Genomic DNA, 113,472 nt, shown 5'->3' with positions numbered 1-113,472 from the left:
TGCCCCCTTGCACGCAGTCCGCTTGCTTGCGCAACCGCCACAAGGTGCCTTGGTGATCCGGAACGAGATTGCTGTCAGCAGCCGCTTATTCCGCATCGTGAAGCGACGAATCTCAACGCTTGAGACCCCTCGCCGATAGCATTAGGTGGCTATCAGGCAGGGGGGTGTCAAGTCCGAGAAGTACCGGGAAATATAGGCTAAACAAGCATTTGCCGCTACGCCGCGAGAGCGCTGCTGCTGCGCCACAGCGGCCGCCGGATCGCCCGGCAGCCGTGCATTTTTAGCGGGTCGGAGACGTGCGCCTTTACGCGCTCGCGCTGCTCTCGACGGCGCGGTCGGAACGATCCGCGTAGATGTAGAGCGGACGCGCCGTTCCCTCGACCACTTCGCGCGAGATCACGACTTCCTCGACGCCTTCCAGGCCCGGAAGGTCGAACATGGTTTCGAGCAGGATGCTCTCCAGGATCGACCGCAGGCCGCGAGCACCGGTCTTGCGCTCGATCGCCTTGCGGGCGACCGCGCCAAGCGCCTCGTCGGCGAAGGTCAGCTCGATGTTCTCCATCTCGAACAGCCGCTGGTACTGTTTCACCAGCGCGTTCTTCGGATCGGTCAGGATCTTCTTCAGCGAGGTCTCGTCGAGGTCTTCCAGCGTCGCAACGACGGGCAGACGGCCGACGAATTCCGGGATCAGACCATACTTCAGCAGATCCTCAGGCTCGACGTGACGGAAGATCTCGCCGGTGCGGCGATCCTCCGGCGCGAGCACCTGCGCCGCGAAGCCGATCGAGGTCGAACGGCCGCGCGCGGAGATGATCTTCTCGAGGCCCGAGAACGCACCACCGCAGATGAACAGGATGTTGGTGGTATCTACCTGCAGGAACTCCTGCTGCGGATGCTTGCGGCCGCCCTGCGGCGGGACCGAGGCCACCGTGCCTTCCATGATCTTCAGCAGCGCCTGCTGGACGCCCTCACCCGACACGTCGCGCGTGATCGAGGGATTGTCCGACTTGCGGCTGATCTTGTCGATTTCGTCGATATAGACGATGCCGCGCTGAGCACGCTCGACATTGTAGTCGGCGGCCTGCAGCAGCTTCAGGATGATGTTCTCGACGTCCTCGCCGACATAGCCGGCTTCGGTCAGCGTCGTCGCATCGGCCATGGTAAACGGAACGTCAAGGATGCGGGCCAGCGTCTGCGCCAGCAGCGTCTTGCCCGAACCGGTCGGACCGATCAGCAGGATGTTCGACTTCGCGAGCTCGACGTCGTTGTGCTTGGTCTGATGGTTAAGCCGCTTGTAGTGGTTGTGAACGGCGACCGACAGCACCTTCTTGGCGTGGCTCTGGCCGATCACGTAATCGTCCAGGACCTTGCAGATTTCCTTCGGCGTCGGGATGCCGTCGCGCGACTTCACCAGCGAGGACTTGTTCTCCTCGCGAATGATGTCCATGCACAGTTCGACACACTCGTCGCAAATGAAGACAGTCGGTCCGGCAATCAGCTTGCGAACTTCATGCTGGCTCTTGCCGCAGAACGAGCAGTATAGCGTGTTCTTGGCGTCGCTCGTGCCGACCTTACTCATTCATTATCTCCGTCCGCCGTTCGATCTTGTTTGCCAGATCGACCCAATCCGGCACAAAACCGGGGTCTTGGGTAGATAGAGCAAATTCCGTACCAAAAAAGACCCTACGCAATACTGACCGTTGCAATCACGGCTTATTCGAATCTCCGCGATCATAGCCGATGCATTACAGCCAACCATGCTGGCATCCGACTATCAAGAATTCGCTAATCGGATGGCCGGCTCAAGACCGTGACAATACCGTGATTTTCCACGATCGCACGTGGAATACTCGTCGAAATCCACGGAACGTTGCGGGATTACCACGCCGGCCAATGAGCACGAAAGCGGAACTTTCCGCTCTCGCCCATGCACTTACGGGGTACTCCGCCGCTCCCCCGCTTTGCCGATCATGTGAGGCGTCAATGTGGTGGTCACACCGACGCCTCCGGATCTCTGCCAGGATCAGGCGGCCTTCGCGGAGGCCGGATCCTCGGGACGCTTGTCGATCACCTTGTCGACGAGGCCGAACGCCTTGGCATCCTCGGCGGTGAGGAACTTGTCGCGCTCGAGCGCGTCCTCGATCGCCTTGTAGGTCTGGCCGGTGTGCTTCACGTAGATCTCGTTGAGGCGCTTCTTGAGATTCAGGATCTCCTGCGCGTGCAGCATGATGTCGGTGGCCTGGCCCTGGAAGCCGCCGGAGGGCTGGTGCACCATGATGCGGGAGTTCGGCAGCGTGAAGCGCATGTCCTTCTCGCCGGCTGCCAGCAGCAGCGAGCCCATCGAGGCCGCCTGCCCCGTGCACAGCGTCGACACCGGCGGACGGATGAACTGCATCGTGTCGTAGATCGCAAGGCCCGACGTCACCACGCCGCCCGGCGAGTTGATGTACATCGAGATTTCCTTCTTCGGATTCTCGGCCTCGAGAAACAGCAGCTGTGCGACGATCAAGGTCGACATGCCGTCTTCCACCGGACCGGTGACGAAGATGATGCGCTCTTTCAAAAGGCGCGAGAAAATGTCGTAGGCGCGTTCGCCGCGATTGGTCTGCTCGACGACCATCGGCACGAGGTTCATGTAGGTTTCAACGGGATCGCGCATGAAAGAACCCAGGGGTTAGGGGTGATGCAGAACTTTGCTTAAGGCTACTACACTCAAGCCTGCTCGGCTCAAGGCTTAACCCAGATATGGGCCAATTTCCGGCCGACAAGACCGGGCAGCTGGCCGCACTACCCATCTGGGCAGGTCGCAGAAGTTCAAGCTGATTCGCGTCTGCGCGCCTAGCGACGGGACCCGTCGCGAGGCGCGCTTTCGCGGTTCATCATTAACGCGAGGTGCCGGAATTAAGCGGCAGTTTTCTCGGCGTCTTCATCCTTGAACAGCTCCTCCTTGGTGACCTTCTTCTCGGTCACATTGGCGAGCTCGAGCACGAAGTCGACGACCTTGTCCTCGTAGATCGGGGCGCGGAGCTGGGCCAGCGCCTGGGCGTTGCTGCGGTAGTAGTCCCAGACTTCCTTCTCGCGGCCGGGCGTCTGGCGCGCGCGCTCGATCACGGCGCGCGACACCTCGTCGTCGGTCACGGTGATCTTGTTCTTCTCGCCGATCTCCGACAGCACGAGGCCGAGGCGGACGCGGCGGTCGGCGATCTTCTGGTATTCTTCCTTGGCCGCTTCCTCGGTCGTGTTCTCGTCGGCGAAGGTCTTGCCGGACGAGTCCATCTCGGCCTTGATCGAGTTCCACATCAGGTTGAACTCTTCGGCGACAAGCGACGGCGGCGCCTCGAATTTGTGGCTCTCGTCGAGGCGGTCGAGCAGCGCGCGCTTGACCTTCTGGCGGGTCGCTCCGGCGAACTCGGCCGTCAGGCGCTCACGCATCAGCTCCTTCAGTTTGTCGAGCGATTCGAGGCCCAGCGTCTTGGCGAACTCCTCGTCGACCGTGACCTCGCCGGGCGCCTCGATCAGCGTCGCGGTGGTCTCGAACTCGGCCGGCTGGCCGGCGAGCTTTTCATTGAGGTAGTTCTTCGGGAACGGGACCTTCAGCGTGCGGGTCTCGCCCGTGCCGATGCCGGTCAGCTGCTCCTCGAAGCCCGGAATGAACTGGCCGGCGCCGAGCACGACCTGGATACCCTCGCCGGTGCCGCCCTCGAAGGCCTCACCGTTGATGGTGCCCTTGAAGCTGATGGTGACACGATCGCCCTTCTCAGCCTTGGCACCCTCGGCCTTGGCGTTGTACGGGCGGCTACCTTCGGCGATCCGCTTGATGGCATCGTCGACGTCGGCGTCGGCGACATCGACCACCGGCTTCTCGACCGAGAACGACTTGAAATCGGCGAGCTGGATCGGCGGCACGACTTCGATCGCGACCGTGTAGGTCAGGTCGGTCTTGCCCGACAGCAATTCCTCGACCTGCTCCTTCTCGGTCGGCATCGTGATCTTCGGCTCGCCGGCGAGGCGGAAGCCGCGATCCTCGAAAATCTGCCGGTTGGTGTCGCTGATGGTCTGGTCGATGGTCTCGGCCATGACAGAGCGGCCATAGATCTTCTTCAGATGCGCCACCGGCACCTTGCCGGGACGGAAGCCGTTGAGACGGACCTTGTCCTTGAGGTCGACCAGCTTGGCGCCCGCCTTGGCATCGAGATCCGATGCCGGAACGCTGATCTTGAATTCGTGCTTCAGTCCCTCGTTGAGGGTCTCGGTGACCTGCATGGTATCAATCTTCTTCCGCTTTTGCCGCGGCCCGAGTGGCCGTGGCAGTGTTCAATCTGTTCGACGATGAGCCTTGCGGCCTAACGTCTGTGGGTTCGGCGAACCCTCGTCCCCTTCGGGGCCCAAGGCTCTCCAAGAAATCGTCATGCAAACGCTGTAAGCGCTTGGTGCGGGCGGAGGGACTCGAACCCCCACAACTTTCGTCACTGGAACCTAAATCCAGCGCGTCTACCAGTTCCGCCACGCCCGCGCGAAAAGCATCCAGTCCGGCCGCGATGCCGCGGGCGGCCGGGCTTATAACATGCGCCCACCGGTTCGCAGCAAAAAAATGGCCGCTGTTGGGCCCATCCTGCGACCGATCGCGACTGGACAGGTACCCTCGAAAATGGTCCGCATCGGCCGGATGACAAGTCCTGCGGCTAGCCCCGAATTCTCCCTCACCCGGCGCGACCTGATGATCGCCCTCGGGGCCGCGGCGCTTTGCCCGGCATGGCCTGCGACCGGCTCGGCACAGGGCCGCACCGCTGTCGCGCTGCAGGCCAAAACCGACCGCATTTCGCTGCATCCGGGCAGACCGGAAACCCCGGTCTCCTCGCTCGGCAGCGGCGACCTCCGTTTCAAGCGCGGCGAGGTTCTCGATGTGACCTTTGGCAACGAGCTGCCGGTCACGGCCGCGCTCGATTGCCGCGGGCTCGATGGCGTTCCGGCGGCGGAGCCTCTGGTCTCCCGGGCGCCCCTCGCCACCGCAGCAAAGGATACCTTCCAGCTCCCGCTTCGCCATGCCGGCACCTTCCTATGCGAGCCGCTGCTCGGCGATGGCGGTACGGCGCCGACGCGCCCGCGCCCGCTGATCGTCACCGGCGCCTCACCGGTCGCGGTTGATCGCGACGAGGTTTTGCTGATCGAGGAATGGCGGCTGCGGCCGGACGGAACCGCGATCCCGCCCGGCAGCAATCCGAAAGATTCGACGTCAATTCATACGATTAACGGCAAAACCTCATACGACATCTCGGCACCGGCCAATACCCGGCTCAGACTCCGCTTTATCAATGGCAGCCAACGCAGCGTGCTGGCGGTCAAGCTGGAGAACCTCGACGTCAGGGTGATGGCCATCGACGGTCAGCCGGCCGAACCGTTTTTGGCCCGTAACGGTGCCCTGGTGCTGGCTCCGGGCGGCCGAACCGACGTGTTTGTCGACGCGGCCGGGCCTGCCGGAAACAGCTTCCCGATCCTGCTGCATGACGGCAAGCAGGCCCGCCCGGTCGGCAAGCTCGTCGTCTCGAACGAACAGCCGGTCCGGACGGCGCCGTTCCCGCCCGCCCCGCCACTGCCGGGCAACGACATGCCGGCCGCGCTCGACCTCAAGAGCGCGGCGCGATTCGATCTCGCGCTCGGCAACCCCGCCGATTGGTTCCGCCCGGCGGAGTTCAAGCCGACGACCGCGCCGGCGTTTCAGGCCAAGGCCGGCCGGCCGGTGGTGCTGGCGCTGGCCAACCGCGGCGCGATCGCCGGCGTCTTTCGCCTGCACGGTCACCACTTTCGTCTGCTCGATCGGCTCGACGACGGCTGGAAGCCGTTCTGGCTCGACACGCTCGCGATTGAGCCTGGCCAGACTCAGCGCATCGCCTTCCTCGCCGAATATCCCGGCCGCTATCTGATCGAGCAAGTCGCGGCCGATTGGGCCGCGCCGCGGCTCGTCCGATGGTACAGTGTCCAATAACAAAAAGAGGAAACGTCCATGAGGCAGACAGTTGCAACGATCCGCAAAGTGAAAGCGCGAAGCGTCGTGGTGCCGCTCAGGCGCCCGGTGAAGAACGCCTTCGGCGTGATCGATTCCGGCCCGCTGGTCCTGATCGATGTCGAGACCGATCAAGGCGTTATCGGCCGTACCTACATCTTCGCCTACAGCAAGCTCACACTTAACCCGCTTTGTTATCTGATCGAGGAGATCGGCCGCGAGCTGGTCGGCAAGCCGGTCGCGCCGTTCGACCTGATGAAGGCGATGGACGCCAAGTTTCGGCTGCTCGGCTCGCAAGGCCTGGTCGGCATGGCGGTGTCCGGCCTCGACATGGCCTATTGGGACGTGCTCGGCCAGCTCGCCGACCGGCCGCTGGTCGAGCTGCTCGGCGGCTCGGCAAAGCCGATCAGGGCCTATGACAGCTACGGCGTGGTCGATCCGGCGGCTGACGAGCGCGCGCTGCGCCGTTCGCTCGACCAAGGCTTTCGCGGCATCAAGATCAAGGGCGGCGACGGCGATGCCGCCAATGACGAGCGCGTCGTGAAGGGCGTGCGCGCCCTGCTCGGCCCCGACATCGCGCTGATGATCGACTTCAACCAGTCGCTCGATTCGGCGGAAGCGACGCGACGCATCGCCCGGCTTGCCCCCTACGATCTGCACTGGATCGAGGAGCCGGTGCCGCAGGAAAGCCTGTCCGGCCACGCCAAGGTCCGCGAGACCTCGCCGACGCCAATCCAGGCCGGCGAGAACTGGTGGTTTCCGCGCGGCTTCGCCGAGGCGATCGCCGCCGGCGCATCCGACTTCATCATGCCCGATGTGATGAAGGTCGGCGGCGTCACCGGCTGGATGCAGGTCGCCGGTCAGGCCGACGCCGCCTCGATCCCGATGTCGAGCCATCTGTTCGCCGAGGTCAGCGCGCATCTGCTGGCGGTGACGCCGACCGCGCACTGGCTCGAATTCCTCGACTTCGCCGGCGCGATCCTGGCAAAGCCCGCCGAGATCGTTGATGGCGCGGTGACCGCGCGCGGTCCCGGGCTCGGTATCGAGTGGAACGAGCCGGAGGTGGCGAAATATCTCGTCAGCTAGCAAGCAATGGGGGCGCGCTGCGTGCGCTTCACCTTTGCTGTGCATTGATGCAGGCCAACAGGACATCGGAGCGCCCAATGTCCACCACCAACAAGCTGACGCTCAATTTCCGCTGTCCGGCGGAGCTTGAGGGCCTGATCCCGAAGCCCATCCCGGCGGCGCAGGGCGTTCCCGACTGGCTCAAGGCGATGCCGGCGACGGCGTTCTCTTCGATCAACCAGCATGACGAGGACACGATCAAGCGCTGCCCGCCGTTTGTGGACGCGATGACCTGCGGATTCCTGCTGCCGCTGGTTTGCGATCTTGCGACGAAGGGGTTGATCCGCAAAGACTACCTCAACGGCGAGGCCGGTACGGGCGGTGTCTACCTGTGGGAGAGCCGGCAAGCGGCCGAGGCGTGGTTCACCGAGGCCAAGATGGACGAGCTGGCTGAACGGTTCGGAGTCCGACCACAGCTGACCTGGTACGACACGCATGTCACCGTCGACAATCTCAAGGGCGAGACGCGAGTGAATCAATCCGTACTGGCCGCCGCTGCGGAATAAATCGCACCGCGTAATCACCAAACGCCCGCATCTGCGCGCAGTGCGGGCGTTCAACGTGGCTATTCTCCGTTGAGGGCCATCGGTCCACCGCCTACTCGCCGCCGGCGACAATGCCACCGCCACTCGGTTGCAGCTTGCCGCGCGCCTGAGCGAGCGACGTCTCGCCATCCATCGCCTCCGGCCGCAACGCCTCCAGCGGACGCTTGCGGGTCTCGATGCCGAGCGCCGCGACCGCAATCGCCTGCACCACCAGCAGCCCGGCCACCACGGAGACGACGCCGGTGACGCCGAACCTCGTGAACAGCTCGACCACGACGAACGGCGTGACGATCGACATCAGTCGGCCTGCCGTGTTGCAGATGCCGGAGCCGCGCATCCTGAGCTCGGTGGGGAAAAGCTCGGGGATGTAGAGCCCCCAGGCCAGCGCCAGCATCACCGCTACCGTGAAGACCAGCAGGAAGCCGATCACGACGAAGGCAACGGGGTTGATGAACATCGGATAGATCAGCCCGAGCGCGGCCGCAGCGAGCGACAGCACGATCAGCGACGGTTTGCGGTCGATCTTCTCGCCGATCCACATCCCGGACAGCGTGCCGAGCGGGCTGCCGAGCGTCATCAGCATGGTGTAGCCGAGCGACGACGACAGGTTGATGCCCTGCTTGACGAAGAAGGTCGGTATCCACGCGATGAAGCCGTAGACTGCGGTGTTGAGCCCGATCAGGATCATGCAGCCGACGATGGTCCGCGCGATCAGCGCGCGCGAGAACAGCCGCGTGAAGCGGGTATCGGGCCGCACCGGAGCCGGCTGATAGGCCGGGGTCGGCAGTGTCTTGCCCTTGCCGACCTCCTGCTCGATCGCAGCCAGCACCGCCTCCGCTTCCGCGCTCTTGCCTTGTGTCTCCAGCCAGCGCGGCGATTCCGGCAGCGAACGCCGCAGGAACCAGACGATCATTGCGCCGACGCCGCACAGCGCGAACATCCAGCGCCAGCCGAGATGCGGAATGACGACCCACCCCACGAGAGTGGCGACGAACAAGGCGCCGTTGGTGCAGGTCGCCAGCGCCGCGCCCCATCGCCCGCGCTGCTGCGGCGGGATGAATTCGCTGAGCACGACATAGCCGACGACGATCTCGGCGCCGAGCCCGAGGCCCATCACGAAGCGCGCCGCGATCAGCCAGTTCATCGACGGCGCCAGCGTCGCCGCCAGCGCGCTAATGCCGAAGATCAGGAGGTTGGCCTGGTAGGCGAACTTGCGCCCGAAGCGGTCGCCGGCAACGCCTGCCAGCCAGGCGCCGATCAGCATGCCGACAAAGGTCGCAGAGATGAAGCGCGCATTCTGGGCAAGGTCCGAATACCCGGACTGGACCAGCGCGCCCAGAATGCTGCCGGCGAGGAAAATCTCGAAGCCATCGACGAACAATCCGGCTCCGATCAGCGCGAATATCCGGTAGTGAAATCCGGCGATCGGCAATCTGTCGAGCCGGCCCCCCGCATTGACGCCTGTCGTGGTCACTTCAGCCTCCCTGATTTTGATTTTGTTTTGATCGTTGTCTGCGCCGATGTCGGTGCCGGCGTCACCCGGCCGAGGCAAGCGCCTCCTCGTCGGTGTCGTTTGCGTGCGCGGCTTGCGGCCGCGGCAGACCGAGATTTTCGCGCAACGTGTCGCCCTGGTACTCGCGCTGGAACAGGCCGCGCCGTTGCAGCTCGGGCACCACCAGGCGGACGAAGTCCTGATAGGTGCCGGGCACATGGGTGGCGGCGACGACAAAGCCGTCGCAGCCGCCCTCCGTGAACCAGCGCTCCATCTGATCAGCGACTGTCTTGGGCGAACCGACGAAGGTCGGCAGCTCGGCGAGCGTTCCCCGCCCGCTGAACTGGACGAAGTCGCGCGGGGTCGGATTGGGCTTGCCGCAGAGATTCATCACGCGGTCGCGGATCGCCTGCAGCCCGCTGATGGAGGCGAGTTCGTCCGACGTGAACGGCTCGTCCATCGGCTTGGCCGCGAAATCGTAATTCAGCACCTCGGACAACAGCGTCAGCGCGTCGATCGGCTTGGCGAGGGCGTTGATCGCCGCGAACTTGTCCTCGGCCTCTGCCTGGGTCTCGGCGACGACCGGATAGACCGCCGGCGCGATGCTGATGTCCCTGCCGGTTTTGACGAGCGTTCCCTTCAGGTCGGCATACTGCCTCTTCGCGATGTCGAGGTTCGGATAGATCACGAAGATGAGCTCGCCCCAGCGCGCCGCGAAGGTCTTACCACGGCCGCTCTGCCCGGCCTGGATGATCACCGGATGCCCCTGCGGCGAGCGTGGCACCGTGAACGGCCCGCGCGAACGGAAGAACTGCCCGTGATGGTCGAGCCGGTGTACCTTCGCCGGGTCGGCGAACAGGCCGCTTTCGCGGTCGAAGCTGACCGCGCCGTCCTCCCAGCTGTTCCAATGGCCGAGCACGACTTCCATGAACTCGTCCGCCCGGTCGTAACGCAGATCGTGGCTGAGATGCTGCGATGCGCCGAAATTTGCTGCCTCGGAGTCGTTCAGCGATGTCACCACGTTCCAGGCTGCACGGCCGCCCAGCAGCAGGTCCATCGTCGCGAACACGCGCGCGACGTGGAACGGCTCGTAATAGGTGGTCGAGTAGGTCACGCCGATGCCGAGCCGCTCGGTTGCCAACCCCATCGTCAGCGCCACCGCAACCGGATCGAGCTTGGCCGCGCGCACGCCATGACGGATGGTCTCGCGGAAATCGTCACAGAACCGATCGGGGATCGCGAGCCGGTCATCGAAGAAGGCGAGATGGAACTTGCCGTGCTCCAGCGTGCGGCCGATCTCCTGATAATACTCGCGCGAGAACCAATTCGGCTTCGAGTCGGGATGGCGCCAGGAGGCCGGATAGTTCGAGCAATTCTGGGCCTGCAGGAAGCCGATCAGTTTCATCTGCCTGGTCATGGCGTCGTTCCTTCGTGGCCGCGTGAGCACTGGTTCATGTCAGATCACCCCGTCGCTGCGCAGCGCGGCGAGCGCCTCAGCCGTCGCGCCCGCAAGCGAGGTCAGGACTTCATCGGTGTGCGCGCCGAGCGCCACGCCGGCATGCCTGAACTGCGGCGGCGTGCGCGACATCTTCGGGATCGCGCTCGGTACCGCGATCGGGCTGGCGCGGGAGGGCACCTCGGCGATGTTGCCGCGGGCGCGGTATTGCGGATCGGTGAAGATATCCGCGATGCTGTAGATCGGCCCGCAGGGCACGTCGTAGCGCTCGCATTCGGCAAGCGCGGCCTCGAGCGACATGGCGCCGATCCAGTCGGCGACCATCCCGTTGACCTCCTCGCGCCGCGCCAGCCGGCCGGCCATCGCTCCATAGCGCGGGTCGGTCGCGAGTTCGGGACGCTGCATAGCCTGAGCGAGGCGCTCGAACATCTTGTCGCTCGAGCAGGCCAGCGCCACCCATTTGCCATCGGCGGTCTGGTAGTGACTGTGCGGTACGACGTTGACCGTGTCGGCGCCGAGCCGTTCGCGGACAAAGCCGGTCTTGGCGAACACGGTCGCCATCTCGTCGAGCAGCCGGAACACCGATTCATAGAGCCCGATATCGACGACCTGGCCCTGTCCGGTCGCGTCCGCGTGACGCAATGCCAGCAGGACGCCGAGCGCGCCCCATAGTCCCGAGATGTAGTCGGCAAGCGAGGTCGAACCCGGCATCACCGGCTGCCGTCCGGCTTCGCCGGCGAGATAAGCGAGCCCGCTGAAGCCGTGCGCGATCCGGGCGAAGCCCGGCTTGTCGCGCAGCGGGCCGTCCTGTCCGTAGGCGCTGATGCGCAGCATCACAAGCTTAGGATTGATCTCGCGCAGCGCCTCGAAGCCGAGGCCCCATTTCTCCAGCGTGCCCGGCCGGAAATTCTCCAGCACGACATCGGATTGGCGCACCAGCTCGCGGAACAGCGCGGCACCCTGCGGGTTGCGCAGGTCGAGCGTGACCGATTTCTTGTTGCGGGCCTCGCTGAGCCACACATAGCTGTCGCCGCATTCGCTCGGCGTGCCGAACCGCCGCAAGGGATCGCCAGTGCCAGGCTGCTCGATCTTGATGACCTCGGCGCCGAAATCGGACAGCACCGTCCCGCAGAACGGCGCCGCCACGAAGGTCGCGATGTCGAGCACGCGAATGCCGGCCAGCGGCGGCTCATGCGACATTGCGTGCCCCTTCCCTGCCCGCCGCCGTGATCGCCTCGTGACGGTCGATGATCGCCTGCGCGCGCTTCAGCACCGCAAGGTCGATCAGCACGCCATCCTGCCCGAAGGCGCCGTCGCCGCCGGCGCTCGCCGATTGAATTTTGGCCGTGATCTCGCGCGCCCAGCCGATCTCCCGCGCGGTCGGCGAGAACACCTCGTTAGCGGTCTCGAGCTGCGAGGGATGGATCGCCCATTTGCCTTCGAAGCCGAGCGCGGCCGCCCGCGCGGCGCTGGCGCGAAAGCCCGCGGCATCGCCGAAATTGGCATAGGGGCCGTCGATCGCGCGCAAGCCGTGGGCACGGCAGGCATTGGCGATGCGAGCCAGCGCAAAGTGCCACTGATCGTTCCAGTGGACCTGGCGCGCGCCGCGCTCGTCAGCATCCGTGAGCACCGCATAGCGCGGATCGGACGCGCCGATGATCTCGCCGCAGGTGCGCAGATCGATCGAGTAATCGCCGATGCCAAAGATCACGGCTTCCAGCCGCTCCGACGCCTGCACGATGTCCTCGACATTGGCGAGGCCGAGCGTGGTCTCGATCAGGATCTCGATGCCGAGCGGCTTGGCGCGCGGGAACTCGCGTTCGAGCCCGGTCAGCAGCGCGTCGACGAAACGGACGTCGAAGGCGGTGCCGACTTTCGGCACCATCACCAGGTCGAGGCGCGGCGCGCGGCTCACGATCTCGATGATGTCGCGATGCGCCCATTCGGTGTCGAGGCCGTTGATCCGCACCGCCAGCGTCTTGTTGCCCCAATCGATCCGGTTCAGTGCCTCGATCGCGATCTCGCGCGCCTCGGGCTTGCGCGGCGGCGCCACCGCGTCTTCGAGATCGAGGAAGATGAAATCGGCCGCGCTCGCCGCCGCGCGCTCGAAGAAGTGGGTGGAGGTAGCGGGAACTGCGAGCTCGGAACGCTGGACGCGGCGCGTGCGCGGCTTGGTGACGGTAAAGGACATGGCGCATCTTTTCTGCATCGCGCCGCAGGATCATCTCCCGCGGCCAATGCAATCATGCTAGATGTCCGACACTGATCTTTCTAACGAGATTATCTTAAGAACTGTTCAGTTCGTCGGGATAATCGCTGCGAGGCACGACGATGTCGCAGATCAATTTCAAGCTGCTCCACATGTTCATTGCGGTTGCCGAGAACAAGAGCTTTCGCCAGGCCTCCGAGCAGCTCAACCGCTCGCAATCCGCGGTCAGCATGCAGATCAAGCTGCTGGAGGACCAGGTCGGCGCCGCGCTGTTTCACCGCACCACGCGGCGCGTCGAACTGACCGCGGAAGGATTGCAGCTGCTGACGCATGCGCGACGCGCGCTCGGCGAATGGGACAACGGTCTGCGCGAGATCCGCGAGGTGATCGACATCCAGCGCGGCACGCTGTCGCTCGCCTGTGTTCCGACCATCGCCGCAACCACCCTGCCGCAGGCGCTGCATGCCTTCCAGGCGAGTTACCCCGGCATCAACATCAATCTGCGCGAGCTCGCGGCCGAGGATATGCTGGACTGCCTGCGCCGCCGCGAGGCCGATTTCGGCATCGGACCGGAAATGGACGGCTCGACCGAGTTTCAGTTTGCGCCGTTGTTCAACGATCCGATCTATGCTCTGGCGACAAGGGCGTTCCCGTTTCGCAAGCGCAACTCGGTCGATCTCGCCGAACTGTCCGCCTACCCGATCCTGCTCAACTCCAAATCGGCGGCGCTGCGCTCGATGCTGGAGCGCGCGCTCGCGGTGCGCAACCTTCAAATGAAGATCAAGTTCGAGGTCGAGCACAGCTACACGCTGGCCGCGCTGGCCGGCGCCGGCCTCGGCGTCGGCATCCTGCCGAAAGTCGCCTTGCCGCGACCGATCAAAAAGACCATGCAGGCACTGCCGATCGTCAACCCGACGCTGGAGCGCACCGTCTGCATCGTCTCACTGCGGGGCCAGTCATTCTCGCCGGCCGCCAGCGCGCTGACGTCGGTGATTCACAAGTTCCTCAAGCCGCGTCCCTGAGCCGTCCGCCGTCACTCATCGCGCCGGAGCGAGCGCGCGAAATGCGCCGCCAGAATAGATCAGCGGCGTCTCCCCCTCACGCAGATGCATCGCGCGGACCGCGCCGACGAAGATCGAATGGGTGTCATGCGCGTGCTCGTCGATCAGTTCGCAGTCGAGCCCGATCAGCGCGTCCTTGAGGATCGGCGTGCCCGTTGCAAGCGACAGCCAGCCGTCGCCTTCCCTGAAGCGATCGTCGCGCTCGATGCCACGGCGCCCCGCGAACACATTGGCGAGTTCGGCCTGGTCGGCATGCAGCATGTTGACGCCGAATGCGGCCGTGCGCCGGATCAGGCCATGCGCGCTCGCCGAGCGGTTGACGCAGGCGATCAGCCGCGGCGGCGTGTCCGACAGCGAGCACACCGATGTCGCCGTCATCCCGGTCCTGTCGCCCGGCCCGCCCGCGGTCAGGATCGTCACCGCACCAGCGTGATGGCGCATCGCCGCGCGATAGGATGCCGGGTCGACGCCCCCCTGAAACGGAGTGGCCGTTCGCTCGGTGGTAGAAAGCAGACTGCTCGGTGCGTTCATCGAAATTGGTCCAGGCGAGAGGCAACGGTCGCGATCGTATAGGCCAGCCGGACCGATCGAAGAAACGCAAATATCTAACCAGTTGTTCAGTTCAGGCGAACAATGCCGGTCACTGCCGTCACGCAAGGGACCCAGCAATCCCGGTTCGCGTTGGGCAATAAAACGTAACGTGCCCCTCGCCCCGGAGTGTTCCAGGATGACTGGGCAAGGTGCCGATGAATCAAGAGCCACTGGATGTCTCGAACCTCACTCCTCATCTTTTGCCTCTCGCTGCTCGTCCTGTCGGTTTCAGCGGCCGACGTGGCCGAGGCGCGCGGGGGCTTCAACCCGAATTGCCGTGTCCCGCGGATCAGTCTCTGCCCGGGCTGCACGGTCGTTGCCAAGATTATCGTGCTGCAAGATCATGAATGCCGGATCCACTACGGCTCTTTGGGTCCGATGCGTCCCCAGACGATTCTCGTCAGCCCCAAGCGCGGAAAATACTGGGCTGACAATGAGACCAGCACCGCTTACAGCCCTCACAAGGGCTTCCTCGGCGCCGACTATTTCGAGACGCGATTTTCCTACGAGCTGATGAACGGTTCGCCGGCTTCAGCGGTGCTCAAGGCGAGCGTCGAAGTGGTTCCTCATTTCTAGAGGTCCGGTTAAGCCGGCGAGCGCCCGGCCGCACGAATCCAGAGATAGCGCACGTCCGGCTCCTTCTCCTCATTGCGACGGCCGTCGGTCTCCTCGACCGGCGCGAACCCTCGCGCCTCGTAGAAGTGGCGCGCACGTGCGTTGCGCTGGAAGGTCCAGAGTTGCAGACGGTCCGCGTTCTGCCGCGCGATCTCGAGCAGCGCGCCACCGATGCCGCGGCCCTGCGCGGCCGGCTGCACGTAGAGTTGCTCGATCCAATCGTCGTGGAATGCGATCACGCCGTTCATCGCCTCGCCGTCGAACGCACCCCATAACGTGCAGGTCGCAAACATCCGCTCGCGGTAGAACCAGCGGTCTTCATCAGGCGTATGCAGGCCGGCGAGCCAGGGCAACGCATCGTCGAACGCCGCACGATGCACCAGCGCGGCTGCATCCATGTCGGCAAGCGCGAGCCGCCTAATACTCAATGCCGAACTCGTCATATAGGCGGCGGAATACGGCCGGCAGCACCTCGGTGAGATCCTCGGCGATCAGGCCGGGTCCCGCCTCGCCGGCCGCCTCGCCGTGCAACCAGACGCCGATGCTGGCGGCCTCGAAGGCTGCGACGCCCTGCGCCAGGAAGCCTGCGATGATGCCGGCAAGCACGTCGCCGGCACCTGCGGTGGCAAGCCAGGGCGGCGCATTGGCGGCGATGCTGGCGCGGCCGTCGGGCGAAGCGATCACGGTATCGGCGCCCTTCAACAGCACCACCGCGCCCGAGCGCTCGGCCGCGGCGCGCACGCGCTCGAGCTTGGATCGGCCGGGATGCTTGTTGGAGATGTCGCTGAACAGCCGCGGAAACTCGCCCTCATGCGGGGTCAGCACTACCCCGTGTCCATCGGACGCCTTGATCGCCTCGAACAACCGGTCCGGCGAACCGGCAAAGCTGGTCAGCGCATCGGCGTCGAGCACCAGATGCCGCTGCGCCGTCAGCGCGGTGTGCACGAAGTCGCGGGTGCGCGCGCTGACCCCGGCGCCGGGACCGATCACGCAGGCGTTGAGACGCTTGTCGTCGAGCAGTTCGGCGAACTGGATCGGGTTGTCGACCGCGCGCACCATCACTGCGGTCAGCGCCGCCGCGTTGACGGCGAGCGCATCGCGCGGCGAAGCCAGCGTCACGAGGCCGGCGCCGCCGCGCAACGCTGCGCGCGCGGCGAGCCGCGCCGCGCCGGTCGAGGCGAGATCGCCCGACACCACGACGGCATGCCCTCTCGCATATTTGTGGCCGTCGATCCGCGGCACCGGAAACGACCAGCGCCAGGCCTGCGGCACGTTCTCCGCGGTCAGCGGCTTGATCTCGTCGAGCACCTGCGGATCGATTCCGATATCGGCGACGCGGACCCGGCCGCAATACATCCGGCCCGGCAGCAACAGATGCGCGGGCTTCTTGCGGAAGAAGGTGACGGTCTCGGTCGCCTGCACCGCTGCGCCCATCACCGCACCAGTGGTGCCGTTGATGCCGCTCGGCAGGTCGACCGCCAGCACCGGCGTACCGTTGGCGTTGATGGCCGCGATCATCTCCAGCGGATCGCCCTTCACGGGCCGGTTGAGACCCGCACCGAACAACGCGTCGATGATCAGCGCCGGCTTGCCGAGCGCCTGCGGGTTGAACGGCAGCACCGGATATTTCCAGCCCTTGGCCGCCAGCGCCGCGTCGCCCTGCAGACTGTCGCGCTCGCAGAGCAGGATCACCGAGACCTCGCGGCCGCGCGCGGCGAGTTCGGCCGCGGCGACAAAGCCGTCGCCGCCATTGTTGCCGCGGCCGGCGACCACGACGATCGGCCCCTCCTCGACCAGGTCCATCGCAGCTTCAGCGACGGCCTGTCCGGCGCTCATCATCAGCGCAAAGCCGGGCGTGCCGGCTGCGATGGTCAGCCGGTCGGCGCGCTCCATCTCGGTGGTGGTCAGAACGTCCATGCCGAATCCTCAATCGCTTCGCCTTTTCGAGAGGCAATTCCTGTGACGTTCGCGGGACTTCTCATGACCGAATGCATACGGATTGATCTATTTGCCTATTTGTTAGGCTTGGATATCATAGCCCATCTGGTTCGATATCAGCCGATTGCCTGTTAAAAGGCTGATAACGTTCCGAAATCGGGGACCTTAACAACTTGGCATAGACCCTGCTTTTGAGGAAGCCGCGTACAAGGGCCGCATCATGCGACCATTGCGCGTGTTTCCGGCCACAAGCCGGAAGGCTTAAGACCAACCTGACTGCGCCCCACGCGCATCGAACTCGACCCTGCAATCTGCAATGCCCGGGAGGCGCTCAGTGAAGAAGATTGAAGCCATCATCAAGCCCTTCAAGCTCGACGAGGTCAAAGAAGCGCTCCAGGAAGTCGGACTGCAAGGCATCACCGTGACCGAGGCCAAGGGATTTGGCCGCCAGAAGGGCCATGCCGAGCTGTATCGCGGTGCGGAATACATCGTCGACTTCCTGCCCAAGGTGAAGATCGAGATCGTGATCGGCGACGACCTGGTCGAGAAGGCGATCGACGCGATCCGCCGCGCCGCCCAGACCGGGCGGATCGGCGACGGCAAGATCTTCGTCTCCAACATCGAGGAAGCCATCCGCATCCGGACCGGCGAATCCGGGCTGGACGCTATTTAAGGGCGGTGCTATCCGGAATTTCTGACGGCAAAAGAGAAAAAAGGCTGCTTCGGCAGCCTGATTTCGTTTGAGTAGTCACACGAACCCGCCAAAAGCGGAAATAACGTCGCTCACCGCTGGAAACCGACCCGCACATCAAAAGGGGTATTCATGAAGACCGCCAAAGACGTCCTGAAATCGATCAAGGACAACGACGTCAAATACGTCGACCTGCGCTTCACCGATCCGCGCGGCAAGTGGCAGCACGTCACCTTCGACGTCAGCATGATCGACGATGACATCTTCGCCGAGGGAACGATGTTCGACGGCTCGTCGATCGCCGGCTGGAAGGCGATCAATGAATCCGACATGTGCCTGATGCCCGACCCGGTTACCGCGACGATCGATCCGTTCTTCGCCGAGACCACCATGGTCATCACCTGCGACGTGCTCGAGCCGACCACCGGCGAGCCCTACAACCGCGACCCCCGCGGCATCGCCAAGAAGGCCGAGGCGATGGTGAAGTCGATGGGCGTGGGCGACACCGTGTTCGTCGGCCCCGAGGCCGAGTTCTTCGTGTTCGACGACGTGCGCTATTCGGCCGATCCCTACAACACCGGCTTCCGTCTCGACTCCTCCGAGCTGCCGATCAACTCCTCGACCGAATATGAGGGTGGTAACCTCGGTCACCGCATCCGCACCAAGGCCGGCTACTTCCCGGTGCCGCCGCAGGACTCGGTGCAGGACATGCGCTCCGAGATGCTCGGTGCGATGGCCAAGATGGGCGTCAAGGTCGAGAAGCATCACCATGAAGTCGCTTCGGCCCAGCACGAGCTCGGCATGAAGTTCGACACGCTGACGCTGATGGCCGACCAGATGCAGGTCTACAAGTACTGCATCCACCAGGTCGCCCACATCTATGGTAAGACCGCCACCTTCATGCCGAAGCCGGTCTATGGCGACAACGGCTCGGGCATGCACGTCCACCAGTCGATCTGGAAGGACGGCAAGCCGACCTTCGCCGGCAACAAGTATGCCGACCTGTCGGAGACCTGCCTGCACTACATCGGCGGCATCATCAAGCACGCCAAGTCGATCAACGCCTTCACCAACCCGTCGACCAACTCCTACAAGCGTCTGGTCCCGGGCTATGAGGCTCCGGTGCTGCTTGCCTACTCCGCGCGCAACCGTTCGGCGTCCTGCCGCATCCCCTACACGGCGAACCCGAAGGCCAAGCGCGTCGAGGTGCGTTTCCCCGACCCGATGGCCAATCCCTATCTCGGCTTCGCCGCGATGCTGATGGCCGGCCTCGACGGCATCAAGAACAAGATCGATCCGGGTCCGGCGATGGACAAGGACCTCTACGATCTGCCGAAGGAAGAGCTGAAGCAGATCCCGACCGTCTGCGGTTCGCTGCGCGAGGCGCTCGAGAGCCTCGACAAGGATCGCGCCTACCTCAAGAACGGCGGCGTGTTCGACGACGACTTCATCGACGCCTATATCGAGCTGAAGATGACCGAGGTCGCCCGTTTCGAAATGACCCCGCACCCGGTCGAGTTCGAGATGTACTATTCGCTGTAAGATTTGCAGCACTGACCAATGCGAAAGGCGCTTCCATCGGAGGCGCCTTTTGTTTTTGGGCTCCACCCATCCGACGAACCGACGATCGTTCGCGCGCGACATCGGCCCAGAAATTGCAGCATCACGGAGAACCTTGAAGACCTCACGGAGTGGAATGACAGATGTACGATACGATCATCGTGGGCGCAGGTTCGGCCGGCTGCGTGCTGGCCAATCGGTTGTCCGCCGATCCCACCCGCAAGGTGCTGGTGCTGGAAGCGGGCCGCGCCGCGCCGCTGGCATCCGACATCCCGTCGGACTGGCCGACGATGTTCAACACCGCGGTCGATTGGGGGTTCTACACCGAGCCCCAGGCCGGCTGTCGCGGCCGCCGGGTGTTCTGGCCGCGCGGCAAGATGATCGGCGGCTCCGGCGCGATGAATGCAATGATCTACATCCGCGGCCTGCCCTCCGACTATGACGGCTGGGAGAAGGCCGGTTGCACCGGCTGGGGCTGGCGCAACGTGCTGCCGGATTTCATCGCGTTCGAAAACAACGCCGACTTCACCGACAGCCCCATGCACGGCACCAAGGGCCCGCTGTATGTCGCCCATGTGCCCTTCGTCGACCCCAATGAGCAGCGCTGGCTGGACGCCGCCAAGGCCGCCGGCCACGCGCACAATCTCGACTTCAACGGCGCGAGCCAGGAAGGCGCCGGCTTCTTCCAGTTCGTGATCAAGCAGGGCGAGCGGTTCGGCACCGGCAAGGCCTATCTGCGCCCCGCGCTGGAGCGCGCCAATCTGACGGTCAAGACCGGCGTGCGCGTGATCCGGGTCGTCATCGAGAAGGGCCGCGCCACCGGCGTCGAATATCTCGAGAACGGCCAGCTCAAGACCGCACACGCGGCGAGCGATGTCGTGATGTCGTCAGGCGCGATCGGCTCCGCGCAGCAATTGCTGCTGTCGGGCGTCGGCCCGGCCGATGAACTGAAGGCCGTCGGCGTGACGCCGGTGCACGATCTGCCCGGCGTCGGCAAGGATCTGCAAGACCACATCAACATCCCCATCACCTTCTACACCAGGGAGAAGATCGGCGTCGGCGCCTGGACCGACGAGAGCCTCGAGGTCAGCCTGAAGCAGTGGCAGGACAGCCGCAGCGGTCCCCGCTCCTCGCCCTGGGTCGCGGCCGGCGCGCATGTCCGCAGCCGCCCCGATGTCGAGCCCGATTTGCAGCTCTATGGCGCCATCAGCCCGCACCGCGACTATGTGCGCTTCCTGTCCTCGAAGCCGGGCATCACCCTGCACTCGACCTTGCAGCGGCCGAACAGCCGCGGCGAGCTGACGCTGCGCTCGGCCGATCCGCTCGAATATCCCGCGATCGATCCGCGCTATTTCTCCTCCGATCCGAGCGACCGCGACATCGCAACGCTGGTCGAGGGCGTGCGGATCAACCGCCGCATCGCGGCGCAGTCGCCGCTGAAGGAGCTGATCGAGGACGAGATCACGCCGAGCGTGGAGGCGACCAGCGACGCCGACATCGCCGACTACGTCCGCGGCCATTGCACGACGCTGTATCATGCGTCCTCGACCTGTCGGATGGGCAATGACGGGATGGCGGTCGTGGATTCCCAAACCTTCAAAGTCCATGGCCTCGAGGGCCTTCGCGTCGCCGACGCCTCGGTGATCCCGATCATGATCTCGGGCAACATCCAGACGCCCACGATCCTGATCGCCGAACGCGCCGCCGCCGCGATCGCCGCCTAACGCATCTTCGCCGATCTCTCCGATCGCGGCGTGCAAAAGGCGCTTCCACCGGAAGCGCCTTTTGTCGTCGCGGCCGTTACACTTTCGCCTTGGCGACCCGTCGCCCGCCGGCGTCGAGCGGCCCGAAGTTACCCGCGATCACGTCCGGCGACGGGATCATGCCGCCGAGCGACCAGCTCGCCGGCTCGCCTTCCTCGATCTTGACCCAGACGTTGCGGCGGAAATCGGGGTTACCTTGGCCCTCGATCTCGACCATGAGATCGGTGACGCGCTCGAGCATCGCCTTCTTCTGCGCGACGTCGAAGATGCCGCGGACGGTGGAAATGGTGACGTAAGGCATGGTCTCTCTCCATTGCTGAGGTTGTGACAACGATAGCGAAGATGGACCGCCACGGCCCAATCAGGCAGTGGCCGATCAGACAGAGATCGGGCAATATCTGCCATCGCCCGATCGTGCCGATCGGGTAGGATGACGGCAGATTCCGGACGTCCCCATGAAGCTTGCGATCCTCGCGCTGGAAGGCTGTATGCAATCGGCGGTCGCCGGCATCGCCGACATCCTCACCCTCGCCAACCATGTGATGCAGCTGCGCGGCGGCAAGGCGCGGTTCAGCTGGCAGACCCTCTCGCTCGACGGCAAGGCGCTGCGCGCCGGCGGCGGAAAGCTGCTTGCGGTCGATGGCGCCATCGGCAAGCGAATGGCCTGCGACGCGATCATCGTGCCGGGCAGCCTGGTCGATCATCTGACCGCCGAGCGCCTGCAACCGCAATATGACCGGGCCGGCGCCTGGCTGCGCCATCAACATGCCAATGGCCGGCTGATCGGCGCCTTCTGCAGCGGCGTGCTGCTGCTCGCTAATGCCGGCCTGCTCGACGGCCGCCGCGCGACCATCACCTGGTGGCTGCAAAGCGAGCTGCGCCGCCGCCATCCCAAGGTCGACCTCGCCGGCGACGCCGTTATCACCCAGGCCGATCGCCTGGTCTGCGCCGCCGGCCCGATGTCGTGGGTCGATCTGCTGCTGCGGCTGATCGAGCTCGTCGAAGGCGCGGAGGTCGCAAAGGTCTGCGCCGACTATGCCGTGATCGACACCGCCCAGCGCACCCAGGCGATCTTCATGCCGCTCGGCTACATGTTCGGGCAGGACCCTCTGCTGATCAAGGCGGACATGCTGGTGCGCCGCACCGGCAAGGCGCCGGTCACGGTGCGCAGCCTCGCGCATGCGCTGGGCCTGAGCGAGCGCACGCTGAACCGCCGCTTCCGCGAATTGACCCACGAGCCGCCGCAGGCCTTCATCATGCGTCGCCGCGTCGAGCACGCCCGCACGCTGCTGGAGACCACGACGCAGCCGATCAAGTCCATCGCCCGCGCCACCGGTTACGAGGACGAGAGCAGCTTCCGCAAAGCCTTCCGTAAGCTGACGCTGCTATCGCCCCAGGCCTACCGCGCACAGCGCGCGATGCGTGCGGCATAGCGGCAGAACTCCCGGAACACTACGGTCAGCAACACTGACGAACCGCGCGCAGCGATGCGACGCGGCACGCAATCTGCGACGTTCGGAATCGACAATGATCGGTGCCGGGTGTTCACTCGCGGTACGGGCCGCGAAAGCGGCCTCGATACAATCAGACGCATTTATTTTGTATTTTGCATGGGGAGAAACGAGATGTCCTTCGTCGCTCGACGAATGGCGGCGCTTTCGACCGCCATCATTACTCTCGCTGTCTGTGCCGGCAGCGCATTTGCCCAGAAGAAATACGACACCGGCGCAACCGATACTGAGATCAAGATCGGCAACATCATGCCCTACAGCGGACCGGCATCCGCCTATGGAACCAACGGCCGGGCCCAGGCGGCCTATTTCCGCAAGATCAACGCCGAGGGCGGCATCAATGGCCGCAAGATCAATTTCATCTCCTATGATGACGGCTACAGTCCGCCGAAAGCGGTCGAGCAGGCGCGCAAGCTGGTCGAAGGCGACGAGGTCTTGCTGATCTTCGCCGCACTCGGCACCGCATCCAACGGCGCCATTCAGAAATACATGAACACAAAGAAAGTGCCGCAGCTGTTCATCCAAACCGGCGCGACCAAATGGAATGATCCGCAGAACTTCCCGTGGACCATGGGCTGGCAGCCCAGCTACCAGAGCGAGGGACGGATTTACGCCAAGCACATCTTGAAGGAGCGGCCGAATGGCAGGATCGCTGTCCTCTACCAAAACGACGATTACGGCAAGGATTATCTCAAAGGCCTGAAGGACGGTCTTGGCGACAAGGCGGCGTCGATGATCGTGACCGAGGATGCGTATGAGGTCGCCGAGCCGACCATCGACACGCACATCGTCAAGATGAAATCGATGAATGCCGATGTCTTCGTCGACATCGCCACGCCGAAATTCGCGGCGCAGGCCATCAAGAAGACTGCCGAGATCGGCTGGAAACCGTTGCACATCCTCAATTCGGTCGGCTCCTCGATCGGCGCCGTAATCCAGCCTGCGGGCTTCGAGAATGCACAAGGCATCATTTCAGTGGCCTACCTGATGGATCCGCTCGATCCGCAATGGAAGGACGATCCCGGCATGAAGGCGTTCGACGAATATCTCGCCAAATACTTCCCCGAAGGCAACCGGGCCGACAGCCTGGTGATAACGGGTTACAACGCCGCTCAGACGCTGGTTCAGGTGCTGAAGCAGTGCGGCGATGATCTCACCCGCGCGAACGTGATGAGACAGGCCGCCAACCTGAAGGCTTTCCGCACCAAAAATCTGCTGCCCGGCATCACGATGAACACCAGCCCGATCGATTTCGCGCCGATCAAGCAGATGCAGCTCAGACGGTTCAAGGGGGAGCGATGGGAGCTGTTCGGGCCCATGCTCAGCGCGGAGGTCGGGGGTTAGCCCGGCGCCGCCCAATCCGTATCGTTGCCCCGGCATGCGCCGGGACGACGATGCGGTGCCTGACGTCTATACGCGAAACAGCTTCGCGTAGCGCGCCTTGATCTCCTCGCTCTGCGCCTGCACCTGGGCCGGATCGGCCTTCAGCATCTTCAATTTGTCGAGCGGTACGTGGCCAGCCTTCTCCTTCACCTTGCCGTGGAACGAGCGGTGCGCGAACTCGTCGGCCAGCATCTGCTGGGTCTCGGCGCTGAAGAAGAAGCTCTGGAACAGCCGTGCCGCATTCGGGTTCGGCGCGCTCTTGAAAATGCCGCTCGGCACGATGATCAGCGGCGAGCCCTCGGTCGGGTAGACCACCTCGACCGGCTTGCCCTGGTCCTTGGCCAGCACGAGGTTGTAGTCGTTGCCGTCGGCCATGACCGCGCGCTCGCCGAGCAGGATCTTCTTCGGCGGATCGGCCGCAGACTGCACCTGCATCACCCGCTGCTGCGCAAGCTTTTCCAGATACGGCCAGCCGAGGTCGCGCGCCAGCACGAAGGTCGCGGTCATGATCGCGCCGGAATAGCTCGGGTGGCCCTTGACGATCTTGCCGCGCCATTTCGGGTCGAGCAAATCGGCGTAGCTCTTCGGCGCCTCCTCGCGCTTGACCTGATCGGTGTTGTAGCCGATCACCTCGAACCAGGCGCAGGACGTCGCGGAGGTGCCGTCGGGATCGATCTGGTCGGCGGGAAAATTCCTGACGACCTCTTCCGGCAGGTAGGCCGCGAGCCAGTCGTTCTTCTTCCAGTCGAGATAATGCGCGGGATCGGTCGAGTTGGCGACGTCGACGGCATGGATGCCGCTGCCCTGCTCCTGCGCGATGCGCTGGAAGATCCGCTCCGCGCCGGAACGTTCAACGCGGACGGCGATCCCGGGATATTTCTGCTCGAAGTCACGCGCGAGCCGCTCGGCGGTGTTCAATTCCAGCGCGCTGTAGAACGAGATCTTGCCTTCCTTCTTGGCCGCAGCGATCAGCTCCGGCGTCACCGCTTCCGCCGGCGGCGCCGCCGCCCTTAAGGGTTCGGCGAACACCATGCCGGCCGCGGTCGCTGCCGTCACCTTGAGCCAGTCGCGTCTCGACCATGTGCGGTCCTGCATGTCACGCTCCCTGAATCGGGCCGTTGACCGGCCGCGCCGTTGTTGTTCGCCGACAATAGATCACGATCGATGGAAAGTGTGCAGCGGTTTTCACCGCCAGCTTTGGCGCAGCACCCGCATCCAATTGTCGAAGGCGATTTTGCGCAGCGTGGCCTCATCGAAGCCGTGCGCGCGCAGGCCCTGGATCAGGTTCGGCAGATGGCTCGCGTCCTTGAGCGGACGTGGCATCACCGCACCGTCGAAGTCGGACCCCAGCGCCACATGATCGTCACCCATCCGCTCGATCAGATAGCTGAGGTGGTCGACGACCGTCTCGATCGGGGCGTCCGGATCACTGCGCCCGTCCGGGCGCACCTCGGAGACACTGAAATTGAAACCCACGACGCCGCCTGATGCCGTGATGGCGTCGAGTTGCCGATCGGTGAGGTTGCGAGTCGCCGGGCAGACCGCATGCGCACAGGCGTGGGTGGCGACGATGGGTGCCGTGCTGATCGCCACCAGATCCCAGAAGCCGCGCTCGTTGAGGTGCGCTGCGTCGACCATGATGCCGAGCTGATTGCAGGCCTTGACCAGCGCTTTTCCCGCATCCGTCAACCCCGGACCGGTATCCGGCGAGCGCGGATAGGCAAACGGCACGCCGTGGCCGAAGATGTTGGGGCGGCTCCAGACCGGACCGAGCGACCGCAGACCGCGGGCATGGAGCGCCGCCAGCCCGTCCAGGTCGGCGTCGATCGCTTCGGCGCCCTCGAGGTGCACCACAATGACAAACGCACCGTCTCGTCGTGCCGCCTCGATCTCATCCACCGTGGTCGCCCGGCGGATTTGTCCGTCGGCGCGCGCCACCATGCGCTCCAGCGCGCTCAATTGCGCATCGATGGTGCGGTGCGCGTAGGCGGCATCGATCGGATCGGCAAGACGCACCTCGTAGCCGTCGGCGGTGCGGGTGAAATCGCCCTGGCGCGGATGCTCCGCCTTGGCGTACAGCGCGAACAGGCCACCGACCATGCCGCCTTCCCGGGCGCGCGGCAGATCGAGGTGGCCCTGCTCCGCGCGGACCAGGAAATCCCGTCCATCTTCCCGGTATTCAACGAGCTGCTGAGCCGCGTCGTTGTGGCCGTCGAAGATTGCGATCTTGCTGTGGTCCTGCACGCGCGCTGCTCTCCCTCGCCTGCCATTCGCCGATCAGCGTAGCGCGCAGGATGGTTCGAGCGCTACGTCTTCTCGGGCGGATTCTCGCGCATGAAGCGTTCGAGATCGGGCTGCACGGAGTAAGGCTGCGGAACCGGATCCCCCTGGAAGTCGATCTGAAGATCGAGGCAGCGCCGCAGCATGCGCGCCAGCTCGCTGCGCCGATACGGCTTGGTCAAGAGCGGGATGCCGTGACCGCTGCGCCCCTGCTGTGCCGGCAGCACGCCGTCGCTGTAACCCGAGGTGAACAGCACCCGCAGCGCCGGCCGCCCGACCATCAGCCAATCGGCGAGCTGCCGGCCGTTCATGCTGCCGGGCATCACGATGTCGGTGAACAGCAGATCGAACGCGGAGCCGGAGCTGACGATCTCGAGCGCGGCGTCCGCGTTCGCCGCCACCAGCACCTTGTAGCCGAGGCTTTCGAGCTGCTCGGTGACGTAGGCACGGATCGTGGGATCGTCCTCGACGCACAGGATGGTCTCGCTGCCGCCCCTGACCGGCTGATCGTCCTCCTCGGCGGCGCGCGGCGCAGCGCCGTCGGCCTTGGGCAGATAGATCCTGAAGATCGCGCCGCGTCCCGGCTCGCTCTTGACCTCGATCCCGCCGCCGCTCTGCTTGACGAAGCCGAACACCATGCTGAGCCCGAGCCCGGTGCCCTGCCCGACCTCCTTGGTGGAGAAGAACGGATCGAAGATCTTCTCCAGATGCGACGGCGAAATCCCGGTGCCGGTGTCGCTCACCTCGATCACGAGATGGTCGCCTGCACGCTCGACGCCGCGCGCCACGGCGTCGGGAACGCCGAGCTGGACGTTGCGGGTCGTAAAGGTCAGCGTGCCGCCCTCGGGCATGGCATCGCGCGCATTGATGGCGAGATTGACCAGCGCAGCACCGAGCTGGCTGCGGTCGACAAAGGCGAGCCAGGCGCCGCGGCCAAGCTCCGTCCTGATCTCGGTCTGCGAGCCGAGTGTCTGCGACAACAGCCGCACCACCTCGTCGATCAGGTCGTTGACGTCGGTCTCGGCCGGCTGCAGCGGCTGCTTGCGCGCGAATGCCAGCAGGCTCGAGGTGAGCTGCGCGCCGCGATCGGCAGCATCGCTGATCAGTTTGGCGATCGCGGCAAGCTGCGGGTTGTCCTTGACGCCGTCGGCGAGGATCTCGACCGTGCCGGTGATCACGGTCAGCATGTTGTTGAAGTCGTGCGCGATGCCGCCGGTCAGTCGCCCGAGCGATTCAGTTCGCTGCGCCTGGATCAGCTGCTCCTCGGCGATCCGGCGCTGAGTGATGTCCCGGACGAAGGCATTGATGACATAACCGTCGCCGCGCTTGAGCGCATTGAGCGAGACCTCGACGAAGAAGCGGTGGCCGTCGCGGTGCACGGATTCGGACTCGTATCGCATCCCCATGCCGCCGCCGGCGGTCTCGTTCAAGAACCGGGCGATCCGCTGCCTGTGCGCATCCCGGAGTTCTTCCGGAAACACCAGCTCCACCACCCGGCAGCCGATCGTCTCGGATCGCGTCCAGCCGCTTAGTGCCTCGGCCTGCGGGCTCCAGTCGAGCACGATGCCGTCCTGGTCGGTCTGGACGAAGGCGTCGAGCGCGGTCCTGATGATGGCCTGCGCCATCTGCTCGCTGTCGACCAGAGCCTGATGCGCCCGCCGCTGCGCCGTGACGTCGTGCAGCACCGCGACCGCGCCACGCAAATTGCCGGCGTCGTCGCGCAACGGCCTGGCATTGGCGACGAGGCAAACCTCCGGATCCCGCGACAGAGGTCTTACGATCAGTTCGAAATCGTCGATGTCATCGCCGCGCAGCGCGCGCGCCACCGGCGTGTCCGAGATCGGCATCATGGTCGTGCCGTCGGCAAAATAATTCTGGAACGAGCGAACCCCGGTCAGGGTGTCGAAGCCGGGTTCGACACTATACAGCCGCCGCGCCGCGGCGTTGGCGATCACGACCACCCCATGCTGGTCGACGACCACCACCGGATCGCGGATGCTCTCGATGGTCTTCTCCAACAGGATCTGCCTGCTGCCCAATTGCGCCGACAACTCGGCAAGCGTCGCGGCGAGCCGCGACGCCTCGGGATTGCCATCAGGGCGGATCGGCACCGGCTCGCCACGAGACAGCGTCTCCGCAGCCCGTGTCATCTGGGCGAGCGGCTCGGACGTCGACCTCGTAATCCCCTCAGCACTCATCAACACCACCGCAACCGCGCCAGCCGCGAGCAGGATGCCCGGCCAGCTGACGCCATGGATGAAGCCCAATGCGAGCAGCAGCACGACGACCGGAAGCATCATCCCGACCGCCAGACGGCCCGACAAATTCATCCCGACCAACCCCACGCGTCGGCTGCACCCGAAAATGGAAAAGGAAAAGCAGTATTCGGAAAGGGGCCGTCGGCGCCGGAGCAATATCCCTGTTGCTTAGCCGAGTCCGACTCGGTAATCCGCCACTTTCGTATCCGTATTAGTACGGAGGATGCCCGCCCCCGGCGCCGGTTGATCCGGGTCTGACGCCGGATAGTCCAAGCTTCGTCCGCCCAGCTGACCTATCCTGGTGCCGACGCCGCATGCCGGGGAGGCATCGTTGCAGATCAACATCATCTACGACAGCAGCGTGAATAGCGCTCCGGCCGCGTTCAAGACCGCGGTCTCCTACGTCGTGAACCTGCTCGACGCCGCCTTCACCAACAACGTCACCCTCAACATCCATGTCGGTTGGGGCGAAATCGGTGGCGCAGCGCTCAACGCCAACGACCTCGGCGAAAGCGAGGAAGCCGAAGCGCCGCGCTATGACTACACCACGATCCGGGACGCGCTGATCGCCCATGGCACCTCAGCCGACCAACTCGCCGCCTTCGCGACGCTGCCGGCATCCGATCCGACCGGCGGTGGCGTGTTCGACATCGGTCGCGCCGAGGCCAAGGCGCTCGGCCTGATCAATGCCGATGACACCACCATCGACGGCTGGGTCGGCTTCAGCACCAGCGCCAACACCGACTGGTCGTTCAATCCCACCGCAACGCCGGGGCCTAACCAGTATTACCTGGTCGGCAGCATCGAGCACGAGATCACCGAGGTGATGGGCCGTGACTCCGAGCTCGGGGTCAAGGGCGAGCACTATTCCAACGGCTGGGGCGTCCCCGACCTGTTCCGGTTTTCTGCACCCGGTGTTCGCGAACTGGCGTCCGGCGCGGTCCACTCCACCGGCTATTTCTCGATCGATGATGGCGCGACCAGCCTCGGCAGCTGGAACAACCACATCGCCAAGGGCGATCTCGGCGATTGGGATTCCGGCTACGGCTCCGGCGGCGGGCCGGGCCCGTTCGGCAACGACTCCTTCAACAATGAGAGCGATTACGGCGTCATCAACGGCCTGACCCAGAATGATCTGACCTTGATGCAGGTGCTGGGATGGGATCCGTCGCTTCCCGACAATTTCGTGATCAACGGCGAGATCTATTACGTCGCCTCCGGCCAGACCGCCGCCAACCTGGTCGTGCAGCCGGGCGGCACGCTCGATGTCTCCGGGATCGCCGACAGCGCCATCCTGCACGGCGGAAATGCCGAAGTGTACAATGGCGGCGTCATCCACGGCATCACGGTCGAGGCCGGCGCCACGCTGAACGTCGATGCCGGCGGCAGCGCCGACGGCGTGTTCATTGCGGGCGGACTTGCGGATTTCAACAACAACGCCTCGACCGGCACGACCCCGATCGTGTTCGAAGGCAGCGGCGGAACGCTGGAGATCGACGGACACGCAGCGCCCACCAACGTCATCAGTGGTTTTGCGATCGGCGACACCATCGACTTCTACGGCGCCAACATCGGCAGCAACGCCACGGTCGCGCTGCTGCCCGGCAACGTGCTCGAGCTCGCCGAGCACAACAAGACCTACGACTTCCAGCTCGATCCGAACGACAATTTCGCCGGTCAGACCTTCGGTGTCGGCGGCGACGGCTATGGCGGCACCGCGATCTACCTACTGCCATCGGTGCTGTCGGTGACGACGAGCGGCACCGGGATCACGGATGGAAATGGCGATCTCGACGCCGGTCACAGCGTAACCTTCACGCTCAACATGAGCGATGCCGTCACTGTGGACACCACGCATGGCACGCCGACCCTGCTGCTCAATGACGGCGGTGTCGCGACCTATGCCGGCGGCAGTGGCAGCGACGCCCTGACCTTCAGTTATGCGGTTGCTGCCGGCGACAACACCGCCGATCTCGCGGTATCGGGATTCCAGCTGCACGGCGCATCGCTGACGGACACCTACGGCCACCAGGCGAGCATGATCGGTGCGGCCACCAATCCCAACGGCATCCTGCAGATCGACACCACCGCGCCGGAGACGTCAGGCGTCACCGCTGCACCCATGACCGGCACCGAGACGGCGGGAGCGTCCATCGGCTTGACGCTGGCTTTCAACGAAGCCGTCACGGTGTCGGGCGGCACGCCCTCGCTCACGCTCAACAATGGCGCGAACGCGATCTATGATACGGCGGCGACCATGGCGCTGCACGATCCGACCAAGCTCGCCTTCGACTATCTGGTGTCAGGGAGCGACAATCCGACCTCGTCGCTCGCCTTGACCGGCGTCAGTCTCAACGGCGCTGCGATCGCCGACCTCGCCGGCAACGCCGCCGACCTCTCGCATGTGAATGCGAGCTTCGCCGGCCTGTCCGTCAACGATGCGCCGGCCTTCTCGGATTCTGGCCTGACCCGCCCCGAGCTGCATTTCGGGACCGCGGACAACATCGTCCTCGACAGCAGCACCTCCAGCTTCGCCTCGGCTTACGGCCTCGAATATCTCTATCTCGGCTTGCCCGCCGGCACGCCCTACCCACCGGTGCCGGACACCAGCAGCGGATTTCATCTGGTCTAAGTGCACACGACGTTGTCGCGGCGGATGGCACCGCAGCGGTGGATTTGCAGGGACGACGCAGAGCTGCTTACGCCGCCCGTCGCCGCTCGCGCAGCGCGTCGCCGAAGGCCTCGAACAAGGCGCGGTTGATCGGATTGCGCTGCGGATCGTATTCGGCGTGCCACTGCACGCCGAGTGCAAACCCGGGCGCGTCCGCAATGCGGATCGCCTCGATGGTGCCGTCCTCGGCAATGCCCTCGATCACGACGCGCTTGCCGGGCTCCAGGATGCCCTGGCCGTGCAGCGAGTTGACCCGGATGGTCTCGCGGCCAAGGATCGTTGCGAAGGCGCCGCCCGGGGTCAACGCGACGTCGTGACGGTCGGCGAACACCACGGTCGGATCGGGATGGATCTCGCCGTTCTCGAGCCGCGGCATCCGGTGGTTCATGCGGCCCGGGATCTCGCGGATCTCCGGATGCAGCGAGCCGCCGAACGCGACGTTCATCTCCTGCAGGCCGCGGCAGATACCGAAGATCGGCACGCCGCGCGCGACGCAGGCCTCCGACAGCGCGAGCGCCACGTCATCGCGGTGGATGTCGTAGGGCTCGTGGGCCGCGCAGGGCTCGGTGTTGAAGCGGGTCGGATGGACGTTGGCGCGGGCGCCGGTCAGGACGACGCCGTCGACCACGTCGAGCAAGGCGCCGACCTCGGTGATTTCGGGGCTGCCCGCGAACATCAGCGGCACGGCACCCGAGACCTCGGCAACCGCGCGAAGGTTGCGCTCCCCGACCATCTGGACTGTGAAACGATTTTCGATGCGATGGGCGTTTCCGATCACGCCGACCACGGGCCGTCTCATTATTGAAGTCTCGCGCAATGATTCTTCTAAGTTTGCGACGTTGCGGAGACGATCATGCCTTCGAGTTCCCGCCGGATCAACCGTCTATTCCTGCACAGGGGGGCTTGCAGTCCTGCACAGATTGCCGCCCCGCCGGCCCCAAATCCAGCCGGACGCCCGGCAGATCGTCCCCGTCGCCACGGCGCGTCAGCGGCAAACCGGCACGGCCCGCCCAGCTTGATCCCGGCGGCATTTTCGCCAAAGACTGCTCCGGACACCGTCCGCGAAGGGGGAATCACCCGTGACTGACTCGGCTGACAATCGCCTGCAGGCCCGCAACGACCTGGCGTGGGCGATCGCCGTCGGCGGCATCGGCATCGTGCTGTTCGCCGCCCTGCTGCTGTTCGCTTGGCAGTTCGCCGCGACGCTGTTCCTGCTGTTCGCGGGCATGCTGCTCGGGGTCGGCCTCAATGCCATGACCACCCTGCTCGGCCGGCTGACCGGGCTACCGCACGCACTGCGGCTTGCGATCGTCTGCCTGGCGATGGCCGGGCTGTTGTCAGGCATCGTGTTCCTCGGCGGCACCACCATCGCGCAGCAGGCCACCGTGCTGAGCAACACGATCAAATCGCAGCTCGGCAGCGTCAAGGAATTCCTCGAGCAGCACGGCGTCGATACCAGCTATCTCGATTTCGCCAATGCCGCCGGCGAGGCTAAGGGCGAAGGCTCCGCGGTGGCGACGACCACATCGACCCCGGCGGCGGCGTCCCAGTCCCATGGCATCCCCGGCGCCGGCGCGCTGGCCTCCAGCGGCGGCGCCATCATCAGTCAGACGCTGAAAGTGCTGCTCGGCACCGTCAGCGTGGTCGGCAACTTCTTCATCGTGCTGTTCCTCGGGCTCGCCTTCGCGGTCCAGCCCAGCATCTACCGCGCAGGGCTGTTGTTCATCGCGCCGGCCAAATACCGCGCGCAGGCGACCACCATCGTCGACCGCATCGGCGAGACGCTGGAGCGCTGGCTGATCGCCCAGATCATCACCATGGCAGCGGTGTTCCTGGTCACCTGGATCGGGCTTGCCATCATCGGCATTCCGAGCTCGTTCATCCTTGGCATCCAGGCCGGCCTGCTGGCCTTCATCCCGACGGTCGGCGCCATCCTCGGCGGCCTGATCGTGGTACTGGCGAGCCTCGCGACAGGATGGATCGCGGCGCTGTCCGCCTTCATCCTGTTCCTCGGTGTCCACGCGCTGGAAAGCTACGTGCTGACGCCGATCATCCAGCGCCAGGCGCTCGACATCCCGCCGGCCACGCTGTTCGCGTTCCAGATCCTGCTCGGCGTCGTGTTCGGCATCTGGGGGCTAGCGCTGGCCTTGCCGCTGATGGCGATCGCCAAGGTGATGATCGATCACTTCAAGGCGGAGGATCAGGCACCAGCGCACACTGTGTGAGGGCGTCTCAGGAGAGCAGCAGGACCGTCCCCACGACCATCAGCAACACGCCGAGCAGCATCACGATCGGCCAGCGGCTCCTCGGCGCCTGGTATCGCCCTTGCGCACGCCGTTCGGCGATCAGCGCGGTCTCGTATTCATCGGAGTCCGAGAACAGGCAGGCGAAGCCGCGGCCTGCCGAAGCCGCGTCGGCTTCGAGCGACATCAGGGCGGATTGCAAATTGCGGCTACGGATCGACTCCATGTTCGAAAGCATGGGATCGAATGGTTAACCAATCGTTGCCGCATTCATATCCGGACGGCCGCGGGCTTCTGCCGCGCCGCTGCGGGCAGGCCCGCGGTCTTGCGCCGCCAATTCTCCAGCGACAGCGGCAGCTCCTCCGCCGCCTCGACGCGATTGCGGCCGCCGCGCTTGGCCTGATAGAGCGCGGTGTCGGCCGAGGCCAGCAGCACCTCGAGCTCGGTCCCGGCGGGACCACCGGCGACGCCGATGCTGACGGTGGTGTCGACTGCACCTTCCTCGCAGCTGATATTGCTGTTCGCGAAGGCTTCGCGCACCCGCTCGGCGACCAGGACGCCCTCCTCCAGCGAGCACGGCAGCAGCGCCGCGAATTCCTCGCCGCCGATCCGGCCCGACAGATCGCTGATCCTCAGACTGTTGACCACCACGGCGGAGAACAGTTTCAGGATCTCGTCGCCCGCGGGATGGCCGAACCGGTCGTTGATCGACTTGAAGTGATCGATATCAAAGATCATCACCGTGACCGGCCGGCCGGCGACAGCCTCGCGCTCGATCACCCGTACGCAGGCCTCGGTGAAACCGCGGCGATTGAGCATGCCGCTCAACGGATCGATCGACGCGGCCGTCTTGTGCACGGCCACCGCGCGATCCGACACCATCATGAAGATCACGAACACGGTGCCGATCGCGTACAGCACGAGCTCGATCGAGAACAGCGTGACCCAGAAGCTGGAGATGAAATCCTGGCCGTTCAGGCGCAGCAGGTCGCCGACCAGGATCGGGAGCATCAGCACGCAGCCGTGGGCGACCGGGATCACGATCGCAATCCAGCGCCGCTGCATCGAACGGCGGCGCTCGCTCCAGAGTTCGGATGCGGTGAGCGCCGCGTAGATCGCGACGATCCCGGCGCCGATGGTCAGGCGCACCGCCGGATCCTGCACCGTCGTCACTGCACCGATCCACGCGATCGGGCCGAGCAGGAGGCCCGGCAGATTGGCTTTGCGGCCGTGGAAAATCCGCGCAGCGTTCCAGACCATGCCGCAGGCGGCGAAGCCGATCGCATTGAGGCCCAGCAGCACCATCGGATCGAGCATCGCGCTGCCGACCGTCCACAGCGCGACCGAAGCCGCGCCGAGCAGATAGGCGGTGCCCCACCATTTCAGCGCGGGAATGTTCTCCTGCCTGCCGAACAACCACAGCATGGCGCCGAGCATGCCCGCGACCATGGTGGCGAACAAATAGAGCGTCGATGGATCGAACGACATAAAGTCACCCCAGCCCGGTGTGATGCAACGTTCGCAGGCGCAATTAATACGGTGATGCAGCGCCAGTGCGAGATCGCACGCTAGAAGCCCCGAGTTCCAATTTCGTTTGCACGCACACGCAAGTTTTCATGAAAAACTGCGCTAATTCGCGTTGAAGCACGCGGCATCGGACGCAGCAAAAAGGGCGCCTCGCGGCGCCCTCTGCAACTCGATGCTCGCGGCAATTGCCGCGAATTTTACAACTCGAATTAGCGCTTCGAGAACTGGAAGGACTTGCGGGCCTTTGCCTTGCCGTACTTCTTGCGCTCGACCGAACGCGAGTCGCGGGTCAGGAAGCCGCCCTTCTTGAGGACGCTGCGCAACTCGGGCTCGAAGTTGGTCAGCGCCTTCGAGATGCCGTGGCGAACCGCACCGGCCTGGCCGGACAGACCGCCGCCGGCGACGGTGCAGATCACGTCGTACTGGCCGTTACGGGCGGCAGCGACCAGCGGCTGCTGGATCATCATGCGCAGCACCGGGCGGGCGAAGTAGACTTCGAACTCGCGGGTGTTGACCGAGATCTTGCCCGAGCCCGGCTTGACCCAGACGCGGGCAACCGCGTCCTTGCGCTTGCCGGTGGCGTAGGCGCGATTGAACTTATCGACCTTCTTGACGTACTTCGGCGCGTCGGGCGCGGCCGGCTTGACCTGCGAGAGCTGGTCGAGGGACTGCAACGTATCGGACATTATGCGGCCCTCGTGTTCTTGCGGTTCAGGGAAGCGATATCGACCTTCTCGGGGCTCTGGGCCTCATGCGGATGCTCGGCACCCGGATAGACGCGCAGATTGCCCATCTGCATGCGGCCGAGCGGACCGCGCGGGATCATGCGCTCGATCGCCTTCTCGACGACGCGCTCGGGGAAGCGACCCTCGAGGATCTGCTTCGCGGTGCGCTCCTTGATGCCACCGATGAAGCCGGTGTGCTTGTAGTAGGTCTTCTGCTCGCGCTTGCGACCGGTCAGCACCACATGCGCGGCGTTGACGATGATGACGTTGTCGCCGCAATCGACATGCGGGGTGTAGGTGGGCAGGTGTTTGCCGCGCAGGCGCATCGCGACGAGGGTAGCGAGACGACCGACGACCAGACCCTTGGCGTCGATCACAACCCACTTCTTCGTCACTTCGGCGGGCTTGGCCGAGAACGTGCTCATGTGTGAAATCCGTGAAAAAGAAATCGGCGCCGTATGCGCCGAACTGGGTGGGTTTCTAGAGAAGCCGCAGGCGCGCGTCAACGCCGATGCGCCGGAATTAGATCAGCAAAAACAGCAGCTTGCAAATATGGTGTGATAATACCGTGAAAAAGACTATTAGTTTGGAATGGAATAGGTCGCCGTGACATGGGCAATCGGATCGGGCGAGGTGCCGGACAGCAGGTTCACCTCGCCGACCGCAAGCCGCTTGCCGAGCTTGAGCAGCTTGGCGACCGCGAGCACATCCTGCCCCGGCTGGCCCTTCCGCAGGAAGTTGATGTTGAGATTGGTGGTGACGGCCAAGCCGATCGGCCCGATCGCCGACAGCAGCACCACATACATCGCGAAATCCGCCAGCCCCATCAGGGTTGGCCCCGATACCGTGCCGCCCGGCCGCAGCATGCGCTCGCTGAAAGCCTGGCGCAGCAAAGCCGTCTCGCCGTCGGCGCTTTCGATCCGGATGTCGTCGTAGGTGAACGCCTGCGGAAATTCCTTGCGCAGGAACTCCTCCAGTTCAGCCACGCTCATTTTCGCAATCGCCATGCGGTCCCTGCCCTCGCGTCTGCCTGCCTGTTACATTAAGTTGTCATACAGACCAAAGTGGAATTTCACCATGTCCGCCCAAGCCGTCCGCGCCGAAGCGCCGAAACACCAGCCGATCCTGCTGCGCGAGACCGTCGGCAGTATCGCGCTACTGACGCTCAATCGGCCGGCGGCGCGCAACAGCCTCTCCGAAGGCCTGATCGGCGAGTTGCATGCTGCACTGAATGAGATCGGCGGTGACAAGAGCATCCGCGCCGTCGTGCTTGCCGCCAACGGCCCGGCGTTCTGCGCCGGCCACGACCTCAAGGAGCTCACCGCGCGCCGCACCGATGCCGACCGCGGCCGCGCCTATTTCGCGCAAATCATGAACGCCTGCAGCGCGATGATGCAGGCGATCGTGCACCTGCCGAAGCCGGTGGTGGCATCGGTCCAGGGCATCGCGACCGCGGCCGGCTGCCAGCTCGTCGCAAGCTGCGACCTCGCGGTCGCCTCCGAGGCCGCAGCGTTCGCGACGCCGGGCGTCGACATCGGGCTGTTCTGCTCGACGCCGATGGTGGCGCTGTCGCGCAACGTGCCGCGCAAGCAGGCGATGGAGATGCTGCTGACCGGTGAGCCGGTCTCCGCGGCAACGGCGCAGAGCATCGGCCTCGTCAACCGCGTGGTGCCGGCAGGCACCGAACGCGACGCCGCAATCGCGCTGGCCGAGAAGGTCGCACTCAAATCGGCCTACACCGTCAAGCTCGGCAAGGAGGCGTTCTATCGCCAGTCCGAGATGAACCTCGCCGACGCCTATCGCTTCGCCGCCGAGGTGATGACCGAGAACATGATGGCGCGCGACGCCGAGGAAGGCATCGGCGCCTTCATCGAGAAGCGCGATCCGAAGTGGCAGGATAAATAAGACCAAAATGAATCACGACGCCTACGACGACAACTACATCCGCAGCATCCTGAACAACGTCAAATCGATCGCGATGGTTGGCGCCTCGCCGGTCAATGTGCGGCCGAGCTATTTCGCCTTCAAATATCTGGCGCAGCGCGGCTACGACATGATCCCGGTCAACCCCGGCCATGTCGGCAAGGCGCTGATGGGCAAGCCGTTCGTGGCGTCGCTTGCGGACATCGACCGCCCGATCGACATGATCGACATCTTCCGCAATTCGAGCCACATCATGCCCGTCGTCGAGGAGGCGCTGAAATTGTCGCCGCTGCCGAAGGTGATCTGGATGCAGCTCGGCGCGCGCGACGATGCCGCCGCCGAGAAGGCGGAAGCCGCGGGCCTCAAGGTGGTGATGAATCGCTGCCCGAAGATCGAGTATGGCCGACTGTCGTCGGAGATCTCCTGGATGGGCGTCAACTCGCGGACGCTGAGTTCCAAGCGTGCGCCGATCCCGACCCAGGGCATGCGGCTGTCGCTCAACCGCACGAGCTTTGGCGGCGGCCAGACTGCGGCATCCGACCGCGCGGCAAAGAACAAGACCGAGACCACCTGACATCGCTGCGGAATAATCGTTCCGCTCGACCGGTATAGCGTAGGATGCCGTTCCAGCAAATGGCGGCGTCCCGAACGCGCTTGACGGCGGCGGCCGCCGCCATCAGCATGCCGCGCATTTTCGACCAGGCCACAACAGGACGCAAAGAATGACCGATCGCCTTCCGGGATTTTCCACCCTCGCCGTGCACGCCGGCGCACAGCCTGATCCCACCACCGGCGCGCGGGCGACGCCGATCTACCAGACCACGTCATTCGTGTTCAACGATGCCGACCACGCCGCATCGCTGTTCGGCCTGCAGGCCTTCGGCAATATCTATACCCGCATCGGCAATCCGACCAACGCCGTGCTCGAGGAGCGCGTTGCAGCGCTCGAGGGCGGCACCGCGGCGCTCGCGGTCGCCTCCGGCCACGCAGCGCAGCTCGTCGTGTTGCAGCAGCTGCTGAAGCCCGGCGACGAGATCATCGCCGCGCGCAAGCTCTATGGCGGCTCGATCAACCAGTTCACCCACGCCTTCAAGGCGTTCGGCTGGAACGTGGCCTGGGCCGATCCCGACGAGGTCGAAAGTTTTGAGCGCGCGGTGACACCGCACACCAAGGCGATCTTCATCGAGTCGATCGCCAACCCTGCCGGCAGCATCACCGACATCGAGGCGATCGCAGCCGTTGCCCGCAAGGCCGGCGTGCCGCTGATCGTCGACAACACGCTGGCTTCGCCCTATCTGATCAAGCCGATCGACCACGGCGCCGACATCGTCGTGCACTCCCTGACCAAGTTCCTCGGCGGCCACGGCAACTCGCTCGGCGGCATCATCGTCGACGCCGGCACCTTCGACTGGTCGAAGGACAACAAGTACCCGATGCTGAGCGAGCCGCGCCCGGAATATCACGGCATCCGGATCCAGGAGACCTTCGGCAATTTCGCCTTCGCGATCGCCTGCCGCGTGCTCGGCCTGCGCGACCTCGGCCCGGCGCTGTCGCCGTTCAACGCCTTCATGATCCTGACCGGCATCGAGACGCTGCCGCTGCGCATGCAGAAGCACTGCGACAACGCCAAGGCGGTGGCGGAATTCCTCTCCACCCACCCGGCCGTGTCGGCGGTGAACTACGCCGGCTTGCCCGGCGACAGGTACAATGCCCTGCAGCGCAAATATGCGCCGAAGGGCGCCGGTGCGGTGTTCACCTTCAGCCTCAAGGGCGGCTATGACGCCGGCGTCAATCTGGTGTCGAACCTGAAGCTGTTCTCGCACCTCGCCAATGTCGGCGACACCCGCTCGCTGGTGATCCACCCGGCGTCCACCACCCACAGCCAGCTCGACGACGCCGCCAAGGTGAAGTCCGGTGCGGCGCCCGAGGTCGTGCGGCTCTCGATCGGCATCGAGGACAAGGAAGACCTGATCGCCGACCTCGACCAGGCCCTGCGCGCCTGATCCCGCGAACGCTCCGGAGCGGTGCGGCGCATCGCTCCGGCATTTCGCCCGGCGGCCTCGTTAACGCTTAATACCGACGGGCCTCTCGTTAACGTTCAATCCGGCATAGAGTGGCAGTGATAGGCTCCGGATGATTCGGGAGACCATGAATGCTGCGCTGGATATTGCCGCTCGCGATCGCGCTGTGCGCGATATCGCCTGCTGACGCCGCCGACGCCCCTGTCGTCGTCAAGAGCCCAACCGTCAAGGCCGCACGCCAATTGCCGGCTGGCCTGCCGCGCCGGCATTATGTTTACCACACCACCATCACAGGGCCGACCTATGTGCGGCGCGGACGCCAGCTCGTGGTCGTCGAGCCCACGGTGATCCCGCTCAATGCAGAGCCGGTCGTCCCGTACATACCGGGTGAACCGCTGCTGCCGGGATCGTCGTCGCTGCCCGGCTATTATGGCAACTGGCATTCCTACAACTATAACGGCCCTTATTACGGCGGCGCCTATGTGACCTATTGGGACCGCCTGCCCTACGCCTGCGGCATCTACGGCTACTGCTAGCCCGGGACGAACGCGTGGCCAGATCGCCGCAGAAGAAAACCAGCCCACCGGCTTCGGGAAATGCCGTCACCGCCGACCTCGTCGCGGTGCTGGTCGCCGTAACAGACGGCGCGCCCAAGATCGTGACCATCGCCGGCGGCTCGGCGCTGCCGAGCGGCCCGTTCGAATTCACCCACCGCTCACTGCAGACCGCGCTGCGGGCCTGGGTCGAGGCGCAGACCGGCCATCCGCTCGGCTATGTCGAGCAGCTCTACACCTTCGCCGACCGTGGCCGGTCCGGCGACGCCAAGGGGCCACACAGCGTCTCGATCAGCTATCTCGGCCTGACCCGCGAGGACCGGGTCGGCGAAGGCTTCGAGGCGCATTGGTCCGGCTGGTACGACTATTTCCCCTGGGAGGACCATCGCGCTGGCGCACCGGCATGCCTGGCCAGGATCATCGCACCGAAGCTGAAAGCATGGGCGAAGGCCGCGGCTTCACCGACGCTGCAGCGTGAGCGCTGGCAGCGCTGCGCGATCACCTTCGGCCTCGACAATCGCGACTGGAACGAAGAGCTGGTGTTGCAGCGCTACGAGCTGCTCTGGGAGGCCTCGCTGATCCCGGAAGCCGGTCGCGCGCATGGCCGCGAGGCGCCGCTCGTGCCAGGCAAGCCGATGACGGCGGATCATCGCCGCATCCTCGCGACCGGAATCGCGCGGCTGCGCGCCAAGATCAAATACCGCCCGGTGGTATTCGAGCTGATGCCGGCCGAGTTCACCCTGCTGCAACTGCAACGCAGTGTTGAGGCGCTCGCAGGCCGGCTGGTCCACAAGCAGAACTTCCGCCGGCTGATCGAGCAGCAGGAACTCGTTGAAGAGACTGGCGCAATGGCCGCCGATACCGTCGGACGGCCGGCCAAGCTGTTCCGCTTCCGCCATGCCGTATTGGCCGAACGGGCCGTCGCCGGGACCAAGCTTCCGCTTTCACGTACTTGACACGCCTTATGCTCAGGATAAGTATAAGCCATCTTATGCTCACGGAGAGTATAAATGGTTGCACTCGATACCGATCTGCTCACCCGCACCGCGCCGCTCTATGAGCGCGTCAAGCGCGTCATCCCGCCGTTCGAATGGGCCACTTTCGCCGAGGACGTCGACGCGATCCTCACGCTGAAACGCCGACGCAACGCGGTGGTGCTGGCGCACAATTACCAGACCCCGGAGATCTTCCACGGCGTCGCCGACATCGTCGGCGACAGCCTGTTGCTCGCGCGTGAAGCGACCAAGGTCGACGCCGATATCATCGTGCTCGCCGGCGTGCACTTCATGGCCGAGACGGCGAAGCTGCTCAATCCGGCCAAGACCGTGCTGATCCCCGATCTTGCCGCTGGCTGCTCGCTGGCGGATTCGATCACGGCCGAGGATGTCCGGCTGATGCGCGCGCGATACCCGGATGCGCCTGTGGTCGCCTATGTGAACACCTCGACCGCGGTGAAGGCGGAGTCCGACATCTGCTGCACGTCGGGCAATGCGCTCAAGGTGGTGGAGTCGCTCGGCGCCGAGCGCATCATCATGCTGCCTGATGAATATCTGGCTCAGAACATCGCCAAGCAGACCAGCAAGAAGATCATCGCCTGGAAGGGTCATTGCGAGGTGCACGAGCTGTTCACCGCCGACGACGTGCGCCAGCTGCGCGAGAATTATCCCGATGTCACGGTCCTCGCACATCCGGAATGCCCGCCCGAGGTGGTCGCGGAAGCGGACTTTGCGGGATCGACGGCGGCGATGCAGTCGTTCGTCGAGACCAAGCGCCCGCCGCGCGTCGTGCTGCTGACGGAATGCTCGATGAGCGACAACATCGCGGCCCGCAATCCGGATGTCGACTTCGTCCGCCCCTGCAATCTCTGCCCGCACATGAAGCGGATCACGCTGAAGAACATCCGCCACGCGCTGGAAACCAACCAGCACGAGGTCACGATCGATCCTGCGATCGCGGAGCGTGCGCGCCGGAGCGTCGAAAGGATGCTGGCGATATGAGCACCGATATGTCCGATCTCAACAGCCGTCCTGTCATCATCGGCGGCGGCGCCGCGGGGCTGATGACCGCACTGAAACTTGCGCCCGAGCCGGTCGTGCTGCTGTCGAAGTCGCCGCTCGGCGCCGAAGCCTCCAGCATGTGGGCGCAAGGCGGATTAGCCGCGCCAGTCGGCCCGGATGACAGCCCTGCCCTGCATCTCGCCGATACGCTCGCCGCCGGCGCCGGCCTTTGCGACGCGGCCGCAGCATCGCGCATCATTCATGCCGCACCCGCGGCAGTGGAGCATCTCGCCGAGGTCGGCGTCGCCTTCGACCGGCGCGCCGATGGCAGCTGGCGCCTCGGGCTCGAGGCTGCGCATCGCTGCAATCGCATCGTGCACGCCACCGGCGACGGCACCGGCCGCGAGATCATGCGCGCGCTGATTGCGGCGGTCCGTCAGACGCCGTCAATCACGCTGCTGGAAGGCGTCGAGGCGCGCCGGCTGCTGGTCGAGGACAATGCGGTCAGGGGCGTGCTCGCAGCCAGCGATCGCGGCGTGCTGACGATCGCAACCAACCGCGTGGTGATTGCGACCGGCGGCATCGGCGGGCTATTCGCCGACAGCACCAATCCAGGCGGCTGCTTCGGGCAGGGACTCGCGCTCGCCGCCCATGCCGGCGCAAAACTGTCGGACCTCGAGTTCGTGCAGTTTCATCCGACAGCCTTCGACGGTCCGTCGCGGCCGATGCCGCTGCTGACCGAGGCGATCCGCGGCGACGGCGCGATCCTGATCGACGAGACCGGACAGCGCTTCATGGCCGATCAGCCCGGTGCAGAACTGGCACCGCGCGACATCGTCGCGCGCGCCGTCTGGCACCACCGTGCGGCGGGGCATCGTACCTTCCTCGATGCGCGCAAGAATCCGGGCGCGGATTTCGCACGGCGCTATCCGGTGATCAGCGCGTTCTGCAAGATGGCGGGCATCGATCCCGTCCACGATCCGATCCCGATCCGGCCGGCGGTTCACTACCACATGGGCGGCATCGCTGTTGACGGCTTTGGCCGTAGCAGCGTGCAGGGTCTGTGGGCCTGCGGCGAAGCCGCACGCACCGGCTTGCACGGCGCCAACCGGCTCGCCAGCAACTCGCTGATGGAAGCGATCGTCTGCGCGCGCTGGGTCGCCGAAAGCATCGAGAGCGTGGGCACGGGTCCGCGCGCGATGCTGCGCGAGGACGCGCTGCCGCCGGCCCCCGATCCCTCCGCGGTGCGGCCGATCCTCACCCAGGGGCTGGGCGTGCTGCGCGACCACGATGGGATCGCGCGCGCGATCCGAAACCTCTATCCGCTCGCGCGAAGTCCCAGCGCTGCATCCGACGCAGCATTGGTTGGCTTGATGATCGCGGTTGCCGCCATCCGGCGCGAGGAAAGCCGTGGCGGCCATTTCCGCACCGACTTCCCGCACACCGCTGTGTCGGCAGCGCCGTCCACCCTCACCCGCGCCGATGCGCTCGCCGCCGCGCGCGACATCGTTGAATCCAAGATATCAGCCAGGAGTGCCCTGTCATGACCCTCAATCCCCTGTTACCCCTGTTGTACGAACCGATCGTGCAGACCGCGCTACGCGAGGACCTCGGCCGCGCCGGCGATATCACGGCGGACGCGATCGTGCCGGCCAGCCAGCAGGCACGGCTGGTGATGCGGGCACGGCAGCCCGGCGTGATCGCCGGCCTCGATGTCGCCCGCACGGCCTTCCAGACGGTGTCGCCGGCCGTCGAGCTGCGCGCCGAGCGGCCCGACGGCAGCGCGGTCGAGCCCGACCAGGTCATCGCGATCATCGACGGCCCGGCCCGCAGCCTGCTCACCGCAGAGCGTACCGCGCTGAATTTCCTCTGCCACCTGAGCGGCGTTGCGACCGCAACCGCGACGCTGGTCAAGGCCGTCGCGGGCACACGCGCGCAAATCGTCTGCACCCGCAAGACCACGCCGGGACTTCGCGCGCTGGAGAAATACGCCGTGCGCGCCGGCGGCGGCGGCAACCACCGCTTCGGCCTCGACGACGCCGTACTGATCAAGGACAATCACATCGCGCTCGCCGGCGGTATTCGCACCGCGATCGAACGTGCCAAGGCCAATACCGGACATCTGGTCAAGATCGAGGTCGAGGTCGACACGCTGTCGCAGCTCGAGGAAGCGCTGGCGCTTGGCGTCGATGCGGTGCTGCTCGACAACATGACGACCGAGCAGCTCGGCCAGGCGGTCGGGATGGCGCGCGGCAAGGCGATCACCGAAGCCTCCGGCCGCATCACGGCAGCGACCGCCGCGGCGATTGCTGCCACCGGCGTTGATCTCATCTCAGCCGGCTGGGTGACCCACAGCTCGGCCGCGCTCGATATCGGGCTCGACTACCTGTCCTGATCGATCAACCGGGCTGGCCGACCGGAACCAGGGTCCGCTGGTCCCGCTCGGTGCGGCGCGCCGCGAAGCGCTCGGCCTGCAACACCGCGAGCGTCAGCACGACGATCGCAACCGCCTGGTGCGTCAGCGCCAGATCGATCGGCACCTGATGCAGCAGCGTCAGGATGCCCAGCGTCGCCTGCAGCGTGATCGCCGCCACCAGCCACCATGCGCCCGCGATGACAGCGCCGCCGGCGCGCGCACGCACGGCATCGATCGCATGGGCGATCGCCAGCGCGAACAAGAGATACGCGGTCATGCGATGCTCGAACTGCACCGTCAGCGTGTTGTCGAACAGATTGCGCCACCACGGCGTCTCGAACCACAGCCGGTCAGACGACGGGATCAAGCCGCCGTCGATCTCGGGCCAAGTGTTGTAGACCCTGCCCGCGCGCAGCCCCGCAACCAGCGCGCCGAAATAAAGCTGCACGAACGTGAGCACCAGCAGCACCGCACTGGTGATCTTCAGCCTGAGCGGCGCGATCACGGACGGGCGGTCGGTCAAGCGGCGCAACGTCCAGACGATCGCCGCGAAGATCAGCAGCGCCAGCACCAGATGCGTCGCCAGCCGATACTGCGACACCTCGACGCGCTCCGAGAGGCCTGATGCCACCATCCACCAGCCGACGCCGCCCTGCAGCGCGCCGAGGCCGAAGATGATCCACAATCGCCGCCCCAGCTCGCCGCTCACCGCGCCGCGCCACAGGAAATACAGGAACGGCAGCAGATAGGCGGCGCCGATCACCCGGCCGAGCAGCCGATGGCTCCACTCCCACCAGAAGATCGTCTTGAACTCCGCGAGCGTCATGCCGGCGTTGAGCTCGCGGTATTGCGGAATCTTCTGGTAGCCCTCGAAGGCCTGGGTCCACTGCGCCTCGGTCAAAGGCGGCAGCGCGCCGGTCACCGGCTTCCATTCGACGATCGACAGGCCGGACTCGGTGAGCCGCGTGGCGCCCCCGACCAGCACCATCAGCGCGATCAGGCCGGCGACTGCGAGCAGCCAGATCCTGACGGCGCGAAGCTGCGATGTCTTTGCGGAAATACCGGCCATTTCGCCCTGACTTGATTGGATTTTCGCGCCCCTTATAGTCCCGCCCGCCCGCGGTGCAAGCGCCGCCGAAACGCTCTTGATCACGAGTTGCACATATCCGCCATGGCCATACGCACCCGCAAACTGCTCGGAACCATCTTCCTGCTGATCCTGGTCGTGGTGTGGTCGCTGCTCGGCATGACGATCGCCCAGACCCCGTGGCTCGCCAATTCCGGCCTGTTGCAGGCCATCTTCTACGTCGTCGCGGGCCTCGGCTGGGTACTGCCGGCGATGCCGATCGTGTCCTGGATGTCGCGGCCCGACCGCGCCTAGGTCTGGCGGCCTCAGCGCGACCGGCGCGCGATGTAGAGGCTCGTCGTCATGTTCCTGACCACCCGTCCGCCGAACTCATCACGGGCGATGCGGCCGATTTCGGCCAGGATATGGTCGCGATCGCTGTGCGCCGTGATGTTCGAATAGGTCGCATACAGCGCCACCGTCTGCTCAGCGTCGAGGATCAGCGGCCATCGGCTGAGGCTGTGATCCACGATGTCGAAACCGCCGGCGCGCCGCAGCGCAGTCAGGCGCGCGGCGCTGTCGAGCGCAAAGGGTACGCCACCCGCGCCCTGCGAAGGGCTCGTCGGGCCACGCAACAATCGCTTGCTCGCCTCGTGAAATGGATCGGGCCGGCTGTCGTCGCCGAACACGTTCCAGACCGCGGCCCACCATCCGCCCGGCCGAAGCAGACGAACGATCTTCGCGAGCGCGCTTTCCTCATCAAGCCAGTGAAAGGAGGTCGCGCTGACGCCGAGGTCGAAAGCACCTTCTGCCAGCTGGGCGTCCTCGAATGGCGCGACCACGATCCGTACCGGCTTGCCGGCGTTGGTCCCGCGCAGGAAATCGGCCAGCCGCGGGTCCGGCTCGACCACCGTCAGCGGGTTAGCGCCCAGTTCGAGCAAGCGTCGGGTCGCCTTGCCGGTTCCTGCGCCGATCTCGAATGTCACTGTGTTCCACCCAAGGCCGCATCGCGCGCTGAGCGTCTCAAACACCCAGTCCGGATAGTCGGGCCGCGCGGCATCGTAGCCTGCGGGATCCGCGCCGAACGCTTGCCGGCCGAACTGCCGTTCCAGTTCAGGAGATGGCATCACGCGCGCTCCGCGTCGGCCGCACCGGCGCAAACATAATCCCTGACAGCAGCACGCGCATGATCCGTAGCGAGCGCACCCGGCCATCCCAGGCGATGCGCGGCAGCGCATAGAGATTGGTGCGGCCCTGCGCCTCGACCACACCCGAGATGGTCGACACCGCGCTGGCAAAGCCGGTCTCCTCGGCCATCACCACATCCGGACGGGCGAATGCTTCGCGGTCGCCGAAGGGATAGGCGAAATGCTTGACCGGCCGGCGGAGCGCACTCTCGGCCACCGCCTTGCCCATCGCCATCTCGCGCTGCGCGGCGGCATCCTTGACGCTCGACAGCGCCGGATAGTTCACCGTAGCGCTGCCGAAGGTCACGTTCGGATCGGCCGCGAGCTTCGCCAGATCCGCCCAGTCGAGCGAAGCGTCGCGCGACAATTGCGTCGCATCGGCCGAGTAACGCCGGCCCAGATCGTTCACCGCATAGACCAGCTCCGACGGCGGCAGCTGGCGCAACCAGCCCGACAGGAACTCGAACAGCTCGTATTTGTCCGACAGGCTTGAGACCGCGAAGTGCCGGTCTCGACCGTCGATCACCAGGTTGATCCGGCTCTCGCGCGCGATGATATCCTCGAGCACCAGCCACCATGCCACACCGACGCCGTCCGGGAAGGCGGTCGGCAGATAGAGCGTGAACGGCACGCCATGTCTGGCGAGCACCGGATAGGCATGGGTGACGATATCCTTGGTGGCGCCGTCGAAGGTCAGGCAAACAAAGCGGCGGCGCTCCGGCATGGTCACCGCGCGGCGGCAGACCTCGTCGATCCCGACGATGTCGTAGCGCCAGCGCTTCAGCGCGCGGATCGTGCGATCGAGGAATGCCGGCGTGATCTCGTGCGACCTCAGCGGTTGAAACCGCCCCCGGTGCGCGGGGCGGACGCGCGCGAAGCGCAGGATCACCCCGGCGCCGCCGGTCTCGCGTTCCCGCAGCCGGAAGGCGCCGCTGAAATAGGCGAGCTCCGCCCTAGCCCGCCGCAAAATCCGGTTGTCCGGCACCAAGATCCCCGCCCCTCTCCGGCGGTTCCCGCGCACCGCCGGTCCATTCTTCTTACTCTTTGTTGACATTTCCCTGCGAAGGTCGGCCCCAGCCGAGAACTGTAAATTAATACCTTAAAAAATTTTGGGTTCCGAGATGACCATGGCGGCGGCAATCGAAGGCCAGACGGTGGGGACGCAAACGTGGCCGAACGCAATCCGCGTTGCCGGCGTCGACATCTTTCATGACCTCGCGGCAGCGGAAGCGACCTGGCGCAGCCTCGAGACGCCGCAACACAGCTACACGCCCTATCAGCGCTTCGACTTCCTTGCCAACTGGCAGCGCCAGGTCGGCGAGCGCGAGGGCCTGCGGCCCTTCATCGTCGTCGCCCATGACAGCGAACGCCGGCCGCTGCTGCTGCTGCCGCTTGCCGTCGAGCAACGCCTGGGCGCGAACTGCGCGAGCTTCATGGGCGGCAAGCATGCGACCTTCAACATGGCGCTGTGCGACAAGGATTTCGCCGCCAACGCAACCGAGGCCGACATCAACGCCCTGATCGGCTCGATCGCCGAACGCTCGCGCGCCGATGCGCTGGTGCTGTGCCAGCAGCCGCTGCGCTGGCAGGACCAGCCCAATCCACTGGCATTGCTGCCGCACCAGGCGTCGGTCAACGACTGCCCGCTGCTCGTCATCGAGCCGGGCATGGCGCCTGCGACGCTGATCAGCAACTCGTTCCGCCGTCGTCTCAAGGGCAAGGAGCGCAAGCTGCAGGCGTTGCCCGGCTACCGCTACTACCTCGCGAGCACGAGCGCCGATGTCTGCCGCCTGCTCGACTGGTTCTTCCGCGTCAAGCCGCAGCGCATGGCCGAGCAGAAGCTGCCTGACGTGTTCGCCGAACCGGGTATCGAACAGTTCATTCGCGCCGCCTGCCTTGCACCGCGCGCCGACGGCAAGGGCTATGCGATCGACATCCACGCGCTGGAATGCGACGAGGAAGTGATCGCGATCTTCGCCGGCGTCTCCGACGGTCATCGCTTCTCGATGATGTTCAACACCTACACGATGTCGGCCAATGCCAAGTTCAGCCCCGGGCTGATCCTGATGCGCGACATCATCGATCGCCATGCCGGGCAGGATTACCGCGCCCTCGATCTCGGCATCGGCTCGGACGAGTACAAGCGGCTGTTCTGCAAGGACGACGAAGCAATCGTCGACAGCTTCATTCCGCTCAGCCTGCGCGGCAAGCCGGCGGCCAGCGTGCTGTCGGCGATCAGCCGGGCCAAGCGCGCGGTGAAGCACAATCCCGCGCTGTTCGAGATCGCGCAGAACCTGCGCAGCATGTTCCGCTGAGGACGCCTGCGGGCGACGTCTAGGCAGGTGAGCCCTCGGACGCCTGCCGTCCGCTCTCGACACCGAGCCGCATCATCGCATCGAACACCAGCATCGCGGCCGGCGACAGCGCGCGCCTGCGCAGCTTGATCAGCCCATAACTCTCGAGCATCAGCTGGTCGCGGATGCGCAGCATCTTGAAGCGCTGCGGATCGAGCAGGTCGAAGATCAGCAGCGGCACCGGCACGATCGCATCGATCCCCGCGGCAATTCCGATCGACGCGGAAAAGGATTCGGTGTTGATCATGCGCTGCGGCGGCGCAATGCCCCGGCTGTAGAACAGCCGCTCGAGCGCCTGGCGCATGAAGGATTCGCGCGGCTGGGAGATCCATTGCAGGTCGACGGTGTCTTCCAGATTGACGCTGTCGAGCGCGGCCAGCGGATGCTCGGCGCGGACCAGGAGAGCGGCCTGCTCGGCGCCGATCTCGTGATAGTCGAACTGCGCCGGGTCGACCCCGGCGGGTATTCGCGCAACGATGAAATCGAGCTCAAGCGCGAGCAGCCGCGCGACCAGCGGCGGGCTGGTGCTGACATCGAGCGAAATGCTCACCCGGTGCAGCTTCTCGCCGAGATACTGCATGACATCGACGACGAGGTCGATGCTGGGCTTGGCCACGGTCCCGACCGAGACGGTGCCGAGCTCGCCGGATCGGTAGCCGGCGAATTCATTGGTGACCCGGTCAAGGTCGGCCAGCACGCTGCGGCCCCCCCGGATCAGGATCGAGCCATAGGCAGTCGGCTCGACGCCGCGCGCCGTCCGCTCAAACAATGGAACCCGCGCCACCGCCTCGATCTCGGCCAGCATCTTGGATGCCGCCGACTGGGTGATGTTGAGGCGTTCGGCGGCCAGCTGCAGCTTGCGCTCGCTGTCGAGCGCGACCAGCAGGCGCAACTGGCGCAATTTCAGATTATTGATCACGGCCCGTCACCATCCTGCCCGGCAAGAGCCGTCCGATCCGATTCAATCGGAACGAACAGAACTCCGGCTTCTTGTCTCGACGTGTCTTCAACACGCGACCCGGTATCCACTTCGCTGAAAATACTCGGGTTCCCGCGGTTATACCGCGGTGCATCATGACAGTTTCGCCGTGGCTCCATTCCCAAATGCCATTAGTCACGCGGCCGTCAATTACACAACAATGAACGCAAGGCTTGCAAGACAACTTGCAAGGGCAGAGCGACGGACCGCTGCGGGTGTAGACTGTACCACCCCGGACAGCGCGATGACCGTGCGCCGAATCGAAAAGCCAGAAGGGATGGGAACGATGAGCGACGATGTCGAGAAGCGCGCGATTGGAAAGATGATGCGGCGGCTGATCCCGTTCCTCATCCTGTGTTACTTCGTGGCCTATCTCGATCGCGTCAATGTCGGCTTCGCCAAGCTGCACATGAACACGGCGCTTGGCCTTAGCGAAGCCGCCTATGGACTCGGCGCGGGTCTGTTCTTCGTCGGCTACTTCTTCTTCGAAGTGCCCTCCAACATCCTGCTTGAACGGTTCGGCGCGCGGCGCTGGATCGCCCGCATCATGATCAGCTGGGGCATTGTCTCGGCGGCATTCGCGTTCATCCCGCAGATGTCGGCGGCGAGCGGCTTCTCGAGCGAGTGGATCTTCTACTTCCTGCGCCTCTTGCTCGGCGCCTGCGAGGCCGGGTTCTTCCCCGGCATCATCTTCTACCTGACGCTCTGGTTCCCGACGATCTACCGCGCCCGCGTCATCAGCCTGTTCATGCTCGCGATCCCGATCTCCAGCATCATCGGGGCGCCGATTTCCGGCCTGCTGCTCAATTTGTCCGGCGCAGGCCTGACCGGGTGGCAGTGGCTGTTCATCTGCGAAGCGCTGCCGTCGGTCCTGGTCGGCTTCGCGGTGCTGGCGATGCTGCCCGACTTCCCGCGCCAGGCAAACTGGCTGCAGCCCGACGAGATCAAATGGGTGCAGAACACCCTTGAGATCGAGCGGCAGAAGAAGGAAGCCGTCGAGCATATCTCGGTCATGCAGTCGCTCACCGATTCGCGGGTGCTCGCCTGCGCGCTGGTGTATTTCTGCCTCAACGCGGCGAGCTATGGCGTCGCATTCTTCCTGCCGACCATCATCAAGGCGTTTGGCGTGACCGACACCCAGACCGGCTTCATCGCCGCCCTGCCCTTCGTGTTCGGCGCGGTCGGCATGGTGCTGCTCGGCCGCCATTCCGACAAGACCGGTGAGCGGCGCTACCACGTCGCCGGCGCATTGACGCTGGCCGCCGTCGGCATCGGCCTCGCCGGGCTGGTCTCCAGTCCGGTGCTGATCATCGGCCTGCTCTGCATCGCGCAGATCGGTGTATCCGCGGTGCCGCCGATGTTCTGGCCGATGCCGGCCAGCATCCTGAACGGCGCCTCGGCCGCCGCGGGCATTGCCGCGATCAACTCGCTCGGCAACCTCTCGGGCTTCGCCGGCCCGTTCGCGATGGGCTATTTGAAGGACCTGACCGGTGGATTCACCGCAGGCCTGCTGCTGCTCGCGGTCGTCGGACTGATCGGCGCCCTCGTCACGATCCGGCTGCGGATCGATCCGGTGCTGGAGCGAGCCGCGCGCGAGCCAATGCTGGCGCACTGACGCATGGGGAAAAGCGCGAAGCGGCTTGCGGAAGAGAAAGCGCGATGACGATCCAACCTGATCTCATCGCGCTTTAGAACCTGGTTCAGGCCGCCACCACCCGGGGGCCCGGTGCGACCGCCACAGATGGCGCGCAGGGCTTGCTCAGCATCGTCACCTCGGAGAAGCCGACGGCCCTGAGCTGACCGACCATCGAACGGCGGGCATCCTGCGCCATGGTGGCATCGGGCACCACGACGGCCTGCGCCTTCGCGGTCAAGAGTTCGGCCGGCAGGTCTACGGCCGAACCGGCGTCGAGCAGCACGTGGTCGTAGACCCTGAGCAGCGCGTCGATTGCAAGCACGAGCCGCGGCGATTGCAGATGGCTGCGGTCGAAGCCCGGACGTCCGGCGCTGACGATCTGAACCCGCGACTGCCGATCCTTGGTGATGATCTGCGCGAACGTCGCTTCGCCCTGCATCAGCTCGGCAAGACCGGGCGCGGCGGGGTCGACGGTGGCCGCCGCCAGCACCGGCGAGGACGCGACCAGATCGACCACCACGACCTTGGCCTGGCGCGCCATCAGACGGGCCAGCGTCAACGCGGTCGCCGTCACGCTCTCACCGGCAGCCGGACCGAGGACCGTGACCTTGTGGGCGGCCGGACCGGCCGCGACAAGACGCTCGGCAAGTTCATCGATCTCGTCGACCACATGGGCCGGCGCAGGCTGCGGATCGCTGATGACGGGCTCATAGGCGACTGCGGGCGCCGGCGGCAATTCAGGCTCCGGCGGCATCTGCGGTGCAAGCGGCGACGCACGCGCGGGTTCTGGCGGCAGCATCGGTGCCGGCTCGTCCACGGCCGCGGTCTCCATGACCGGCTCGCGGCGCCGGATCACGGCCGCTGCCGGCGCGAAGGCGCGGCCGACCGCACCGGGCGCGGTGATCCGCAGCAGTTCGCCGGTGATGATGATGCCGGCCGACAGCAACAGCGTCGCCAGCGTGGAGATCAGCACGATCGGTAGCTTCTTCGGATAGGCCGGCGTGTTCGAGACCGTGGCCCGCGAGATGATGCGGCCGTCGGTCGGCGCCGCCTCGATGTTCTCGCGTGCAGTCGCCTCGCGATACTTGGCAAGATAGGCTTCCAGCAGATCGCGCTGCGCCTTGGCTTCACGCTCCAGCCCCCGCAGCTGCACGTCCTGGCTGTTGCTCGACGAGGCCTGCTTCTTCGACTGGTCGAGGCTCGCCTGCAACGCCTGCACGCGGCCATCAGCCACCCGGGCATCATTGTCCAGCGAGCGCGAGATCTTGCCTGCCTCCTCGCGCAATTGGCGGTCGAGGTCGGCGATCTGCGCCTTCAATTCCTTGATGCGCGGATGGTTGTCGAGCAAGGTCGAGGACTGCTCGGCAAGCTGCGCGCGCAGCGTGCCGCGCTGTTCGGCGAGCCGGCGGATCAGCTCGGAATTGAGCACTTCCGAGGCCTCGATCGGCTTGCCGCCCTGAAGCATCTCGCGGATCAGCCGCGCCTTGGTCTCGGCATCCGCCTTCAGCGCGCGGGCATTGTTGAGCTGGGTGTTCAGCTCGCCCATCTGCTGATTCGACAGCGGGATGTTGTTGGTGCCGACGAACAGGCTCGACTTGGAGCGGAATTCCTCAACCCGCGAATCGGCGTCGGCCACCTTGGTGCGCAGCTTGTCGATCTCACCGAGCAGCCAGGTGCTGGCGGACTTGGCCTGATCCTGCCGTGCGCCCTGCTGCAGCACGAGATAGCCGTCCGCGATCGAGTTGGCGACGCGCGCCGCCAGCTCGGGATCCTCCGACTGGAATTCGATCACCATGACGCGCGACTTGTCGACAGCATAGGCCTGGAAGCGCTCGTAATAGGAATCGAGCACCCGCTCTTCCGGCGTCAGGCTGAACGGGTCACGACCGATGCCGAACAGCGCCAGCAGCGACTTCAACGGGGAAAAGCCGCGCAGCACCGGATCGAACTCCGGGCGCTCGGCGAGCTTGTTCTTCTTGATGATGTCGCGCGCGAGATCGCGCGACAGCAACAGCTGCACCTGGCTCGTCACGGCCTCGGCATCGAGCGAGGTGCGCTCCGTGTCGCGCTCACCGTTCGGGCGCAGGAAGGCGTTCTCGCGATTGTCGATCAGGATGCGCGCTTCGGACTTGTAGCGCGGCGTCACGACGTTGACGGCGGCAAGCGACAAAGCAAATACCAGCACAGTCGGCACGATGATCCAGCCGCGCTTGCGCGCCAGCGCACGACCGAGCACATGCAAATCGAGATCGGTTGCCTCGGATGGACGCGCCGGCTTGTCGGGAGCGGGCTTCGGCGAAGCCGGCTTCACGACAGCCTCATCGGCAATGGGCGCAGACTTCGGCACCGCCCGTTGCACGACGGCCTTGTCCTTGTCTCTACGCCAGAATGCAAACCGCATAACCAACTCCCGCGGACGCCGCGACTCCACCTCAATGGCGGCGATTACAGTCCATTAAGGTTGCTGCTGGGTTAATCGGCGGGGTTGACGGACATCGCCCGCACCACCCAACCCGTCACCCTTTGTTAACCATGAGTGCCGTTAATCGGGGCCGGAATTTTCGTGGGATTCTTCACATGCGCGATCTGCGCACTCCCCTTGTTTGTCTGATTGCTGCGCTCTCGCTGTCGGGCTGCATGGGCCGGACGTCGCCGGTCGCCGGCGATCCCGGCCTCGATTCGATGGCTTACGGCCAGCCCTCCTATGCTGCGCCGATCGCCTATGCCGAGCCGGCGCTGTCGCGCGAGGCCTATAATCTCGGCCCCGGCGACAAGCTTCGCGTCGTGGTCTACGGCCAGGAAGGCCTGACCAACTCCTATGCGATCGACGCCGCCGGTGCGATCACGATGCCGCTGATCGGCTCGGTGCCGGCACGCGGCCGGACACCGGCCGGGCTTGCCGCCGAGATCACGGCCCGGCTGCGCAACGGCTTCATCCGCGAACCTTCGGTGGCGGTCGAGATCGAATCCTACCGACCGTTCTTCATTCTCGGCGAAGTCCAGGCCCCCGGCCAATATCCTTACGTGCCCAACATGACGGTCGAGAGCGCGGTGGCGATCGCCGGCGGCTTCTCGCCGCGCGCCCGGCGCGACGAGGTCACCCTCACCCACACCGATGCATCGGGCGCGGGCCGCTTCGTCGTCCCCCTGGGCACGCCGATCGGCCCCGGCGACACCGTGTTCGTCGGCGAACGCTGGTTCTGATCGATGGCGAAGGATCAAAACCAGCAACCGCCGCTCCGCATCCTGCATGTCGTCCGTGCCCCGGTCGGCGGCATCATTCGTCACATCCTCGACGTCGCCAACGGCCAGATCGAACGCGGCCACCATGTCGGTATCGTCGCCGACAGCCTGACCGGCGGCACCCGCGCCGACGCGGTGCTGGCCGAGATCGAGCCGCGGCTCAAGCTCGGCGTCCACCGCGTGGCGATCCGCCGCGAGCCGCGCTTCGCCGACTTCATGGTCTGGGCGCATATCGCCGGGCTGATCCGCAAGCTGAAACCCGACGTCGTGCACGGCCATGGCGCCAAGGCCGGCGCCTATGTCCGCTTGCGGCGGCGCTCGAACAAGGTGATCCGGGTCTATACGCCGCACGGCGGCTCGCTGCATTACCCGCTCGACACCTGGAAGGGCCGCTTCTACAGCCAGCTCGAGCGCACGCTGATGAACAGCACCGACCTGTTCCTGTTCGAGAGCGCATTTGCCCGCGACACCTATCAGCGCACCGTGGGCAAGCCGACAGGCCTCGTGCGCTGCGTCTTCAACGGCGTCACGTCGGAGGAATTCGAGCCGGTCCCGAAGGCCGACGACGCCACTGATGTGGCCTATGTCGGCGAGTTCCGGCGCATCAAGGGCGCCGATCTCCTGATCGACGCGGTGGCGAAACTGCGTGCCGAGGGCAAGCCGGTGACGCTGACGCTCGGCGGCGATGGTGAGGAATTCGAGCGCCTGAAAGAGCAGGTCAAGCGGCTGTCGCTCGGCGAGGCCGTCCGCTTCATCGGCCACGTCAAGGCGCGCTTCGGCTTCTCCAAGGGCGGCCTGCTGGTGGTTCCCTCGCGCGGCGATTCGATGCCTTACGTGGTGATCGAGGCCGGCGCCGCCGGCGTTCCGATGATCGCCGCCAATGTCGGCGGCATCCCGGAGATATTCGATACCCACACCGACGCTTTGTTCGCACCGAGCAATGCGGGAGCGATGGCCGACGCCATCAAAGCCGCGCTCGACAATCCGACGGCAACGGCGGCGCGCGCGCAGCAACTGCGCGAGCGGATTTCCGAGCATTTCTCACAGAGCGCAATGGTCGACGGCGTGCTGGCCGGTTATCGCGATGCATTTGCCAAACGTTAACCACTTCTTACACACGTAACCGTTTCTTCCGATTTGTCCCCTTAAGTCACGTCCAGGGGAATTTCGCTGCTGCGCGCGGATGCCCATCTGCATGCGCAGGAATGGACGTGGATCCGTGGAACCGTTTAACGCACGCTCGATGCTGGATGCCGCTGCGTCAGCGACGGCCGCCCAGCCGCAGGTCGAACGCCGCCGCCGCCTGTCGCCGGCAGCGCTCGCCATCACCAATCAGAAAGTTCGCGGCGCCTACTCGCCGGTCGTGATCGCCGGCGTGGTTCGCCTCGCCGATTTCGTGCTGCTCAGTCTGGTCGGCGTCGGGCTCTATCTCGCCTATGTCAGGCCGCTCGCCGGCGGCGGCATCCATTGGGGATACGTCACCTCGATCCTCGGCATGTCGGCCGCGGCCGTGGTCTGCTTCCAGGCCGCCGATATCTACCAGGTGCAGATCTTCCGCGGCCAGCTCCGCCAGATGACGCGGATGATCTCGTCATGGGCCTTCGTCTTCCTGCTGTTCATCGGCGTTTCCTTCCTGGTCAAGCTCGGTGGCGAAGTGTCGCGGGTCTGGCTGTCGTCGTTCTTCTGCGTCGGCCTCGCGGTCCTGATCGCCGAACGGCTAGCGCTGCGCTCGATGGTGCGCGCCTGGGCGCATGATGGCCGGCTCGACCGCCGCACCATCATCGTCGGCGCCGACCAGAACGGCGAGCAGCTGATCGAGGCGCTGAACGCCGATGACGACACCGACATCCACGTGCTCGGCGTGTTCGACGACCGCAACGACGCCCGCGCGATGGAGACCTGCGCCGGCTCGCCGAAGCTCGGCAAGGTCGACGACATCGTCGAGTTTGCCCGCCGCACCCGCGTCGACCTCGTGCTGTTCGCGCTGCCGATATCGGCCGAGACCCGCATCCTGGAGATGCTGAAGAAGCTCTGGGTGCTGCCGGTCGACATCCGCCTGTCGGCCCATACCAACAAGCTGCGCTTCCGGCCGCGCTCCTATTCCTATCTCGGCAAGGTGCCGACGCTGGATGTGTTCGAGGCGCCGATCACCGATTGGGACCTGGTGCTGAAATGGCTGTTCGACCGTGTGGTCGGTGGCCTGGCCCTGCTTGCCGCGCTGCCGGTGCTGGGACTGGTGGCGCTCGCGGTGAAGCTCGACAGCCCCGGCCCGGTGCTGTTCCGCCAAAAGCGCTTCGGCTTCAACAATGAGCGGATCGACGTCTACAAATTCCGCTCGCTCTACCACCACCAGGCCGATCCCACCGCCTCCAAGGTGGTGACCAAGAACGATCCGCGCGTCACCCGCGTCGGCCGCTTCATCCGCAAGACCTCGCTCGACGAATTGCCGCAGCTGTTCAACGTCGTGCTGAAGGGCAATCTCTCGCTGGTCGGCCCGCGTCCGCACGCGGTGCAGAGCAAGCTCGAGAACCGCCTGTTCGACGAGGCCGTCGACGGCTACTTCGCGCGCCACCGCGTCAAGCCGGGGATCACCGGCTGGGCCCAGATCAACGGCTGGCGCGGCGAGGTCGACACCGACGAGAAGATCCAGAAGCGCGTCGAATACGACCTCTATTACATCGAGAACTGGTCGGTGCTGTTCGACCTCTACATCCTGCTCAAGACCCCGTTCTCGCTGATTACGAAGAACGAGAACGCGTACTGAGATCCATTGCCGTCGCCACTGACGCCCCTTACCGAAGCGAGCGTCACGTTGTGTATCTGTTGCGTTGCGTGAGTATCCGATGGCCTATGCGGCGACAGCCGGGACGTCCCAATCGCTGACATCAACGCCGTCAGGCGTGCTGGCGCTGCAGCGGGCGCTGGTGTGGCTGGCCGGCGCGTCGATCGCCATCGTGTTCATCGAGCCGAGCCCGTATGAACTCGTCACGCTGACCGCCTGCGTGCTGTTCTTCGCCACGGGCCTGCGCATGCAGCTCGTGTTCATGCCGCTGCTGTTCACGCTGATCGTGCTCAATGTCGGCTACAGCATCGGCGCGGTGCCGTTCCTCGATAAGCCGGAGGTGATGAACTGGGTGCTCACCTCCTGGTACATGGCCGTCACCGTCGTCTTCTTCGCGATGGTGATGTCGGAGGACACCGGAGCGCGGCTCGACATGCTGCGCCGCGGCCTGATCGTCGGCGCGATGATCGCCTCGCTCGCCGGCATCGCCGGCTACTTCCACCTGGTGCCCGGCGGCTACGACCTGCTGACGCTGTATGATCGCGCCCGCGGCACCTTCAAGGATCCCAACGTGCTCGGCGCGTTCCTGATCCTGCCGGCGCTGTTCACGCTGCAAAGCGTGGTCTCCGACCGCTTCGGCAAGGCGTTCCGCAATGCCATCGCGTTGGGCATCATCTCGCTTGCGATCCTGCTGTCGTTCTCCCGTGCCGCCTGGGGCGGCCTCCTGATCACCGCGGCCTTCATGCTGGCGCTGATGGTGTTCACCAGCCGCTCGCAGGCGCAGCGCTCGCGCATCATCGTGATGACCTTGATCGCCGCGGTCCTGGCGGTTGCGCTGATCGCGGTGCTGCTCTCGATCGGCTCGGTCGCCGACATGTTCAAGCAGCGCGCGAGCTTCGACCAGAGCTACGACGAAGGCCGCTTCGGCCGCTTCGGACGCCACATCCTCGGCGCCCAGATGGCACTGGAATTGCCATTCGGCATCGGGCCGCTGCAATTCCATACCTACTTCCCCGAGGACACCCACAACTCCTTCCTCAACGCCTTCATGTCGGGCGGCTGGATCTCGGGGATCTGCTATCCGGCGTTGGTGTTCGTCAGCGTGATCATCGGCTTCCGCTACATCTACACGCGGGTGCCGTGGCAGCGCGACTATCTTGCGATCTTCTCGGCATTCCTCGGCATCGCCGGCGAGAGCTTCATCATCGACACCGACCATTGGCGGCACTTCTGGATGATGCTCGGCACGATGTGGGGCATGTACGCAGCAGCCGAGCGCTATCGCGCGACATCGGCCGAAATCAGCGACGAGACTTCGGCGGCAGCTTGAGGTTGGCGCGCTGCTCCGGTGGCATGTCGATCACCGCCTTCAGTGCTTCGGTCGCCTGCAACACGCCCTTGTAGCCGTCATTGGCGAAGCGCAGCAGCAGGCGCAATTCGTCGTCGGTGTAGCTGCTCCAGAGCTTGAGCATCGCGTTTTGCATCGGCACGTAGAACCGGCCGATCTCCATCGCCTTGTCCTCCACCACCGAGATGAAGACCTTGCGGCGGTCGCTCTCGTCCCGCTCGCGGCGCACGTAACCCGCCTTCTCCAAACGATCGACCACGCCGGTGATCGCGCCGGTGGTCAGCCCGGTGACTTCGGCGAGCCTTCCTGCAGTCACTCGCCCCTCAAGGTGGAGGATGTCCATGCACTCCATGTCGGAATTTGAAATTCCGGCCATGTTTGCAACGGCTTGACCATACATCACGCCCTGCGCCGAGGACCGCCGCATGGCCTCTTCGAGTTGCTGCATCAGCGCATCGCGCGATTTGGCGCTTGACAAGGGCGACCTCTTACCTCAAAAGATAAATATCTTAGCAACTAAGATGATTAGCCGCTGACCCTTCCTAGCCGACACGGATGCATGGAGCAAGACATGATGACCAGACGTCCCCGCAAGGCACTCATCATCGGCGCCGGCATCGCAGGTCCCGTGACCGCGATGTTCCTGACCCGCGCCGGCATCGAGGCCGAGCTCTATGAAGCCTGGCCCTACTCGACCGGGATCGGCGGCGGATTGCAGATCGCGCCGAACGGCATGCATGTGCTGGCCGAGCTCGGCCTCGCCGACGAACTGATCCGCAACGGCTCGATCGCCGAGTCCTTCGACTTCTATTCGCAGGGCGGCAAGAAACTCGGCTCGCTCAACCAGAATATGCAGCAGCGCTTCGGCCAGCCCGCGGTGAACATGTGCCGCGCCACCTTGAATGAGACGCTGATCGACAAGGCCTGGGCCTCCAACGTCTCGGTGTTCTTCGAGAAGAAGCTGGTGAAGATCGAGGACCGCGGCGATCAGCCGGTGATCGCCTATTTCAACGACGGCACCACCGCCGAGGGAGATTTCGTGATCGGCGCCGACGGCGTGCATTCGGCGGTGCGGCGGCACGTGATCCCGGACGGGCCGACGCCGTTCGACACCGGGCTGCTCGGCTTCGGCGGCTTCGTGCCGCGCAAGGTGATCGAGCACTTGCCGATCGGCCGGAAGGTCGAGACCACGTTCGGACAAAGCGGCTTCTTCGGCTACGGAATGTGCAGCCCCGATCCGGATGCAGGTGCGATGTGGTGGAGCACGCAGCCCTCGCACGGCATGACCGCGGCGGCTTACCGGCTGCAGACCCAGGACGCGATCAAGCAGCATCTGCGCGATTTTCACGCCGGCTGGCACGCGCCGATCCCCGAGATCATCGAGGCCGCCGAGAACATCGGGGTCACCGACACGCTCGACGTCGCGACGCTGCCGACCTGGTCGCGCAAGCGCACGCTGCTGATCGGCGACGCCGCGCACGCCACCAGCCCGCATGCCGGCCAGGGCGCATCGCTCGCGCTCGAGGATGCGCTGCGGCTCGGCATGCTGATGCGCGACGGCCAGGAGCTCGGCATGACCTTCCAGGCGTTCGAGCACGAGCGGCGTCCGCGCGCCGAGAAGATCGTCGCGATCGCCCGCCGCAACGGCAACAACAAGCGTGAATTCAGCCCGACCGGCGCCTGGCTGCGCGATCACATCCTGAAGCTGCTGCTGCCGGTGTCGTCCAAGGGCATGGACTTCATGTACGCGTATAATCCGCGGGCGGCGGCGTAGCGCCTGGCTGTCATCATCCGCGAAAGCGGGTGATCCAGTATTCCAGAGACGTCCGTGCTTGGGCGGATAGGCCGCGGCGTACTGGATCGCCCGGTCGAACCGGGCGATGACATCGCGCAAAGTTGCGCAAAGCTACTTCTCGACCTCGAACGTCAGCCCGGCGTGATCAACCAGGCGCTTGATCAGCTTGCCCTGCATCGCAGCTCCCGGCGTCCAGAAGCCGGCGGCGACGTCGGGCGTATCGCGCAACAGGCAGATCGCGCATTCCGAGATCATCTTCGAGGTCGAGCCGTAGCCGGGATCACGATCGCCCTTGATGCCGGCGCGGACCATGCGGCCGTCGGGCGCGATTGCGAGATAGAGCAGATCGTAGCGGCCGTTGTCGCGCTCTTCCTTTGACGGCCCCTCGCCCGGCTTCGGCGCGCTCGGGCCGGTCTTCTCGGCGTTGAGCGCCATCACCTTCTTTGCATTGGCCTCGCCCTTCTCGCCGGGACCGGTCAGGACCATCTCGTCGTAGACGAAGTCCCGTCCGTAGGGAAAGCCCATCAGCATGTTGGAGCGGTGGACGTTGCGCGTGTTGATCAGCGCCATCATGAACGGCGCGGTCCACGAGTGCAGATCCTCCTCATAGGCCGGCTTGCTGCCGCGCGGTTGCTTCGGGCCCTCGAAGCCCGGCGTCAGTGCGAACGGATTGTTGAGGATCGCAACCAGGCTGAGGTCCTTGGCGACCGCATCGAACGTCGCCTTCGCGCTTGCCGCAGTGCCGCCCGACAGCGTGCCGCGCATGTCGCGCACCCGACCCTTGACGCGCGGCGCCGGCGCGCCAAACACCCGCTTGGCTTCCTCCTGGACGAAGAACGCACCGAGCTCGAACGGCACCGAGTCGAAGCCGCAGGAGAACACGATGCGCGCGCCGTTGGCCTTTGCCGCGGCCTCGTATTTGTCGATCATCTGCCGCATCCAGACCGGCTCGCCGCAGAGATCGAAATAGTCGGTGCCGGCCTCCACGCAGGCGGCGATCAGCTCATTGCCATAGAGCTGATACGGGCCGACCGTCGAAATGACCGACTTGGTCTGCGCCAGCATCGCCTTCAGCGATGCGGCGTCGCTAGCGTCGGCAACGATCAGCGGCGTGTCGGCGGGCGCGCCGATCGCATCACGAACCGCGGCGAGCTTGTCCTTGCTGCGCCCGGCCATCGCCCATTTCAGGCTACCGTCGCGATAGTTCGCCGCGAGATATTCGGCGACCAGTTGGCCGGTGAAGCCGGTCGCGCCGTAGACGACGATATCGAGTTTCGACGAGGACATGGATCAGGCTCCCTGCGCAGCGAATTGGGCGCCCTTTTGTCATCGCGGACGCGGCGACGCAATCGGCTATTTTCAGAGCCTATTTCTTGTACGACACCCCCATGCCGGCGCGGACATCGGCCTGGATGCCATAGGGCGCGATCGGGTAGCGCAGGCCATTCTTGGCGAGCTGCTTCATCCCGGCGATCGCCTTCACCAGATAGGCCGGCGGCAGCGCCATCAACATCTCCTCGTCGGGCACACCGCCATAGCGGCGCTCGGCGAAGCACGGCAGCGACAGGCTCGGCTCACCGGTCTTCAGCGCCCGTCCCCACGAGTCCGCACAGGCAGTCTCGCCGACCACACCCCATTCGAACTTCTTGTAGCCGGTGTACTGCAGCCCGTTGATCAGGATGATCATCTGCCCCGGCGTCGCATAGACCAGGCAGATATCCGGCGGGTTGAGCCGACCGCTGGTCAAGGGGCTCACCGCCATCGCCTGGTACTGGCCGTAAGGCACCACGTCGAGCGCCTCCTGGCGCTTGCGCGCGTCTTCGGCGGTGCCGTGCCAGACGCCGACATAGTTCTCGCCGGCAAGCCACTTCTCATCCTGCGGCGCGAGCCCGATCACCGCGCGGCATTGCGCACCGACCAGATCGTCGCCGGTGATGCCGACGGTCCAGCCGAGCCGCGAGGCCATGCTGACGATCTGATCCGTGGTGTGCACCGCCGACGGCCGGCGGATTTTTGGAATCGCCTCCATCTCCTCGACGCGCGCGAACATCTTGATGCCGATCACCGTGGTCTTCAGCCGCAGTAGATTGTTCAGATCGGCGACGATGGCGGCGAGATCGAACTGTTCCGGCGGTGTCTGTTGCTGCATGCGTAAGCTCCCGTGATCGGCGGCTTGGCGCCGCCTGTTGCATGGATGTTAGCTGGAATGGACGGGCGAAGCGACAGGTGCGTTGCGCTACCGCGCCGCCGGTCCCGGCAGCAGATCGTCGGTTTTGCCGGCCAGATGATAGGCCACGAGCCCGATCCACTCCCGCGTGCCGAGATCGGTGCGCGACAGCCCCTCGATCGCCAGCGTCGCGAAGCTCATGACGTTGCCGACCCGCCAGTCGACCGGATAGGCCTCGACATTGAATCCCGCCTTGCGGAACAGCCCGACCGAGCGCGGCATGTGATAGGCAGAGGTCACGAGCAGCCAGCGCTCACCCGGCTTGGGATCGACCAGCGCCTTGGAGAACTCGGCGTTCTCCACCGTGTTGCGCGAGCGGCGCTCGATGGTCAATCGCGACCCGGGAATGCCGAGGCTCTCGAACATCTCGGCGGCATAGTCGGCCTCGCGCGCATCGTTCGAGATCAGGTTCGCGCTGCCGCCGGTGAACACCAGCCGCGCGTTCGGGTATTTGCGCGCAAGCGCCGCCGCAGCGATGACGCGATCGGCCGCACTGCGCACGACAGGCGTGCCGTGCGCGACCGACAAATCGGCATCGATCGAGCCGCCAAGCACGATGATGCCGTCGGGCGCGCCGCGCGAGGCGTCCCATGGCGGGAAGCGTTGCTCCAGTGTCGCGATCAGGACATTCCCGAGCGGCGAGAAACCGCAGATCGCGAGCAGCAGCAGCGCCGCCACCATCAGCCTGCGGCCGAGACGCGCAAACCGCGTTAGCGACAGCACGGCGCCGATCACGCCGATGCCGATCAGGAAATTGATCGGCAGCAGCATGATGCCGAGCGTCTTGGAGAGCACAAAAAACAAGGGAAGCCTCTGCGAAGTTCTGCTACAGCGTCATACGCTGCTGGGAAACCAATCAAAAGACGTCACATGACCCATCATCACCTGAAATCCAGCCCCGAAACCTGCCATTGGGGCTTCTTCGAAGCAAAGCTGAAGCCGGTCCTGACGATTGCGAGCGGCGATGAGGTCACGATCGAGACCGTCAGCGGCGGCGCGGATGTGGTGCCCGATCGAAGCAAATTCCATGTCCCGCCGGAGCTCGACGAGATCCATGCGAAGTGTGAGCGGATGGTGCCCGGGCACATCCTGACCGGCCCGATCGCGGTTGCCGGCGCCGAGCCCGGCGACGTGCTCGAGGTCGACATCCTCGACGTCCAGCTCCGCCAGGACTGGGGCTACAACCTGATCAAGCCGCTGTCCGGCACCCTGCCCGACGATTTCCATGAGACGCGCATCCTCAACATCCCGCTCGATCGCGCGCGCATGGTCGGCCGCATGCCCTGGGGCCTTGACCTGCCGCTGAAGCCGTTCTTCGGCGTGATGGGCGTCTCGCCGCCGCCGGCCTGGGGCCGCATCTCCTCGCTGATCCCGCGCGCGACGGGCGGCAATCTCGACAACAAGGAGCTCGGCGCCGGCGCCAAGCTCTATCTGCCGGTGTTCGTGCCGGGCGCGCTGTTCTCCTGCGGCGACGGCCATGGCGTGCAGGGCGACGGCGAGGTCTGCGTCACCGCGATCGAGACCGCGCTCACCGGGCGCTTCCGCCTCACCCTACGCAAGGATCTCAAACTCGCCTATCCGCGCGCCGAGACCGCGGACCATTACATGACGATGGCGATGGATCCCGACCTCGACCAATGCGTGGTGCGGGCGCTGCGCGACATGATCGTGCTGCTCGGCGAGAAGCGCAATCTGTCGCGCGAGGACGCCTACACGCTGTGCAGCCTGGCCGCCGACCTGCGGGTCACGCAGACGGTGAACGGCTCCAAGGGCATTCACTGCATGATCGCCAAATCGGTGGTCCACGGCTGACAGCTGGTCGATAAGCCGCACTTGTGTTCCGCAAGCACGGCTCGATACAATCCCTGTCCCAACGAACAAAAATGGACGGGGACGGATATGCTGAAGGACAGGCTTTCGCCGGCCGACGAAGCTGCGCGCGACAACGAGATGCAGGAGACGCTCGCCGCCTGCCCGCGCATCCTCGATCTCATTGCCCGCGGCCCGCAGGCCGCGCCGGACGCTGAGGCCGCGATCTATCTGCGCTCGCCGCTCGATCCCAACCCGGTCGTGATCTCGAACAATCAATTGATGGGCTCGATCAAGGCTGCAGAAAACTATTTCCGCGGCCGGGGCATCGACAAGGATGATGCGGTGGCGATCCTGGTGCCGGCTTGTCCGGCAAGCATCGTCGCGATCTTCGGCGCAGCCGCCTGCGGTGTCGCCGAACCGCTCAATCTGCTATTCACCCGCGAAGCGATCGTCGCCCAGCTCAATGCGATCAACGCAAAGCTGCTGCTGGCGCCGCCACCGGGCATGCCGGGCGGGCTCTATGAGCGGGTCGAAGGCCTGCAGCGCGAGGTGCCGTCGCTCAAAGGCATCGTGATCGTCCCGCTCGACGGCGCCATCGCCTTCGACGGCAAGGTGCTGCAACCTGATCCGGCCTGGCGCGACGACTACGGCAAGTCCGGGGACATGAGCGAGGCCGAGCGGGTCGCGGTGATGCTGCCGACCGGCGGCACGACAGGCCATCCCAAGGTGGCGCGGCTCACCAACCGCGCGATGGTCGCCTCGACCGTCTCGTCGCGGATGGCGCTCGATTTCCATCGCGGCGAGCGCGCGATGATCACGATGCCGCTGTTCCATGTCGGCGGCCTGTTCTGCACCTCCGCCAATTGCCTGTCGGCGGGCACGACAATGGTGATCCCCGGCCCCGCCGGCGCGCGCGACCCGGCGCTGGTCCGGAACTTCTGGCAAATCATCGAGCAATACCGCATCAACATCGCCGGCAACGTGCCGACCATCCTCGGGGCGCTGGCCGACGTTCCAGTCGGAGAGAGCGACATCTCGACGCTGCGCGTCACCGCCACCGGCGCCTCGATCTGCCCGCCGGAGATCGAGCGGCGCTATCTCGCGACCTGGGGCGGCGCCTGCATCCAGCAGCTTTACGGCATGACCGAGCTCGCCGGCGCCATCACCCATGACGTGCATGGCGTGAAACCGCGCGCCGAGAGCGTCGGCACCCGCAATCCGCTGGTCGAGCTTGCGATCCTCGAGGGCGGCAAACTTCACACTGGGCCGTGGCCCTCGCCGGTCGGCGAGCTCTTGACCCGGGGCCCGCAGGTGTTCGCCGGTTACGTCGACAAGAAGCAGACCGATGAAGCGTTCCGCGACGGCTGGCTGCGCACCGGCGACATCTGCCGGATCGATGCCGACGGTTTCGTCTACATCCTGGGCCGCGCCAAGGACGTCATCATCCGCGGCGGCCACAACATCGATCCGCGCGCCATTGAGGACGCGGCGCTGGCGTTTCCGGGCGTGGCGCTGGCTGCGGCTGTCGGGCGTCCCGACACCTATGCCGGCGAAGTCCCGATGCTGTTCGTCTCGGCACAGCCGGGCGCCCAGATCGATCCGAACGCGCTCGCGGCTTTCGTGCAGGAGAACATCCTGGAGCCGCCGGCGCGGCCGCGCGTGGTGTCGGTAATCCCTGAGATGCCGGTCACGCCGGTCGGCAAGATCTTCAAGCCCAAGCTGCGCGAGATCGCCGCCGGCGAGGCCGCGCGCGAGCTCCTGGCGCTGGAAGGGTTGTCCGGCGAGGTCAGCGTTGACGCCATCACCGACCCGTCGCGCGGGCTGTACCTCAGTGTGAAGGCACCGCCGGACAAGGCCGAAACGGCGGAGCGGCTTCTGAAGAAGTTCCCGGTCAAGGTCGAATTGCGACCCTAACTATCTCATTTGCCTAAGTAATCTAACGAAGTCACCGCGCTGGAGCTGAGCTCCGGCGCGGCTCCGCATTTTTCGGCGGGCGGCTTGACGGGCTGCCGCATTCCTAAATAGACTCTAAATAGATACTTTTCAGTACAGGCGTTCAGAGTTAAGCGTTTCACCATGGCTACGGAAAAGGCCGAAACCGACCGCGTCCCGGTCACGTTGGCGCTCTCGACCATCGGATACCTCGAGAAGCTGGTGAGACAGGGCACCCACGGCACGAGCGTCCCGGGCGTCGCACGGACATTGATCGAGGAAGGCATTCGGCTCGCCATCAAGGACGGGTTGCTTGCAATCCGCGATAACGGACGCACGCCCTGAGAGCATGATCCCTCGCGACAAGCGCGAAGCGTTTGCGCGAAGCTCAAGAACGAAGGGCGCGTTTGTCGGCGCGGCGGTTCAACACAGAACGTGGAACCGTCAGATGATTGCCAACCAAGAGACCTGGACGCCGGAGCGCGTCGACCAACTCAAGATCTACTTTGAAGCCGGCCTCTCCTGCCGCGACATCGCCGTCAATATCGGCGTCAGCCGCAATGCGGTGATCGGCAAGCTGTCGCGGCTGAACCTGATGCGCACGACGCCGGATGAACGCCGCGCACGGCGCAAGAAATCCAGCGCACACGCCGCGCAACGGGCGACCGCGAAACAGCAGCTCCAGTTGCTTCAATCGCTCTACGAACAGCCCGCCGACGACGCGCCCGTTGTCAGCGCCAACAATTGCTCACTGTTCGAGCTCAGCGAACAGCGCTGCCGCTGGCCGATCAGCACGCCGGGCGCCGATGATTTCTGCTTCTGCGGCAACACGCCGCTCGGCGGCATGCCCTATTGCTCAGGGCATTACCGCCTCGCCTATCAGGCGGGATCGCGGCAACGCGCGATGCGCGGATAGTTGATAGCAACAAGGAAGCGCTGATCCCGTCACCCCCGCGCAAAAGCTTTGCCTTTGCGCGGGGGACGACGGGTCTTCCGTAATCAGCCGACCTTCCAGCCGGTCGCCGCCACGATGCCTTGATAAAACTCCGGCGTGTAGGCCTGCTCCGGGGTCTTGCGCACGCGCTCGTCGAGCAGATGCGCGTCGTCGCCGACCAGGATGCGCCAGCGATCGGCCTTGACTCCGTCGAGGATGATCTTGGCCGCGGCCGCCGCCGTGGTCGGCGCCTCGTCGTGGAAGATGCGGGCGCGATCGAGCGCGAGCTGCTGGATGTCGGCATCCGACATCTTGGCGACATCGATGCCCTGCCCTTGCAGACGCTGCCGGGCCTGCTTGAGCTCATCGGGATTGAGTTGGTCAGCGCCGTTCTGCACCTTGCGCGAGTTCGACACGATCGAGGTGCCGATGTGGCCGGGCATCACCACCGAGCACTTCACATGCGGCGCGTTGAGACGGAGATCATTGATCATCGCCTCGGTGAAGCCTTTTACGGCGAATTTCGCGGCGCTGTAGGCGGTGTGCGATACACCCAAACCGACCGAAGCCCAGAAGCCGTTGACGCTCGAGGTGTTGACGATGTGCGCCTCGTCGGCCTTCACCAGCAGCGGCAGGAAGGTGCGGACGCCGAGATAGACGCCGCCCCAGCAGATGTTGAAGGTGCGTTCCCACTGCTCGCGGGTGTTCGTGAACAGGCTGCCGCCGCCGCCGATGCCAGCATTGTTGAACAGCAGATGGATCTTGTCGGTGGCCTGCTGCTCGATCAGCTCATCGCGGAAGCGCTTGTAGTGATCCTCGATCGAGACGTCGGCAACGTGCGTGGTGATGCGCAGGCCCTGCGGCAGCTTCTCGACCTCGCAGAGCCGCTTGGTCTCGGCCATCGCCTCGGCCGAGACATCGCACATCGCGACGTTGCACCCCTCGGCGACGAGCTGCCGCGCCAGCTCACGTCCCATGCCCGTGCCGCCACCGGTGATGACGGCAATCTTTCCGGCAAAATCCTTCATGTAAGATCCGTTCCTTGATTTTTCTCGCCCTGATTTTTCTTTTCGGTTGGAGCGCGGATCGCAGTCCCAACCGCTTGGCTGAAGCAGTCTACATCACCGAATTATCGCGCAGCAACGCCGCCTGCCCTCGCGCGCCAACGAGCCGCGTGCAGCGGATCGAGGCAGCGCGCGACGTAACGAATTCATTCCGCTCTGCGAACAATCCGACTGCAACAATCGGAAGCGACGATCGCGAACGTCCTGAACAGACGGCTCGCGACAACGCTGATCGCGCTACCAGAATTTCCAACGCGCGCCACGGGCGCTGAAACGATGACGCGGCCGGTGCGCCGGTCCAGGCGCAATGAGATTGGCTTAATCGTCATCGCGCTTTAGATTCTTATTTTGGGATGATCTGTTCGGAAAGCCGCTTCGCACTCTTCCGGATCATGCTCTAATGCGAATGGCTGGAGCCGACGACGCTGTTGCCGGGAGCAGACGTGATGGCCGCATCGGTACGGAATCCGCCGGCATCTTGTGCCGGTAGCACGGGACGCGGTGGGAACAGGAAACGCCAGAGGCCGCGCCAGGAGAAGTCGATCACCACCTCATGGTGCCGCAACCCCTTGCCGCCCTTCACCAGCCCGAGATCCCGGATCAAGCAATAATGGCCGCTGCTCATCCGAGCCAGGCGGCTGTTCTTGAAGCGTCCCATGACTGACGAGAATGCACTGCGGATCGATTCCGTCAAATCTTGACGGCCTCGAATCGGAGACAGCGACGACGGGAGCACGCTCGCGTAATGGCCGGGCCCTGCCCTTGAATCAAAAACCTCCGGCAGGGCATTGCCGGAGGTTTGGGAGGCTTAGCAGAGAGCTAAGAGCCATCATTCAATGTGTTGGCTGACCGCTATATAGTTTAGTAGATCAGGTAAGTAAATAAGTTTGCGGGCGAATGAATCGCATGGCTCGTCTTCGTTGTTCGCGTGGACCGAAATGACGCAGCCTGCGCCTTCACAGATCTCGCCTTGACGCTCTTTGTTCACGCCCACGGCATCCACTTCGCCGAACAACGCTCGCATCTTCCGCGGCTGCTATTTCCCAAACAAAAACCCCGGCAGTTGCCTGCCGGGGTTCTGTTGGATCGTGATCAGATCAACCGGTATTACCAGTTGCGCTGAGCGCGGAAGAGCATCTGGACAGTGTCCTGATCCTTCAGCTCGTAGGTCGCGCTGGGCTTGCCGATACCAGCCGAAGAGGTGGTGATCGTGCCGGCATACTTCTGATCGAGATGGACGTAGGTCACGTCTGCCGAGAAGGTCAGGTTCTTGACCGGGGTCCAACGGGTGATCAGGCCGATCTGCCCGATGTTGTAGTCGGGGTTGCAGCTGGTCACGCCGGCGCCGCCAGCGAAAGCAGTGCGGAAGGTGCCACCGACGCCGCCAACGCCGCAGATGAGCGACTTGGCCGTGTCGTTGTACATGACCGCAGCGTATGCACCGTACAAGCTGGTGTTCCAGTAGGGATCCCAGTTGTGGGTGTACGCACCGCGGAAGCCCCAGGTCTTGATCGACTGCTGCTGGCCGTTCAGACCGAACACCGTGTCGGGTGCCGTGCCGAAGCCAACGCTCTGATAGACGCCGGGCAGGTTCGAACCGCCATAGATGGCGACCGAGCTGAACTGGCTGGCCAGTTCCTGGATGTTGTAACGGGTCGCACCGTCGGTGTAGACGCCCTGGATGTTGATGGTGTCGCCGGGTCCGGTCGGGATGTTCTTGATCGACAGGGCCAGTGCACCAGCCCAACCCCACTTGTCGTCGGGATGACCGGTCAGCTCGGTGCCGCCGTAGTAGGCAGCATGGTTGTCATGCGCGGCGACCGACGCCTGGAAGATACCCCAAGCCTGGTCGACCTTGAGTGCAGCGACGAAGTCCGGCGCGATCGTGCCGGCGTAGTCGCTCGAACCGTAAGCGCCGCCCACCGAGAGGTTGTTCACGCCAGCCTGCATGTAGGCAACCTGGTCCTGCGCCGACAGAGCCAGCGACACGCCGTTGCCGAACTGCGCGGTGTAGGTGAACTGGTTGATGCCGTTGGTGGTGCTCACGCCACCGACGAGACCGTCGTAGTTGTTGCCCGGATAACCGTTCCAGGGAGCAGCGAACTGCGAGACCGCCTTACCGATGGTGAAGCCGGCGAACTGGATGAAGGCGTAGTAGACGCCGACCGAGCCGGCAGCAACGCCACCCGACGAGGCATTGTTCGGCGCCGCCGAGGTGCCGATCGCCGAGTAGATCGACGAGCCGTTGCCTTGGCCGGTGTAGGTGTCCGAGGTCCAGGTGAACACTGCGTCGAAATAGGTGCGGACCACGCCGTACTCGGTCGCGGTGCGCGTATCGACGTTCAGGTCTTCACGCGAACGCCAGGTGTAGCCGTTGGTGAAACGGTTGTTGGCACCGCTGGCGCCGTTGACGTTCGGGCCGTAGACGCTGTTGCCGTTGACGACCACGTCGGCGCGAACAAAGCCGCCCAGCTTGATACAGGTGTCGGTGCCGGGGATGTAGTAGAAGCCCGGACCATACAGCGAGCAAACCTTCACGTACTCGACCGCTTTGGCCTTGACGGGAAGATCGGCCGCCTGTGCTCCGCCGACCGCGACCAGCGCAGCAGCCGAGCTCAGAATAAGGCTCTTCGCCAATTTCATATTAAACCTCCAAGTTGCTCATATGCGGAGAGTCCAAGGCTGCGAGCGCCCTGTGATCCTCCCGCATTGTCCAAGACCGTTTTCCCCAAACCTCGCACCCTCAGATCAATCTGTGGTGTGCGACGGACTTGAACGATCACCGCAACGGGACGATCGAGATTCCCCTACCGCCGGGTTCAATATGCATGGGCGAGTTCGCCAATCAAAATAGTTTATAAAGTCAGGAATGCGAATGCGGCCACACTGTGTCTCGCCGGCAACGCTGGTGGTAACCCCTTTACCTACCTGAGAAAACTTGTCACACCCTATTTCGTCGAATCTTCACGCGCCCGTTATAATTACTTTACGTTCACTTGCGTTCGTTGAGGGCTTACGAGAAAAATTCGACCGCCAAGGCGGGAAACCAAGAAATAAATCAGCGCAAAGCTGAGTCGGCACCTAGGGAAGAGGGAAGCTGTGTCAGTGACAAGGAAGGATTCGACGCGGCAACGCGCCATCGAACATCTCGATCTCATCAAGCGATTTACGCTCGAGATTTCATCCATCAATTCGCATCTGGAACGGGTCCGCCAGATCTGGGGCAAGGCGCTTGGCGTCAGCGGTCCGCAATGGATGATTCTGATCGCCGTCTCCGATCTCGACAAGGACGACGGCGTGCCGATCAACGTGGTGTCGAAGCTGCTGCACGTCGATCCCTCATTCGTGACCACGCAGTCCAAGCTGCTCGAGCAGAAGGAACTCCTGCATCGTTCGCCCTCCCCGGCCGATGCGCGCGTGGTCCGGCTGTCGCTGACCGACAAGACCCGAAAGCATCTCGTTGGCCTTTCCGAGCAGCACAAGGCGTTCAAGAAAACCGTGTTCGAGGAGTTCAGCGAGCCTGAACTGGCCGAATTCACCGGCAAGCTTGCGATGCTGACCAACCGCCTCGAAAAGGCGTGCCTGATCGTTGCGATGGATGCCGAGGGCTGAAGCGGCGGCGGCGCCGCGCAAATAACGCCGAATATTCTGAATTGTCGAAATAGAGTCAGCCACACCTTGTCGTTCCCGATCCGCTCCCCGGAAGGGGCCTGCGCGGCCAAAGCATGGCCGCTTCAGCGATGAACCCACGAGCAGGCTGAATACGTAAAGCAGACAGTGACGGTTTCACTGACAGGCACCCACATCGCGGGGCTTTTCGTTGGCCCAAAAAAACAGACGACCTCAGCGCCGGGGTACGCGCTTGGGCCGCGCGTCAAGGCGTCGTCCGCCCGTTAGCGCCGGGACTGTTCGATCATGGAACCGCACCGCAGCAGTTCCTATCGCAGCCTCCAATAAGCGTGATCTTCGGTTTTGGAATCACAAGATAAAACTGCCGCCCGGCAGAAAAAAATGGAAGCCTTCGCGAGGCGATCCTCACTGTCGCACAATAGCAAGGTTCCGCTTTGTCCATGGGACCTACAGAATTGCCCCCTTCAAAAGCGGTATTGACCTCGCCTGAAAGTTGATACAAGTCAGATTTTTACAGTGTTTTTGGCAGCACGGGATGGGGCATCCCGATGGATATTTTCATGTCTACTAGCATCGCGGTCGGTGCGATTTATGGAATCGGCGCACTGGCTACATTCGGAACTTTTTCTCGCGCTGGCCCTGTGGGCATCAAGCAGATCGTTTGCACCGGCCTTTGGCCTATCTGGTGGTCGCGTACCCTGGGGCTTAAAGGGATACTCGATGCCATCGGCGGAGCGCTCGGCACCATCCTGAATGCCATCGGGAGAACGCTGGACGAGATCCTAACTGCGATCGTCAAAGTATTGTCTGCTGTCGTCGATGGAATCGATACGATCTCATACGGAACCGAAGGCAGACGCATCATATCGCTCGGCCTTGGCCTTTTCGCATGCGGTCATTTCCTCTCGAGCAATCTGAACGCATGCAGCGGTGCCGCCTGCGCCGGTATTGCGATCGAGAGCGCTGCGATGCTCTTTTCACCGGTCAACATCGGCTATCTGACATGGCTTATCTCGCAATATGCCGTTGGGTAGTCTTGCTCTGTTCATTTTTGGATAGTCTGCTCTGTTCAATTTCAGAACCAATCACCCGACCAGATGAAGGCCAACACGCAGTTTGAACGGCCTGTAACGCTGATGTGCCGGGGCATACCGCTTCCCTCTGCCCGGGTCGCAAGTCGGATCATCTTGATGGGAGCACCTCGGCTTGAGGGGTCGTGTCATGGACCTTACAGTTGGTTTGCCTGGATCCGGCGCCGATCGAATCGTTTCCGGCACGGCAGATGACGAGATCAACCAGGCGCTTGCTGACGTCGGCGCCGCAGGCGGCGGCACTGTTTCCGTGTTACAGGGAACCTATTCCGTAGACTCAAGCATATCGATTACCGACAGTGATGTGACTCTCAAAGGCGCGGGTGCAGGTCAAACCATCCTCCAAACAACCGCGGCGTATCCGGACGGCTCCCCCATCATCTTGGCTGTAGGGGTCGATAATTTCACCGTCCAGGGCCTTACCGTCGACGGACACACCAACGATACCGAGACCAATGGCATCACGGCCGTTCAGTGCTCGAACGGCGTAGTTGCCGGCTGCGAAGTGCTGCTCAACGAGGCCCACAACTACGGCATCTGGCTCGTGCTGAGCCATGACATCCAGGTTCTTGATAATCACGTCGATGGCTTCGTGCCGACGAGCGGTCAGGAAGGCATCGAGACCTGGAGCAGCGATAACGTCCTGATTTCCGGCAACACAATCGCAAACATCGGCGGTGCGGCGATAAACCTGGGATCTGTTCCCTCGCCCAACTACGGAGACGTCGAAGGCGAGAACACGAACATCCAAGTATTCAACAACACCGTAGACAACGCCACCTTCGGGACTTCGATTGGCTTGGCAGGCCCACGGTCATTCGGAGAGATCGAGATACAAAAGAATACCTACGCCGACGTCATGGTTGGCGTAAGGCTGTACGCGGTCGACCAGATGGCAGGGGACCCGGATTATACGAGCGCGACTGCAGACAATCCGCAAAGTCTCCATGATGTCGACGTCGCGGATAATCAGATCAATCTAAATCCATCGTCCAGCTTTGCCATCTTGCTCCAAAACACCACTGACCCCGGAGCAGCCAGCTTCAGCAACATCAACGCTTCCGACAATGTGATTACCGACGCGCCGGGGGACATCTTTGCTGCCTACAATTTCGACCACTACACGCTGGACGGCAACATCATCACTGCCACCACTCAGGACGTTAGCGGATCGCCATACGACGACATAATCCTCGGTTCGGCCGTGGCCGACGTGCTGTCGGGCGGAGGTGGCGCCGACACCTTCGTGTTCGACTCGCAACCGCCGTCTGGGATCGTCTATCACATCCTCGATTACGACCAGGGCAACAGCGGGATATTCGATTCGACCGAAGGCGACACTTTCGATTTCTCGGCACTGCTGTCGGCGGGCGACCCCGTCGACAGCCTTGTCCGAGTGCTCGAACCCGGGAGGGGGACGACGGGCACCATCTTGCAAATCGACCAGGATGGCTCGGCCAATGGCACGCACTGGACCACCGTCGCCCTGCTCGACGGCGTTCATGCGGGCCAAGACGTCAACGTCGCTTTCAGCACCACCCAGCCTGCCGCGACGCTCACTGTCGTCACACCAGCCTTCTCCGAGTGGCATGGCGCGTCGGCGGCCGACTTCAACGGCGACGGCAAGGCCGACATTCTTGGGCAGAACGACGATGGCTTGCCGACGCTGACGACAATGTCCGGCAGCACGGTCACGAATGGGACTGCGCTGTCCGATGTCGGCACCATGTGGCACGTCGCGGCGTCAGCCGATTTCAACGGCGACGGCAAGGCCGATATTCTCTGGCAGAACGACGACGGCTCGACCGCGATCTGGACCATGAACGGCAACCGGCCCACCGGCTATACGATGCTGTCCTATGTCGGGCCGACGTGGCATGTCGCGGCGGCAGCCGATTTCAATGGCGACGGCAAGGCCGATATCCTCTGGCGGAACGACGACGGATCGATCGCGATCTGGACCATGAACGGCACCCAGCCTACCGCCTATACGATGTTGTCCAATGTCGGGCCGACATGGCATGTCGCGGAAGCGGCCGATTTCAACGGCGACGGCAAGGCCGATATCCTCTGGCAGAACGACAACGGCTCGGCGGCGATCTGGACTATGAACGGCAGCCAGCCTAGCGCCTATACGATGTTGTCCGATGTCGGGCTGACATGGCATGTCGCGGCGGCTGCCGATTTCGACGGCGACGGCAAGGCCGATATCCTCTGGCAGAACGACAACGGCTCGGCGGCGATCTGGACTATGAACGGCAGCCAGCCTAGCGCCTATACGATGTTGTCCAACGTCGGACCGACATGGCATGTCTCGGCAGCGGCCGATTTCAATGGCGACCACAAAGCCGATATTCTCTGGCAGGACGACAGCGGCACGCCGGCGATCTGGACCATGAACGGCACCCACCCCACCGCCTATGCGATGCTGCCCGATGTCGGCAGCGACTGGCACCTTGTCTAGTGCCCCGACGTCCAACGGGCCGAGGCGATGCTCGCCCCGAAGACGAACCTCGCGCGGCTTCTGACCCGCGGTCCGCAAGTTATTGGCCGCTGGTTCGCGCTACCGATCCGAATTGTCGACCAAGGGACGGATCGGCGGCTTCGTCCCCGTGCCTCGGAGACAAGTCGGCGAACAGAACCGGTGGCTAAACGGCAACGAGTGCACTGATCGCAACCGGCTACACGATTTCGAGAATCAATCCTGCTTTTGAAAAATGGTCGGAGCGAGAGGATTTGAACCTCCGACCCCTAGTCTCCCAGACTAGTGCGCTAACCGGGCTGCGCCACGCTCCGATGCCGTTCCATTAGCTGCGATCCTGCGTTCGCGCAAGGCGCGCGGGCCCTTAAAGGGGAGCAATCCGGAGCCCGGTTCCCGTCATGGTTTCCTTGGCTCAGCCGTCCTTCATCGCCGCATCGATCATCTGCCGGCAGGCGACCAGCTCCTGCAGCACGCGTTCGAGCCGCTCCCGATCGACCGAGGGAACGGAGGGACGCACCGGCGGCGCCGCAGCGGACGCCTTCCCGGGCTGCGCAGCGGCCTTGCCCGGCTGGGCGTGCGCCTTGTAGGTCGACAGGATCGGATCCTCGTCGGGATCGACGAATCGGTAGTCGATGCCCTGCTCGTCGCCGTCGCCCTCCTCGCCGTCGAAATCGAGGCCGTCATTGCCGTCGTGCTCGTCCGGCTCGGCCATGCTGTTGCCGACCGCCTCCTCGACCGCGCCGAACGAGACGGCCGCGGTCTGGTCGGCGATGCCCTGCACCGACTTGATGCCGTGCTCTTTCAGGATCCGCTGCACGCCGCGGATGGTGTAGCCCTCGCCGTAGAGCAGCCGGCGGATACCCTTGAGCAGGTCGACATCGTCAGGACGATAATAGCGGCGTCCGCCGCTGCGCTTCATCGGCTTGATCTGCGCGAAGCGCGTTTCCCAGAATCTCAGCACATGCTGGGGAATATCGAGTTCGTCAGCGACCTCGCTGATGGTACGGAACGCATCCGGCGCCTTGTCCAAATGCCCGCTCCTCTGGCTTCAATGCCCAGCACCTTTTCCGTTCCGATTGAATCGGAACGGGGCCCAGGATGCTAGTTTTGGCGCGTTTTCTTCACGCGAACCGGGAATCCACTTCGCTTGAAAACGCGCTAGTCGGCCTTGCTGCCGTCGCCATTGGTGACGACATGGCCATTGATCCGCTGCTTCAGGATCGCCGACGGCTTGAACACCATCACGCGCCGCGGCGAGATCGGCACCTCGGTGCCGGTCTTCGGATTGCGGCCGATACGCTGGCCCTTCTTGCGCACCATGAAGGAGCCGAACGAAGACAGCTTCACCGTCTCGCCCTTTTCCAGGCAATCGGTGATCTCCTTCAGCACCAACTCGACAAACGCCGATGATTCCGTACGCGACAGCCCTACCTTTTGGTAGACCGCCTCACACAGATCGACGCGTGTTACCGTTTTTCCAGTTCCCGTGGTCATCGCCTGCCCCGCACTCTCGGCGAACAATTTCTTGACTGAAATTAAAAGCTTAGCGCGCAATGGTCAACAGCGTCCAGCATGCTGACGCATGAAACACACCGCAACCTGTCGATGCTCGCTGGCGCGGCACTCACCAGCGCACGAGCGCCGAGCCCCAGGTGAAGCCGCCGCCCATCGCCTCGAACAGCACCAGATCGCCCTTCTTGACGCGCCCGTCCTTCACGGCGACCGACAGCGCCAGCGGGATCGATGCCGCCGAGGTGTTGCCGTGCTTGTCGACCGTCAAGACCACTTTCTGCGGTGCAATATGCAGCTTGTGGGCCGATGCATCGATGATTCGCTTGTTGGCCTGGTGCGGAATGAACCAGGTGATGTCGTCGGCGTTCAGCCCGGTGGCATTGAACGCATCGACGATCACGTCGGTGATCATGCCGACGGCGTGCTTGAATACCTCGCGGCCTTCCATCCGGAGGTGCCCGACCGTCCTGGTCGAGCCGGGACCGCCATCGACGAACAGCTTCGACTTGTGGCGTCCATCGGAGCGCAGATGCGTCGTCAGCACGCCGGGATCGCTGATGGTGCCGGAATGTTGCTGCGCCTCCAGCACCACCGCGCCGGCGCCGTCACCGAACAGCACGCAGGTGCCGCGGTCGTTCCAGTCGAGGATGCGCGAGAAGGTTTCGGCACCAATCACCAGCGCCCGCTTGTGGGAGCCGGAGCGCAGGAAATTATCCGCGGTGGTCAGCGCAAAGACGAAGCCGGAGCACACCGCCTGCAGGTCGAAGGCGACGCCATGGTTGATGCCGAGCCCGTGCTGAACCGCGACCGCGGTCGCCGGAAACGTATTGTCGGGCGTCGAGGTCGCCAGCACGATCAGGTCGATCGACTGCGCGTCGATGTTGGCGTCGGCGAGCGCGGCACGCGCCGCGTTGATGGCGAGATGCGAGGTGAATTCGTCATCGGCCGCGATGTGGCGCTCGCTGATGCCGGTGCGCTGCACGATCCAGTCATCAGACGTGTCGATCCGACTGGCCAGTTCGGCATTGGTCAAAACTCGCTCCGGCAGATAGGAGCCGCAGCCGAGCACTACCGAACGTATCGCAGTCACGAGACAGCCTCCTGCGCGGTCTGCGCCTGCACCAGCGCATTGCCGTCGCGATTTAACATCTGATTGATCTTGGTGAGGAGATCGAAGTGGGCCATCTCATAGCCAACATCGACCGCATAGGCAAAGCCTTCCGCGTTGGTGCCGCCATGGCTCTTGACCACGACGCCCTTCAGGCCGAGCAGCAGGCCGCCATTCGACTTGTTGGGATCGAGCTTGTCGCGCAGCTTCTGGAACGCGCCGCGGGCAAGCAAATAGCCGATCCGCGCCAGCCAGCTCGACGACATCGCCTCGCGCAGCAGCGTGAACATCTGGCGCGCGGTTCCCTCGGCGGCCTTGAGCGCGATGTTGCCGCTGAAACCTTCCGACACGATGACGTCGGCGAGCCCCTTGCCGATCGCGTCGCCCTCGACGAAGCCGATATAGTTGAACTGGCTCGAGTTCATCGCGCGCAGCAGCTCGGCCGCCTCGCGGATTTCGCCGTGCCCTTTCATCTCTTCGGACCCGATATTGAGCAGGCCCACGGTCGGCCGTTCGAGGTTGAACAGCACGCTCGCCATCGCGCTGCCCATCACCGCCAGCGTCGCCAGATGACGGGCGTCGCCGCCGATCGTCGCACCGAGATCGAGCACCACGGAATCGCCGCGCAGCGTTGGCCATACCGCGGCGAGCGCCGGGCGGTCGACGCCGGGCAGTGTCCGCAGATTGAGGCTGCCCATCGCCATCAGCGCACCGCTGTTGCCAGCGGAGACCGCAACATCGGCCTCGCCATGCTTCACCGCGTCGATCGCAAGCCACATCGACGAGGCGCGGCGGGTCCGCCGCAGCGCCTGGCTCGGCTTCTCGTCATTCTTCACGGCGACGTCGGTATGGATCACCTTCGATACCGCCTTCAACGCCGGATGCTTGGCGAGCTCCGGCTCGATCTGAGCCCGGTCCCCGACCAGCAGGAATTCGCTGTCGGGATGACGGCTCAACGAAATCGCGGCGCCGGGAATGACGACGGATGCGCCGACATCGCCCCCCATGGCGTCAAGCGCGATACGAACCTTTTGAGGCATGTACGTCCCGGAAGCCTGCTCTCCCACAGCCCTTCAGACGAAGACCGCGAGCTTGAAGTCACCGCCGTCAACGGCGCGCGGCCAAACACCAATTCGGGTCCCGGCCGGGCCGCGACAATAGCGTGTCCACGGTCCGGCACAACCTCTTGACCGCAAAGGATGGAGTTGCCGAACCGTCACGCAACGCCACCCAACAATACCAGAAACGCGTTGTACTTCAAAATATTATGACACTTATTTGAAGTGACGCCGAACGCCGCTCGCGCAACGGCGCAGGCAAGCCATCCCCTCAAATGTTGGCGCCGGCGGCCCTCGGCTTCGCTCAACGGCCGCCTTTGGGCTTCTTGCCGTCCGGCTTGTCCTTCAGCGCCTTCAACGCCGCGAAGGGATGATTTTCCGGATCAGGCGCCTCAACCTCCTGTTCAAACACCGCATCCGCCTTACGCGGATAGGGGTCGATGCCGAGAAACAGCGCATCGGTGGCGAGCCGGCCGATGTCGATGAAGCCGCCGGTGATCGGCTCCGGCGGATCCGGCGTTTCCTCGTCGCTATCCCCGGCGTCGTCGACCAGGTCGGCCATTTCCGGGATCTGCTCCGGCGGCGCGAACACCACATCGATCGGCTCAATGATCTCATTCTCGATCGGGTCGAGCGTCACCACGCAGGTCTGCCCGATCCGGGCCTGAACTTGGCCGGTGACGTGGTAACTGCCGTCGCGCTTCGGCTGCACATCGAATTCCGCATGCGCGGAGATGACGTCGCGCAGCTCCGCGATCTCGGCGATTGCCTTGCGCGTCGCCTCATCGGCTGCGATCTCGCGATGCAGCCCGGTCTCGGGGATCTGCGCGACGTTGACCAGCACGCGCCAAGGGTCGCGGTCGCGTGACGCTTCGGGCCGCCCTGTTGTCCCACCGCTCATGCCGCAGTCCCCGCAGCCTGCGGCGCCGGAAAGCGCCACGCGCCCCTGGTCAGCGCCGCGAGGTCGGCGCGCGCCAATTCCGCCATCGCCTCCCGGGCATAGGCGGCGAGTTCGCGCGCCTTGTCGAGGCCCTCGCCATTGAGGATGTTCTTGCAGAACGACTGGGCCAAGGCCTCGTCGCCATCGGTCAGCGCCAGATCATAGGCCGCGGTGCGGCCGTAGAACGCCTCTCCGAACGCCTGCATGCGCTTGGGCACCGTGAGGTCGCCGACGCCCATCTCCCGGAGATTGTCGTCCATGTCGATGCAGAAATGATCGAACAGCGCCTGCGACAATTCCACGCCGCCGTCTGCGGATTTGAGTCGCCGCAACACCAGCCACAGATGCATCAGAAGCAGGTCAAAACGCCCATTAACCGTGTCGGGAACGCCCAAGTCACGGTAAAATAACGGTTCTCGCGCCTGCGTCACGATCATGCCATAGATGGTCTCAATGGTGCTGCGCGCGGGCACCCGGGGTTTTCTGAAGTGATTGAACGGCCAAAGCATGACGGGTTCCGGCTGCCGGTCCGCGAGGGACGCCTGTTGAGGGGTCGCCCGTTGGAGCCCGGCGTTATTGCAATCCATTGAGCTGCCCGGTACGTCAATGCCCCGGCCGATGCAAGAGGACGGATCAGATCCGCCGATGAACCACACCCTTCCCAGACAGTCTCGCGCGGCTTCCGCGCGTGGGTTCCTTTCGCGCTTCCGCGCCCTCGCGGTGGTTGGCCTCGTCTGCTCCGCCGCCCTCGGCGGCTGCACCGGCGAACAGTTCCAGAAGGGCTACATCCTGCCCGACGGCGCGCTGGAGCAGATCCCGATCGGCGCCAGCCAGGATCAGGTGCTGATCGTGCTCGGCACGCCCTCGACGGTCGCAACGCTGGACGGTGAGGTGTTCTATTACATCTCGCAGCGGACCTCGCGCCCGGTTGCCTTCATGAATCAGCGGGTGGTCGACCAGCGCGTGATCGCGGTCTATTTCGACAAGAACCGCCAGGTGCGCCGGCTCGCCAATTACGGCCTGAAGGACGGCAAGATCTTCGACTTCGTGAGCCGCACCACGCCGACGTCGGGCCAGGAAATGTCCTACCTGACCCCGCTCTTCAAGCTGCTGAGCTTTAACTAGAGCGTTTTCGAGCGAAGTGGACTCCCGGTTCGCGTGAAGAAAACGCGTCAAACGAGAGTCCAACACCTCAGCCTCTGCGCCAAGTTGTCGCGCTTGCCCGACAGGCAAGCGGTCCCCTAGGCTTGCTCACAAACAAGAAGCCTGAGCAGGGGGCAAGCGCGTGAGAGCCAAGAGATTTTCCCGTCGCACGGTATTGTCGGGCGCGTCGGCGCTGGCGGCCGCATCGATCCTGCCGCGCGCCAGTCTCGGCGCCGGCGACTGGCGGCCGAGCGAGACGGTTCGCATCATCGTGCCGGCCGCGGCTGGCGGCTCGACCGACGTGATGGGGCGTTTGCTGGCGGCGCATTTGCAGCCGCTCTGGGGCCAGTCGGTCGTGGTCGAGAATCGCTCCGGTGCCGGCGGCACGATCGGCACCGCGGAGGTCGCGCGCAGCAAGGGCGACGGCCACACCATCCTGATCGGCAATCCCGGCCCCAACGCGATCGCTTTCAGTATCTTCCGCAACCTGACCTACACGGCCGATCAATTGCAGGCCGTCTCCAACATGATCCGGATCCCGAACATCGTCTCGGCGCATCCGTCGACCGGCATCAAGTCGATCCCCGAATTGATCGCCTATCTGAAGAAGAACCCCGACAAGCTCACCTACGGCTCGTCCGGCACCGGACAGAGCCCTCACCTCACCGGCGCCTGGTTCCTGCAGCTCACCGGGCTGAAGATGACGCATGTGCCGTTCCGCGGCGCCGGTCCCGCATTGCAGGCCGCGCTCGCCGGCGACATCCAGATCCTGTTCGACAATCTTTACCCGTCGCTGCCCCAGGTGCAGGACGGCAAGCTCAACGGGCTCTGCGTCACCACGCCCGAGCGCAGCGAGTCCGCGCCCAATCTGCCGACCATGCGCGAAGGCGCGCCGGAACTGGCCAAATTCGACGTCGCGTCCTGGTTCGGCGTGTTCTTGCCGAAGACCGCGCCCGCGCCCGTGGTTGACGAGCTGAACCGCCAGATCAAGGCGATGCTGGCGCGCGACGACGTCAGGAAGAACATCAGTGGCATGGGCGCGCGCGCCGACTACGGCACGCCGCAGCAGTTCACCGATTTCGTCGATGCCGAGACCAAGAAATTCGCCGCCATCATCGAGAAGGAAGGGCTCCAGATGGAGGTCAAGTGACCGCCGCCGTCACAGCTACGACGACTTGTTGATCTTCTTGACCTTGGCGTCGGTTGCCTCGATCGACATCGCCAGCTCCATGATCGCCTGCGACAGCAGCTCGATGGCCTCCTTCTGATCCTGCGACTTGGCGGCGCGCAGCGCGTAGTTCTTGGCGGATGAGAGCGACATCGATTGATCTCCGTTTTGTCTGCGTCTGGTTATCGCGTTGTAGGGCGGATTAGCCGACTAGGTCTGCCCTGGCTCAACGGGCGAAGGCGGAAGGCGTAATCCGCCGCTCCGGTTGGAGCTGCCGGTGGATTACGCTTCGCTAATCCACCCTACGATTCCTCCAATAAAAACCCCGCGGCTTGCACCGCGGGGTTTTGCATTCGTTCGTTGCGCGCCGCTAGTGCGCCAAGAACTTAGTGTGCCAAGATTGCCAGCAGCAGCAGCGCCACGATGTTGGTGATCTTGATCATCGGGTTTACCGCCGGGCCCGCCGTGTCCTTGTAGGGATCGCCGACGGTATCGCCGGTCACCGCGGACTTGTGGGCGTCGGAGCCCTTGCCGCCGTAGTGGCCGTCCTCGATGTACTTCTTGGCGTTGTCCCAGGCGCCGCCGCCCGAGGTCATCGAGATCGCGACGAACAGGCCCGTGACGATGACGCCGAGCAGCATGGCGCCGACCGCGGAGAATGCTGCCGACTTGCCATCCGCTCCACCGCCCGCGATGAAGTAGATCAGGAAGTAGACCACGATCGGCGACAGCACCGGCAGCAGCGAGGGGATGATCATCTCCTTGATCGCCGCCCGGGTCAGCAGGTCAACCGCCTTGCCGTAGTCCGGCTTGTCGGTGCCCTGCATGATGCCGGGCTTCTCACGGAACTGACGACGCACTTCCTCGACGATCGCGCCGGCGGCGCGACCGACGGCGGTCATGCCCATCGCACCGAACAGATACGGCAGCAGGCCGCCGAACAGCAGGCCGACCACGACGTACGGATTGTTCAGGGAGAAGTCCGGGTTGACGCCCTTGAAGTAGGCATGGGCGTTGGCGTCGCTGATGAAGAATTTGAGGTCCTGGTTATAGGCCGCAAACAGCACCAGCGCACCGAGACCGGCGGAGCCGATCGCGTAGCCCTTGGTCACCGCCTTGGTGGTGTTGCCGACCGCGTCGAGCGCGTCGGTCGACTTGCGCACTTCCTTTGGAAGTCCCGCCATTTCGGCGATGCCGCCGGCATTGTCGGTGACCGGGCCGAAGGCGTCGAGCGCGACGACCATGCCGGCCAGCGCCAGCATGGTGGCGGTTGCGATCGCGATGCCGAACAGGCCGGCAAGGCTGTAGGTGACCAGGATGCCGGCGATGATGACGATCGCGGGCAGCGCAGTCGCCTCCATCGAGACCGCGAGGCCCTGGATCACGTTGGTGCCGTGACCAGTGACGGACGCGGCCGCAATCGACTTCACCGGGCGGTAGTCGGTGCCGGTGTAGTATTCGGTGATCCAGATGATCAGGCCGGTGACGGCAAGACCAACCACGCCGCACCAGAACAGCGACATGCCGGTGTACTCGACGCCATCGAGCTTGCCGAAGCCGATCAGCCAGTTGATGACGGCGGCAACGCCGATCAGCGACAGGATGCCGGTGGCGATCAGGCCCTTGTACAACGCACCCATGATCGACTGGCTGGCGCCGAGCTTGACGAAGAAGGTGCCGATGATCGAGGTGATGATGCAGATGCCGCCGATCGCGAGCGGCAGCGTCATCATGTTCACCAGGATCGAGGTCTTGGCGAAGAAGATCGCCGCGAGCACCATGGTGGCGACCGCGGTCACCGCATAGGTCTCGAACAGGTCCGCCGCCATGCCGGCGCAGTCGCCGACATTGTCGCCGACATTGTCGGCGATGGTGGCCGGGTTGCGCGGATCGTCTTCGGGGATGCCGGCCTCGACCTTGCCGACGAGGTCGCCGCCGACGTCTGCACCCTTGGTGAAGATGCCGCCGCCGAGACGGGCGAAGATCGAGATCAGCGAGGCACCGAAGCCGAGCGCCACCATGGCATCGACCACAGTGCGGCTGCCCGCTTCCAGACCCATGAACTTGACCAGGATCATGAAGTAGATGGTGACGCCGAGCAGCGCCAGACCGGCAACCAGCATGCCGGTGATCGCACCCGCCTTGAAGGCGAGCTCGAGGCCGCCGGCGAGCGAGGTGGTCGCCGCCTGCGCGGTTCGGACGTTGGCGCGCACCGAGACGTTCATGCCGATGAAGCCCGCCGCGCCCGAGAGGATGGCGCCGATCGCAAAGCCGACGGCCACCAGCAGGCCGAGGAAGTAGGCCAGCACCACGAAGATCACGATACCGACGATGCCGATCGTGGTGTACTGCCGCCGCAGATAGGCTTGTGCACCCTCGCGCACCGCGCCTGCGATTTCCTGCATGCGCGGATTACCCGCATCCGCGTTCAGGACCGACTGGGTCGCCCAGATCGCGTAGACGATGGAAAGCGCCCCGCAGAGCACAATCAACCATAAAGCTGTCATTGAATGTTGCCTCAGATCCTTGATGTAACCCCCGCGCCTATTTGTGCCGCTAGGGCGCGGCAGGCGCTTATTTTGCGAGGACAACCCTCCCCAAAACGGATTGCCTCAAATCGGGCGCGACCTTGCCAAAATCGTTACCGCTGTGCAACGCCACCTGTGGCCGAAAAGGCCGATATCGGCAGCTATTGCCGCCGTGACAAAGTTGATCCCCTACAAATTGGTCCCGCCAATCGAGGCAAAGCAGGTTCCCCGGCCTGAAACACCAAAGCTCCGGAGCTTTCATTATCGGTGGGGTCGCGGCGTATGTGCCGGAGCAGCCTGCAGCGATCTCACCATCATGACCAAAGTAAAAGTTGCAAAAATCGATCCGCCACATCACCATTGGGCCAAGCAGTGTTGCGCAATGAGGAACGCGTGATTGATCTAGAGGATCTTGCGGCATTCGCCGAGGTCGCCGATGCGGGCGGGCTGACACCGGCCGGGCGCCGTCTTGGGTTGTCGAAGTCGATACTAAGTCGCCGCTTGGCTCGGCTCGAAGATTCCCTTGGCATCACCCTATTTGTGCGCACCACACGCGGCGTCCTGCTGACGGAAGAAGGTGCAAACTTCAAAGCCTATGCCGACCGCATCATCGCGGAGATGGCGGCTGCTCGCGATGCGATGACCGCGAAGGACGAGCCGAGAGGAACGCTGCGGATTGCAGCACCTTTGTCGTTCGGACAGTCTCATCTCGCGCCGCTTTTGGCCGAACTTGGCATTCGCCACCCGAAACTACGCATTCACGCCTTCTATAGCGACCGGCTCATTGATCTCGTCGGTGAGCGTTTCGACGTGGGGGTGCGGATCGGTGCAATGCCGGATTCCACACTGCTGGCGACGCGGATTGCCCCGATCAGAAGCGGTGTTGTTGCCAGCCCGGCCTATGTCGAGGCGTATGGCGCCCCGGAGGGGCTAGATGATATCGGGCGACATGTTGCACTCGTCCATGCCGATCACCCGTGGCGATTTCTGAACGGGACCGATGTCGTGACCCTGCGCCCGCAGGGCCATTTCATGGCGGACAATAGCCAAGCGTTGCTCACCGCCGCGCTGGCGGGTCTCGGAATCGCTATGCTGCCGTCGTTCCTCATTGGACCGGGCCTCCTTTCCGGCGATCTAGTGCCCCTCCTCGAACATTATCCTTGCCCAGAAGCCGGGCTCTATCTCGTGCGACCGCCGATGGCGGGCGCGATGCCGTCGAAGGTAAAGGTACTCGCTGATCTGCTTCAGGAACGTCTCGGCCGAGACGTCGAATGGGATGCATGCCAAAAGCATCTCAAGTCCAAGAAGACCCGACGTTCGGCAAGAGCGATAGCCGCGGCGGCACCACTCGATATGAGCGGTACCGACGCGTAAACTTTGTCCAGCGGCACAACCGCTAGTTCCAATCAGGCGACGGCCCTCGCAATTGCCGTCGCGAGCAGATCAAGCGGCCAATGCCTGTATGGCGTCGAGCGCACCGCGCAGCGCGGTTTCTCGAAACTCCGGACCGACCGCCACACCTTCGGCAATGATGAACTCGATGTTATTGATGCCAATCAGCGAGAAGACCGACCTCAGGTAGGTTTCGGCGTGCTCATGTTCTGCGCCCGCTGATCCCTCTGCGTAGTAGCCCCCGCGCGCGAGGGCAACGATCACTCGCTTTCCTACCGCAAGACCGATGGGCTGGTTGGGACCGGCATAACGGAATGTTTTGCCGAACACGACGATCCTGTCGATCCAAGCCCTGAGCGTGCTCGGGACCGAGTAATTGTAGAGGGGAACGCCCAGCACGACGATATCAGCAGCCTGGAAGTCTTGGAGTGCGCTCTTACTCTCGATGATGTCATTTCGCTCGGTTTCGGAAAGGTCGCCGGTGTCCACATCCTGGGCATGCGCCGCGAAGACGCGGCCAGTCAGGTGCCGAAGGGGCTCGAGCGCCAGGTCACGGTATTGCAATTCCAGACCTGGAATTTCTTGCTTGAGACGTTCCACCGTCGCGGCCGACATTTCGCGGCTGAGGGATCCAGTGACTTGGATGCTCGTGTCGATGTGCAGCAACTTCATTTTCTCTGCTCCTAGCTTGAGACGTTTTCGCTGAGGAGAAATTGCGCTGCGTACGCTTCGAGGCTAGGTCCGCAATTTGAGACGCCGAGTTGCTAATGCCGGAACGCGGGTGGAGGCCGGCATCACCACGCGGAATCCAGCACACGCCATTCGCTCGATCGACGGAAGCGCTAGGGAACGAGCTTTGCCCGTGGCTGCAGCGATTTGGACGGATAAGCGGTGCGGAACGCCGCGGGAATTCTAGAAATGGCTGTAGGACAGCCGCTTCAGCGCCAGTTCCCGCCCCTGCCCGTCGAGGAAGCTTGGCGATGACGAACCGGCAATGAGGCCGCCGATCGCGGTCACCGCAACCTTGGCCTGCCGCGCCTCCCGCAGGAAGGCGTCCGCATGGTCGCCCGGGACCGCGCACAGCAGCTCGTAGTCGTCGCCGCCGGCAACCAGGCTCTCGATCCCGATCGCTTTGCGCGCGAGCAGGCCCGCGGCCACAGATGACAACGGGATGCTCGGCACGTTGATCACGGCCGTCACGCCGCTGGCTGCACAAAGCTTGGCCAGATCGCCGGCGAGACCGTCGGACACGTCCATCGCCGCACTGGCGTGGACGCGGACGGCGTTGGCCAGCGCGTTGCGCGGCTGCGGAACACGGTAGCGGGCGGCCAGAAAATCCCGGCCCGCCGCGTCGTCGGCCAGCGCCGCCGCAACCGTCCCATTCTGGAGCACATCAAGACCGAGCGCGGCATCGCCGATGGTGCCGGTGACGAACACGCGGTCGCCGGCCTGTGCGCCTGCGCGATGCACCATCTTGCCCTGCGGCAGCCGGCCGAACGCGGTGATCGAGATCATCAGCGGCCCCGGCGTCGAGACCGTATCGCCGCCGAGCAGCGGACAGCCGAAATCGGCAGCGTCATCGCCGAGCGCCCGGGCGAACGGCTTCAGCCAGGCCTCATCGACCTTGCGCACGGCCAGCGTCAGCACGAACCCCGCCGGGGTCGCCCCCTTGGCCGCAATGTCGGAGAGGTTCACCCGTAGCGCCTTGCGGGCCAGCGTGTCGGGCGGATCATCGGGGAGGAAATGCACGCCTTCGACGATGGCGTCCGTGGTGACGACGATGTCCTCGCCGGCCGCCCGCAGCGCGGCGGCGTCATCGTCGAGACCGAACGCACCCGGATCGGTCGCCAGCGGCTTGAAATAGCGCGCGATGAGGGAGTCTTCGCCGGAGGTGTGTTTATCGCTCTGCGACACGATACGAGACCCGTCATCCTGAGGTGCGAGCGGAGCGAGCCTCGAAGGATGCACGGCCCCAGCCGGGCCGTCGCCCTTCGAGACGGCCGCTACGCGGCCTCCTCAGGGTGACGGTCAAGCAATCATATGTCTCCACCTAGCTCCGCACAAACTCGTCGCCGCGGAACTGGCGCGCGATCTGGTCGAGCACGGCGTTGACCATGCCGGTCTCGTCCTTCTCGACAAAGGCATGCGCGACGTCGACATATTCGGACACCACAACGCGGCCGGGCACATCCTTGCGGTGCTCGAGCTCGTAGGACCCGGCCCGCAGCACCGCGCGCAGGATCGCGTCGATCCGCTTCAGCGGCCAGCCCTTCGACAGCGCCTCGTCGATCAGCGGATCGAGCTTGGCCTGATCGCGCACCACGCCGGAGACGACGTCGCGGAAGAACGCGGCTTCCGCCGGCAGATATGTCTCGCCTTCGACCTCGTTGCCGAGCCAGTGGCTCTCGAACTCGGCGAAGATGTCGTTGATCCCGGCGCCGCCGATGTCCATCTGGTAGAGCGCCTGCACGGCGGCGAGCCGGGCCGCGCCGCGCCGGTTGGCTTTTCGCTCAGGGGCTTTGCCGGGTTTGTTGCTGTCAGCCATGATCAGGCCTTCGCCAGGCGGCGTTTGATCCGCAGCATCGCGATCGCCGCGCGCGCCGCGTCACCGCCCTTGTTCAGCTCGCTGGCGCGCGCCCGCGCCCAGGCCTGCGCCTCGGTGTTGACGGTGAGGATGCCGTTGCCGAGCGGGAATTTCCGGCTGACGGCCAGATCCATCAGGCCGCGCGAGGATTCCTGCGAGACGATCTCGAAATGGATGGTGTCGCCGCGCACCACGCAGCCGAGCGCGATCGCCGCGTCATAAGGCTTGCCGTTCGCCGCGGCGGCATCGATCGCGATCGCGATCGCAGCCGGAATCTCCAGCGCGCCCGGCACCGTGATCACGTCGTGGCCGGCGCCGGCCGCCTTCAGCTCGGCCAGCGCGCCTTCCAGCAGCGCATCCTGGATGTCGTCATAAAACCGGGCCTCGACGATCAGCACGCGTGCGCCTGCGATGTCGGTCTGGTCCTTCAGGGGTGCGCGCCGCGCGTCAGCCATTGCAATACCAATCGGAACTTGGGGAGGATTTGTGCAGCGTTTTAGGCGCAGCAGGCGGTAAAGCCAAGGGCAATACTGGCCCGGATGTCACCGCGATCAGCCTGATTTTTCAGGCCGGTGTCGCCGGTAACGCATAGGCCAACCGGCCGGAAATTGCCCGAGGCGAATAAGCCAGATAGGGACGCCCGTCTCCGGGACAATCCCAGGCCGAGCCTATTTCATCTCCGACAGCCGCGCAGCATAGCGGGCCATCAGATCGACCTCGATATTGACCTCGCTGCCGGCCTTCCAGCCGCTCAGGGTCGTGACACTGAGCGTGTGCGGGATGATCAGCACCGAAAACGTGACATCGTCGACCGTGTTCACGGTCAGCGACACGCCGTCCAGCGTGATCGAGCCCTTGGTGGCGATGAAACGCGCCAGCTCGCGGGTGGTCCTAAGCTCGAACCGCGCCATGTCGGGCAGGTCGTCGCGCTTGACGATGGTGGCGATGCCGTCGGCATGGCCGGCCACGATGTGACCGCCGAGTTCGTCACCGATCTTGAGCGCGCGCTCGAGGTTGAGCCGGCCGCCCTGCCCCCAGTACTTGGCGGTGGTCATGCCGAGCGTCTCGGCCGCGGCATCGACGTCGAACCAGGTCTTGCCGTCGGCGGTGCCGGAGGCGACCACGGTGAGGCAGACACCGTTGCAGGCGATCGAGGCGCCATCGGCGATCGTGGTCTGGTCGTAGTCGCAAGCGATCCGCAGCCGGTGCAGCTGCCCCTGCGCGACCGGCTTCAGGCTTACGATCTCACCGATATCGGTGACAATTCCGGTAAACATTACGCACGCTCGTAGATATTGAGACTGTCTTTGCCGAGGGTTTCGCTAGCACGAAGGGCGAAGGCGGGCGACTGCGTGATTGCGTCCAGCGGCAATGCGTCCAGCGCGGGAACGCCATCGGCACCGATCGCGTCAGGCCCGCGCAACAGCCAGATTTCATCGACAAGACCTGCCGCCACGAAAGAATTTGCCACGCGCGCGCCGCCCTCAACCAAAAGCCGAGTGATCCCCTTCTCCGCCAGCGCATGCAAGACGGCCGGCAAATCGAGCCCCGCGGGCTCGCTCGCAGCCACACGGATCACCTGCGCACCGGCGGCGCCGAGCTTCACCGCGGCGGGCGCCTCCGCCATATCTGATGTCACCACCCAGAGCGGCGTCTCACGGGCGGAATGCACCAGGCGGCTGTCACCGGAGATCCGCAGCGCCCGGTCGAGCACGACCCGCACCGGCGAGCGCGCCGCCATGCCGGGGAGCCGGCAGGTCAGCAGTGGATCATCGGCCTGCACCGTGCCGATGCCGACCAGGATCGCATCGCTCTGCGCACGCAGCTGATGCACGCGGGTCCGCGCGGCCTCGCCCGTGATCGCAACGGGCTTGTGGCCGCCGGCTGCGATCTTGTCATCGGCGGATACCGCGAGCTTGAGGATCACATGCGGGCGCTGGTCGCGGATGCGGTGGAAGTGTCCGGCATGGTCATGCGCGGCTTCGGCCTGGCACAGCCCGACATCGACGACAATTCCGGCGGCGCGCAGCTTGGCGTGCCCCTTGCCGCCGACCTCCGGATTGGGATCCTCGATCGCCGAGACCACGCGCGCAAGCCCGGCCGCGACGACGGCGTCGGCGCAGGGCGGCGAGCGGCCGAAATGCGAGCAGGGTTCGAGCGTGACGTAGAGCGTGGCACCGCGCGCCGCCTCGCCGGCGCGCCGCAGCGCCTCGACCTCGGCATGCGGGCGGCCGCCCGGTTGGGTCCAGCCGCGGCCGACGATCACACTATCCTTGACGATCACGGCGCCGACCGCTGGATTGGGCCAGGTGCGTCCGAGCCCGCGCCGGCCGAGCGCGAGCGCAAGCTGCATGAAGCGCAGATCGGCCGCCTTGGCTGCTTCCTTGGCCTCTTTGGCTTTCTGCGCGAACTGGTCTTCCAGAATCCGGAAGATCATTTGCGTAGCGTCGCGAGCCGCGGGTCCTCTTCGCCGGTCAGCTCGTCGAGCACGGCTTCAAAGTCCTTGGCCTCACGGAAATTGCGATAGACCGAGGCGAAGCGCACATAGGCGACATCGTCGAGCTGGCGCAGATGCTCCATCACGATCTCGCCGATCGCCTCCGAGGAGACCTCCGCCTCGCCGCCGCTTTCGAGCTCGCGCACGATGGTCGACACCATCTTCTCGACCCGCTCCGACTCCACCGGGCGCTTGCGCAGCGAGATCTGCAGCGAGCGCACCAGCTTGTCGCGGTCGAACGGCACGCGGCGGCCGTTGCGCTTGATGACGGTGAGCTCGCGCAGCTGCACCCGCTCGAAGGTCGTGAAGCGGAAATTGCAGGCCATGCAGACGCGGCGCCTGCGGATAACCGCGGAGTCCTCGGTCGGACGCGAGTCCTTGACCTGCGTATCGAGAGAATTGCAGCTCGGACAACGCATCCGACGAGACCTCTACCTCTTAATAGATCGGGAAGCGATCGGTCAGCGCCTTGACGCGCTCCTTGATCGCGGCCTCGACCAGCGGCGCCTTGCCGTCGGGCGACTGCGCCAGCGCGTTCAGCACTTCCGCGATCATACCGCCGACCTGCTTGAATTCGGCGACGCCGAAGCCGCGCGTGGTCGCAGCCGGCGTACCGAGCCGCAGGCCCGAGGTCACGAACGGCTTCTCGGGATCGAACGGAATGCCGTTCTTGTTGCAGGTGATCGCAGCGCGCACCAGCGCCTTCTCGGAGACGTTGCCCTTCAGCCCCTTCGGCCGGAGGTCGACCAGCATCAGATGGTTGTCGGTGCCGCCGGACACGATGTCGAGGCCGTGGCCGCGCAGCGTCTCCGCCAGCGCCTTGGCGTTCTCGACCACGTTCTTGGCATAGACCTTGAAGTCGGGCCGCAGCGCCTCGGCGAACGCGACCGCCTTGGCCGCGATGACGTGCATCAGCGGGCCGCCCTGCAGGCCGGGGAAAATCGCCGAGTTCAGCTTCTTGGCGAGCGTCTCGTCATTGGTGAGGATCAGGCCGCCGCGCGGACCGCGCAGCGACTTGTGCGTGGTCGTGGTGGTGACGTGGGCGTACGGCACCGGCGAGGCATGCACGCCGCCGGCGACGAGGCCCGCGAAATGCGCCATGTCGACCAGGAGATACGCACCGACCGAGTCGGCGATCTCGCGGAAGCGCTTGAAGTCCCAGGCGCGCGAATAGGCCGAGCCGCCGGCGATGATCAGCTTCGGCTTCGCGATCTCGGCCTGCTTCTGCACTTCATCCATGTCGATGATCTGGTCCTCGCGGCGCACGGTGTAGTGCGCGGCCTTGAACCACTTGCCGGACATGTTGACCGGCGAGCCGTGGGTGAGATGGCCGCCGGCGGCGAGGTCGAGACCCATGAAGGTATCGCCGGGCTGCAGCAGCGCCAGAAACACCGCCTGGTTCATCTGGCTGCCGGAGTTCGGCTGGACGTTGGCGAACTGCGCGCCGAACAGCTTCTTGGCGCGCTCGATCGCGAGGTTCTCGGCGACGTCGACCCACTCACAACCGCCGTAGTAACGCGCGCCCGGATAACCCTCAGCGTATTTGTTGGTCATCACCGAGCCCTGCGCCTCCAGCACGGCGCGGCTGACGATGTTTTCGGAGGCGATCAGCTCGATCTCATGGCGCTGCCGGCCGAGCTCGCCCTTGATCGCGGCAGCGATCTCGGGATCGGCCTCGGCGAGGGTCGCCGTGAAGAAGGAATCGGGCGCGGAGGCGGTCTTGGTGGATGAGGTCATCGGCGAAATATCTCCACCGCCGCAAGCCCTTAGGCAGGATGCGGACGGTCACGAGTGGCGGTCGAAGCTGGTTTCAGAGCGTTATCACATCGCCCCACAATGGCCAAGCGGTTGCGGTCCCCGGCGGTCAATTATGCCAGATATGGTGGGGATGGCGGGGATTGCCAACCGGCCGCGCGCCCAGCCCCGCCGCCCCACTTCTCTCCCCGACCGGCCCCGGTTCCAGCTGGCCGGCACAGCACACGGCCGTGGAATGGAACGTGACGTGCCCCTTCCCGATCGCGTACCTGCCGGACCGGTGACTGAGATGTTCGCCCCTTCGCATTTCGCTAAAACAGAACCGAACGACCTGCGACGCGCTCGATCATCACGCGTTCGATCACGATGCATCGCGTCGACGAGACGATGACTTGCGCAACGCATTTTGAATCGTTCGAATTTTGAATCGTTCAACACTGGATCGATTCAAAGCTCTCACGTGATGCGTGCAACAACGCGTCGTACTCCGTTGTCTCCCGGTCACACATGCAAGCTTAGCGCACAGCTTCGACAGCTTCTAACTGCGCGCGGGCTGTCAACGAACATCAGCGTGATAACGACGCCGAAGCAAACTTCTCTTTGGGGGCGTTGAATGACGGACGGATGGATTCGGCCGCAGCGGCTTGCTGCGTCGACTTTGGTGGTGCTTTCGATTGCGGGTGCGGACGAGGTGTTCGCGCAGACGCAATTGCCGTCAGTGACGGTCGATGCGCCGTCGCAACGGCAAGCGGCGCGATCGCAGCAGCCTTCGCAACGGACCACGCGTGCGCGCAGTGCTACACGCCGCGCGACAACCGCCCCGGTCGCCGCGCAGCCACAGGCCACACAGCAGGCCGCAGGCGCCGGCGGCGGACACGAGCGCGCCAATGGTCCGGTCACCGGCTATCTGGCGCGGCAGAGCTCGAGCGGCACCAAGACCAGCACGCCGATCATCCAGACCCCGCAATCGGTCAGCGTGATCAGCGCCGAGCAGATCCGCGACCAGAAGATCGTCAGCAAGTTCGACGAGGTGCTGCGCTACACGCCGGGCGTGATCGGCGGCACCTACGGCGCCGATTTCCGCAACGACTGGTTCATGATCCGCGGCTTCCCCGCGCAGAACGAGTCGCTGTTCCTCGACGGCCTGCAACTGTTCTATACCTCCTATGCGAGCTGGAAGCTGCAGCCCTTCAATCTCGAGCGCGTCGAGGTGCTGCGTGGTCCCTCCGGCATCCTGTATGGCGGCTCGGCGCCCGGCGGCCTCGTCAACGCGGTGAGCAAGCTGCCGTCCGCCGACCCCATTCGCTACATCGAGACCGGCGTCAACAATTTCGGCAACGCCTACACCCAGTTCGACATCGGCGGCGCGATGGCGCAGCCGGCCGGCGGCCAGGTGCAGTATCGCCTGGTCGGCCAGGCCCAGGGCGGCGGCACCCAGACCGACTATGTCTACGACAACAACTTCTTCTTCGCGCCGTCGGTGACCTGGCGGCCGGATGCCGACACCAGCCTCACGGTGTTCGGCATGGCCTCGCACAGCAACACCCGCGCGCTGAACTTCCTGCCCTATGAAGGCACCGTCACCAACGCACCGTTCGGCCGGATTCCGACCAGCCTGTTCGTCGGCGATCCCAGCGTCGATCAGTTCCGCCGCGACCAGGAGATGGTCGGCTATCAGTTCCAGAAGAGCATCACCGACAACGTCGACTTCCGCCAGAACGCGCGCATGGCGCATGTCGACGTCTACTATGCCGGCCTCTACGGGCTCGGCTACGCGACGACGCCGGCGGCCGCCGACATCACCCGCGGCAATTTCTACACCCGCGGCATCGCCACCCAGCTCAACCTCGACAATCAGGTCGAATACCGTTTCGCCACCGGCGCGCTGCAGCACACCGCGCTGGTCGGCGTCGACCTGAAATATTACGGGATTGACGACCGCCAGGGCTTTGGCGCGGGCACCAATCTCAACGTGCTCAATCCGGTCTATGGCAACAACCAGCCGTTCAGCGGCGCGCTGTATCAGAACGCCTATCTGACCCAGGGCATGGCCGGGCTCTATCTGCAGGATCAGGTCAAGCTCGACCGCCTGACGGTCGTGCTGTCCGGACGCCAGGACTGGGTCGATCTCAGCAACAACAACCGGATCGGCGCCGATCAGAGCCGCCAGGACAGCAAGTTCTCCGGCCGCGTCGGCGCGATCTACAATTTCGACTTTGGCGTTGCGCCCTACGTGTCCTACATGACCGGGTACAATCCGGTTGTTGGCACCAATGCCGCCGGCCAATTGCTGTTGCCGGAGACCTCGGAGCAGACCGAGATCGGCGTCAAGTATGAGCCGGTCGGACTCAATGCGCGGTTCGGCGTCGCGCTGTTCGACCTCAAGCGCAAGAACGCGCTGACCACTGATCCGAACAACACCTTGTTCCAGACCCAGAACGGCGAGGTCACCTCGCGCGGCGTCGAGCTCGAGGCGGTCGCCAACATCACGCGCGATTTCAAGCTGGTGGCGAGCTACACCAACTACGAGCTGTTCGTCAGCAAGGACCTCAATTCCGCGCTGATCGGCACCGTGCCGACCAACACGCCGCGCGAGCTCGCCTCGGTGTGGACCGACTACACCTTCCGCGATGGTCCGCTCACAGGCTTCGGCCTCGGTGGCGGCGTACGCTATGTCGGCTCATCCTTTGCCGACACCGCGAACACCGCGCGGGTTCCGGGCGTCGTGCTTGGCGACCTCGCTTTGCACTATGAGTGGGACAACCACTGGCGCGCGGCGCTCAATGTGGTGAACATCACAGACAAGATCTACGTCGCGAGCTGCGCCACCATCAGTTCCTGCTACTATGGCGATCGCCGCCGCATCACGGCAAGTCTCGGCTACAAATGGTGAGCATGCCGCGACGCACTCTGTTCACAAATATCGAGACAAAGAGCGACCGCGTTCGGCCGCCGCTCTTTTTCCGCCGCCGTCAGGGTGGTGTCAGCATGTCGCGCTAGGTTTCGCGCTGCGGCGATATTTGCCGCGCCCAGACTGGCCCGCTCCGAAATGCGAGCCCCGGAGCGGGCCTTTTACATGCCGCGGGCTTTCCGCGGCAGCCCGGACGATTCTTCGTCACTGTGCCGGCCGTCGCGGCCGTTCGCGACGGCCATCGGGCGTTTTGCACCACATCGAGACCGCACCCCCGCATCAACAGCCCTGCCCGCTCCCGGCACAGCCGCGATGGACATCGAACGATGATTGCCCGACATTGCAGCATCGAGGGCAAGCCGATGATTTTCTGGATAGCAGGTCTGGTTGGATTGGCGACCGCGTATCTGCTCGGGTCGATCCCCACGGGCTATCTGGCAGGAAAACTGCTCAAGGGCATCGACATCCGAGAACACGGCTCCAGATCCACGGGGGCAACGAACGTGTTGCGGACCCTGGGCAAGTGGCCTGCGTTGGTTGTCCTCCTGCTCGATGTGCTGAAAGGCGCGGCCGCGATCGCGTTTGCCCGCTGGTTCTATCCGTGGCTGTCCACATGGCCATCAGTCACGCCGCCGGCGGCGTTTGATCCACAAGGCTGGATGCCGTGGGCGGTCTGCCTGGCCGGCCTCGCCGTGTTGCTGGGGCACGGCCGTTCGATCTGGCTGAATTTCACCGGCGGCAAATCCGCGGCAACCGGGCTTGGCGTGCTGCTGGCGATCTCATGGCCGGTGGGTCTGGGTGCCGCGATCGCTTTTGGCGTCGTGGTCGCCCTCTCCCGGATTGTCTCTCTCGGTTCAATGCTGGCGGCGCTCACGGCGATTGCGCTGGTCTGCGGCCTGGAGCAACCATTGCCCTATCGGTTGCTGGTCATTGCAGGCAGCCTCTACGTCATCATGCGCCATCGCGCCAACATTCAGCGGCTGCTGGCCGGGACGGAGCCGCGCCTCGGACAAGCGTCCAATGCGGTACCGCAAGGCTAGCGTCCGCTCTCATGGATCAACGTCAGTATGCATCCTTGAACTGCGCGAGGTAGTCGGGGCTCCCATAGACCCACATGGGCTCGCCGCATTGTTGGGGGCCCACATCGTTCATGCAGGCGGCACTCCACGGCGGAGCTACGACCTGACGACCCACGATCCCGTATCCTCGCAGTGGACTGCCGATTGCCGATCGCATGTCGACATGCATTCGGTTGCTGCTCCTGTCGGTTGGCACATGAGCGTTGGCCTGGGTCGCGAGAGACGGCACGAGCAGCAGCGTCGCCAGAAGGCAAATGACTTTCATTGTTCAGCTTCCTTTCTGAAGGGAAGACTGAAAAGGGAGTCTGGATATTTCCCGATCACACAAATGTTTGGCAGCGTCGCCATCTGTGTGGGATCACGGCCTAATCCTCGTTGGCCTTGAACCGCCCCAGTCCCCGCAGCGCGAACGGCGCCAGCAGCGCGATCAGCGCGATGCCGAGCAAGGTCGCCGACATCGGGCTTTGCAGCAGCACCAAGGGATCGCCGAGGCTGATCGCCAGCGCGCGGCGCAGCTGGCTTTCGGCGATCGGCCCGAGGATCAATCCGATCACGACCGGCGCGATCGGGAAATCGAACCTCCGCATCAAAAAGCCCATCACGCCGAACGCGGCCAGCATCGACAGCTCGACCACCGACGGCTTGGCCGCGATCGTCCCCATGGTCGCGAACACCAGGATGCCGGCATAGAGCCACGGCTGCGGGATCGCGAGCAGCCGTACCCACAGCCCGACCAGCGGCAGATTGAGCACCAGCAGCATGCCGTTGGCGATGAACAGGCTCGCGATCAGGCCCCACACCAGGTCGGGCCGCTCGGCGAACAGCAGCGGCCCCGGATTGAGGCCGTATTGCTGAAAGCCCGCCAGCATCATCGCCGCGGTGGCCGAAGTCGGCAGCCCAAGCGTCAGCAACGGCACCAGCGTGCCGGCGGCGGAGGCGTTGTTGGCGGCTTCGGGTCCGGCGACGCCCTCGATCGCGCCCCTGCCGAATTCTTCGGGATGTTTGGTCAGCCGCCGCTCGGTGGAATAGGACAGGAAGGTCGGGATCTCGGCGCCGCCGGCCGGCAGCGCGCCGATCGGAAAGCCGAACAGCGTGCCGCGCAGCCACGGCTTCCACGACCGCCGCCAGTCTTCCCGCGTCATCCACAGCGAGCCGCGCACCGGCTCGAGCTTCTCTTCGGCATGATGACGGCGCGAGGCGACATAGAGCGCCTCCCCCACCGCGAACAGCCCGACCGCGAGCGTCGTCACCTCGACGCCGTCGAGCAGCTCGGGGATGCCGAACGCCAGCCGTGCCTGACCGGTCAGCTTGTCGATGCCGACCAGCCCGAGCGTCAGACCGATGAACAGGCTGGTCAGCCCACGGACCGGCGAGTCGCCGAAGGTCGCCGACACCGTGACGAAGGCGACGCACATCAGCGCGAAGTAATCCTCCGGCCCGAACCGCACGGCAAAATCGACCAGCCATGGCGCGAGGAATGCCAGGCCGATGGTGGCGATGGTGCCGGCGACGAACGAGCCGATCGCCGAGGTCGCGAGCGCCGGGCCGCCGCGGCCGGCCTTGGCCATCTTGTTGCCCTCGAGCGCAGTCGCCATCGAGGCGCTCTCGCCGGGCGTGTTGATCAGGATCGCGGTGGTCGATCCGCCATACATGCCGCCGTAATAGATGCCGGCGAACATGATCAGCGAGCCGCCGGGATCGAGCTTGTAGGTCACCGGCAGCAGCAGCGCGACCGTCAGCGCCGGACCGATGCCGGGCAACACGCCGACCGCAGTGCCGAGGAACACGCCGATCAGGGCGTAGAGCAGATTCATCGGCTGCATGGCCACCGCCATGCCATGCGCCAACGCGGCAAAGGTCTCGATCACAGCAGTCGCTCCAGCGGCCCGGCAGGAAGGCTCAGCGTCAACAGTTTGTCGAAGGCGAGATAGATCAGGGTCGTGATGACAAGCGCGATTGCGGTGTCGGCCAGCACGGCGCGGCGGCCAAAGGCGGCCGAGGTGGTGACGAACAGCGCTGACGTGGCGAGGATGAAGCCGCCACCAAAGCCGATGATGGCGATCAACAGCGCCAGGCCGCCGATGATCAGCCACACCGGCTTCGGATCCATGCTCTCGCGCGGCGGCAGGTTGCCGCGCAGCGCGTCGATCAGATTGCCGGCGGCGAGGATGACGAGGCCGATCGCGATCACGATCGGCATCGCCTCCGGCCCCATTCCGTACATCGTGGTAGACGCCAGCTTGCTGGCGTCCCACACCAACACCGCAGCGAGCACGGCCAACGCAGCCGCGATGACGATGCCGGCACGATCGACGTGCCGTGCCGGCGCATGCGGCAGGTTCTCGGAGCGCATCACGACTTCACGAGGCCAACGGACTTCAGCACGTCGGTGACCCGGACGATCTCCTTCTTCAGGAAATCCGCGAACGCATCGCCGCCGAGATAGGCGTCATCCCAGCCCTTCTGCTTCAGGATCTCCTTCCAGGCGTCGGACTTCACCATCTTCTCGACGGCGTCGCTCAGCGTCTTGCGCTGCTCCGGCGTGATGCCGGGCGGTGCGACCACCGAGCGCCAATTGGCCAGCACGAGGTCGATGCCCTGCTCCTTGAAGGTCGGGATGTCGACGCCGGGCAAACGCTGCGCCGACGTCACGCCGAGCGCGCGCAGCTTGCCGGCCTTGATCTGGCCTTCATATTCGCTGAGGCCGGAAATCCCCGCCGTGACCTTGCCGCCGAGAATGGCGGCGAGCGACTCGCCGCCGCCCGAGAACGGAATGTAATTGATCTTCTTCGCATCGGCGCCGACCGTGCCCGCGAACAGCGCCGCCATCACATGGTCGACGCCGCCGGCCGAGCCGCCGGCAAAGGTCACTTTGGCGATGTCGGCCTTGACCGCGGCGGCGAGATCCTGCGCTGTCTTGATCGGTGAACTCGCCGGCACCACGATGACCTGGATCTCCTCGGTCAGGCGCGCGATCGGCGTCACCTGATCGAGCGTCACCGGAGATTTGTTCATGGCAAGTGCGCCGACCATGACGAAGCCGTTGACCATCATCTGGTTGCCGTCGCCCTTGGCCCCGTTGACGAACTGCGCGATGCCGACGCTGCCGCCGGCGCCGGGCACGTTGGTGACCTGCACACTGCGCGCGACGCCTGAGGCGACCAGTGCCTGCTGCATCGAACGCGCAGTCTGATCCCAACCGCCGCCGGGCGCGGCGGGCGCCATCAGCTTGAGTTCGAGTTGCTGCGCAAGCGCCGGACCGCTCATCCCAAGCAACAGCGCGACGACCGCGCCGAACGGGCGCATGCGGGACGAGATCATGGGGCTTCCTCCTGGATTTTCAGATGCAGCCTCGCGATCGCTGGCTGCATCCGGTCATATGGCCGCATCGCTGGTCGGAAAGCGTGGATCCCGTCGGGTCAGGGAATCGCCTGCTGGCCTCGCGTCTGCGGATCCCTAGCGACCATTCGCCTCAGCCTTCGGCAAGCCGCACGGCGCAACTACGCCGTGCAGCAAATCGCCGCACCTCGCCGGTCGCTTTTCGCTTGCCTTGATTTGAGCGAGCCTCTGTCGGCCCCCTCCACGCGGAGCTCTCGAAGTCGCGGCACCGAACGAATGCCCGCGCCGTATCGTCGCTCGGCAGTCCGAGGCTCGCTACTCGATCACTTTCGATGCTTTGATCGTATCCGGACTGAGGCTTATGCCGAGTTCTCTCGCGGTCCTCAGATTGAATGCGACATCGTATCGGCTGTACCGCTCGATCCCGAGATCGCGCGGATTTGCACCCTTGAGGATCAGATCGACGAAGTTGGCCGAGCGCCTGGCGCATCCAGGAACGTCGGGATTGACCTGCAGCAATGCGCCCGCTTCAGCAGCCAATGCCTCGCTCATCGCTAGCGGAATTTTATGCTTGAGAGACAAGTCGGCCAGAAGTTTGCGTTGGAAGAAAAAGAATGGCCCCTGCAAGCTCGTGACCACATCAGCACCGTTTCGCTTGGCATCGACGATTGCGGGTTCCAGATCGTCGACCTTGCCGATCTCGATCGTCATTAGCTTGATGTCTGCCTTCGAGGACGCGGTTCGCATGGCACTGAGCAGTTCGTCGTTGCCGGGATAAGGGTTGACGAGAACCGCCAGGGTTCTCGCCACCGGCAATATCTTGCGCACGATCTCAACCCGGGCGGCCGCGGCTTCATCAACGATCAGATTCATGCCGGTCACGTTGGTGCCCGGGCGATCCCAGCTTTTTATGAGGCCCATCGAAACAAAGTCGCCGCTCGCGGTGGCGCTCACGATCGGCACCGTGTTCGTAATCCGTGCCGCCGCGACCAGCGGTTCGCCGGCCACTGCAACGATCACTTTCACGTCCTGTTCAATCAGGTCTCTTATGATTGACGGCAACTGATCGAGCTTACCCTCGGCGTAGCGATATTCGAGGGTGACGGTCTTGCCATCTTCATGGCCCAGCACCGCCATACCCGCGACGACTGCGCTGATCGATGGGATCGGGCCTTTGGGTCCCGGATGTACGAGGCCGACCTTCGGCAGGTCAGCCGCCAACAATCGTCCTGCGGAAAGCAAGCTCGAAGCGGATATCGCCACCGTGGCAAACAGAATTTGTCGTCGGCCTGGATCGCGCATGATCAGCTCACAACACAGCGCCGCCCGCTTAAAATACATGCAGGCGGCGCTGGCTCTAGCCCCAGGAGGGTCGTGCAAAATCCTGATGAGTGTAGGTCGCGCGAGGCGCACCGAGGTCTCATACCTCAGAAGAGGTAGCTCAAACGCGGCGAGCCGTCCGAGGACCGCCCCAACCAACGACCCCCGGTACCAGAGGTTTCACAGCACCGGGGATCGCTACTCCCGGGGAGCTTGGGGGCAAAGGCCGGGAGCTGAAAATCGACTCCTGCGGTTCCAGTTCGTTCCAACGGAACCGCAGGAACGCCCGCTTCCGCTCAGGAGTTACCCAACGTCACCGCGCGGTCCCGGTATCCATCGGTGATGAGAACGCCCATTGCGCTCCCGCCTTCTCCAGCAGGAAAGGACAGCGCATGTTCAAGCGTCGTCGTTTCAGGCAAACGCACTCGCTCGTGGAGCGCCTTCTCGCGGAGGCCAAAAGCCTGCGCGAGGAAGCCAGGGCTCTTCCCATCGGATTGGCGAAGGAACGGCTGTTGCAGAAAGCCCGCCAGGCCGACACGGCGGCTTACTTGAGCGAATGGCTGTCGTCGCCTGGACTGCTGCCGCCCGAATAGGAACACAGTCCATCGGACGGCTATTCCCTCCCATTGCTCGAGGAGCAATGGAAATGCCCCGCTACTTCTTCGACATCAGAGACGACGGCGATGTCTACCCCGACGAAGAGGGATTGGATCTCGCTGATCTGAGGGCCGCCAAGGTTGAAGCCGCGAACACGCTGGCCGGCATCGCCAGAGATGCCGGCCATTCCGGCGGGGACAATGACGTCGCGATCGAAGTCCGCTCGGACGACGGACTGGTGTTTCATGCCGCCTTCGTCCTGCATCGATCCAAGCAATAGGACGGTTGTCCGTCCGCGAGAGTGTGAAGCTGCGTCTGCATCCTCAACTGTCATCGCCCGGTTCGACCGGGCGATCCAGTACGCCGCGGCTTCTCAGCTCAAGCACTGCTGCCTCTGGCATACTGGATCACCCGCTTTCGCGGGTGATGACAGCGAGCAAGTTGTGCGAGAGTTGAATCAGCCGGCGAAACCAGGCCCCTATAGCCCCGTATACCCGGCCTTCACATGGTCGGTGCTGCCGTCGAGCTGGCGCAGATAGGTCAGTCCGCACACGGTTAGCCGATGCGTATCGCGCTCACCGGCGTCGAACAGCGTCTGCACGTACTCTGTCACCTTCGCCCGCGCTTCGTCGCTGGCAGCGGACGTGCGGTTGAGCAGCAGATCGTACGTCTGCATGATCCGATCGATAGCGGCTTCCATTGAAGTCTCCGGGTTGACGCTCAGGCGACCACCAGCGTCTCGTCCTCGAACTTCGCGATCGCCTTGTTGGCGAGGCGGAGCCGGTTCAGCTCACCGCGCTGGAACAGCTTGACGATGATGCCGAGCAGACGCTCATTGGTGGCGAAAGTGTCGGGAATGGCGCCGGATTTGCGCAGATAGTTCGAGGCGATCGCGTAGGCGTCACCGACGACCTCGACGTTCAGCACCTCGATCCCGCGCTCGACAAGCATGTCCGGCCTCTCCGTTGGGAAACGAGATAAAGCGCAGGGAATGTCTTGGTTCCTCGCCGGGACCCATTTATTTTCGCAACTGCAGCATGAACCAGGCGCACATGAAAAACGCATCGGCCGGGCATGACCGATGCGTTGACTGGAGCAAGGCTTGACCGAAGGAAGGCTGCCGGTCTTTTCAAGCGGCCGGCTTGGCCATCAGGCGAAGAAGAGGAAGGCTCAGAGGCGATACAGGATCTGGTCGGTCCAGAACCGCTCGAGGCGATGCAGCGACTTGTTGAGGCTCGCGAACTCCTCGTTCGAGATACCGCCGACCTGCTCCACCGTCTTGACGTGCTTCTGATAGAGCGCGTCGACGATCTTGCGCACTTCCTGGCCCTGCGGGGTCAGGCGGATGCGCACCGAGCGGCGGTCAACGCGCGAGCGCTGATGATCGAGGAAGCCGAGCTCGACGAGCTTCTTCAGATTGTAAGAGACGTTGGAGCCGAGATAGTAGCCGCGGGTGCGCAGTTCGCCGGCCGTCAGTTCCTTGTCACCAATGTTGTACAGGAGCAGCGCCTGCACCGAGTTGATGTCGGCGCGGCCGCGACGATCGAATTCGTCCTTGATGACGTCGAGGAGCCGGCGATGCAGCCGCTCCACCAAAGTCAGGGCTTCGAGATAGAGCGGCTGCACCGGAGCTTGGCCGGCAGCGCGATCAGCGGCATCCGCCGCCGTTGTCGCAACGGCTTTCATCATGACACTTCCCCTGTTTGTCGTTTTTATCGACTTTATTCGACGAAACTTGTGTCCCGCCTGATAGGTCCAACGTAAGGGGGCCGTTTGAATATCCGCTTAAATAAGAGAATAAAGAGATCATGAATTTAAGACAGTGAATCGTGGATTAAGCCCATGGATCAAGGGCTTTTCGCAACTTTTCATTGACGGTGGCAGCCCCCTGTTCACGCTTCGTCTGCCTGCCCTGTCACATTCGGAAACAGCATCGTTCGAATTCGAAACGGCAGCGTAACGTGTGTGAGGGAACCCTTTACGGTGACCGATCGGTTACCGGAAAATTCTTTGAAAATTTTATCGGAGTTCATCGGAGCGGGACGCACGTGATGCGCGCATGCGGTCCTTATCGATTGCCGGGGCCAGACCGGTTCCGCCGTCAGCCCGCGCAAAGCCGGCCGGCACACGCGCCGAGATCCGGTGAAATGGGTCCCGACGGCAGGTCCCGCAGAGACGCCTTGGAATGGGGCGCCTCGAATGGGGTGCGATCTGTCGGCACTCACCTAGCAGAACCGGCGGCGCTGTCTTCTCGTTGGGCGCACGGCTGCCAAAAATCGCCTGCCGCCACCGGCTATCCACCGCGCTGTCGCAGCAAGGCAACAGTGCATCGGGCCCTCACGGCACGCGGACCTTATCTATGGGGGACGTTCGCGCGCCGACATCCAGGCCAGCGCCAGATAGGCCGCGAGCATCACGGCTTCGAACCCGACCACGGTGAGGCTGCCGCCATAGATGCTGGGAAACATCAGCTCGATGACCGCCATCGACACCACGGTGGTCAGCCAGACCACGGCGCCCCAGGGCGTCGCGAGCCAGAGCCCGACCGCGGCGACGAGCTCGATCACGGCGAAATAGATCGTGGCGGTCTGCCAGGCCATCGACTGGTTCTCGAAGGCCTCCTCTTCGCCGCCGACGAAGCCGGTCACCTGGGCCCAGTGATAGAGGCCCTTCGCAACCGAGACGACCGCCATGATGCGCAGGAAGATGACGAGGCGCCGCGTCCACGCATTGTCGTCCGGCTCGATCCGGTCGGACGAGATCGCGCTGACCGAGATGGCGTTGTCGCGCGCCTGGTCGCGTGCAGAGGTGTCAGACATCCGAATCGCCGCGCAACGGCTGCAAAATGGGGTTCATGGCGCAGTCTTGGCCCGCCGGGGAGGCAAAATCAATTGCCGTTGCGGCAATTCAAGGGCGACCGGGATGCAAAGGCGGCGCAATGACGGCGCCTCTGTGAGGTGCTAGAACTGGACTTATATCAGGTCCAGACCAGTATCAGGTCCAGACAAGGCTGCCGGCGAGGAGAAGAAGACAATGGCGATCAAATTCGGGCGCCCGATCGAATTGCGCGACGCGCCGCGGCGCCAGACCGATGCCCTCGCCTCGCCCTCGCTCGACCTGACGATCCGGATGCGCCGCAACCGCAAGACGGAATGGGCCCGCCGCCTGGTGCGCGAGAACGTGCTGACCACCGACGACCTGATCTGGCCGATGTTCGTGGTCGACGGCCACAACACCCGCACCCCGGTGGCCTCGATGCCCGGCGTCGAGCGGCTCACCGTCGACCAGATCGTGCGCGACGCCGAGCGCGCCGCAAAGCTCAACATCCCCTGCATCGCACTGTTCCCGTTCACCGAGCCGTCCCTGCGCGACGAGCAGGGCTCGGAGGCGCTCAATCCCGACAATCTGGTCTGCCAGGCGGTGCGCGCGATCAAGAAGGAGTTTCCCGACATCGGCGTGCTCTGCGACGTCGCGCTCGATCCGTTCACCAGCCACGGCCATGACGGGCTGATCGAGGGCGGCAAGATCCTCAACGACGAGACCGTCGCGGTGCTGGTGAAGCAGGCGCTGACCCAGGCCGAGGCCGGCTGCGACGTGATCGCGCCGTCCGACATGATGGACGGCCGGATCGGCGCGATCCGCGAGGCGCTCGACGACAACGGCTTTGGCGACGTGCAGATCATGTCCTATGCGGCGAAATACGCCTCCGCCTTCTATGGCCCATTCCGCGACGCGATCGGCTCGGCCAAGACGCTGACCGGAGACAAACGCACCTATCAGATGGACAGCGCCAATTCCGACGAGGCGCTGCGTGAGGTCGAGCTCGACATCGCCGAGGGCGCCGACATGGTGATGGTGAAGCCGGGCATGCCCTATCTCGACATCGTCCGCCGCGTGAAGGACAATTTCGCGATGCCGACCTTCGTCTACCAGGTGTCCGGCGAATACGCGATGATCGCGGGCGCCGCCGCCAATGGCTGGATCGACGGCGAGCGCGCGATGATGGAGAGCCTGGTCGGCTTCAAGCGCGCCGGCGCCGACGGCATCCTCACCTATTTCGCGCCGAAGGCCGCCGAGAAGATCAAGGCGGAGAGCTGAGCGCGGCCAGCGCTCCTTCCCCGTTCGCGCTCGCCTGCGCACGGCAACAATGGTTTGCCGTAGCGTTGCGTTGCCCGCAAACCGGGCACAGACCAGCCGCCGAATCGCCGGAATATGTCGGCTAGTTAATGTTCGCGCAGGCTTGGCGAACGCACCTCCTGTTCCCATGTCCTGCGCGGGAGTTTCATCGGAGGTTGGTCATGTCCTACGGCAATGACGGCGGCACTCGGCGCAGCGAGGCTTGGCGTAGCGAGGCTTGGCGCAACGACGGCGGCGTGCCTCCGCACGCGTTCGATCCGTCGATCGAGCCGGACCTGTTCCGCGGCGTGCTGACGCGACGCGTGTTCGCGTTTCTGATCGACCTCTTCGTGTTGTCGGTGCCGGTGATCCTGGCGGTGATCTTCATTGCCGTGTTCGGCCTCGTCACGCTCGGCCTCGGCTGGGCGCTGTTCTGGCTGGTGTCGCCGGCTTCGATCGTCTGGGCCATCGTCTATTACGGCGCCTCGATCGGCGGCCAGCACTCGGCCACGTTAGGCATGCGCATGATGGATCTGGAACTGCGTACCTGGTACGGCGCCCGCGGCTATTTCGTGCTCGGCGCCACCCATGCGGTGCTGTTCTGGGCGACGATCTCGTTCCTGTCGCCGCTGGTGCTGCTGATCGGCCTCCTCAACGGCCGCCGCCGGCTGCTGCACGACATCATCCTCGGAACCGTTGTTATCAACAGCTCGGTTCGGACCCAGGTCAGTCCGGCCGCGCGGGCCTCCTATTAGGGCCACCTAAACCAATTGACCGTTAGCCTCCGGGGGGCGATGCTCACTCGGCTGCCTGTATTGTATGTGGAGCCCGACGATCTGACGTGACCCAGCACTCGCGTGATACCCCGCAGTTCTATCTGACGGCGCCCTCGCCCTGCCCGTATCTCCCGGGCCGCCACGAGCGGAAGGTTTTCACGCACCTGGTCGGCGACAAAGCGGGCGATCTCAACGACTTGCTGACCCATGGCGGCTTCCGCCGCAGCCAGTCGATCGCCTACCGCCCGGCCTGCGACCAGTGCCGGGCCTGCGTCTCGGTCCGGGTGGTCGCCAACGAATTCCGCCCCTCCCGCAACTTCCGCAAGGTTCTGGCCCGCAACGCCGACATCATCGGCGAGCAGCGCACGGCGGTGCCGACCTCAGAGCAATATTCGGTCTTCCGGGCCTATCTCGACCGCCGCCACCGCAACGGCGGCATGGCCGACATGACGGTTCTGGACTACGCGATGATGGTCGAGGACAGCCATGTCGAGACCCGGATCATCGAATACCGCAAACGCAACGCCGACAGCGCCATCACCGGCCGCGGCGACGAGCTGATGGCGGTGGCGCTGACCGACGTGCTCAGCGACGGGCTGTCGATGGTCTATTCCTTCTTCGAGCCGGGGCTGGAGGCGCGCTCGCTCGGCACCTTCATGATCCTCGACCACATCGCCCGCGCCCGCCGGCAGGGCCTGCCCTACGTCTATCTCGGCTACTGGATCGAGGGCTCCAAGAAGATGGACTACAAGGGCCGCTTCCTGCCGCAGCAGCGGCTCGCGCCGTCGGGCTGGCTGCGCGTCGACGCGTCAGGCGAAGCGCTGGCCGAACCGCAGGACTAGAACGCTTCGGCGCGCTAGGTGCCGAAGATCGTGTCGTAGAGCAGCTTCACGTTCAGGATCACGATCAGGCCGGCAACGATCCACGCCGCGATCGCAACCGGGCGCGAGATCGCGAATTTACCCATCTTGCGCTTGTCGGACACGAAGCGCACCAGCGGGATCACCGCGAACGGCAGCTGCATCGACAGCACGACCTGGCTGAACACCAAGAGTTGCGCGGTGCCGCTTTCGCCATAGAGCGCGGCGACCACGATCACCGGGACGATCGCGATGCCGCGGGTCACCAGCCGCTGCAGCCAGTCCGGCAGCCGCAAATCGAGAAAGCCCTGCATCACGATCTGGCCGGCCAGCGTCGCCGTCACCGTCGAGTTGAGGCCGGAGGCCAACAGCGCCACCGCAAACAGCGTCGAGGCGATGCCGAGCCCGAGCAGCGGCGACAGCAGCTCGAAGGCCTGATCGATCTCGGCGACGTCGGAATGGCCGCTCTTGTGGAAGGTCGCGGCCGCCAGCACCAGGATCGCGCCATTGACGAACAGCGCCAGCATCAGCGCGATGGTGGAGTCGGTGGTCGCCCATTTGATCGCATCGCGCCGCCCCTCCTCGGTGCGCGGATAGGCGCGGGTCTGCACGATGGAGGAGTGCAGATAGAGGTTATGCGGCATCACGGTGGCGCCGATGATGCCGATCGCGATGTAGAGCATCTCCGGATTGGTGACGATCTCGCGCGACGGTATGAAGCCGCCGAGCACGCCGGCGATCGGCGGCGCGGCGGCGGCGATCTGGACCACGAAGCAGACCGCGATGACGATCAACAGCGCGATCACGAAGGCCTCGAGGAAGCGGAAGCCGCGATTCATCAGGAGCAGCAGCAGGAATGCATCGAGCGCCGCAAGCAGCGCGCCGCCGATCAGGGGAATGCCGAACAAGAGCTTCAGCGCGATCGCGGTGCCGATCACCTCCGCCAAATCGCAGGCGATGATCGCGGCCTCGCAGGCGAGCCAGAGCAGCAGGTTCACCGGCCGCGAATAGGTCGCGCGGCAGGCCTGCGCGAGGTCGCGGTCGGTGGCGATGCCAAGTCTTGCCGAGAGCGCCTGCAGCAGGATTGCCATCAGGTTGGAGAGCAGGATGACCGACAGCAGCGTGTAGCCAAACTTCGATCCGCCCGCGAGATCGGTCGCCCAGTTGCCGGGGTCCATGTAACCGACCGAGACCAGATAGCCCGGTCCGGCGAAGGCCAGCAGCCGCCGCCACCACAGGCCGCCTGATGGCACCGCAACCGTCGCATTCACCTCCGGCAGGCTGCGCGCATGGCCGGCGTCATTGCGCCAGCCGCCCGGGACGGCGCTGGGAGCGGAAACGGAAGACATTTCAGGGGTCCTGGCATCCATCGCGTCAGGATGGCCGATCTCGCCCGTTATTGCAACTCATTTGCAACTGCATCTAGGCTCACGAAAATGATACCGGTCACCCCACCCTGGCCCTCCCCCGCAAGCGGGAAAACTCGCCCTCACTTCCACATCGCATCAGGTTCGATGGCCTGATCGCGCAGCAGACCGTGCTGTCGCGGCTCCTGTTACCGCCTCTGGGCGTGATGTTCCGACAGATGGCGCCTGAGCATGCGCGCACTCCTGCGCGTGCAAGTCCGCCGTAGGTTGCACAGGTCGTTCTAGGCGAATGGCATCTCGATGAGCCGGAGCTGGATCGCCTTCGCGATCGCATGCGGCCTGTTCGACGCGTTGAGGTGCGCGATCGCACGCTTCATGTGCGAACGTACGGTCTCGCAGGACAGGCCGAGGATCAGCGCAATGTCATCCGAGGTCTTCCCTTGCGCGGCGAGCGAGAGGCACTGCTTCTCACGTGTGCTGAGCCAGGCCTTGCCGTCGGCGGCTTGGTTCCACGACCACCTCCGGAGCGAGGTGTTCTGGAACTGATGACACAATGCGAACAGCCCATTGACAACCGTCGGTGCAGAACCGGTCTCGTACTTGGTCGCGCTTTCCGAAATCGCGCTGACGAATGCAAATGACCCGTTCGGCATGTGCATCGGAATCGTGATGCCGTAGTGCAGGTTCTTGTCGTTCAGGTGGTCCACGCACGCCCGCTCGCCAGTGCTCAGGCGTTCATTGTCTTGCACGTCGATCCACTTGAGGGGCAAGGTCGTCGTGAAGCAGAACCGGTAGTAGGGATCGCAAAGATGGCTCCAATGCCGATCCCATCGACTCGGAAAGCCTCGCGTCTTCACGATTGGTGACGTGAAGCTGCCGTCTTGCGCTCTCGGCGTGCCGGCCATGCCATAGGCGAAGGAGGAAAAACCCAGGCCCGACAGGGTTTGATGCAGCGCATCCAGGGCGGCCTCGAGGTCGGCAGCCTGTTCGAGGTCGGCCGCGAAGCGTCCCATCAGAGCTTCGCGGTCGACGGTGGGAATTGCATGAACTGCTGGGAGAGACATCAAGGTCCATCTCTCATCATGGGCAATAAATAATGGTCCTCCTGCGGCCCGCAGGTGTCAATAACCTAAAGCGCGATGACGCTTCATCCTGATCTCATCGCACTTCAGGCGGCCAGCTTCGGTCGCCGACGCTGCCAGGGGTGCGTCGCGCCTTCGAACGCGGACGCGATGCGGAACACCCTCAGGTCGTCATAGGCTGGACCGACAATCTGCATTCCAGTGGGCACGTTTGTTTCGGCATCGAAACCGGTTGGCACGGACATCACCGGCAGGGTGCCGACCAGGTTGAAGGGATACGTCATGAACCAGCCGATAAAGGGGTTCACCGACTTGCCGTTGATGGCGAGCGGCTGTTCGCTGCTGCGCCCCGCGACGATCTTCGTCGTTGCCGTCGTCGGACAGATCAGCGCGTCGTGGGTCTCGAAGAGCTTCGTCATCGATGCGTACATCTTCTGCCGCACGCTATTCAGATTGTAGAACTTCGTGACGTCGAGCTTCTTTCCCTCTTCGAGGATCTTGATGACGTACGGGTCCACGTCGTCGCGGGACTTGGTCAGAAGGCTGCCTGCCAGCGCGTAGAACACGCCTTGCCACCTTGTGTTCCATGTCTCCTCGATTTCCTTGGTCCAGCCGATATCGACCTCATCGACGACCGCACCGAGCGAACGCAGGACCGACACGGCATTGCGCGTGTTCTTCTCGACCTCGGGATCAACCGCGAAATAGCCCAAGTCCATCGACAGCGCGATCCTCATGCCGGCGATGCCCTCGAAGGTCGGCGGCATCACCACCTTGTCCCGCAGGGACGACATGTCGGCCGGATGCTGGCCGGACGTGACGTTCTGCATCAGAGCGCAATCGCCGACGCTGCGGGCCAGTTCGCCATAGTGGATCAGCCACTCATTCGGGTGCTCGCGGTCGTTGGGATTGCGTCCCCATGGCGGCTTGTAGCCGAACACGCCGTTCATCGCAGCCGGGATGCGAATGGACCCGCCACCATCCGTGCCGTCCGACAAGGTCGTGTAGCCGGCGGCCAGGGCCGCGCCGCCTCCGCCGGTCGAGCCGCCGGGGGTATAGGCAGGATTCCACGGGTTGTGCGTGACGCCCCAAAGCAGCGACGCCGTCACACCTGAATGCGCGAACTCCGGTGTCGTCGTGCGGCAATGCAAGATCGCCCCTGAGGCGAGAAGACGTTCCACAGTCGGCGCGGATTGGTCCGGAACGAAATCCTTGTAGAGCCGCGAGCCGTAGGTGGTGATCTTGCCCTTGACGGAGTGATAGTCCTTGATGGCAAGCGTGACGCCTTCCAACGGGCGGACCGGTTCACCGCGCACGTACTTGCGCTCCGCAATCCGTGCCTGCTCCAGCGCCTCGTCGAAATAGGTGTACGTCGTTGCCTTGAGCGTGGGCTCCCATGCTTCGACCTGTTTGATCTGCGCCCGCAGCAGTTCGACCGGCGATAGCGTCTTGGCCTTGAATCTCGCGAGCGCCTCGCCGGCCGTCAGGTAGGCAATGTCGTCGACATCGGCCTTTTCGGACGGCCCGGCGGCAGCCGCGCGCGATGCAGCCGGCAGGACGGACCCCGCGACGCCCGCGAGGGCGATGCCCAGGAGCCGGCGGCGCTCCAGATCCGGCTGGCCTTCAAAACTCTCGTAGGGTGCTTGGCTCATGACGTCTCGTCTCCCGTTGCTGGAGTTCGGCTAGCGACTGACTCCTTGCGCCAATTCGACGCCGCGCAATTCCAGGTCGCAATTCCCCGAAAGGGTGAATCGAGATGGGACCGAGACGGAAAAGGTGCTGCGCCGTTACGCGGGCTTTTGTTTTTGGGTTGTCGGGAAACGGGTGGGATCGAACGTCTTCCAACCACACACTATGGCCAGATCGAATTTGCCAAGGATTCTGCCATGTCCGCCGATACGCCGCCTCGCCTGCCAAGCACCTTCAATCGCCTGGCCTGGTCCAATCTCGCCGCGCAATCTGCCGAGCAGATCGCGCTTGCCGCTGCGCCGATCGTCGCGGTGCTGGTGCTCGGCGTTGGCGAAGGCCAGACCGGCCTATTACAAACCGCGCTGACGCTGCCCTTCATCCTGTTTGCGATTCCCGCCGGCCTGCTCGCCGACCGCGTGTCGCGGCGCTGGGTGATGGCGGGCTCAGAGGCGCTACGTGCGGCTGCCCTTGCCGCGATCCTGCTGTTGCTCTGGCTCGGTGCGATGACCTTGCCGCTGCTGGCTTTGCTCGGC

At 64.4% G+C, this 113,472-nt stretch carries 106 protein-coding genes, 2 tRNA genes and 1 pseudogene (1 of these 109 only partly in view); 48 read left to right on the top strand and 61 right to left on the bottom strand.

Features of this window, described 5'->3' with window-relative positions; genetic code table 11:
• Positions 1–304: 304 nt before the first annotated feature.
• The 4 genes from clpX to JQ616_RS07870 all read right to left on the bottom strand — a co-directional run bounded on the left by clpX (position 305) and on the right by JQ616_RS07870 (position 4,513).
• Positions 305–1,579: an ATP-dependent Clp protease ATP-binding subunit ClpX gene (gene clpX, locus JQ616_RS07885; protein WP_018271869.1), complete on the bottom strand. Its 1,275-nt coding sequence runs from the start codon at positions 1,577–1,579 to the stop codon at positions 305–307.
• Positions 1,580–2,023: 444 nt separating this feature from the next.
• Positions 2,024–2,659, bottom strand: coding sequence for an ATP-dependent Clp protease proteolytic subunit (locus tag JQ616_RS07880; RefSeq protein WP_076857756.1), 636 nt, complete (start codon positions 2,657–2,659; stop codon positions 2,024–2,026).
• A gap of 242 nt (positions 2,660–2,901) precedes the next feature.
• Positions 2,902–4,263, bottom strand: coding sequence for a trigger factor (gene tig / locus JQ616_RS07875; protein ID WP_212013510.1), 1,362 nt, complete (start codon positions 4,261–4,263; stop codon positions 2,902–2,904).
• Positions 4,264–4,428: 165 nt separating this feature from the next.
• Positions 4,429–4,513 (bottom strand) — tRNA-Leu (locus JQ616_RS07870).
• A gap of 135 nt (positions 4,514–4,648) precedes the next feature.
• Here JQ616_RS07870 and JQ616_RS07865 point away from each other — a divergent pair.
• The 3 genes and pseudogenes from JQ616_RS07865 to JQ616_RS07855 form a co-directional block, all read left to right on the top strand.
• Positions 4,649–5,983 (top strand): multicopper oxidase domain-containing protein, encoded by a 1,335-nt coding sequence (locus JQ616_RS07865; protein WP_212013509.1) that lies wholly within the window; start codon positions 4,649–4,651, stop codon positions 5,981–5,983.
• 18 nt (positions 5,984–6,001) lie between these two features.
• On the top strand, positions 6,002–7,087 hold the full coding sequence (locus JQ616_RS07860; protein ID WP_212013508.1) for an enolase C-terminal domain-like protein: 1,086 nt from the start codon (positions 6,002–6,004) through the stop codon (positions 7,085–7,087).
• 77 nt (positions 7,088–7,164) lie between these two features.
• A pseudogene (locus JQ616_RS07855) lies at positions 7,165–7,392 on the top strand (hypothetical protein); the annotation flags it as partial.
• Between the two features lie 331 nt (positions 7,393–7,723).
• On the opposite strand, the gene JQ616_RS07850 reads toward JQ616_RS07855, so the two are convergent.
• The 4 genes from JQ616_RS07850 to JQ616_RS07835 form a co-directional block, all read right to left on the bottom strand.
• On the bottom strand, positions 7,724–9,145 hold the full coding sequence (locus JQ616_RS07850) for an MFS transporter (RefSeq protein ID WP_212013507.1): 1,422 nt from the start codon (positions 9,143–9,145) through the stop codon (positions 7,724–7,726).
• Between the two features lie 61 nt (positions 9,146–9,206).
• On the bottom strand, positions 9,207–10,580 hold the full coding sequence (locus JQ616_RS07845) for an LLM class flavin-dependent oxidoreductase (protein ID WP_212013506.1): 1,374 nt from the start codon (positions 10,578–10,580) through the stop codon (positions 9,207–9,209).
• 39 nt (positions 10,581–10,619) lie between these two features.
• Positions 10,620–11,819: a CaiB/BaiF CoA transferase family protein gene (locus tag JQ616_RS07840; protein WP_212013503.1), complete on the bottom strand. Its 1,200-nt coding sequence runs from the start codon at positions 11,817–11,819 to the stop codon at positions 10,620–10,622.
• Positions 11,809–12,810 carry an HpcH/HpaI aldolase/citrate lyase family protein gene (locus JQ616_RS07835; RefSeq protein ID WP_212013501.1) on the bottom strand — a complete coding sequence of 334 codons (1,002 nt, stop codon included), beginning with the start codon at positions 12,808–12,810 and terminating at the stop codon, positions 11,809–11,811. Before JQ616_RS07835 ends, JQ616_RS07840 begins: the two co-directional genes overlap by 11 nt.
• Positions 12,811–12,950: 140 nt before the next feature.
• Between JQ616_RS07835 and JQ616_RS07830 the strand changes: the two genes are divergently transcribed.
• Entirely contained in the window at positions 12,951–13,850 is a 900-nt protein-coding gene (locus tag JQ616_RS07830) for a LysR family transcriptional regulator (RefSeq protein ID WP_212013499.1), read from the top strand.
• A gap of 15 nt (positions 13,851–13,865) precedes the next feature.
• On the opposite strand, the gene JQ616_RS07825 is transcribed toward JQ616_RS07830, so the two are convergent.
• Positions 13,866–14,420, bottom strand: a complete 555-nt coding sequence (locus JQ616_RS07825) for a flavin reductase family protein (RefSeq protein ID WP_212013497.1) — start codon at positions 14,418–14,420, stop codon at positions 13,866–13,868.
• Positions 14,421–14,654: 234 nt separating this feature from the next.
• Between JQ616_RS07825 and JQ616_RS39255 the strand changes: the two genes are divergently transcribed.
• Positions 14,655–15,056, top strand: coding sequence for a hypothetical protein (locus JQ616_RS39255; protein ID WP_249136570.1), 402 nt, complete (start codon positions 14,655–14,657; stop codon positions 15,054–15,056).
• A gap of 8 nt (positions 15,057–15,064) precedes the next feature.
• On the opposite strand, the gene JQ616_RS07815 is transcribed toward JQ616_RS39255, so the two are convergent.
• Entirely contained in the window at positions 15,065–15,538 is a 474-nt protein-coding gene (locus tag JQ616_RS07815) for a GNAT family N-acetyltransferase (RefSeq protein ID WP_212013495.1), read from the bottom strand.
• Positions 15,513–17,012 carry an NAD(P)H-hydrate dehydratase gene (locus tag JQ616_RS07810; RefSeq protein WP_212013493.1) on the bottom strand — a complete coding sequence of 500 codons (1,500 nt, stop codon included), beginning with the start codon at positions 17,010–17,012 and terminating at the stop codon, positions 15,513–15,515. Before JQ616_RS07810 ends, JQ616_RS07815 begins: the two co-directional genes overlap by 26 nt.
• Positions 17,013–17,367: 355 nt before the next feature.
• Between JQ616_RS07810 and JQ616_RS07805 the strand changes: the two genes are divergently transcribed.
• The 3 genes from JQ616_RS07805 to JQ616_RS07795 all read left to right on the top strand — a co-directional run bounded on the left by JQ616_RS07805 (position 17,368) and on the right by JQ616_RS07795 (position 21,008).
• Positions 17,368–17,706: a P-II family nitrogen regulator gene (locus JQ616_RS07805; protein WP_011441447.1), complete on the top strand. Its 339-nt coding sequence runs from the start codon at positions 17,368–17,370 to the stop codon at positions 17,704–17,706.
• Positions 17,707–17,856: 150 nt separating this feature from the next.
• Positions 17,857–19,266, top strand: coding sequence for a type I glutamate--ammonia ligase (glnA, locus tag JQ616_RS07800; protein ID WP_212013492.1), 1,410 nt, complete (start codon positions 17,857–17,859; stop codon positions 19,264–19,266).
• Between the two features lie 161 nt (positions 19,267–19,427).
• Complete coding sequence (locus tag JQ616_RS07795) at positions 19,428–21,008, top strand: GMC family oxidoreductase (RefSeq protein WP_212013491.1); 1,581 nt, start codon at positions 19,428–19,430, stop codon at positions 21,006–21,008.
• Positions 21,009–21,084: 76 nt separating this feature from the next.
• Here JQ616_RS07795 and JQ616_RS07790 read toward each other — a convergent pair whose 3' ends face one another.
• The gene (locus tag JQ616_RS07790) at positions 21,085–21,348 is read right to left on the bottom strand and encodes a tautomerase family protein (protein ID WP_212013490.1); all 264 of its coding nucleotides are present in this window, start codon (positions 21,346–21,348) and stop codon (positions 21,085–21,087) included.
• A 154-nt stretch (positions 21,349–21,502) separates the two neighbouring features.
• On the opposite strand from JQ616_RS07790, the gene JQ616_RS07785 reads away from it, so the two are divergent.
• Entirely contained in the window at positions 21,503–22,480 is a 978-nt protein-coding gene (locus JQ616_RS07785) for a GlxA family transcriptional regulator (protein ID WP_212013489.1), read from the top strand.
• Positions 22,481–22,672: 192 nt separating this feature from the next.
• Positions 22,673–23,902 carry an ABC transporter substrate-binding protein gene (locus JQ616_RS07780; protein WP_212013488.1) on the top strand — a complete coding sequence of 410 codons (1,230 nt, stop codon included), beginning with the start codon at positions 22,673–22,675 and terminating at the stop codon, positions 23,900–23,902.
• Positions 23,903–23,968: 66 nt separating this feature from the next.
• On the opposite strand, the gene JQ616_RS07775 is transcribed toward JQ616_RS07780, so the two are convergent.
• The 3 genes from JQ616_RS07775 to JQ616_RS07765 all read right to left on the bottom strand — a co-directional run bounded on the left by JQ616_RS07775 (position 23,969) and on the right by JQ616_RS07765 (position 28,521).
• On the bottom strand, positions 23,969–25,036 hold the full coding sequence (locus tag JQ616_RS07775) for an ABC transporter substrate-binding protein (RefSeq protein ID WP_212013486.1): 1,068 nt from the start codon (positions 25,034–25,036) through the stop codon (positions 23,969–23,971).
• Positions 25,037–25,126: 90 nt separating this feature from the next.
• Complete coding sequence (locus JQ616_RS07770; RefSeq protein ID WP_212013485.1) at positions 25,127–26,185, bottom strand: dipeptidase; 1,059 nt, start codon at positions 26,183–26,185, stop codon at positions 25,127–25,129.
• A 62-nt stretch (positions 26,186–26,247) separates the two neighbouring features.
• Positions 26,248–28,521, bottom strand: coding sequence for a hybrid sensor histidine kinase/response regulator (locus tag JQ616_RS07765; protein WP_249136568.1), 2,274 nt, complete (start codon positions 28,519–28,521; stop codon positions 26,248–26,250).
• A gap of 289 nt (positions 28,522–28,810) precedes the next feature.
• Here JQ616_RS07765 and JQ616_RS07760 point away from each other — a divergent pair, with 289 nt between their 5' ends.
• Complete coding sequence (locus tag JQ616_RS07760; protein ID WP_212013484.1) at positions 28,811–31,111, top strand: NF038122 family metalloprotease; 2,301 nt, start codon at positions 28,811–28,813, stop codon at positions 31,109–31,111.
• A gap of 67 nt (positions 31,112–31,178) precedes the next feature.
• Here JQ616_RS07760 and JQ616_RS07755 read toward each other — a convergent pair whose 3' ends face one another.
• Positions 31,179–31,949, bottom strand: coding sequence for a gamma-glutamyl-gamma-aminobutyrate hydrolase family protein (locus JQ616_RS07755; protein WP_212013483.1), 771 nt, complete (start codon positions 31,947–31,949; stop codon positions 31,179–31,181).
• A 280-nt stretch (positions 31,950–32,229) separates the two neighbouring features.
• On the opposite strand from JQ616_RS07755, the gene JQ616_RS07750 reads away from it, so the two are divergent.
• Entirely contained in the window at positions 32,230–33,375 is a 1,146-nt protein-coding gene (locus JQ616_RS07750; protein WP_212013482.1) for an AI-2E family transporter, read from the top strand.
• A gap of 7 nt (positions 33,376–33,382) precedes the next feature.
• On the opposite strand, the gene JQ616_RS07745 is transcribed toward JQ616_RS07750, so the two are convergent.
• The 4 genes from JQ616_RS07745 to rplM all read right to left on the bottom strand — a co-directional run bounded on the left by JQ616_RS07745 (position 33,383) and on the right by rplM (position 36,070).
• Positions 33,383–33,619 (bottom strand): hypothetical protein, encoded by a 237-nt coding sequence (locus JQ616_RS07745; protein WP_212013481.1) that lies wholly within the window; start codon positions 33,617–33,619, stop codon positions 33,383–33,385.
• A gap of 44 nt (positions 33,620–33,663) precedes the next feature.
• The gene (locus JQ616_RS07740) at positions 33,664–34,881 is read right to left on the bottom strand and encodes a GGDEF domain-containing protein (protein WP_212013479.1); all 1,218 of its coding nucleotides are present in this window, start codon (positions 34,879–34,881) and stop codon (positions 33,664–33,666) included.
• Positions 34,882–35,129: 248 nt separating this feature from the next.
• On the bottom strand, positions 35,130–35,606 hold the full coding sequence (gene rpsI / locus JQ616_RS07735; protein ID WP_212013477.1) for a 30S ribosomal protein S9: 477 nt from the start codon (positions 35,604–35,606) through the stop codon (positions 35,130–35,132).
• A complete protein-coding gene (gene rplM / locus JQ616_RS07730; RefSeq protein ID WP_212013475.1) occupies positions 35,606–36,070 on the bottom strand; it encodes a 50S ribosomal protein L13 in 465 nt (154 codons plus the stop codon). Before rplM ends, rpsI begins: the two co-directional genes overlap by 1 nt.
• On the opposite strand from rplM, the gene JQ616_RS07725 reads away from it, so the two are divergent.
• Positions 36,069–36,206 (top strand): hypothetical protein, encoded by a 138-nt coding sequence (locus JQ616_RS07725; RefSeq protein WP_212013473.1) that lies wholly within the window; start codon positions 36,069–36,071, stop codon positions 36,204–36,206. The genes rplM and JQ616_RS07725 overlap by 2 nt on opposite strands.
• A gap of 20 nt (positions 36,207–36,226) precedes the next feature.
• Here the strand turns inward: JQ616_RS07725 and JQ616_RS07720 are convergent, their stop codons facing one another.
• Positions 36,227–36,652: a PaaI family thioesterase gene (locus JQ616_RS07720; protein ID WP_212013471.1), complete on the bottom strand. Its 426-nt coding sequence runs from the start codon at positions 36,650–36,652 to the stop codon at positions 36,227–36,229.
• Between the two features lie 70 nt (positions 36,653–36,722).
• Here JQ616_RS07720 and JQ616_RS07715 point away from each other — a divergent pair, with 70 nt between their 5' ends.
• The 8 genes from JQ616_RS07715 to nadC all read left to right on the top strand — a co-directional run bounded on the left by JQ616_RS07715 (position 36,723) and on the right by nadC (position 44,535).
• Complete coding sequence (locus tag JQ616_RS07715) at positions 36,723–37,550, top strand: enoyl-CoA hydratase (protein ID WP_212013469.1); 828 nt, start codon at positions 36,723–36,725, stop codon at positions 37,548–37,550.
• Positions 37,551–37,557: 7 nt separating this feature from the next.
• Positions 37,558–38,142: a CoA-binding protein gene (locus tag JQ616_RS07710; protein ID WP_050405660.1), complete on the top strand. Its 585-nt coding sequence runs from the start codon at positions 37,558–37,560 to the stop codon at positions 38,140–38,142.
• A 148-nt stretch (positions 38,143–38,290) separates the two neighbouring features.
• Positions 38,291–39,571, top strand: a complete 1,281-nt coding sequence (locus JQ616_RS07705; RefSeq protein WP_212013468.1) for an O-acetylhomoserine aminocarboxypropyltransferase — start codon at positions 38,291–38,293, stop codon at positions 39,569–39,571.
• A 149-nt stretch (positions 39,572–39,720) separates the two neighbouring features.
• Positions 39,721–40,125, top strand: a complete 405-nt coding sequence (locus JQ616_RS07700) for a hypothetical protein (RefSeq protein WP_212013466.1) — start codon at positions 39,721–39,723, stop codon at positions 40,123–40,125.
• 14 nt (positions 40,126–40,139) lie between these two features.
• Positions 40,140–41,099, top strand: coding sequence for an NUDIX hydrolase (locus JQ616_RS07695; RefSeq protein ID WP_212013464.1), 960 nt, complete (start codon positions 40,140–40,142; stop codon positions 41,097–41,099).
• Between the two features lie 54 nt (positions 41,100–41,153).
• Positions 41,154–42,140 (top strand): quinolinate synthase NadA, encoded by a 987-nt coding sequence (gene nadA, locus JQ616_RS07690; protein ID WP_212013462.1) that lies wholly within the window; start codon positions 41,154–41,156, stop codon positions 42,138–42,140.
• Positions 42,137–43,687: an L-aspartate oxidase gene (locus JQ616_RS07685; protein ID WP_212013460.1), complete on the top strand. Its 1,551-nt coding sequence runs from the start codon at positions 42,137–42,139 to the stop codon at positions 43,685–43,687. The genes nadA and JQ616_RS07685 overlap by 4 nt, the downstream gene beginning before the upstream one ends.
• On the top strand, positions 43,684–44,535 hold the full coding sequence (nadC, locus tag JQ616_RS07680; protein WP_212013459.1) for a carboxylating nicotinate-nucleotide diphosphorylase: 852 nt from the start codon (positions 43,684–43,686) through the stop codon (positions 44,533–44,535). The genes JQ616_RS07685 and nadC overlap by 4 nt, the downstream gene beginning before the upstream one ends.
• A 4-nt stretch (positions 44,536–44,539) precedes the next feature.
• Here nadC and JQ616_RS07675 read toward each other — a convergent pair whose 3' ends face one another.
• Positions 44,540–45,625 (bottom strand): COX15/CtaA family protein, encoded by a 1,086-nt coding sequence (locus tag JQ616_RS07675; protein ID WP_212013457.1) that lies wholly within the window; start codon positions 45,623–45,625, stop codon positions 44,540–44,542.
• Between the two features lie 102 nt (positions 45,626–45,727).
• Between JQ616_RS07675 and JQ616_RS07670 the strand changes: the two genes are divergently transcribed.
• A complete protein-coding gene (locus tag JQ616_RS07670; RefSeq protein WP_050422561.1) occupies positions 45,728–45,937 on the top strand; it encodes a DUF2842 domain-containing protein in 210 nt (69 codons plus the stop codon).
• A gap of 11 nt (positions 45,938–45,948) precedes the next feature.
• Here the strand turns inward: JQ616_RS07670 and JQ616_RS07665 are convergent, their stop codons facing one another.
• Together JQ616_RS07665 and JQ616_RS07660 are read right to left on the bottom strand one after the other, a co-directional pair.
• A complete protein-coding gene (locus JQ616_RS07665; RefSeq protein ID WP_349629970.1) occupies positions 45,949–46,608 on the bottom strand; it encodes a class I SAM-dependent methyltransferase in 660 nt (219 codons plus the stop codon).
• A gap of 127 nt (positions 46,609–46,735) precedes the next feature.
• Positions 46,736–47,797 carry a polysaccharide deacetylase family protein gene (locus tag JQ616_RS07660; protein WP_212013453.1) on the bottom strand — a complete coding sequence of 354 codons (1,062 nt, stop codon included), beginning with the start codon at positions 47,795–47,797 and terminating at the stop codon, positions 46,736–46,738.
• A gap of 133 nt (positions 47,798–47,930) precedes the next feature.
• Between JQ616_RS07660 and JQ616_RS07655 the strand changes: the two genes are divergently transcribed.
• Positions 47,931–49,124 (top strand): GNAT family N-acetyltransferase, encoded by a 1,194-nt coding sequence (locus JQ616_RS07655; RefSeq protein ID WP_212013451.1) that lies wholly within the window; start codon positions 47,931–47,933, stop codon positions 49,122–49,124.
• A gap of 19 nt (positions 49,125–49,143) precedes the next feature.
• Here JQ616_RS07655 and JQ616_RS07650 read toward each other — a convergent pair whose 3' ends face one another.
• Entirely contained in the window at positions 49,144–50,082 is a 939-nt protein-coding gene (locus JQ616_RS07650; protein WP_212013449.1) for a LysR family transcriptional regulator, read from the bottom strand.
• Between the two features lie 337 nt (positions 50,083–50,419).
• Here JQ616_RS07650 and JQ616_RS07645 point away from each other — a divergent pair, with 337 nt between their 5' ends.
• The gene (locus tag JQ616_RS07645; protein WP_212014734.1) at positions 50,420–51,757 is read left to right on the top strand and encodes an MFS transporter; all 1,338 of its coding nucleotides are present in this window, start codon (positions 50,420–50,422) and stop codon (positions 51,755–51,757) included.
• Positions 51,758–51,842: 85 nt separating this feature from the next.
• On the opposite strand, the gene JQ616_RS07640 is transcribed toward JQ616_RS07645, so the two are convergent.
• The gene (locus JQ616_RS07640; protein WP_212013448.1) at positions 51,843–54,179 is read right to left on the bottom strand and encodes a GumC family protein; all 2,337 of its coding nucleotides are present in this window, start codon (positions 54,177–54,179) and stop codon (positions 51,843–51,845) included.
• 176 nt (positions 54,180–54,355) lie between these two features.
• Here JQ616_RS07640 and JQ616_RS07635 point away from each other — a divergent pair, with 176 nt between their 5' ends.
• The 4 genes from JQ616_RS07635 to JQ616_RS07620 all read left to right on the top strand — a co-directional run bounded on the left by JQ616_RS07635 (position 54,356) and on the right by JQ616_RS07620 (position 59,133).
• On the top strand, positions 54,356–54,982 hold the full coding sequence (locus JQ616_RS07635) for a polysaccharide biosynthesis/export family protein (protein WP_212013447.1): 627 nt from the start codon (positions 54,356–54,358) through the stop codon (positions 54,980–54,982).
• Positions 54,983–54,985: 3 nt separating this feature from the next.
• Positions 54,986–56,125 carry a glycosyltransferase family 4 protein gene (locus JQ616_RS07630; RefSeq protein WP_212013446.1) on the top strand — a complete coding sequence of 380 codons (1,140 nt, stop codon included), beginning with the start codon at positions 54,986–54,988 and terminating at the stop codon, positions 56,123–56,125.
• A 115-nt stretch (positions 56,126–56,240) separates the two neighbouring features.
• Entirely contained in the window at positions 56,241–57,785 is a 1,545-nt protein-coding gene (locus JQ616_RS07625) for an undecaprenyl-phosphate glucose phosphotransferase (protein WP_212013445.1), read from the top strand.
• A gap of 79 nt (positions 57,786–57,864) precedes the next feature.
• Positions 57,865–59,133, top strand: coding sequence for an O-antigen ligase family protein (locus JQ616_RS07620; RefSeq protein WP_212013444.1), 1,269 nt, complete (start codon positions 57,865–57,867; stop codon positions 59,131–59,133).
• On the opposite strand, the gene JQ616_RS07615 is transcribed toward JQ616_RS07620, so the two are convergent.
• The gene (locus tag JQ616_RS07615) at positions 59,105–59,578 is read right to left on the bottom strand and encodes a MarR family transcriptional regulator (RefSeq protein WP_249136649.1); all 474 of its coding nucleotides are present in this window, start codon (positions 59,576–59,578) and stop codon (positions 59,105–59,107) included. The genes JQ616_RS07620 and JQ616_RS07615 overlap by 29 nt on opposite strands.
• Positions 59,579–59,725: 147 nt before the next feature.
• Between JQ616_RS07615 and JQ616_RS07610 the strand changes: the two genes are divergently transcribed.
• Positions 59,726–60,925: an FAD-dependent oxidoreductase gene (locus tag JQ616_RS07610; protein WP_212014732.1), complete on the top strand. Its 1,200-nt coding sequence runs from the start codon at positions 59,726–59,728 to the stop codon at positions 60,923–60,925.
• Positions 60,926–61,057: 132 nt separating this feature from the next.
• Here JQ616_RS07610 and JQ616_RS07605 read toward each other — a convergent pair whose 3' ends face one another.
• The 3 genes from JQ616_RS07605 to JQ616_RS07595 all read right to left on the bottom strand — a co-directional run bounded on the left by JQ616_RS07605 (position 61,058) and on the right by JQ616_RS07595 (position 63,977).
• A complete protein-coding gene (locus tag JQ616_RS07605; protein WP_212013442.1) occupies positions 61,058–62,233 on the bottom strand; it encodes a saccharopine dehydrogenase family protein in 1,176 nt (391 codons plus the stop codon).
• Positions 62,234–62,312: 79 nt separating this feature from the next.
• Positions 62,313–63,095: a DUF169 domain-containing protein gene (locus tag JQ616_RS07600; protein ID WP_212013439.1), complete on the bottom strand. Its 783-nt coding sequence runs from the start codon at positions 63,093–63,095 to the stop codon at positions 62,313–62,315.
• Between the two features lie 87 nt (positions 63,096–63,182).
• Positions 63,183–63,977 carry a YdcF family protein gene (locus JQ616_RS07595; RefSeq protein WP_212013437.1) on the bottom strand — a complete coding sequence of 265 codons (795 nt, stop codon included), beginning with the start codon at positions 63,975–63,977 and terminating at the stop codon, positions 63,183–63,185.
• 66 nt (positions 63,978–64,043) lie between these two features.
• Between JQ616_RS07595 and JQ616_RS07590 the strand changes: the two genes are divergently transcribed.
• The 4 genes from JQ616_RS07590 (at position 64,044) to JQ616_RS07575 (ending at position 67,833) form a co-directional block, all read left to right on the top strand.
• Positions 64,044–64,985 (top strand): acetamidase/formamidase family protein, encoded by a 942-nt coding sequence (locus tag JQ616_RS07590; RefSeq protein WP_212013435.1) that lies wholly within the window; start codon positions 64,044–64,046, stop codon positions 64,983–64,985.
• Positions 64,986–65,072: 87 nt separating this feature from the next.
• The gene (locus JQ616_RS07585) at positions 65,073–66,899 is read left to right on the top strand and encodes an AMP-binding protein (protein ID WP_212013434.1); all 1,827 of its coding nucleotides are present in this window, start codon (positions 65,073–65,075) and stop codon (positions 66,897–66,899) included.
• A 162-nt stretch (positions 66,900–67,061) separates the two neighbouring features.
• The gene (locus JQ616_RS07580; RefSeq protein WP_016844973.1) at positions 67,062–67,262 is read left to right on the top strand and encodes a hypothetical protein; all 201 of its coding nucleotides are present in this window, start codon (positions 67,062–67,064) and stop codon (positions 67,260–67,262) included.
• Between the two features lie 103 nt (positions 67,263–67,365).
• Positions 67,366–67,833: a GcrA family cell cycle regulator gene (locus tag JQ616_RS07575; RefSeq protein WP_212013433.1), complete on the top strand. Its 468-nt coding sequence runs from the start codon at positions 67,366–67,368 to the stop codon at positions 67,831–67,833.
• Positions 67,834–67,916: 83 nt separating this feature from the next.
• Here the strand turns inward: JQ616_RS07575 and JQ616_RS07570 are convergent, their stop codons facing one another.
• Positions 67,917–68,879 carry an SDR family oxidoreductase gene (locus JQ616_RS07570; protein WP_212013432.1) on the bottom strand — a complete coding sequence of 321 codons (963 nt, stop codon included), beginning with the start codon at positions 68,877–68,879 and terminating at the stop codon, positions 67,917–67,919.
• 14 nt (positions 68,880–68,893) lie between these two features.
• Between JQ616_RS07570 and JQ616_RS07565 the strand changes: the two genes are divergently transcribed.
• On the top strand, positions 68,894–69,187 hold the full coding sequence (locus JQ616_RS07565) for a hypothetical protein (RefSeq protein ID WP_212013431.1): 294 nt from the start codon (positions 68,894–68,896) through the stop codon (positions 69,185–69,187).
• 125 nt (positions 69,188–69,312) lie between these two features.
• Here the strand turns inward: JQ616_RS07565 and JQ616_RS07560 are convergent, their stop codons facing one another.
• Together JQ616_RS07560 and JQ616_RS07555 are read right to left on the bottom strand one after the other, a co-directional pair.
• Positions 69,313–69,540 (bottom strand): hypothetical protein, encoded by a 228-nt coding sequence (locus tag JQ616_RS07560; protein ID WP_249136647.1) that lies wholly within the window; start codon positions 69,538–69,540, stop codon positions 69,313–69,315.
• A 482-nt stretch (positions 69,541–70,022) separates the two neighbouring features.
• Positions 70,023–71,558: a porin gene (locus JQ616_RS07555; protein WP_212013430.1), complete on the bottom strand. Its 1,536-nt coding sequence runs from the start codon at positions 71,556–71,558 to the stop codon at positions 70,023–70,025.
• Positions 71,559–72,014: 456 nt separating this feature from the next.
• Here JQ616_RS07555 and JQ616_RS07550 point away from each other — a divergent pair, with 456 nt between their 5' ends.
• From JQ616_RS07550 to JQ616_RS07540, 3 genes are all read left to right on the top strand, one after another.
• Positions 72,015–72,527: a MarR family winged helix-turn-helix transcriptional regulator gene (locus JQ616_RS07550; RefSeq protein ID WP_212013428.1), complete on the top strand. Its 513-nt coding sequence runs from the start codon at positions 72,015–72,017 to the stop codon at positions 72,525–72,527.
• 566 nt (positions 72,528–73,093) lie between these two features.
• A complete protein-coding gene (locus JQ616_RS07545; protein WP_212013426.1) occupies positions 73,094–73,579 on the top strand; it encodes a hypothetical protein in 486 nt (161 codons plus the stop codon).
• A gap of 187 nt (positions 73,580–73,766) precedes the next feature.
• Positions 73,767–76,100, top strand: coding sequence for an FG-GAP-like repeat-containing protein (locus JQ616_RS07540; RefSeq protein ID WP_212013424.1), 2,334 nt, complete (start codon positions 73,767–73,769; stop codon positions 76,098–76,100).
• Between the two features lie 254 nt (positions 76,101–76,354).
• Here the strand turns inward: JQ616_RS07540 and JQ616_RS07535 are convergent.
• The 7 genes from JQ616_RS07535 to JQ616_RS07505 all read right to left on the bottom strand — a co-directional run bounded on the left by JQ616_RS07535 (position 76,355) and on the right by JQ616_RS07505 (position 81,245).
• A tRNA-Pro gene (locus tag JQ616_RS07535) sits at positions 76,355–76,432 on the bottom strand.
• 98 nt (positions 76,433–76,530) lie between these two features.
• The gene (locus tag JQ616_RS07530) at positions 76,531–77,148 is read right to left on the bottom strand and encodes a MerR family transcriptional regulator (protein WP_212013423.1); all 618 of its coding nucleotides are present in this window, start codon (positions 77,146–77,148) and stop codon (positions 76,531–76,533) included.
• A gap of 128 nt (positions 77,149–77,276) precedes the next feature.
• The gene (locus JQ616_RS07525; protein ID WP_035631661.1) at positions 77,277–77,612 is read right to left on the bottom strand and encodes an integration host factor subunit alpha; all 336 of its coding nucleotides are present in this window, start codon (positions 77,610–77,612) and stop codon (positions 77,277–77,279) included.
• Positions 77,613–77,742: 130 nt separating this feature from the next.
• Positions 77,743–78,720 carry a beta-ketoacyl-ACP synthase III gene (locus JQ616_RS07520; RefSeq protein WP_212013422.1) on the bottom strand — a complete coding sequence of 326 codons (978 nt, stop codon included), beginning with the start codon at positions 78,718–78,720 and terminating at the stop codon, positions 77,743–77,745.
• A complete protein-coding gene (plsX, locus tag JQ616_RS07515; protein ID WP_212013421.1) occupies positions 78,717–79,778 on the bottom strand; it encodes a phosphate acyltransferase PlsX in 1,062 nt (353 codons plus the stop codon). Before plsX ends, JQ616_RS07520 begins: the two co-directional genes overlap by 4 nt.
• Positions 79,779–80,100: 322 nt before the next feature.
• Positions 80,101–80,697: a YceD family protein gene (locus JQ616_RS07510; RefSeq protein WP_212013420.1), complete on the bottom strand. Its 597-nt coding sequence runs from the start codon at positions 80,695–80,697 to the stop codon at positions 80,101–80,103.
• Positions 80,694–81,245 (bottom strand): ubiquinol-cytochrome C chaperone family protein, encoded by a 552-nt coding sequence (locus tag JQ616_RS07505; protein ID WP_212014731.1) that lies wholly within the window; start codon positions 81,243–81,245, stop codon positions 80,694–80,696. The genes JQ616_RS07510 and JQ616_RS07505 overlap by 4 nt, the downstream gene beginning before the upstream one ends.
• Before the next feature lie 136 nt (positions 81,246–81,381).
• Here JQ616_RS07505 and JQ616_RS07500 point away from each other — a divergent pair, with 136 nt between their 5' ends.
• Positions 81,382–81,861, top strand: coding sequence for an outer membrane protein assembly factor BamE (locus tag JQ616_RS07500; RefSeq protein ID WP_212013419.1), 480 nt, complete (start codon positions 81,382–81,384; stop codon positions 81,859–81,861).
• Positions 81,862–82,021: 160 nt separating this feature from the next.
• Positions 82,022–83,029 carry a Bug family tripartite tricarboxylate transporter substrate binding protein gene (locus JQ616_RS07495; RefSeq protein WP_212013418.1) on the top strand — a complete coding sequence of 336 codons (1,008 nt, stop codon included), beginning with the start codon at positions 82,022–82,024 and terminating at the stop codon, positions 83,027–83,029.
• 15 nt (positions 83,030–83,044) lie between these two features.
• Here the strand turns inward: JQ616_RS07495 and JQ616_RS07490 are convergent, their stop codons facing one another.
• Positions 83,045–83,200, bottom strand: coding sequence for a hypothetical protein (locus JQ616_RS07490; RefSeq protein WP_212013417.1), 156 nt, complete (start codon positions 83,198–83,200; stop codon positions 83,045–83,047).
• Between the two features lie 233 nt (positions 83,201–83,433).
• Positions 83,434–85,554 carry a sodium-translocating pyrophosphatase gene (locus JQ616_RS07485; RefSeq protein WP_212013416.1) on the bottom strand — a complete coding sequence of 707 codons (2,121 nt, stop codon included), beginning with the start codon at positions 85,552–85,554 and terminating at the stop codon, positions 83,434–83,436.
• 417 nt (positions 85,555–85,971) lie between these two features.
• Here JQ616_RS07485 and JQ616_RS07480 point away from each other — a divergent pair, with 417 nt between their 5' ends.
• A complete protein-coding gene (locus JQ616_RS07480) occupies positions 85,972–86,949 on the top strand; it encodes a LysR family transcriptional regulator (protein ID WP_212014730.1) in 978 nt (325 codons plus the stop codon).
• A gap of 69 nt (positions 86,950–87,018) precedes the next feature.
• Here the strand turns inward: JQ616_RS07480 and JQ616_RS07475 are convergent, their stop codons facing one another.
• From JQ616_RS07475 to glyA, 8 genes are all read right to left on the bottom strand, one after another.
• Positions 87,019–87,639, bottom strand: coding sequence for an FMN-dependent NADH-azoreductase (locus JQ616_RS07475; RefSeq protein WP_212013414.1), 621 nt, complete (start codon positions 87,637–87,639; stop codon positions 87,019–87,021).
• A gap of 240 nt (positions 87,640–87,879) precedes the next feature.
• Positions 87,880–88,881 carry a thiamine-phosphate kinase gene (thiL, locus tag JQ616_RS07470; RefSeq protein WP_212013412.1) on the bottom strand — a complete coding sequence of 334 codons (1,002 nt, stop codon included), beginning with the start codon at positions 88,879–88,881 and terminating at the stop codon, positions 87,880–87,882.
• A 136-nt stretch (positions 88,882–89,017) separates the two neighbouring features.
• A complete protein-coding gene (gene nusB, locus JQ616_RS07465; RefSeq protein WP_212013410.1) occupies positions 89,018–89,512 on the bottom strand; it encodes a transcription antitermination factor NusB in 495 nt (164 codons plus the stop codon).
• A gap of 2 nt (positions 89,513–89,514) precedes the next feature.
• Positions 89,515–90,006, bottom strand: a complete 492-nt coding sequence (gene ribH / locus JQ616_RS07460; protein ID WP_212013408.1) for a 6,7-dimethyl-8-ribityllumazine synthase — start codon at positions 90,004–90,006, stop codon at positions 89,515–89,517.
• Between the two features lie 213 nt (positions 90,007–90,219).
• A complete protein-coding gene (locus JQ616_RS07455; protein ID WP_212013406.1) occupies positions 90,220–90,828 on the bottom strand; it encodes a riboflavin synthase in 609 nt (202 codons plus the stop codon).
• Positions 90,828–91,988 carry a bifunctional diaminohydroxyphosphoribosylaminopyrimidine deaminase/5-amino-6-(5-phosphoribosylamino)uracil reductase RibD gene (gene ribD / locus JQ616_RS07450; protein ID WP_212013404.1) on the bottom strand — a complete coding sequence of 387 codons (1,161 nt, stop codon included), beginning with the start codon at positions 91,986–91,988 and terminating at the stop codon, positions 90,828–90,830. The genes JQ616_RS07455 and ribD overlap by 1 nt, the downstream gene beginning before the upstream one ends.
• Positions 91,985–92,467, bottom strand: coding sequence for a transcriptional regulator NrdR (nrdR, locus tag JQ616_RS07445; RefSeq protein ID WP_016844999.1), 483 nt, complete (start codon positions 92,465–92,467; stop codon positions 91,985–91,987). Before nrdR ends, ribD begins: the two co-directional genes overlap by 4 nt.
• A 19-nt stretch (positions 92,468–92,486) precedes the next feature.
• Entirely contained in the window at positions 92,487–93,785 is a 1,299-nt protein-coding gene (gene glyA, locus JQ616_RS07440) for a serine hydroxymethyltransferase (RefSeq protein ID WP_212013402.1), read from the bottom strand.
• 631 nt (positions 93,786–94,416) lie between these two features.
• On the opposite strand from glyA, the gene JQ616_RS07435 reads away from it, so the two are divergent.
• Complete coding sequence (locus JQ616_RS07435) at positions 94,417–96,696, top strand: TonB-dependent siderophore receptor (protein ID WP_212013400.1); 2,280 nt, start codon at positions 94,417–94,419, stop codon at positions 96,694–96,696.
• Positions 96,697–97,076: 380 nt separating this feature from the next.
• Complete coding sequence (gene plsY, locus JQ616_RS07430) at positions 97,077–97,754, top strand: glycerol-3-phosphate 1-O-acyltransferase PlsY (protein ID WP_212014729.1); 678 nt, start codon at positions 97,077–97,079, stop codon at positions 97,752–97,754.
• Positions 97,755–98,158: 404 nt separating this feature from the next.
• Here plsY and JQ616_RS07425 read toward each other — a convergent pair whose 3' ends face one another.
• From JQ616_RS07425 to JQ616_RS07410, 4 genes are all read right to left on the bottom strand, one after another.
• Positions 98,159–99,628, bottom strand: a complete 1,470-nt coding sequence (locus tag JQ616_RS07425) for a tripartite tricarboxylate transporter permease (RefSeq protein WP_212014728.1) — start codon at positions 99,626–99,628, stop codon at positions 98,159–98,161.
• 29 nt (positions 99,629–99,657) lie between these two features.
• Positions 99,658–100,146 (bottom strand): tripartite tricarboxylate transporter TctB family protein, encoded by a 489-nt coding sequence (locus JQ616_RS07420; protein WP_212013398.1) that lies wholly within the window; start codon positions 100,144–100,146, stop codon positions 99,658–99,660.
• Positions 100,146–101,114 (bottom strand): Bug family tripartite tricarboxylate transporter substrate binding protein, encoded by a 969-nt coding sequence (locus tag JQ616_RS07415; RefSeq protein WP_433995957.1) that lies wholly within the window; start codon positions 101,112–101,114, stop codon positions 100,146–100,148. The genes JQ616_RS07420 and JQ616_RS07415 overlap by 1 nt, the downstream gene beginning before the upstream one ends.
• 333 nt (positions 101,115–101,447) lie before the next feature.
• Positions 101,448–102,434, bottom strand: a complete 987-nt coding sequence (locus tag JQ616_RS07410; protein WP_212013396.1) for an ABC transporter substrate-binding protein — start codon at positions 102,432–102,434, stop codon at positions 101,448–101,450.
• A 410-nt stretch (positions 102,435–102,844) separates the two neighbouring features.
• Between JQ616_RS07410 and JQ616_RS07405 the strand changes: the two genes are divergently transcribed.
• Positions 102,845–103,045 carry a hypothetical protein gene (locus JQ616_RS07405; protein WP_212013394.1) on the top strand — a complete coding sequence of 67 codons (201 nt, stop codon included), beginning with the start codon at positions 102,845–102,847 and terminating at the stop codon, positions 103,043–103,045.
• Between the two features lie 53 nt (positions 103,046–103,098).
• Positions 103,099–103,329 carry a DUF6894 family protein gene (locus JQ616_RS07400; RefSeq protein WP_212013393.1) on the top strand — a complete coding sequence of 77 codons (231 nt, stop codon included), beginning with the start codon at positions 103,099–103,101 and terminating at the stop codon, positions 103,327–103,329.
• A 198-nt stretch (positions 103,330–103,527) separates the two neighbouring features.
• Here JQ616_RS07400 and JQ616_RS07395 read toward each other — a convergent pair whose 3' ends face one another.
• From JQ616_RS07395 to JQ616_RS07380, 4 genes are all read right to left on the bottom strand, one after another.
• Positions 103,528–103,749 carry a hypothetical protein gene (locus JQ616_RS07395; protein WP_050422593.1) on the bottom strand — a complete coding sequence of 74 codons (222 nt, stop codon included), beginning with the start codon at positions 103,747–103,749 and terminating at the stop codon, positions 103,528–103,530.
• Between the two features lie 20 nt (positions 103,750–103,769).
• A complete protein-coding gene (locus tag JQ616_RS07390; RefSeq protein WP_212013391.1) occupies positions 103,770–104,000 on the bottom strand; it encodes a hypothetical protein in 231 nt (76 codons plus the stop codon).
• 219 nt (positions 104,001–104,219) lie between these two features.
• On the bottom strand, positions 104,220–104,738 hold the full coding sequence (gene ldtR, locus JQ616_RS07385) for a transcriptional regulator LdtR (protein ID WP_024583358.1): 519 nt from the start codon (positions 104,736–104,738) through the stop codon (positions 104,220–104,222).
• A gap of 668 nt (positions 104,739–105,406) precedes the next feature.
• Entirely contained in the window at positions 105,407–105,868 is a 462-nt protein-coding gene (locus JQ616_RS07380; RefSeq protein WP_212013389.1) for a DUF6163 family protein, read from the bottom strand.
• A 214-nt stretch (positions 105,869–106,082) separates the two neighbouring features.
• On the opposite strand from JQ616_RS07380, the gene hemB reads away from it, so the two are divergent.
• The 3 genes from hemB to JQ616_RS07365 all read left to right on the top strand — a co-directional run bounded on the left by hemB (position 106,083) and on the right by JQ616_RS07365 (position 108,783).
• The gene (gene hemB, locus JQ616_RS07375) at positions 106,083–107,147 is read left to right on the top strand and encodes a porphobilinogen synthase (RefSeq protein ID WP_212013387.1); all 1,065 of its coding nucleotides are present in this window, start codon (positions 106,083–106,085) and stop codon (positions 107,145–107,147) included.
• A 200-nt stretch (positions 107,148–107,347) separates the two neighbouring features.
• Positions 107,348–107,920: an RDD family protein gene (locus JQ616_RS07370; RefSeq protein WP_212013385.1), complete on the top strand. Its 573-nt coding sequence runs from the start codon at positions 107,348–107,350 to the stop codon at positions 107,918–107,920.
• A gap of 86 nt (positions 107,921–108,006) precedes the next feature.
• Entirely contained in the window at positions 108,007–108,783 is a 777-nt protein-coding gene (locus tag JQ616_RS07365; protein ID WP_212013383.1) for an arginyltransferase, read from the top strand.
• 14 nt (positions 108,784–108,797) lie between these two features.
• Here JQ616_RS07365 and JQ616_RS07360 read toward each other — a convergent pair whose 3' ends face one another.
• From JQ616_RS07360 to JQ616_RS07350, 3 genes are all read right to left on the bottom strand, one after another.
• Positions 108,798–110,171 carry an Nramp family divalent metal transporter gene (locus tag JQ616_RS07360; protein WP_212013381.1) on the bottom strand — a complete coding sequence of 458 codons (1,374 nt, stop codon included), beginning with the start codon at positions 110,169–110,171 and terminating at the stop codon, positions 108,798–108,800.
• 278 nt (positions 110,172–110,449) lie between these two features.
• Complete coding sequence (locus JQ616_RS07355) at positions 110,450–111,181, bottom strand: autoinducer binding domain-containing protein (RefSeq protein WP_212013379.1); 732 nt, start codon at positions 111,179–111,181, stop codon at positions 110,450–110,452.
• A 155-nt stretch (positions 111,182–111,336) separates the two neighbouring features.
• Positions 111,337–112,902: an amidase gene (locus tag JQ616_RS07350; protein ID WP_212013377.1), complete on the bottom strand. Its 1,566-nt coding sequence runs from the start codon at positions 112,900–112,902 to the stop codon at positions 111,337–111,339.
• A 234-nt stretch (positions 112,903–113,136) separates the two neighbouring features.
• Here JQ616_RS07350 and JQ616_RS07345 point away from each other — a divergent pair, with 234 nt between their 5' ends.
• Positions 113,137–113,472, top strand: the start of a protein-coding gene (locus JQ616_RS07345; RefSeq protein WP_212013375.1) for an MFS transporter. 909 nt of this gene lie beyond the right edge of the window; 336 of the gene's 1,245 nt are visible here — the first part of the coding sequence; it begins with the start codon at positions 113,137–113,139; its stop codon lies off the right edge, out of view.

The organism is Bradyrhizobium tropiciagri, assembly GCF_018130545.1.
GTDB lineage: Bacteria > Pseudomonadota > Alphaproteobacteria > Rhizobiales > Xanthobacteraceae > Bradyrhizobium > Bradyrhizobium tropiciagri_A.
Note: the sequence above shows the minus strand (reverse complement) of the source record. Positions and strands in the feature narration are given on the sequence as shown.

What these genes read in the sequence shown, in the direction of transcription:
- clpX (WP_018271869.1), bottom strand. Translation starts at nt 1,579, where the DNA reads ATGAGTAAGGTCGGCACGAGCGACGCCAAGAACACGCTATACTGCTCG.
- JQ616_RS07880 (WP_076857756.1), bottom strand. Translation starts at nt 2,659, where the DNA reads ATGCGCGATCCCGTTGAAACCTACATGAACCTCGTGCCGATGGTCGTC.
- tig (WP_212013510.1), bottom strand. Translation starts at nt 4,263, where the DNA reads ATGCAGGTCACCGAGACCCTCAACGAGGGACTGAAGCACGAATTCAAG.
- JQ616_RS07865 (WP_212013509.1), top strand. Translation starts at nt 4,649, where the DNA reads ATGGTCCGCATCGGCCGGATGACAAGTCCTGCGGCTAGCCCCGAATTC.
- JQ616_RS07860 (WP_212013508.1), top strand. Translation starts at nt 6,002, where the DNA reads ATGAGGCAGACAGTTGCAACGATCCGCAAAGTGAAAGCGCGAAGCGTC.
- JQ616_RS07845 (WP_212013506.1), bottom strand. Translation starts at nt 10,580, where the DNA reads ATGACCAGGCAGATGAAACTGATCGGCTTCCTGCAGGCCCAGAATTGC.
- JQ616_RS07840 (WP_212013503.1), bottom strand. Translation starts at nt 11,819, where the DNA reads ATGTCGCATGAGCCGCCGCTGGCCGGCATTCGCGTGCTCGACATCGCG.
- JQ616_RS07835 (WP_212013501.1), bottom strand. Translation starts at nt 12,810, where the DNA reads ATGTCCTTTACCGTCACCAAGCCGCGCACGCGCCGCGTCCAGCGTTCC.
- JQ616_RS07830 (WP_212013499.1), top strand. Translation starts at nt 12,951, where the DNA reads ATGTCGCAGATCAATTTCAAGCTGCTCCACATGTTCATTGCGGTTGCC.
- JQ616_RS07825 (WP_212013497.1), bottom strand. Translation starts at nt 14,420, where the DNA reads ATGAACGCACCGAGCAGTCTGCTTTCTACCACCGAGCGAACGGCCACT.
- JQ616_RS39255 (WP_249136570.1), top strand. Translation starts at nt 14,655, where the DNA reads ATGTCTCGAACCTCACTCCTCATCTTTTGCCTCTCGCTGCTCGTCCTG.
- JQ616_RS07815 (WP_212013495.1), bottom strand. Translation starts at nt 15,538, where the DNA reads ATGACGAGTTCGGCATTGAGTATTAGGCGGCTCGCGCTTGCCGACATG.
- JQ616_RS07810 (WP_212013493.1), bottom strand. Translation starts at nt 17,012, where the DNA reads ATGGACGTTCTGACCACCACCGAGATGGAGCGCGCCGACCGGCTGACC.
- glnA (WP_212013492.1), top strand. Translation starts at nt 17,857, where the DNA reads ATGAAGACCGCCAAAGACGTCCTGAAATCGATCAAGGACAACGACGTC.
- JQ616_RS07795 (WP_212013491.1), top strand. Translation starts at nt 19,428, where the DNA reads ATGTACGATACGATCATCGTGGGCGCAGGTTCGGCCGGCTGCGTGCTG.
- JQ616_RS07790 (WP_212013490.1), bottom strand. Translation starts at nt 21,348, where the DNA reads ATGCCTTACGTCACCATTTCCACCGTCCGCGGCATCTTCGACGTCGCG.
- JQ616_RS07785 (WP_212013489.1), top strand. Translation starts at nt 21,503, where the DNA reads ATGAAGCTTGCGATCCTCGCGCTGGAAGGCTGTATGCAATCGGCGGTC.
- JQ616_RS07780 (WP_212013488.1), top strand. Translation starts at nt 22,673, where the DNA reads ATGTCCTTCGTCGCTCGACGAATGGCGGCGCTTTCGACCGCCATCATT.
- JQ616_RS07775 (WP_212013486.1), bottom strand. Translation starts at nt 25,036, where the DNA reads ATGCAGGACCGCACATGGTCGAGACGCGACTGGCTCAAGGTGACGGCA.
- JQ616_RS07765 (WP_249136568.1), bottom strand. Translation starts at nt 28,521, where the DNA reads ATGATGCTTCCGGTCGTCGTGCTGCTGCTCGCATTGGGCTTCATCCAT.
- JQ616_RS07755 (WP_212013483.1), bottom strand. Translation starts at nt 31,949, where the DNA reads ATGAGACGGCCCGTGGTCGGCGTGATCGGAAACGCCCATCGCATCGAA.
- JQ616_RS07745 (WP_212013481.1), bottom strand. Translation starts at nt 33,619, where the DNA reads ATGGAGTCGATCCGTAGCCGCAATTTGCAATCCGCCCTGATGTCGCTC.
- JQ616_RS07740 (WP_212013479.1), bottom strand. Translation starts at nt 34,881, where the DNA reads ATGTCGTTCGATCCATCGACGCTCTATTTGTTCGCCACCATGGTCGCG.
- rpsI (WP_212013477.1), bottom strand. Translation starts at nt 35,606, where the DNA reads ATGTCCGATACGTTGCAGTCCCTCGACCAGCTCTCGCAGGTCAAGCCG.
- JQ616_RS07725 (WP_212013473.1), top strand. Translation starts at nt 36,069, where the DNA reads ATGTGTGAAATCCGTGAAAAAGAAATCGGCGCCGTATGCGCCGAACTG.
- rplM (WP_212013475.1), bottom strand. Translation starts at nt 36,070, where the DNA reads ATGAGCACGTTCTCGGCCAAGCCCGCCGAAGTGACGAAGAAGTGGGTT.
- JQ616_RS07720 (WP_212013471.1), bottom strand. Translation starts at nt 36,652, where the DNA reads ATGGCGATTGCGAAAATGAGCGTGGCTGAACTGGAGGAGTTCCTGCGC.
- JQ616_RS07715 (WP_212013469.1), top strand. Translation starts at nt 36,723, where the DNA reads ATGTCCGCCCAAGCCGTCCGCGCCGAAGCGCCGAAACACCAGCCGATC.
- JQ616_RS07710 (WP_050405660.1), top strand. Translation starts at nt 37,558, where the DNA reads ATGAATCACGACGCCTACGACGACAACTACATCCGCAGCATCCTGAAC.
- JQ616_RS07705 (WP_212013468.1), top strand. Translation starts at nt 38,291, where the DNA reads ATGACCGATCGCCTTCCGGGATTTTCCACCCTCGCCGTGCACGCCGGC.
- JQ616_RS07700 (WP_212013466.1), top strand. Translation starts at nt 39,721, where the DNA reads ATGCTGCGCTGGATATTGCCGCTCGCGATCGCGCTGTGCGCGATATCG.
- nadA (WP_212013462.1), top strand. Translation starts at nt 41,154, where the DNA reads ATGGTTGCACTCGATACCGATCTGCTCACCCGCACCGCGCCGCTCTAT.
- JQ616_RS07685 (WP_212013460.1), top strand. Translation starts at nt 42,137, where the DNA reads ATGAGCACCGATATGTCCGATCTCAACAGCCGTCCTGTCATCATCGGC.
- nadC (WP_212013459.1), top strand. Translation starts at nt 43,684, where the DNA reads ATGACCCTCAATCCCCTGTTACCCCTGTTGTACGAACCGATCGTGCAG.
- JQ616_RS07675 (WP_212013457.1), bottom strand. Translation starts at nt 45,625, where the DNA reads ATGGCCGGTATTTCCGCAAAGACATCGCAGCTTCGCGCCGTCAGGATC.
- JQ616_RS07670 (WP_050422561.1), top strand. Translation starts at nt 45,728, where the DNA reads ATGGCCATACGCACCCGCAAACTGCTCGGAACCATCTTCCTGCTGATC.
- JQ616_RS07655 (WP_212013451.1), top strand. Translation starts at nt 47,931, where the DNA reads ATGACCATGGCGGCGGCAATCGAAGGCCAGACGGTGGGGACGCAAACG.
- JQ616_RS07645 (WP_212014734.1), top strand. Translation starts at nt 50,420, where the DNA reads ATGGGAACGATGAGCGACGATGTCGAGAAGCGCGCGATTGGAAAGATG.
- JQ616_RS07640 (WP_212013448.1), bottom strand. Translation starts at nt 54,179, where the DNA reads ATGCGGTTTGCATTCTGGCGTAGAGACAAGGACAAGGCCGTCGTGCAA.
- JQ616_RS07635 (WP_212013447.1), top strand. Translation starts at nt 54,356, where the DNA reads ATGCGCGATCTGCGCACTCCCCTTGTTTGTCTGATTGCTGCGCTCTCG.
- JQ616_RS07630 (WP_212013446.1), top strand. Translation starts at nt 54,986, where the DNA reads ATGGCGAAGGATCAAAACCAGCAACCGCCGCTCCGCATCCTGCATGTC.
- JQ616_RS07620 (WP_212013444.1), top strand. Translation starts at nt 57,865, where the DNA reads ATGGCCTATGCGGCGACAGCCGGGACGTCCCAATCGCTGACATCAACG.
- JQ616_RS07615 (WP_249136649.1), bottom strand. Translation starts at nt 59,578, where the DNA reads ATGCGGCGGTCCTCGGCGCAGGGCGTGATGTATGGTCAAGCCGTTGCA.
- JQ616_RS07610 (WP_212014732.1), top strand. Translation starts at nt 59,726, where the DNA reads ATGACCAGACGTCCCCGCAAGGCACTCATCATCGGCGCCGGCATCGCA.
- JQ616_RS07605 (WP_212013442.1), bottom strand. Translation starts at nt 62,233, where the DNA reads ATGTCCTCGTCGAAACTCGATATCGTCGTCTACGGCGCGACCGGCTTC.
- JQ616_RS07600 (WP_212013439.1), bottom strand. Translation starts at nt 63,095, where the DNA reads ATGCAGCAACAGACACCGCCGGAACAGTTCGATCTCGCCGCCATCGTC.
- JQ616_RS07590 (WP_212013435.1), top strand. Translation starts at nt 64,044, where the DNA reads ATGACCCATCATCACCTGAAATCCAGCCCCGAAACCTGCCATTGGGGC.
- JQ616_RS07585 (WP_212013434.1), top strand. Translation starts at nt 65,073, where the DNA reads ATGCTGAAGGACAGGCTTTCGCCGGCCGACGAAGCTGCGCGCGACAAC.
- JQ616_RS07580 (WP_016844973.1), top strand. Translation starts at nt 67,062, where the DNA reads ATGGCTACGGAAAAGGCCGAAACCGACCGCGTCCCGGTCACGTTGGCG.
- JQ616_RS07575 (WP_212013433.1), top strand. Translation starts at nt 67,366, where the DNA reads ATGATTGCCAACCAAGAGACCTGGACGCCGGAGCGCGTCGACCAACTC.
- JQ616_RS07570 (WP_212013432.1), bottom strand. Translation starts at nt 68,879, where the DNA reads ATGAAGGATTTTGCCGGAAAGATTGCCGTCATCACCGGTGGCGGCACG.
- JQ616_RS07560 (WP_249136647.1), bottom strand. Translation starts at nt 69,540, where the DNA reads ATGAGCAGCGGCCATTATTGCTTGATCCGGGATCTCGGGCTGGTGAAG.
- JQ616_RS07555 (WP_212013430.1), bottom strand. Translation starts at nt 71,558, where the DNA reads ATGAAATTGGCGAAGAGCCTTATTCTGAGCTCGGCTGCTGCGCTGGTC.
- JQ616_RS07545 (WP_212013426.1), top strand. Translation starts at nt 73,094, where the DNA reads ATGGATATTTTCATGTCTACTAGCATCGCGGTCGGTGCGATTTATGGA.
- JQ616_RS07540 (WP_212013424.1), top strand. Translation starts at nt 73,767, where the DNA reads ATGGACCTTACAGTTGGTTTGCCTGGATCCGGCGCCGATCGAATCGTT.
- JQ616_RS07525 (WP_035631661.1), bottom strand. Translation starts at nt 77,612, where the DNA reads ATGACCACGGGAACTGGAAAAACGGTAACACGCGTCGATCTGTGTGAG.
- plsX (WP_212013421.1), bottom strand. Translation starts at nt 79,778, where the DNA reads ATGCCTCAAAAGGTTCGTATCGCGCTTGACGCCATGGGGGGCGATGTC.
- JQ616_RS07510 (WP_212013420.1), bottom strand. Translation starts at nt 80,697, where the DNA reads ATGAGCGGTGGGACAACAGGGCGGCCCGAAGCGTCACGCGACCGCGAC.
- JQ616_RS07505 (WP_212014731.1), bottom strand. Translation starts at nt 81,245, where the DNA reads ATGCTTTGGCCGTTCAATCACTTCAGAAAACCCCGGGTGCCCGCGCGC.
- JQ616_RS07500 (WP_212013419.1), top strand. Translation starts at nt 81,382, where the DNA reads ATGAACCACACCCTTCCCAGACAGTCTCGCGCGGCTTCCGCGCGTGGG.
- JQ616_RS07490 (WP_212013417.1), bottom strand. Translation starts at nt 83,200, where the DNA reads ATGTCGCTCTCATCCGCCAAGAACTACGCGCTGCGCGCCGCCAAGTCG.
- JQ616_RS07485 (WP_212013416.1), bottom strand. Translation starts at nt 85,554, where the DNA reads ATGACAGCTTTATGGTTGATTGTGCTCTGCGGGGCGCTTTCCATCGTC.
- JQ616_RS07475 (WP_212013414.1), bottom strand. Translation starts at nt 87,639, where the DNA reads ATGAAGTTGCTGCACATCGACACGAGCATCCAAGTCACTGGATCCCTC.
- nusB (WP_212013410.1), bottom strand. Translation starts at nt 89,512, where the DNA reads ATGGCTGACAGCAACAAACCCGGCAAAGCCCCTGAGCGAAAAGCCAAC.
- ribH (WP_212013408.1), bottom strand. Translation starts at nt 90,006, where the DNA reads ATGGCTGACGCGCGGCGCGCACCCCTGAAGGACCAGACCGACATCGCA.
- JQ616_RS07455 (WP_212013406.1), bottom strand. Translation starts at nt 90,828, where the DNA reads ATGTTTACCGGAATTGTCACCGATATCGGTGAGATCGTAAGCCTGAAG.
- ribD (WP_212013404.1), bottom strand. Translation starts at nt 91,988, where the DNA reads ATGATCTTCCGGATTCTGGAAGACCAGTTCGCGCAGAAAGCCAAAGAG.
- nrdR (WP_016844999.1), bottom strand. Translation starts at nt 92,467, where the DNA reads ATGCGTTGTCCGAGCTGCAATTCTCTCGATACGCAGGTCAAGGACTCG.
- glyA (WP_212013402.1), bottom strand. Translation starts at nt 93,785, where the DNA reads ATGACCTCATCCACCAAGACCGCCTCCGCGCCCGATTCCTTCTTCACG.
- JQ616_RS07435 (WP_212013400.1), top strand. Translation starts at nt 94,417, where the DNA reads ATGACGGACGGATGGATTCGGCCGCAGCGGCTTGCTGCGTCGACTTTG.
- plsY (WP_212014729.1), top strand. Translation starts at nt 97,077, where the DNA reads ATGATTTTCTGGATAGCAGGTCTGGTTGGATTGGCGACCGCGTATCTG.
- JQ616_RS07425 (WP_212014728.1), bottom strand. Translation starts at nt 99,628, where the DNA reads ATGGCGGTGGCCATGCAGCCGATGAATCTGCTCTACGCCCTGATCGGC.
- JQ616_RS07420 (WP_212013398.1), bottom strand. Translation starts at nt 100,146, where the DNA reads ATGCGCTCCGAGAACCTGCCGCATGCGCCGGCACGGCACGTCGATCGT.
- JQ616_RS07415 (WP_433995957.1), bottom strand. Translation starts at nt 101,114, where the DNA reads ATGATCTCGTCCCGCATGCGCCCGTTCGGCGCGGTCGTCGCGCTGTTG.
- JQ616_RS07410 (WP_212013396.1), bottom strand. Translation starts at nt 102,434, where the DNA reads ATGCGCGATCCAGGCCGACGACAAATTCTGTTTGCCACGGTGGCGATA.
- JQ616_RS07405 (WP_212013394.1), top strand. Translation starts at nt 102,845, where the DNA reads ATGTTCAAGCGTCGTCGTTTCAGGCAAACGCACTCGCTCGTGGAGCGC.
- JQ616_RS07400 (WP_212013393.1), top strand. Translation starts at nt 103,099, where the DNA reads ATGCCCCGCTACTTCTTCGACATCAGAGACGACGGCGATGTCTACCCC.
- JQ616_RS07395 (WP_050422593.1), bottom strand. Translation starts at nt 103,749, where the DNA reads ATGGAAGCCGCTATCGATCGGATCATGCAGACGTACGATCTGCTGCTC.
- JQ616_RS07390 (WP_212013391.1), bottom strand. Translation starts at nt 104,000, where the DNA reads ATGCTTGTCGAGCGCGGGATCGAGGTGCTGAACGTCGAGGTCGTCGGT.
- ldtR (WP_024583358.1), bottom strand. Translation starts at nt 104,738, where the DNA reads ATGATGAAAGCCGTTGCGACAACGGCGGCGGATGCCGCTGATCGCGCT.
- JQ616_RS07380 (WP_212013389.1), bottom strand. Translation starts at nt 105,868, where the DNA reads ATGTCTGACACCTCTGCACGCGACCAGGCGCGCGACAACGCCATCTCG.
- hemB (WP_212013387.1), top strand. Translation starts at nt 106,083, where the DNA reads ATGGCGATCAAATTCGGGCGCCCGATCGAATTGCGCGACGCGCCGCGG.
- JQ616_RS07370 (WP_212013385.1), top strand. Translation starts at nt 107,348, where the DNA reads ATGTCCTACGGCAATGACGGCGGCACTCGGCGCAGCGAGGCTTGGCGT.
- JQ616_RS07360 (WP_212013381.1), bottom strand. Translation starts at nt 110,171, where the DNA reads ATGGATGCCAGGACCCCTGAAATGTCTTCCGTTTCCGCTCCCAGCGCC.
- JQ616_RS07355 (WP_212013379.1), bottom strand. Translation starts at nt 111,181, where the DNA reads ATGGGACGCTTCGCGGCCGACCTCGAACAGGCTGCCGACCTCGAGGCC.
- JQ616_RS07350 (WP_212013377.1), bottom strand. Translation starts at nt 112,902, where the DNA reads ATGAGCCAAGCACCCTACGAGAGTTTTGAAGGCCAGCCGGATCTGGAG.